The 115,343-nt window shown below is 37.1% G+C and carries 112 protein-coding genes and 1 other annotated feature (1 of these 113 cut by a window edge); of the genes, 14 read left to right on the top strand and 98 right to left on the bottom strand.

Features of this window, described 5'->3' with window-relative positions; genetic code table 11:
- Positions 1–139: 139 nt before the first annotated feature.
- From ffh to smc, 4 genes are all read right to left on the bottom strand, one after another.
- Positions 140–1,483 carry a signal recognition particle protein gene (ffh, locus tag BV906_RS07970; RefSeq protein WP_087972934.1) on the bottom strand — a complete coding sequence of 448 codons (1,344 nt, stop codon included), beginning with the start codon at positions 1,481–1,483 and terminating at the stop codon, positions 140–142.
- Between the two features lie 13 nt (positions 1,484–1,496).
- Positions 1,497–1,814 carry a putative DNA-binding protein gene (locus BV906_RS07975; RefSeq protein ID WP_087972935.1) on the bottom strand — a complete coding sequence of 106 codons (318 nt, stop codon included), beginning with the start codon at positions 1,812–1,814 and terminating at the stop codon, positions 1,497–1,499.
- Positions 1,815–1,893: 79 nt separating this feature from the next.
- Positions 1,894–2,886, bottom strand: a complete 993-nt coding sequence (ftsY, locus tag BV906_RS07980) for a signal recognition particle-docking protein FtsY (protein WP_087972936.1) — start codon at positions 2,884–2,886, stop codon at positions 1,894–1,896.
- Positions 2,887–2,901: 15 nt separating this feature from the next.
- Entirely contained in the window at positions 2,902–6,468 is a 3,567-nt protein-coding gene (gene smc / locus BV906_RS07985; RefSeq protein WP_087972937.1) for a chromosome segregation protein SMC, read from the bottom strand.
- A gap of 257 nt (positions 6,469–6,725) precedes the next feature.
- On the opposite strand from smc, the gene BV906_RS07990 reads away from it, so the two are divergent.
- Positions 6,726–6,947: a DUF1128 domain-containing protein gene (locus tag BV906_RS07990; protein WP_087972938.1), complete on the top strand. Its 222-nt coding sequence runs from the start codon at positions 6,726–6,728 to the stop codon at positions 6,945–6,947.
- 58 nt (positions 6,948–7,005) lie between these two features.
- Here BV906_RS07990 and rnc read toward each other — a convergent pair whose 3' ends face one another.
- The 9 genes from rnc to sdaAB all read right to left on the bottom strand — a co-directional run bounded on the left by rnc (position 7,006) and on the right by sdaAB (position 15,291).
- A complete protein-coding gene (gene rnc / locus BV906_RS07995) occupies positions 7,006–7,683 on the bottom strand; it encodes a ribonuclease III (protein ID WP_087972939.1) in 678 nt (225 codons plus the stop codon).
- A gap of 123 nt (positions 7,684–7,806) precedes the next feature.
- The gene (acpP, locus tag BV906_RS08000; RefSeq protein WP_087972940.1) at positions 7,807–8,040 is read right to left on the bottom strand and encodes an acyl carrier protein; all 234 of its coding nucleotides are present in this window, start codon (positions 8,038–8,040) and stop codon (positions 7,807–7,809) included.
- 296 nt (positions 8,041–8,336) lie between these two features.
- Positions 8,337–9,077, bottom strand: coding sequence for a 3-oxoacyl-[acyl-carrier-protein] reductase (gene fabG / locus BV906_RS08005; RefSeq protein WP_087972941.1), 741 nt, complete (start codon positions 9,075–9,077; stop codon positions 8,337–8,339).
- Positions 9,077–10,015, bottom strand: coding sequence for an ACP S-malonyltransferase (gene fabD / locus BV906_RS08010; RefSeq protein ID WP_087972942.1), 939 nt, complete (start codon positions 10,013–10,015; stop codon positions 9,077–9,079). The genes fabG and fabD overlap by 1 nt, the downstream gene beginning before the upstream one ends.
- Before the next feature lie 4 nt (positions 10,016–10,019).
- Positions 10,020–11,018 (bottom strand): phosphate acyltransferase PlsX, encoded by a 999-nt coding sequence (gene plsX / locus BV906_RS08015; protein WP_087972943.1) that lies wholly within the window; start codon positions 11,016–11,018, stop codon positions 10,020–10,022.
- On the bottom strand, positions 11,002–11,592 hold the full coding sequence (gene fapR / locus BV906_RS08020) for a transcription factor FapR (protein ID WP_087972944.1): 591 nt from the start codon (positions 11,590–11,592) through the stop codon (positions 11,002–11,004). Before fapR ends, plsX begins: the two co-directional genes overlap by 17 nt.
- A 91-nt stretch (positions 11,593–11,683) precedes the next feature.
- The gene (gene recG, locus BV906_RS08025; protein ID WP_087972945.1) at positions 11,684–13,717 is read right to left on the bottom strand and encodes an ATP-dependent DNA helicase RecG; all 2,034 of its coding nucleotides are present in this window, start codon (positions 13,715–13,717) and stop codon (positions 11,684–11,686) included.
- Positions 13,718–13,732: 15 nt separating this feature from the next.
- Entirely contained in the window at positions 13,733–14,608 is an 876-nt protein-coding gene (sdaAA, locus tag BV906_RS08030) for an L-serine ammonia-lyase, iron-sulfur-dependent, subunit alpha (RefSeq protein ID WP_087972946.1), read from the bottom strand.
- Between the two features lie 20 nt (positions 14,609–14,628).
- Positions 14,629–15,291 carry an L-serine ammonia-lyase, iron-sulfur-dependent subunit beta gene (gene sdaAB, locus BV906_RS08035; protein ID WP_087972947.1) on the bottom strand — a complete coding sequence of 221 codons (663 nt, stop codon included), beginning with the start codon at positions 15,289–15,291 and terminating at the stop codon, positions 14,629–14,631.
- A 199-nt stretch (positions 15,292–15,490) separates the two neighbouring features.
- Between sdaAB and BV906_RS08040 the strand changes: the two genes are divergently transcribed.
- Positions 15,491–16,762, top strand: coding sequence for an NCS2 family permease (locus BV906_RS08040; RefSeq protein ID WP_087972948.1), 1,272 nt, complete (start codon positions 15,491–15,493; stop codon positions 16,760–16,762).
- A gap of 51 nt (positions 16,763–16,813) precedes the next feature.
- Here BV906_RS08040 and BV906_RS08045 read toward each other — a convergent pair whose 3' ends face one another.
- Together BV906_RS08045 and BV906_RS08050 are read right to left on the bottom strand one after the other, a co-directional pair.
- A complete protein-coding gene (locus BV906_RS08045; protein WP_087972949.1) occupies positions 16,814–18,475 on the bottom strand; it encodes a DAK2 domain-containing protein in 1,662 nt (553 codons plus the stop codon).
- A 29-nt stretch (positions 18,476–18,504) separates the two neighbouring features.
- Positions 18,505–18,867 (bottom strand): Asp23/Gls24 family envelope stress response protein, encoded by a 363-nt coding sequence (locus tag BV906_RS08050; protein ID WP_087972950.1) that lies wholly within the window; start codon positions 18,865–18,867, stop codon positions 18,505–18,507.
- A 402-nt stretch (positions 18,868–19,269) separates the two neighbouring features.
- On the opposite strand from BV906_RS08050, the gene rpmB reads away from it, so the two are divergent.
- Positions 19,270–19,458 carry a 50S ribosomal protein L28 gene (rpmB, locus tag BV906_RS08055; RefSeq protein WP_087972951.1) on the top strand — a complete coding sequence of 63 codons (189 nt, stop codon included), beginning with the start codon at positions 19,270–19,272 and terminating at the stop codon, positions 19,456–19,458.
- A gap of 671 nt (positions 19,459–20,129) precedes the next feature.
- Here rpmB and spoVM read toward each other — a convergent pair.
- The 14 genes from spoVM to BV906_RS08125 form a co-directional block, all read right to left on the bottom strand.
- Positions 20,130–20,213 (bottom strand): stage V sporulation protein SpoVM, encoded by an 84-nt coding sequence (gene spoVM / locus BV906_RS08060; RefSeq protein ID WP_087972952.1) that lies wholly within the window; start codon positions 20,211–20,213, stop codon positions 20,130–20,132.
- 38 nt (positions 20,214–20,251) lie between these two features.
- Positions 20,252–20,902, bottom strand: coding sequence for a thiamine diphosphokinase (locus tag BV906_RS08065; protein WP_087972953.1), 651 nt, complete (start codon positions 20,900–20,902; stop codon positions 20,252–20,254).
- 5 nt (positions 20,903–20,907) lie between these two features.
- Positions 20,908–21,564 carry a ribulose-phosphate 3-epimerase gene (rpe, locus tag BV906_RS08070; RefSeq protein WP_087972954.1) on the bottom strand — a complete coding sequence of 219 codons (657 nt, stop codon included), beginning with the start codon at positions 21,562–21,564 and terminating at the stop codon, positions 20,908–20,910.
- A 3-nt stretch (positions 21,565–21,567) separates the two neighbouring features.
- Positions 21,568–22,449 (bottom strand): ribosome small subunit-dependent GTPase A, encoded by an 882-nt coding sequence (gene rsgA / locus BV906_RS08075; RefSeq protein WP_087972955.1) that lies wholly within the window; start codon positions 22,447–22,449, stop codon positions 21,568–21,570.
- A gap of 1 nt (position 22,450) precedes the next feature.
- Entirely contained in the window at positions 22,451–24,574 is a 2,124-nt protein-coding gene (pknB, locus tag BV906_RS08080) for a Stk1 family PASTA domain-containing Ser/Thr kinase (protein ID WP_087972956.1), read from the bottom strand.
- A complete protein-coding gene (locus BV906_RS08085; protein ID WP_087972957.1) occupies positions 24,571–25,329 on the bottom strand; it encodes a Stp1/IreP family PP2C-type Ser/Thr phosphatase in 759 nt (252 codons plus the stop codon). Before BV906_RS08085 ends, pknB begins: the two co-directional genes overlap by 4 nt.
- A gap of 220 nt (positions 25,330–25,549) precedes the next feature.
- Positions 25,550–26,896 (bottom strand): 16S rRNA (cytosine(967)-C(5))-methyltransferase RsmB, encoded by a 1,347-nt coding sequence (gene rsmB, locus BV906_RS08090; protein ID WP_087972958.1) that lies wholly within the window; start codon positions 26,894–26,896, stop codon positions 25,550–25,552.
- Between the two features lies 1 nt (position 26,897).
- A complete protein-coding gene (fmt, locus tag BV906_RS08095) occupies positions 26,898–27,842 on the bottom strand; it encodes a methionyl-tRNA formyltransferase (RefSeq protein ID WP_087972959.1) in 945 nt (314 codons plus the stop codon).
- 29 nt (positions 27,843–27,871) lie between these two features.
- Positions 27,872–30,280 (bottom strand): primosomal protein N', encoded by a 2,409-nt coding sequence (gene priA, locus BV906_RS08100; protein ID WP_087972960.1) that lies wholly within the window; start codon positions 30,278–30,280, stop codon positions 27,872–27,874.
- Positions 30,277–31,485, bottom strand: coding sequence for a bifunctional phosphopantothenoylcysteine decarboxylase/phosphopantothenate--cysteine ligase CoaBC (coaBC, locus tag BV906_RS08105; RefSeq protein ID WP_087972961.1), 1,209 nt, complete (start codon positions 31,483–31,485; stop codon positions 30,277–30,279). Before coaBC ends, priA begins: the two co-directional genes overlap by 4 nt.
- A 329-nt stretch (positions 31,486–31,814) precedes the next feature.
- Positions 31,815–32,012, bottom strand: a complete 198-nt coding sequence (rpoZ, locus tag BV906_RS08110; RefSeq protein ID WP_087972962.1) for a DNA-directed RNA polymerase subunit omega — start codon at positions 32,010–32,012, stop codon at positions 31,815–31,817.
- Positions 32,009–32,629 carry a guanylate kinase gene (gmk, locus tag BV906_RS08115; RefSeq protein WP_087972963.1) on the bottom strand — a complete coding sequence of 207 codons (621 nt, stop codon included), beginning with the start codon at positions 32,627–32,629 and terminating at the stop codon, positions 32,009–32,011. The genes rpoZ and gmk overlap by 4 nt, the downstream gene beginning before the upstream one ends.
- 30 nt (positions 32,630–32,659) lie before the next feature.
- Positions 32,660–32,920 (bottom strand): extracellular matrix/biofilm regulator RemA, encoded by a 261-nt coding sequence (remA, locus tag BV906_RS08120; RefSeq protein ID WP_087972964.1) that lies wholly within the window; start codon positions 32,918–32,920, stop codon positions 32,660–32,662.
- A 312-nt stretch (positions 32,921–33,232) separates the two neighbouring features.
- Complete coding sequence (locus BV906_RS08125) at positions 33,233–35,887, bottom strand: cation-translocating P-type ATPase (protein WP_087972965.1); 2,655 nt, start codon at positions 35,885–35,887, stop codon at positions 33,233–33,235.
- Positions 35,888–35,983: 96 nt separating this feature from the next.
- On the opposite strand from BV906_RS08125, the gene BV906_RS08130 reads away from it, so the two are divergent.
- Positions 35,984–37,696, top strand: coding sequence for an Rqc2 family fibronectin-binding protein (locus BV906_RS08130; RefSeq protein WP_087972966.1), 1,713 nt, complete (start codon positions 35,984–35,986; stop codon positions 37,694–37,696).
- Positions 37,697–37,723: 27 nt separating this feature from the next.
- Here the strand turns inward: BV906_RS08130 and BV906_RS08135 are convergent, their stop codons facing one another.
- From BV906_RS08135 to BV906_RS08335, 40 genes are all read right to left on the bottom strand, one after another.
- Positions 37,724–38,152, bottom strand: a complete 429-nt coding sequence (locus BV906_RS08135) for an organic hydroperoxide resistance protein (protein ID WP_087972967.1) — start codon at positions 38,150–38,152, stop codon at positions 37,724–37,726.
- An 82-nt stretch (positions 38,153–38,234) separates the two neighbouring features.
- A complete protein-coding gene (locus BV906_RS08140) occupies positions 38,235–39,101 on the bottom strand; it encodes a LysR family transcriptional regulator (RefSeq protein ID WP_087972968.1) in 867 nt (288 codons plus the stop codon).
- A gap of 553 nt (positions 39,102–39,654) precedes the next feature.
- Positions 39,655–40,269 (bottom strand): orotate phosphoribosyltransferase, encoded by a 615-nt coding sequence (gene pyrE, locus BV906_RS08145; protein WP_087972969.1) that lies wholly within the window; start codon positions 40,267–40,269, stop codon positions 39,655–39,657.
- Positions 40,253–40,966, bottom strand: coding sequence for an orotidine-5'-phosphate decarboxylase (pyrF, locus tag BV906_RS08150; RefSeq protein ID WP_087972970.1), 714 nt, complete (start codon positions 40,964–40,966; stop codon positions 40,253–40,255). Before pyrF ends, pyrE begins: the two co-directional genes overlap by 17 nt.
- Entirely contained in the window at positions 40,963–41,880 is a 918-nt protein-coding gene (locus BV906_RS08155; protein ID WP_087972971.1) for a dihydroorotate dehydrogenase, read from the bottom strand. Before BV906_RS08155 ends, pyrF begins: the two co-directional genes overlap by 4 nt.
- Positions 41,877–42,629, bottom strand: coding sequence for a dihydroorotate dehydrogenase electron transfer subunit (locus BV906_RS08160; RefSeq protein WP_176330322.1), 753 nt, complete (start codon positions 42,627–42,629; stop codon positions 41,877–41,879). Before BV906_RS08160 ends, BV906_RS08155 begins: the two co-directional genes overlap by 4 nt.
- Entirely contained in the window at positions 42,629–45,832 is a 3,204-nt protein-coding gene (gene carB, locus BV906_RS08165) for a carbamoyl-phosphate synthase large subunit (RefSeq protein WP_087972973.1), read from the bottom strand. Before carB ends, BV906_RS08160 begins: the two co-directional genes overlap by 1 nt.
- On the bottom strand, positions 45,825–46,925 hold the full coding sequence (locus tag BV906_RS08170; protein ID WP_087972974.1) for a carbamoyl phosphate synthase small subunit: 1,101 nt from the start codon (positions 46,923–46,925) through the stop codon (positions 45,825–45,827). The genes carB and BV906_RS08170 overlap by 8 nt, the downstream gene beginning before the upstream one ends.
- Positions 46,918–48,201, bottom strand: a complete 1,284-nt coding sequence (locus tag BV906_RS08175) for a dihydroorotase (protein WP_087972975.1) — start codon at positions 48,199–48,201, stop codon at positions 46,918–46,920. Before BV906_RS08175 ends, BV906_RS08170 begins: the two co-directional genes overlap by 8 nt.
- Positions 48,155–49,084, bottom strand: a complete 930-nt coding sequence (locus BV906_RS08180) for an aspartate carbamoyltransferase catalytic subunit (protein ID WP_087972976.1) — start codon at positions 49,082–49,084, stop codon at positions 48,155–48,157. Before BV906_RS08180 ends, BV906_RS08175 begins: the two co-directional genes overlap by 47 nt.
- Positions 49,085–49,228: 144 nt before the next feature.
- On the bottom strand, positions 49,229–49,771 hold the full coding sequence (pyrR, locus tag BV906_RS08185) for a bifunctional pyr operon transcriptional regulator/uracil phosphoribosyltransferase PyrR (protein WP_087973542.1): 543 nt from the start codon (positions 49,769–49,771) through the stop codon (positions 49,229–49,231).
- Positions 49,772–49,933: 162 nt separating this feature from the next.
- On the bottom strand, positions 49,934–50,845 hold the full coding sequence (locus BV906_RS08190) for an RluA family pseudouridine synthase (protein ID WP_087972978.1): 912 nt from the start codon (positions 50,843–50,845) through the stop codon (positions 49,934–49,936).
- Entirely contained in the window at positions 50,842–51,318 is a 477-nt protein-coding gene (gene lspA / locus BV906_RS08195) for a signal peptidase II (protein WP_087972980.1), read from the bottom strand. The genes BV906_RS08190 and lspA overlap by 4 nt, the downstream gene beginning before the upstream one ends.
- Positions 51,319–51,542: 224 nt before the next feature.
- Positions 51,543–54,299 carry an isoleucine--tRNA ligase gene (gene ileS, locus BV906_RS08200; protein ID WP_087972982.1) on the bottom strand — a complete coding sequence of 919 codons (2,757 nt, stop codon included), beginning with the start codon at positions 54,297–54,299 and terminating at the stop codon, positions 51,543–51,545.
- A gap of 429 nt (positions 54,300–54,728) precedes the next feature.
- Positions 54,729–54,947: a binding site (T-box leader), on the bottom strand.
- Positions 54,948–55,011: 64 nt separating this feature from the next.
- Positions 55,012–55,515, bottom strand: a complete 504-nt coding sequence (locus tag BV906_RS08205; protein ID WP_087972984.1) for a DivIVA domain-containing protein — start codon at positions 55,513–55,515, stop codon at positions 55,012–55,014.
- A 97-nt stretch (positions 55,516–55,612) separates the two neighbouring features.
- Positions 55,613–56,389: a YlmH family RNA-binding protein gene (locus BV906_RS08210; protein ID WP_087972986.1), complete on the bottom strand. Its 777-nt coding sequence runs from the start codon at positions 56,387–56,389 to the stop codon at positions 55,613–55,615.
- 17 nt (positions 56,390–56,406) lie between these two features.
- The gene (locus BV906_RS08215; RefSeq protein WP_087972988.1) at positions 56,407–56,673 is read right to left on the bottom strand and encodes a YggT family protein; all 267 of its coding nucleotides are present in this window, start codon (positions 56,671–56,673) and stop codon (positions 56,407–56,409) included.
- A gap of 6 nt (positions 56,674–56,679) precedes the next feature.
- A complete protein-coding gene (locus BV906_RS08220) occupies positions 56,680–57,123 on the bottom strand; it encodes a cell division protein SepF (RefSeq protein WP_087972989.1) in 444 nt (147 codons plus the stop codon).
- Positions 57,124–57,150: 27 nt separating this feature from the next.
- Positions 57,151–57,822: a YggS family pyridoxal phosphate-dependent enzyme gene (locus tag BV906_RS08225; protein WP_176330295.1), complete on the bottom strand. Its 672-nt coding sequence runs from the start codon at positions 57,820–57,822 to the stop codon at positions 57,151–57,153.
- Between the two features lie 26 nt (positions 57,823–57,848).
- Positions 57,849–58,658: a peptidoglycan editing factor PgeF gene (gene pgeF / locus BV906_RS08230; protein WP_087972992.1), complete on the bottom strand. Its 810-nt coding sequence runs from the start codon at positions 58,656–58,658 to the stop codon at positions 57,849–57,851.
- A gap of 197 nt (positions 58,659–58,855) precedes the next feature.
- Positions 58,856–59,122 (bottom strand): YlmC/YmxH family sporulation protein, encoded by a 267-nt coding sequence (locus BV906_RS08235; RefSeq protein ID WP_087972994.1) that lies wholly within the window; start codon positions 59,120–59,122, stop codon positions 58,856–58,858.
- A 177-nt stretch (positions 59,123–59,299) separates the two neighbouring features.
- Positions 59,300–60,082, bottom strand: a complete 783-nt coding sequence (sigG, locus tag BV906_RS08240; RefSeq protein ID WP_087972996.1) for an RNA polymerase sporulation sigma factor SigG — start codon at positions 60,080–60,082, stop codon at positions 59,300–59,302.
- A 121-nt stretch (positions 60,083–60,203) separates the two neighbouring features.
- Entirely contained in the window at positions 60,204–60,923 is a 720-nt protein-coding gene (gene sigE / locus BV906_RS08245) for an RNA polymerase sporulation sigma factor SigE (protein ID WP_087972998.1), read from the bottom strand.
- Between the two features lie 14 nt (positions 60,924–60,937).
- Positions 60,938–61,858, bottom strand: coding sequence for a sigma-E processing peptidase SpoIIGA (gene spoIIGA, locus BV906_RS08250; RefSeq protein WP_087973000.1), 921 nt, complete (start codon positions 61,856–61,858; stop codon positions 60,938–60,940).
- Positions 61,859–62,263: 405 nt separating this feature from the next.
- Positions 62,264–62,335: a helix-turn-helix domain-containing protein gene (locus BV906_RS20240; RefSeq protein ID WP_425435193.1), complete on the bottom strand. Its 72-nt coding sequence runs from the start codon at positions 62,333–62,335 to the stop codon at positions 62,264–62,266.
- 274 nt (positions 62,336–62,609) lie between these two features.
- Positions 62,610–63,776 (bottom strand): cell division protein FtsZ, encoded by a 1,167-nt coding sequence (gene ftsZ / locus BV906_RS08260; RefSeq protein ID WP_087973002.1) that lies wholly within the window; start codon positions 63,774–63,776, stop codon positions 62,610–62,612.
- Between the two features lie 64 nt (positions 63,777–63,840).
- Positions 63,841–65,121, bottom strand: coding sequence for a cell division protein FtsA (gene ftsA, locus BV906_RS08265; RefSeq protein WP_087973005.1), 1,281 nt, complete (start codon positions 65,119–65,121; stop codon positions 63,841–63,843).
- Positions 65,122–65,344: 223 nt separating this feature from the next.
- Positions 65,345–66,139, bottom strand: coding sequence for a cell division protein FtsQ/DivIB (locus BV906_RS08270; protein ID WP_087973007.1), 795 nt, complete (start codon positions 66,137–66,139; stop codon positions 65,345–65,347).
- A 188-nt stretch (positions 66,140–66,327) separates the two neighbouring features.
- Entirely contained in the window at positions 66,328–67,428 is a 1,101-nt protein-coding gene (spoVE, locus tag BV906_RS08275; protein WP_087973544.1) for a stage V sporulation protein E, read from the bottom strand.
- An 89-nt stretch (positions 67,429–67,517) separates the two neighbouring features.
- Positions 67,518–68,867, bottom strand: coding sequence for a UDP-N-acetylmuramoyl-L-alanine--D-glutamate ligase (murD, locus tag BV906_RS08280; protein WP_087973008.1), 1,350 nt, complete (start codon positions 68,865–68,867; stop codon positions 67,518–67,520).
- A complete protein-coding gene (mraY, locus tag BV906_RS08285) occupies positions 68,867–69,850 on the bottom strand; it encodes a phospho-N-acetylmuramoyl-pentapeptide-transferase (RefSeq protein ID WP_087973009.1) in 984 nt (327 codons plus the stop codon). Before mraY ends, murD begins: the two co-directional genes overlap by 1 nt.
- A gap of 44 nt (positions 69,851–69,894) precedes the next feature.
- Positions 69,895–71,262: a UDP-N-acetylmuramoyl-tripeptide--D-alanyl-D-alanine ligase gene (locus BV906_RS08290; RefSeq protein WP_087973010.1), complete on the bottom strand. Its 1,368-nt coding sequence runs from the start codon at positions 71,260–71,262 to the stop codon at positions 69,895–69,897.
- Between the two features lies 1 nt (position 71,263).
- Complete coding sequence (locus BV906_RS08295) at positions 71,264–72,745, bottom strand: UDP-N-acetylmuramoyl-L-alanyl-D-glutamate--2,6-diaminopimelate ligase (protein WP_087973011.1); 1,482 nt, start codon at positions 72,743–72,745, stop codon at positions 71,264–71,266.
- Between the two features lie 459 nt (positions 72,746–73,204).
- Positions 73,205–75,139, bottom strand: coding sequence for a stage V sporulation protein D (locus tag BV906_RS08305; RefSeq protein ID WP_087973013.1), 1,935 nt, complete (start codon positions 75,137–75,139; stop codon positions 73,205–73,207).
- A 103-nt stretch (positions 75,140–75,242) separates the two neighbouring features.
- A complete protein-coding gene (locus tag BV906_RS08310) occupies positions 75,243–77,495 on the bottom strand; it encodes a penicillin-binding protein (protein WP_087973014.1) in 2,253 nt (750 codons plus the stop codon).
- 15 nt (positions 77,496–77,510) lie between these two features.
- A complete protein-coding gene (ftsL, locus tag BV906_RS08315; RefSeq protein ID WP_087973016.1) occupies positions 77,511–77,885 on the bottom strand; it encodes a cell division protein FtsL in 375 nt (124 codons plus the stop codon).
- Positions 77,885–78,862, bottom strand: coding sequence for a 16S rRNA (cytosine(1402)-N(4))-methyltransferase RsmH (rsmH, locus tag BV906_RS08320; protein ID WP_176330296.1), 978 nt, complete (start codon positions 78,860–78,862; stop codon positions 77,885–77,887). Before rsmH ends, ftsL begins: the two co-directional genes overlap by 1 nt.
- Before the next feature lie 67 nt (positions 78,863–78,929).
- Positions 78,930–79,361: a division/cell wall cluster transcriptional repressor MraZ gene (gene mraZ / locus BV906_RS08325; RefSeq protein ID WP_087973545.1), complete on the bottom strand. Its 432-nt coding sequence runs from the start codon at positions 79,359–79,361 to the stop codon at positions 78,930–78,932.
- A gap of 204 nt (positions 79,362–79,565) precedes the next feature.
- On the bottom strand, positions 79,566–81,188 hold the full coding sequence (gene bshC / locus BV906_RS08330; RefSeq protein ID WP_087973019.1) for a bacillithiol biosynthesis cysteine-adding enzyme BshC: 1,623 nt from the start codon (positions 81,186–81,188) through the stop codon (positions 79,566–79,568).
- An 89-nt stretch (positions 81,189–81,277) separates the two neighbouring features.
- Complete coding sequence (locus tag BV906_RS08335) at positions 81,278–81,661, bottom strand: DUF3397 domain-containing protein (protein ID WP_087973021.1); 384 nt, start codon at positions 81,659–81,661, stop codon at positions 81,278–81,280.
- 307 nt (positions 81,662–81,968) lie between these two features.
- On the opposite strand from BV906_RS08335, the gene BV906_RS08340 reads away from it, so the two are divergent.
- Positions 81,969–82,451, top strand: a complete 483-nt coding sequence (locus BV906_RS08340) for an N-acetyltransferase (RefSeq protein WP_087973022.1) — start codon at positions 81,969–81,971, stop codon at positions 82,449–82,451.
- A 225-nt stretch (positions 82,452–82,676) separates the two neighbouring features.
- On the opposite strand, the gene BV906_RS08345 is transcribed toward BV906_RS08340, so the two are convergent.
- From BV906_RS08345 to BV906_RS08360, 4 genes are all read right to left on the bottom strand, one after another.
- The gene (locus BV906_RS08345; protein WP_087973023.1) at positions 82,677–83,147 is read right to left on the bottom strand and encodes an RsfA family transcriptional regulator; all 471 of its coding nucleotides are present in this window, start codon (positions 83,145–83,147) and stop codon (positions 82,677–82,679) included.
- A 64-nt stretch (positions 83,148–83,211) separates the two neighbouring features.
- A complete protein-coding gene (locus BV906_RS08350; RefSeq protein WP_087973024.1) occupies positions 83,212–83,967 on the bottom strand; it encodes an enoyl-CoA hydratase/isomerase family protein in 756 nt (251 codons plus the stop codon).
- A gap of 110 nt (positions 83,968–84,077) precedes the next feature.
- Positions 84,078–84,251, bottom strand: coding sequence for a 50S ribosomal protein L32 (gene rpmF, locus BV906_RS08355; protein ID WP_087973025.1), 174 nt, complete (start codon positions 84,249–84,251; stop codon positions 84,078–84,080).
- A 46-nt stretch (positions 84,252–84,297) separates the two neighbouring features.
- The gene (locus BV906_RS08360) at positions 84,298–84,828 is read right to left on the bottom strand and encodes a YceD family protein (RefSeq protein WP_087973027.1); all 531 of its coding nucleotides are present in this window, start codon (positions 84,826–84,828) and stop codon (positions 84,298–84,300) included.
- 192 nt (positions 84,829–85,020) lie between these two features.
- On the opposite strand from BV906_RS08360, the gene BV906_RS08365 reads away from it, so the two are divergent.
- Entirely contained in the window at positions 85,021–86,232 is a 1,212-nt protein-coding gene (locus BV906_RS08365; protein WP_087973029.1) for a nucleotidyltransferase, read from the top strand.
- 302 nt (positions 86,233–86,534) lie between these two features.
- Here BV906_RS08365 and BV906_RS08370 read toward each other — a convergent pair whose 3' ends face one another.
- Positions 86,535–87,551, bottom strand: a complete 1,017-nt coding sequence (locus BV906_RS08370; protein ID WP_087973030.1) for a SepM family pheromone-processing serine protease — start codon at positions 87,549–87,551, stop codon at positions 86,535–86,537.
- Positions 87,552–87,741: 190 nt separating this feature from the next.
- Here BV906_RS08370 and ylbJ point away from each other — a divergent pair, with 190 nt between their 5' ends.
- Positions 87,742–88,956, top strand: coding sequence for a sporulation integral membrane protein YlbJ (ylbJ, locus tag BV906_RS08375; protein WP_087973031.1), 1,215 nt, complete (start codon positions 87,742–87,744; stop codon positions 88,954–88,956).
- Between the two features lie 23 nt (positions 88,957–88,979).
- Here the strand turns inward: ylbJ and coaD are convergent, their stop codons facing one another.
- The 7 genes from coaD to BV906_RS08410 all read right to left on the bottom strand — a co-directional run bounded on the left by coaD (position 88,980) and on the right by BV906_RS08410 (position 93,707).
- The gene (gene coaD, locus BV906_RS08380; RefSeq protein ID WP_087973034.1) at positions 88,980–89,465 is read right to left on the bottom strand and encodes a pantetheine-phosphate adenylyltransferase; all 486 of its coding nucleotides are present in this window, start codon (positions 89,463–89,465) and stop codon (positions 88,980–88,982) included.
- An 11-nt stretch (positions 89,466–89,476) separates the two neighbouring features.
- Positions 89,477–90,028: a 16S rRNA (guanine(966)-N(2))-methyltransferase RsmD gene (rsmD, locus tag BV906_RS08385; RefSeq protein ID WP_087973035.1), complete on the bottom strand. Its 552-nt coding sequence runs from the start codon at positions 90,026–90,028 to the stop codon at positions 89,477–89,479.
- 996 nt (positions 90,029–91,024) lie between these two features.
- Entirely contained in the window at positions 91,025–91,300 is a 276-nt protein-coding gene (locus BV906_RS08390) for a YlbG family protein (protein ID WP_087973036.1), read from the bottom strand.
- A gap of 93 nt (positions 91,301–91,393) precedes the next feature.
- Entirely contained in the window at positions 91,394–91,831 is a 438-nt protein-coding gene (locus tag BV906_RS08395) for a YlbF/YmcA family competence regulator (RefSeq protein ID WP_087973038.1), read from the bottom strand.
- Between the two features lie 61 nt (positions 91,832–91,892).
- A complete protein-coding gene (locus BV906_RS08400; RefSeq protein WP_087973039.1) occupies positions 91,893–92,126 on the bottom strand; it encodes a YlbE-like family protein in 234 nt (77 codons plus the stop codon).
- An 11-nt stretch (positions 92,127–92,137) separates the two neighbouring features.
- Entirely contained in the window at positions 92,138–92,545 is a 408-nt protein-coding gene (ylbD, locus tag BV906_RS08405) for a YlbD family protein (RefSeq protein WP_245844012.1), read from the bottom strand.
- Between the two features lie 91 nt (positions 92,546–92,636).
- On the bottom strand, positions 92,637–93,707 hold the full coding sequence (locus BV906_RS08410; protein ID WP_087973041.1) for a CAP domain-containing protein: 1,071 nt from the start codon (positions 93,705–93,707) through the stop codon (positions 92,637–92,639).
- Between the two features lie 210 nt (positions 93,708–93,917).
- Between BV906_RS08410 and BV906_RS08415 the strand changes: the two genes are divergently transcribed.
- A complete protein-coding gene (locus BV906_RS08415; protein WP_087973042.1) occupies positions 93,918–94,283 on the top strand; it encodes a YugN family protein in 366 nt (121 codons plus the stop codon).
- Between the two features lie 127 nt (positions 94,284–94,410).
- Entirely contained in the window at positions 94,411–95,469 is a 1,059-nt protein-coding gene (gene ytvI, locus BV906_RS08420; RefSeq protein ID WP_087973043.1) for a sporulation integral membrane protein YtvI, read from the top strand.
- 41 nt (positions 95,470–95,510) lie between these two features.
- On the opposite strand, the gene BV906_RS08425 is transcribed toward ytvI, so the two are convergent.
- The 7 genes from BV906_RS08425 to cyoE form a co-directional block, all read right to left on the bottom strand.
- The gene (locus BV906_RS08425) at positions 95,511–95,966 is read right to left on the bottom strand and encodes a DUF420 domain-containing protein (RefSeq protein ID WP_087973045.1); all 456 of its coding nucleotides are present in this window, start codon (positions 95,964–95,966) and stop codon (positions 95,511–95,513) included.
- A 67-nt stretch (positions 95,967–96,033) separates the two neighbouring features.
- Positions 96,034–96,930, bottom strand: coding sequence for a cytochrome c oxidase assembly factor CtaG (gene ctaG, locus BV906_RS08430; protein WP_087973046.1), 897 nt, complete (start codon positions 96,928–96,930; stop codon positions 96,034–96,036).
- Between the two features lie 320 nt (positions 96,931–97,250).
- A complete protein-coding gene (gene ctaF / locus BV906_RS08435; protein WP_087973047.1) occupies positions 97,251–97,571 on the bottom strand; it encodes a cytochrome c oxidase subunit IVB in 321 nt (106 codons plus the stop codon).
- Positions 97,572–97,574: 3 nt separating this feature from the next.
- Positions 97,575–98,198 carry a cytochrome c oxidase subunit 3 gene (locus BV906_RS08440; RefSeq protein WP_087973048.1) on the bottom strand — a complete coding sequence of 208 codons (624 nt, stop codon included), beginning with the start codon at positions 98,196–98,198 and terminating at the stop codon, positions 97,575–97,577.
- A 1-nt stretch (position 98,199) separates the two neighbouring features.
- The gene (gene ctaD / locus BV906_RS08445; protein WP_425435188.1) at positions 98,200–100,077 is read right to left on the bottom strand and encodes a cytochrome c oxidase subunit I; all 1,878 of its coding nucleotides are present in this window, start codon (positions 100,075–100,077) and stop codon (positions 98,200–98,202) included.
- Positions 100,078–100,089: 12 nt separating this feature from the next.
- Positions 100,090–101,142 carry a cytochrome c oxidase subunit II gene (gene coxB / locus BV906_RS08450; protein ID WP_087973050.1) on the bottom strand — a complete coding sequence of 351 codons (1,053 nt, stop codon included), beginning with the start codon at positions 101,140–101,142 and terminating at the stop codon, positions 100,090–100,092.
- Between the two features lie 67 nt (positions 101,143–101,209).
- Positions 101,210–102,154: a heme o synthase gene (gene cyoE, locus BV906_RS08455; RefSeq protein ID WP_087973052.1), complete on the bottom strand. Its 945-nt coding sequence runs from the start codon at positions 102,152–102,154 to the stop codon at positions 101,210–101,212.
- 474 nt (positions 102,155–102,628) lie between these two features.
- On the opposite strand from cyoE, the gene BV906_RS08460 reads away from it, so the two are divergent.
- Positions 102,629–103,558: a COX15/CtaA family protein gene (locus BV906_RS08460; protein ID WP_087973053.1), complete on the top strand. Its 930-nt coding sequence runs from the start codon at positions 102,629–102,631 to the stop codon at positions 103,556–103,558.
- A gap of 24 nt (positions 103,559–103,582) precedes the next feature.
- Here the strand turns inward: BV906_RS08460 and pyc are convergent, their stop codons facing one another.
- The 3 genes from pyc to BV906_RS08475 form a co-directional block, all read right to left on the bottom strand.
- The gene (gene pyc / locus BV906_RS08465; RefSeq protein WP_087973054.1) at positions 103,583–107,026 is read right to left on the bottom strand and encodes a pyruvate carboxylase; all 3,444 of its coding nucleotides are present in this window, start codon (positions 107,024–107,026) and stop codon (positions 103,583–103,585) included.
- The gene (gene ftsW, locus BV906_RS08470; protein WP_087973055.1) at positions 107,014–108,198 is read right to left on the bottom strand and encodes a putative lipid II flippase FtsW; all 1,185 of its coding nucleotides are present in this window, start codon (positions 108,196–108,198) and stop codon (positions 107,014–107,016) included. Before ftsW ends, pyc begins: the two co-directional genes overlap by 13 nt.
- A gap of 216 nt (positions 108,199–108,414) precedes the next feature.
- Entirely contained in the window at positions 108,415–108,696 is a 282-nt protein-coding gene (locus tag BV906_RS08475) for an Fpa/YlaN family protein (RefSeq protein WP_087973546.1), read from the bottom strand.
- 171 nt (positions 108,697–108,867) lie between these two features.
- On the opposite strand from BV906_RS08475, the gene BV906_RS08480 reads away from it, so the two are divergent.
- The 3 genes from BV906_RS08480 to BV906_RS08490 all read left to right on the top strand — a co-directional run bounded on the left by BV906_RS08480 (position 108,868) and on the right by BV906_RS08490 (position 110,455).
- Positions 108,868–109,371, top strand: a complete 504-nt coding sequence (locus BV906_RS08480) for a hypothetical protein (RefSeq protein ID WP_087973056.1) — start codon at positions 108,868–108,870, stop codon at positions 109,369–109,371.
- 117 nt (positions 109,372–109,488) lie between these two features.
- The gene (locus BV906_RS08485) at positions 109,489–110,094 is read left to right on the top strand and encodes a YhcN/YlaJ family sporulation lipoprotein (RefSeq protein ID WP_087973057.1); all 606 of its coding nucleotides are present in this window, start codon (positions 109,489–109,491) and stop codon (positions 110,092–110,094) included.
- 157 nt (positions 110,095–110,251) lie between these two features.
- Positions 110,252–110,455, top strand: coding sequence for a YlaI family protein (locus BV906_RS08490; protein WP_087973058.1), 204 nt, complete (start codon positions 110,252–110,254; stop codon positions 110,453–110,455).
- A gap of 46 nt (positions 110,456–110,501) precedes the next feature.
- Here BV906_RS08490 and BV906_RS08495 read toward each other — a convergent pair whose 3' ends face one another.
- The 3 genes from BV906_RS08495 to BV906_RS08505 all read right to left on the bottom strand — a co-directional run bounded on the left by BV906_RS08495 (position 110,502) and on the right by BV906_RS08505 (position 112,274).
- Positions 110,502–110,804: a YlaH-like family protein gene (locus tag BV906_RS08495; RefSeq protein WP_087973059.1), complete on the bottom strand. Its 303-nt coding sequence runs from the start codon at positions 110,802–110,804 to the stop codon at positions 110,502–110,504.
- Between the two features lie 333 nt (positions 110,805–111,137).
- Positions 111,138–111,944 (bottom strand): inositol monophosphatase family protein, encoded by an 807-nt coding sequence (locus BV906_RS08500; protein ID WP_087973060.1) that lies wholly within the window; start codon positions 111,942–111,944, stop codon positions 111,138–111,140.
- 138 nt (positions 111,945–112,082) lie between these two features.
- On the bottom strand, positions 112,083–112,274 hold the full coding sequence (locus BV906_RS08505; RefSeq protein ID WP_087973061.1) for a hypothetical protein: 192 nt from the start codon (positions 112,272–112,274) through the stop codon (positions 112,083–112,085).
- A gap of 250 nt (positions 112,275–112,524) precedes the next feature.
- Here BV906_RS08505 and BV906_RS08510 point away from each other — a divergent pair, with 250 nt between their 5' ends.
- Positions 112,525–113,145 (top strand): YktB family protein, encoded by a 621-nt coding sequence (locus BV906_RS08510; RefSeq protein WP_087973062.1) that lies wholly within the window; start codon positions 112,525–112,527, stop codon positions 113,143–113,145.
- Positions 113,146–113,361: 216 nt separating this feature from the next.
- Here the strand turns inward: BV906_RS08510 and BV906_RS08515 are convergent, their stop codons facing one another.
- The 4 genes from BV906_RS08515 to BV906_RS08530 all read right to left on the bottom strand — a co-directional run.
- On the bottom strand, positions 113,362–113,628 hold the full coding sequence (locus BV906_RS08515; RefSeq protein WP_087973063.1) for a UPF0223 family protein: 267 nt from the start codon (positions 113,626–113,628) through the stop codon (positions 113,362–113,364).
- Between the two features lie 14 nt (positions 113,629–113,642).
- Positions 113,643–114,599 (bottom strand): NAD(P)H-dependent flavin oxidoreductase, encoded by a 957-nt coding sequence (locus BV906_RS08520; protein WP_087973064.1) that lies wholly within the window; start codon positions 114,597–114,599, stop codon positions 113,643–113,645.
- Positions 114,600–114,761: 162 nt separating this feature from the next.
- Complete coding sequence (locus BV906_RS08525; RefSeq protein ID WP_087973065.1) at positions 114,762–114,866, bottom strand: GapA-binding peptide SR1P; 105 nt, start codon at positions 114,864–114,866, stop codon at positions 114,762–114,764.
- 167 nt (positions 114,867–115,033) lie between these two features.
- A protein-coding gene (locus BV906_RS08530; RefSeq protein ID WP_087973066.1) for a polysaccharide deacetylase family protein crosses the window boundary here: on the bottom strand, positions 115,034–115,343 show its 3' portion. The gene runs 545 nt beyond the window's last position; the window shows 310 of its 855 coding nt (coding positions 546–855); the start codon falls outside the window, past its right edge; its stop codon occupies positions 115,034–115,036.

The following is a 115,343-nucleotide window of genomic DNA, read 5'->3' on the forward strand; positions in this document are numbered from 1 at the left end:
GATTCTAACAGAAAAATTTAGGTCTGTAAAGTGTTTTTACATTACAAAGAAAATAACTTGTGAATTTCTTTGTGATAATCTTCTTCATTTGATTACTAGTAACGTTGCTAGAACCTGTATTTTCACTGATAAATCTGTACTAAAATGGTAATTTAAAGCCACCCTTGCCTTTTTTTCCTTTTTGCATGTTCGTCATTTGTTTCATCATTTTCTTCATTTCACTAAATTGCTTGATCAGACGATTAATCTGGGAAACCGATGTTCCAGAACCTTTTGCAATCCGCTTTCTGCGGCTGCCATTGATAATGCTCGGATCCTGTCTTTCTTTTTTGGTCATGGACTGGATAATTGCCTCGACATGGGATAATTGCTTATCATCGAGTTGTGCATTTTTTAGACCTTTCATCTTGTTGGCACCTGGAATCATCGCCATCAGATCATCCAATGGCCCCATTTGTTTAACCTGGCCCATCTGTTCGAGAAAGTCATCAAATGTAAAGGACATGGTACGCATTTTTTCTTCCAGCTCTTTGACTTGCTTTTCATCAACATTTGTTTGTGCTTTTTCAATTAATGATAGGACATCGCCCATCCCAAGAATCCGTGATGCCATGCGATCTGGATGGAATGCTTCCAGCTGATCGAGTTTTTCCCCCATACCAGCAAATTTAATCGGCTTATCTGTAACAGCCTTAATGGATAATGCAGCACCACCACGAGTATCCCCATCAAGTTTCGTAAGTACAACTCCAGTAATATCAAGCTGTTCATTGAAACTTTCCGCAACATTTACAGCATCCTGACCTGTCATCGCATCGACAACAAGGAAAATTTCATCCGGTTTGACGGTCGTTTTAATCTGCTGTAATTCTTCCATCAGATTCGTATCTACATGCAAGCGACCAGCCGTATCGATAATGACATAATCATGATGTTCCTCTTTTGCCTTCTCAATTGCTTTTGTTGCAATATCAACTGGATTTGCTTCTGTTCCCATAGAGAAAACAGGCATATCCAATTGTTCACCCAAAGTTTCCAATTGCTTGATTGCTGCAGGACGATAAATATCACATGCTACCAATAATGGAGTGCGATTATGCTGTTTCCGCAGTAGACTGGCAAGTTTTCCAGACGTTGTTGTTTTACCGGCCCCTTGCAGACCTACCATCATAATGACTGTCGGTGAGCGGTCGGCAACTGCAATTTTACTCTGCTCGCCACCCATTAATGTTGTTAGTTCATCTTTTACAACTTTAATAACTTGTTGGCCAGGTGTTAGACTATCCATTACTTCCTGACCAATTGCCCGCTCTTTAATGCGGGCAATCAAATCTTTAACCACTTTAAAGTTAACATCAGCTTCTAATAAAGCAAGACGGACTTCACGGGTCATTTCCTTTACATCTTGCTCAGAAACTTTCCCTTTACCGGTAATCTTCTTTATCGTACTTTGCAGGCGGTCAGCCAATCCTTCAAATGCCATAGAAGATGTCCCCCTAATCTAATTCTTTTAGTTTGTTAATCATTTCTAATATAGATTCATCTGTTATCGATTTCTCCAACTGTTCAATGAGCAATATACGCTGGTAGAATTTACTGTATAAATGTAACTTCTCCTCATAAGTTTCAAGCATTGCTTCTGTTCGTTTGATATTATCATACACAGCTTGCCGTGACACATGAAACAACTCAGAGATCTCGCCCAGTGAGTAGTCTTCCAAATAGTACATTTCCATATAGTTACGTTGTTTGGGTGTTAGCAGTGCTTGATAAAAGTCGAATAAAAAATTGACACGTGTTGTCTTTTCCAGCAATTTACACACCCCTTGTTAAGTGAATTACCTTTACATATCATAGCGAAAGTACCGAATTCTTGTCAAGGAATTATAAAAGTTATTCCTCTACTGCCATATCTGCAAAGAGGCCATAAACAAATGCATTTGCATCAAATTCCTGCAAATCTCCAACTTGTTCCCCAAGCCCAACATATTTCACAGGAATATTTAACTCATTACGTATTGCAAGCACAATTCCACCTTTTGCAGTACCATCAAGCTTTGTCAATACGATTCCTGAAACATTCGTTGCTTCCGAGAACGTTTTCGCCTGATTGAGTGCATTTTGCCCCGTAGTCGCGTCAAGGACAAGTAATACTTCATGTGGTGCATCAGGTATTTCCCTTTCAATAACTCGTTTTACCTTTGAGAGTTCATTCATCAAGTTTACTTTATTTTGAAGTCTTCCTGCTGTATCACAAATTAGCACGTCTGCATTCCGTGATTTTGCTGCCTTAATTCCATCAAAGATTACAGCTGCAGGATCACTTCCTGCGTTTTGTTTAATAACAGCAACATCGGCTCTTTCTCCCCATACTTCAAGCTGTTCGATTGCCCCTGCACGGAAGGTATCCCCTGCAGCCAAAATGACATTTTTCCCTTGTTGCTTCAACTGATGTGCGAGTTTTCCAATACTAGTTGTTTTTCCGACACCATTGACACCGACAACAAGTATAACGGAAAGCCCGTTCTCTTGTAGTTGTAATTTCTCAATCTCTTGGTTGTCATCGCCATAATAAATTTCCACTAATTTTTCAGAAATCACATCTTTGATACCGTTCGTATCTTTAATTTTTTGCCGCTTCACTTCCATTCTGAGTTCTTCGACCAGTTCCATAACCGTTGTTACACCTACGTCAGCGGTAATAAGTACCTCTTCCAACTCTTCAAAAAAATCCTCGTCTACTTTACGGTATCGGGCAATCAGATCATTGAGCTTACCTGAAAATGAATGACGTGTTTTCTTCATGCCTTCTTGATATTTTTTAGAAACCTCTTCCGTTTCCTCATTTTGTTTAAATTTATTTTTTAATTTATCCATGAATCCCATTTTTCCGCTAACCTCCTACGATTCTATTAATTCTTTTGTTTCCTCAAGTCTTACGGAAACAAGTCTGGATACGCCGGATTCCTGCATGGTTACCCCATAAAGTGCATCTGCTTCTTCCATTGTACCCTTCCGATGTGTAATCACAATAAATTGCGTTTTATCACTGTATAATTTAACATATTTTGCAAACCTAGCAACATTTGCCTCGTCCAGTGCCGCTTCTACTTCATCTAATATACAAAATGGAACAGGGCGAACTCTAAGTATAGCAAAAAGTAATGCAATAGCTGTCAGGGCACGTTCCCCACCTGAAAGCAGACCAAGATGTTGTAGTTTCTTGCCCGGTGGCTGGGCAATAATGTCTATTCCAGTATCCAGTAAATTTTTGGGATCCGTTAAATTCAATTCTGCATGTCCACCGCCAAATAATTGTGTAAATACAGTTGCAAATTCAGCTTTAATCTTGGTAAAAGTCACATCAAAGCGTTTTTTCATTTCTTCATCCATTTCAGCAATGACACGATAAAGTATCTCTTTCGCTTCCACAAGATCATTTCTTTGTTCAGTTAAGAAGGTGTAGCGCTCTGAAATCCGTTCATATTCATCAATGGCACCTAGATTGACTGCTCCAAGAAGTTCAATTTCATGCTTCAATTGCTCCACATTTAACTTGGACTCCTCCATATTGTCCACTTTTCCATACTGCTGTCTGGCCTTCTCATAGGTGATTGTATACTCTGTTTGCAAATGATTTAAACGATTTTCAAGATCTACATCCATTCGGTTCACATTCACTTCTTTTTGTTGAATGGTCTGTAAAAATTGCTGATGATTTTTATTCTCTTCTTTCAGCTCTCGTTCCATATCCTCGACAAGCTTTGTTTGTGCTAATCTGTTACTGCGCATTTCCTTGATTTCTGAAGTGGATGCTACCTTCTCTTTTTTTGCAGACTGAATCATTTGATCCATATCAGCTTCTGTTTCTCCTGAAGTCTCCAACTCAAGAAAATTATTTAGTTCTTTTTCAAGTTTTGATTGTTTCCCTAGCAGACTGCTTAATTGCTGTTGTACAGAATTGGTTTTTTCACGTTGATTTTTAACTCTTTCATCCTGCTCCGCCAGCGTAATCTGAAATTGATGCAATTCACTTTGCATCGCTTCTTTATTTTCCTTAAACTTTGTATCTTGTTTGGTCAGTAAGTCTATTTTCTTCTGAATAGATTCCAATTGCTGTTTGGTCTCTAACAATTCTTTTTTCAGGTTTGATTCACGTGTAAGTAGTTCAGTACTATCTTGAATATATTGTTGTTTATCCATATCATAGATGGAAAGATTATCATTAATTGAAGATAGTTCCATCTCCACTTGCTTTAATTCTGTATGGATCTCCTGCAGTTCAGTTTGCATTATGGTTATTTGATTTTCCGCAGATGACAGTTCGCTTTCCAAACTATGAACATTATTTTTTTTCTGTTTTACCATGGTTTCAAATTGGAATGCTTTTTGCTGATATGCAATTAATCGTTCTGTCATTTCCTGTAAATCCTTTTCTCTGGTGAATAATGACTGATTGGTTTTCTTCTGAGCACCGCCGGACATCGAACCACCTGGATTAACAACATCGCCTTCTACTGTGACTACACGGAACCTCCGATTAACAAGCGTGGCAATATCAGTTGCATCTTTTAACGAACGGGCAATAATCACATGACCCATTAAATGATTGATGGCTTTTTGATATAGGTTGCTTGTTTTCACAAGACTTGATGCAATCCCTATATACCCAGGATGGTTTTTCAATTTACGAAGGAAATCTGCCTGGATGAATCGCTCTTGGATGGATCCGAGTGGCAAAAATGTAGCCCTGCCATTATTTGTTTTCTTCAGCCAGGAAATAGCATTTCTTGCTGCTTTATCGTCATGAACAACAATATGCTGTGCTTGTCCACCGAGAACGGTCTCTATTGCCGTAATATAATCTTTAGGCACTTCGATTAACTCAATCACTGCCCCATGAATATGTTCAAGCTTATTTTCTTCACGAGCTTTTAGAATCGCTTTTACACCGTGGAAAAACCCTTGGAAATCTTCTTTCATTTCTTCCAGCATTTCCTTTTTTGATTTCATTTTCTCGATATACTGATATCCTTGATAAAGCTTTGTCTGTGAATCCTGGAACTGATTGCGCTCAGACTGCAATTTGCTTTTTAGGTTTTTAATAAAATCATCTTTTTCCTGAAACTGTGTTTCTTTATCAAGATAATCAGAATTCATTCGTTTTTGCTTTTCCAATAGCTGCTCTCGTAATGTAACAATATCTTGAAATTTTTCAGCTTGCTTATCTTTCTTTCCATTTATTTGTTGTAATTGTTGTGCAATGGATTGTTTTTCATTCCGCTTTGCCGCCTGGTTATTTAGTAATTCAATATAATCGGATTTTAGTTCTTCCAATTGTTCCGATATACTCTCTTTACTCATCTTTAGTTGTGTTTCCAGTTGACTTGCAAACTCTTTCGTTTTCTTTCTGTTTTCCTGTAATTCTACAAGTACTGTTTTTTCCTTTTTTAACAAATCCTGCAAGCCACTAATTTGTTCATCGGTTTCCTTTTTTTGTTTTTCCAGTTTTTCCTTGGTTTCACCAAAATGCTTGGAACGTTCATCGAGTAATTGTTTTTTTCCTTCATACTTTTCAAGCTGTTCGGTTGCTGTTAGTAGAGTCGCCTGCAATGCTTCTATTTCACTATCAAGTTGCTGTGTTTCCAACTTGCTTTTTTCTATTTCAGCTTCTTTCCGGCGAATGACTGCATTTCGATTCGCTTCCATTACTTTATCATTTTCAAGTTCCTTTAAAATTAACTGCCACTTATAGTGTATCTGTTCAATTTCTGTGACCAGAAAAGAGATTTCCTTTTGTTTTAATGTAGCTTTTAATTCCGTATATTTCTTTGCTATTCTGGCCTGCTCTTCTAATGGGGTAATCTGTTGTTCGATTTCATGGATAATATCTTCAACCCTATTTAAATTTTCCTGTGTTTCTGCTAATTTATATTCGGATTTCTTTTTTCTTTGTTTATACTTTAAAACACCTGCAGCTTCTTCAAAGATTGTTCTACGCTCTTCCGCTTTAGAACTGAGAATTTCTTCCACTTTTCCTTGACTTATAATGGAGAAAGCTTCTCGTCCTAATCCGGAATCCATAAAAAGGTCGATAATATCTTTTAATCGGCAGGACTGTTTATTGATATAAAATTCACTATCACCTGAACGGTATACACGACGAGTCACGCTTACTTCATCATAATCAAGTGGTACACGCTTATCTTCATTGTCCAGAATGAGCGTAACTTCTGCAACGTTCAATGCTTTCCTTGAGTCACTACCTTGGAATATGATATCTTCCATTTTAGAGCCACGCAATGATTTAGCCGATTGTTCACCAAGTACCCAGCGTATTGCATCGGTTATATTACTTTTCCCACTTCCATTAGGACCAACGACCGCTGTCACTCCAGGTACAAATTCTACATTTATCCGCTCCGCAAATGATTTGAAGCCTACACTTTCCAATCGTTTTAAATACATATACATTCTCCTATTTTAAATGGAACCTATTCCAGTTTCCCATAACGTTAATATTCTTAGATGTGATTACTCTTCTGCTTTTCAGCAAATTCCTTCGTTAACTTTTATAGATAGGAAGGTTTTATTCTTCTGTATTTACTAAAAACAGTTGGCTTTTTAACTTATTTATTTTATCATAAAGTAAGTAACAAAAGAAGTGCAGACCATACAAACACTATATACTGCAAAGTGACTTGAAAAACAGAGGGGGAATTTACATGGAATTAGAAAATGCAAATGAAGAAAATATGAAAATATTGCTGGAAGGATTAGCCGAACGGTTAAATGTCGTTAATCGTGCCATTATGGATCCGGATGATTATGATTTAAGTAAATATGAAGATTTGAAGTTTATGTATGACATGGTAGTCCAAAAAGGTCAACTAAGTGCATCTGAAAAGCAAGCTTTTATTGAGGAATTAGCTTCTATAAGGAAATAGGTTATATTAAAAGTAAAGGCTGTACCACATAGGTACAGCCTTTTCAATGCATTACAGTTTAAAAATGATCGAGCGCATATTTTGCTGCACGCTGTTCTGCTTCCTTTTTTGTTTTACCAGTGCCTTCACCAGCTACGTTTCCCTTTATAATTGCTTGTGAAACAAATTCTCTATTATGGGAAGGACCTTTTTCTTCTACAATTTTGTATTCAATGGATTGATTCTTACTTTGTTGGATCAACTCTTGCAATTGACTTTTATAATCCATCGCATGCGAAAAAGCACCAGTACTGATTTTCGGAAAAACATGCACCTCTAAGAAATTTAGCGCCTCATTAAACCCCTGGTCCAAATAAAGAGCACCCAGGAAAGCTTCAAATACATCTGCTAAGATTGCTGGTCTCTGTCTACCGCCCGTTTGCTCTTCACCTTTACCAAGCAGCAAGTATTCTCCAAAATTTAGCTCTGTCGCAAAATTCATCAAGGACGGTTCACAAACAATCGAAGCTCGTAATTTAGTCATCTCACCTTCAGGCATTTCCTTATTTTCACGGAAAAGATACTGGGATACCCCTAGTTCCAAGACTGCATCACCAAGAAATTCAAGACGTTCGTTATCCGTAACTACGGTATTCCGATGCTCATTCACATACGATGAATGTGTAAAAGCCTGTTGTATTATGCTTTGATCCTTGAAGTTGATATTCAATTGCTTTGCTAATTGACCCACATCCATGGCTGTCGCCTCCATTAAAATATAACGAAAGCCTCGCATCTGCGAGACTTTCTGTATGAGGATGTCCAGAAAGTCTTTTTCCCTTTTGAACAAACACTATTCATTTAACTACTTACATTGAAACTAAGCTTTGCTGTTTATGTAATTTACAGCATCACCTACTGTATTTATATTTTCAGCATCTTCGTCTGCGATTTCCATGTCAAATTCATCTTCTAATTCCATCACAAGCTCAACTACATCCAATGAATCTGCTTCCAGATCATCCTTAAAAGAAGCTTCCATCGTAATTTTGGATTCATCAACATCAAGACGATCTACAATAATAGCTTTTACACGATCTAATACATCTGCCATCTTATCTCACCTCCCTTCAAGTAGTATAAAATATTTCTGTGTGAATTTCTAGTTGGAGCAAGTTTATATCAGGTCGATATGGCTTCGAACGACTATTACGACAGGGGAATTCACCTGTACTACGACCCCTTACTAGCGTTAAGTTTCTGAACAGTAGCCTCCACCTTTGTTTCGACTAGCTACGTGGGCTAGCGGCTCGAGTCATAGACAATAGACATTCCGAGCACAAAAACCCGTGCTCTACAGTCTCTTGTCTATGCTATTCGCCGCTGGGCAAGCCCACTTCGCTTTTGATTTCACATCACCATTCCGCCGTCGATGTGGATGGTTTGGCCGGTAATGTAGTTGGCGTCTTCTGTTGTGAGGAAGCGGACAACTTTTGCTACATCTTCGGCTGTTCCTAGTTTTGCCAACGGAATTAAGTTTAGCATACTTTCTCTTTGTTCCTCGGTCAGTTCGTCTGTCATATCGGTAGAAATAAATCCAGGTGCAACTGCATTAACCAAGATGTTACGAGAGGCAAGCTCTTTTGCGGTTGTTTTTGTTAATCCGATGACACCTGCTTTTGCTGCAACATAATTGGCTTGTCCAGGATTCCCACTGACACCTACAATAGATGCAACATTTATAATTCTGCCTGCTTTTTGTTTCATCATTTGTCTAGTCACTGCCTTTGTACAAATAAAGACACCTTTTAAATTCGTATTAATTACGCGATCGAATTCTTCTTCCTTCATACGCATTAACAAGTTATCACTTGTTACGCCCGCATTATTCACTAAAATATCAAGACTTCCAAATGTTGAAATTACTTCTTTAACCATTGCTTTTACATTTGTTTCATTGGCAACATCTGCCTGCACTTTAAAGGATTGAACACCCAGCTGTTCAATCTCTTCAACAACTGCCTGTGCCTTTGCTTCACTACCAGCATAATTGACTGCTACATTAGCACCCTGCTTTGCCAGTTCAAGAGCAATTGCTTTTCCGATTCCACGCGATGCGCCTGTCACTAGTGCATTTTTCCCTTTGAGCATTATGATTCCTCCCTGTACCATGAAATAAAATCGTTCATTGATTTAATATCCTGTACTGCAAACGTAGGAACCTTCTTGTTTATTTTTCTTAATAGACCAGAAAGTACTTTCCCATTACCTACCTCGACAAAAGCGTCTATTCCTTCATCAATCATATGATTAATAGACTCTTCGAAGCGTACGGGGGAGTACAGTTGTTTAAGTAGCAAATCCTTTATTTCCCCACTTGAGGTGACTGCTTCTGCTGAAACATTGGCATATACCGGAATCACCGCATCTTTTACCTGAGTGTTATCTAAATAGCTTGCAAATTCTTCATTGGCAGGCTTCATCAATCTGGAGTGGAACGGACCACTAACGTTTAAGGGAAGAACGCGTTTTGCTCCTTTTTCCTTCAATAACTCAGACGCTTGTTCAATTCCTTGCTTCGACCCAGAAATAACGATTTGACCTGGACAATTCAAGTTGGCAAGATCAACGACTTCATCCGTGATCGTTTGCAATACATCTGATATTTCCTGTTCTTTCAAACCAAGTACAGCGGCCATAGTACCCTGACCTTTAGGAAAAGCTTCTTCCATTAATTTCCCGCGTACAGCAACTAATGGTAAAGCATCTTCTAATGTTAATGCATCAGCAGCAACAAGTGCACTGTATTCTCCAAGGCTGTGTCCCACAGTCATAACCGCTTCCACATTTTCCTGTTGTAGTAATTTATGTATTGCGATACTTGTCAAAAGAAGGGCGGGCTGAGCGTTTTCTGTCTCAGTTAATATTTCTGTTGGTCCATCAAACATAATTTCCTTTATATCTTTATCCAATACTTCATTGGCTTTTTGAAATAGTTCTTGAACGAATGGAAATGCATCGTGCAATTCCTTCCCCATTCCAACAACCTGTGATCCTTGACCGGGAAACATAAAAGCTACTCGTTTCATCCTATCACTCCTTATCTAATTCAATCGAATCAATCGTCGTTTTAATCGTTTCAGTTACATTATGTTCAACCATATGATTTGCCTGTTTAATGGCACTCAAAATTGCTCTGCTATTTGATGAACCATGTGCTTTAATGACAGGCGCAGCAAGTCCAAATAAACCAGCACCACCATATTCGGAGTAATCTAATTTTTCTTTAAGTCCACGAAGATCATTTTTCATAAGACCTGCTGCAAGTTTCGTTTTCGTTGACGACATAAGCGTTCCTTTTAATAAAGCGAAAATCGCTTGTGCGGTACCCTCAATAGTTTTAAGTGCTATATTGCCACTAAACCCATCTGTAACGACGACATCACAGGCACTATTTAAAATGTCCCTTGCTTCTACATTTCCGATAAAGTTTATTGGAGCACTTTTCAATTGTTCAAAAGCCTTTTTTGTCAATTCATTTCCTTTTCCATCTTCTGTTCCTACGTTAAGAAGGCCAACAGTAGGATTTGAAATATGACGGACTTTCTCAGAATAAATCGAACCCATGATTGCATATTGAACGAGATGATTCGCCTTAGCATCCACATTTGCTCCAACATCAAGCATGAGAAATCCTTTTCCATCAACGGTGGGAAGTGTTGGACTTAGTGCAGGTCGGTCAATTCCGGGAATCCTTCCAACGACAAACAATCCAGCACTCATTAATGCACCAGTATTTCCGGCTGAGATACAAGCGTCCGCAAGACCTTCTTTTACCGCTTGTGCCATTAACACTAAGGAAGAGTTCTTCTTTCTACGTACAGCTCTTACAGGCTCATCATCACTTGTTATAACTTCATCGGTATGAATAACTTCAATATTTTTATTATTAGTTAAGAATGGGTTAATTTGATTCTCATCACCGTAGAGGGTTATGGTCAGGTTATTAATCTCTGTCACTGCATCCATGGCACCAAGTACAATCTCTTTTGGTGCATTGTCGCCCCCCATAGCATCAACTGCTAATCTCATTTCCGTTTTCCCCTTTATCATTTGGTTGATACATATAAAATAGACCTGTAAAAACTTTCTCCTTATCTACAAAACTATTAACATGTACAATAGTGCGATCTTTTTCATCTTTACCTTGTATAATTGCCTTGGCTATAACACGTTCCCCTTCAATAACCTGACGTGTAAATTTCACTTCAGATTTGGCGGTAAGTGCTAGTTGATCGTTTATAACGGCAACAGCCAATGAATTGGCCTGTGCAAATAAATGATGGCCTCTCGCTATTTTATTCCTCGAAAAGACAAGTTCAGAAGTAATATCCAAAATAGATATTGCACGTTTGTCCAATTCCAAATCTATAATTTCACCAATCACTTCATCCAATGGCAAAGCTTTCACTGTTTCATTCCATTGATTGGTCGCAACATACTTAATGCGTTCCCTCAACTCAGGGATGCTCATTTCCATCCGATCCAACCGTATTGTTTGAATGCTAACACGAAAATCTTTTGCCAGTTGTTCATCCGTAGTGAAGGGGCTTTGTTTAATTTTTTCTTTTAAAAGTTGTTGACGTTCCGTTTTTGTTTTCTTCATCATGCACCACCATCATCATTTAATTCAATGCGTTTATGACTTGGTACTAATAGTAATATATAATACCATTATTATTTATGCAAGTTAACCATTAATCCAATTTATCTTCGAAGGAAAATTGCTGTTCAAGAAATTCCTTTAAAGGATAGAATTCCTCCGTATTGTTCAATTGGTTAGATTCAATAATTTTCTGTGCATCATTCCGGGCGGTTTCTAGTGCTCGATAGTCATGAATCATATCAGCAACCTTAAATTCAGGAACGCCACTTTGCTTTTTGCCAAAGAAGTCTCCTGGACCCCTAAGTTGTAAATCCTGTTCAGAGAGTTCAAACCCATTCGTTGTTTCTGTCATAATGCGCATACGCTCTTTGCCGACTTCACTTTTCGGTTCGGCGATTAGAATACAGTAACTTTGCTTACTACCTCTTCCAACCCTGCCCCTTAATTGATGGAGTTGAGATAAACCAAATCTTTCAGCATCGTAGATAACCATAATGGTAGCATTCGGAACATTTACACCAACTTCTACTACGGTAGTTGAGACGAGAACTTGTATGTCATTTGCCGCAAATTCCTTCATGACGCCATCTTTTTCAGCTGCAGGAAGTCTCCCATGCATCAACCCTACTTTAACTTCAGGTGGAAAGTATTCTTGAAGTTGATGGAATAGATCAACCGCATTTTGAATATCCAGCTTATCAGATTCCTCAATTAATGGGCTGATTACATATGCCTGTTCACCTTCTGCAACACGATTTTCGATAAAATTTAAAATTCTTTCAAACGTATTTTCCTTTACCCAAAGTGTTTCAATTTCTTTTCTGCCAACAGGCATTTCATCAATGACAGATACGTCCATATCACCAAAAGCGGTAATGGCAAGAGTTCTTGGTATTGGTGTCGCAGTCATAAATAACACATCCGGATTTAACCCTTTATCCCTAAGTATTCTTCTTTGTTCCACACCAAAACGATGTTGTTCATCAACAATTGCAAAGCCCAGATCATGGAAAATAACCTCATCCTGTATCAGCGCATGTGTACCAACAACGATATCAGCATCCTTATTTTCGATAGTCGCTAGGATCTCTTTTCTCTTTTTCCCTTTTACAGATCCCGTAAGTAAAACAATTGTTGCCCGGTCTCCAAACAGTTCTTTTAAAGACTGATAATGCTGTTCAGCAAGAATCTCTGTCGGAACCATTAATGCTCCCTGTTTTCCGGCAGTGATGGAGGCGTATAAACCAATTGCAGCTACTGCTGTTTTACCCGAGCCGACATCTCCTTGGAGTAATCGATTCATGCGAAACGGCGATTTTAAATCAGCCAAAATTTGCTGTAATGATTTCTGTTGGGCATTTGTTAATGCAAAAGGAAAATCACCTATAAACTCTTGAACCTTTGTAGAATCATAGTATTGGGTATTGCCACTAGTAGACTCACGTTTCAACTTGCGAAGCAACTGCATTTTTAGCTGGAATAACAAAAACTCTTCATATGTAAAACGACGACGAGCATGTTTTAATGCTATCCGATCCTTCGGAAAATGCATGGTGGATACTGCATCTTTTCGATTTGGTAGTTTATACGATTGAAGGTAGCTATCAGGTAAAATTTCTTTGATGTCACCACTATAGGTCTGTAATGCTGTCCGTATTAGTTTCTTTAATTTTATATTTGTAAAATCGCCCTTTAACGAATATACCGGATTAATACTTTTCTGATCATCTATTGGTCCAAGACTATAGTGGCTAACAGTAATTTGTAATCTATGTGCATCCCATTTTCCGGTGAGTGTGACAATATTGTCAGCTTGAATTTGTTTTTTAGCAAACGCTCGATTAAACATGACAGCTTTTATTGCCACCCCTTCAACTTCAACGGAAAATGACAGTCTTGACTTTTTTCTGCCATAAAAAGTAAGGGAAGGGTCGTGGATCACCCTTCCCTCGATTGTCACTTTATCATCATGTATCAATTCACTAAGTGGTTTAATTTCATAAACATCATAACGATATGGGAAATAAAAAAGTAGGTCGGCAATCGTATGTATGTTCATAGACGCCAAGTTTTCTGCAGCAATTTCTCCCACACCTTTAATTTCTGTTACTTGCTCACTCATCACAGCAAATCACTCTTTCTAGTTCGTATTTCCATATATTTTCTTTTTTAGCAATCTACCAGTTGGTGTATCAGCCAACCCACCCTCACCTGTTTCACGAAGGCTTGAAGGCATTTGCTTTCCAATACGATACATCGCGCCAATTACTTCATCACATGGAATTCTGCTTGTAACACCGGCCAATGCTAAATCGGCAGAAACAATTGCTAATGATGAACCGGCTGCATTTCTCTTCACACAAGGTACTTCTACAAGACCTGCAACAGGGTCACAAACGAGTCCAAGCATATTCTTTAATGTCATTGCAAAGGCATCTGAAGATTGTTGAGCTGTGCCACCAGCCATCTCTACAATCGCTGCTGCAGCCATTGCACCGGCAGATCCGATTTCAGCTTGGCATCCTCCAGCCGCACCCGAAATAAATGCGTTATTAGCAACGACAAAACCGAAAGCTCCCGCAGTAAATAAATACCGGATCATTTGTTCACGAGTTGGATGTAGCTGTTCTTTCACAGCAAATAATGTCCCCGGAACACAACCTGCACTTCCTGCAGTTGGAGTAGCGCAGATTATGCCCATTGCTGCATTGACTTCATTCGTTCCCATTGCTTTACTAACCGCATCCATCATGAGAGGACCAGATAAAGGGGTTTTCTCTTTCATATACTTTTGAATGCGGACAGCATCACCACCAGTAAGACCTGTTACAGACTGAACACCTTGCATAGCATCATCGATTGCTCTTTCCATTACTTGAAGATTTTTTTCCATTTCTTCATAAACTTCTTCACGCGTTTTTTCTTTAACATCCATTTCCTGACGTATCATCACTTCAGAAATTAATATATTTTCCTTTTCGGCAATTTCAATCAATTCTGCCACTGTTCGAAACATCCTAACACTCCTCTCTGAGATCAGCTGACGATTTTTGCAATCTGATTAATATGGTCTGCTTCCTTTAGCTCATTTAAAATCGTGTCTTCTACATTTTGATCGACTTCAATGACCATCAATGCTTCTTTACCTACATCTTTACGATTTACTTCCATATGACCAATGTTTACTTCATGTTTGGCAAGAATTTTCGTAACAGAGGCAATTGCTCCATAACGATCATTATGCATAATTAAGATTGCAGGGTGGTTTCCTGATAACCTAAGTTCAAAACCATTCAGTTCAGTAATTTCAACTTTCCCTCCACCGATGGATATACCGATAAGCTCCAGTTGATCCATGTCGTCCCCGATTATTAAACGTGCAGTATTCGGGTGATCTACAGCAGCACTATCTTCAACAAATTCAATTTCAAGACCTTTCTCTTTAGCTATTTCAAGTGCCTTGCTCATTTGTGGATGATCTGTTTCAAAACCCAATAACCCACCTGCCAATGCAAAATCTGTTCCATGGCCTTTATATGTTTTAGCAAAGGATTCATATAAATGGATTTTTGCCCATTTCGGTTGTTTTCCAAATAAATTACGTGCAGCTTTCCCTATACGTGCAGCACCTGCTGTATGTGAGCTTGATGGGCCAACCATGACTGGTCCGATAATATCAAACACTGAATTATATTTCACATGTATGCACCACCTATTATTAGTATAGTTCTAGTTCTATTGTAAAGTATAACAAAAAAGACTATAATAATCATTTGTGGATTATGAATGAATGTGTATGAGTCAAGTTTTTAGTCCCGTTTTGAGCTGAAACAAGACTTTTTACATTTTCTTTAGGTAATCGGGTGGGAGAGGGATATAAGACATATGAGGAATTTTTATGAAATACACAGGCAATAAAAACAAGGTACCTTTAAAAAATGAAATAATTGCTGGTATCATCGGCTATTTTACCACCGTATATATTGTTGTTGTCAATGGCTCCATTTTAAGTGAAGCAGGTATTTCCCTTGAATCTGGGATGATTGCCACTATTCTCGCCAGTTTTGTTGGTACGATGGTCATGGGGATAATCGGTAAACTACCATTGATCTTAATTCCCGGAATGGGAATTAATGCACTCTTTGCATATTCGATCATTGGAAACAATGGTTTTACATTCCAGGAAGGGTTAGCTGTCGTTCTTGTGGCAGGACTTATTTTTCTGATTACTGCATTCAGTAAACTTGGCGTTATTTTAAAGAATGCCATACCCAATTCCTTAAAACATGGAATTACTGTCGGGCTAGGCTTCTTTTTAATACTGATTGGACTGGAAAATAGTGGTCTAATTACAAGCGGAGAAAATACAATCATTGCAATTGGTGATTTTACTTCAACGACAGTTACGGTAAGTCTCCTTACACTATTTATAGCCATCTTTTTATTTGTAAGAAATATACCTGCAAACTTTCTTATTACTATGGTTGTTGGTACATTACTTGCAGCCCTTTTTGGCCTACCGAAGCCAGAAGCGGGTATGGTTCACGTCAATATGAGCGAGCTTTTATTTTTGCCTTCCTTTTCAGCTGCTGGACAATTTTCCTTCTGGCTTGCAGTATTTCCATTAGCCTTAATTCTCATTTTTGAAAACATGGGAATTCTAAATGGTCAACTGGATATGCTGGACAGAGAGAAAAGCTATTCGAAAGCATATCGGATTACAGCATTCTCGGCTTTTACTTCTGCATTTCTCGGTACATCACCAACCGTTTCGGGAGCAGAAAACGCAGCGGTAATTGCTTCTGGTGGAAAAACAGGCAGAGCAGCAATAACCGCAGGAGTTTTGTTCCTTTTAACTATTTTCATTATTCCTTGGATCTCGATCGTTCCAAATTCAGCCATCAGCCCAATTTTAATTATCGTCGGATTTTTGATGGCTCAAAATATCCGTTATTTGCCATTAGACAACCTTTCAGAGAGCATCCCGGCATTACTTATTGTTGTGATGATTCCATTCACATACAGTATCGGAGATGGGATGGCATTTGGGTTTATTGCATACCCTATTGTTAAATTGGCATTGGGGAAACAAAAAGAACTAAATAAGGCACTAGTTGCCATATCGCTATTATTTTCATTCAGCTTTATTATGAAGATAATCGGCCTGTAGTATGAAAAAGGAGATTATACTGTATATCGTATAATCTCCTTTAATCTGTTGCTACTCCACTGAAAAGATATAGGAATATATCGGCTGTTTACCGTTATGAACTTCTACTTCAACATCTTCATAAGTTTCTTCAACATAGGTTACAAGAGCTTTCACTTCTGTATCATCCACATCATCACCATATAAAATAGTTAAGATCTCATCGTTATCCGAGATTATTTCTTTCAATAGCAATTTAGCAGCCTCTGCCTTTTCCTTGTGCGTTACCACGATTTTCCCTTCATCTATTCCCATAAAATTACCGTTTTCAATTGTAATTCCATCAATTTGCGTATCTCTGATAGCATATGTGATTTGACCAGTTTTCACCTGCTTACGAGCTTCATCCATGACGCCTCTGTTTTCATCAATATCTGATTCTGGATGAAATGCAAGCATTGCACTGATCCCTTGAGGAATTGTTTTAGTTGGCACCACTTTTACATTTTCCTCTGCAATTTCTGCAGCCTGATCAGCGGCCATTAAGATGTTTTTGTTATTTGGTAAAATAAGTATGTTTTTCGAATTCGCTTTTTTAATTGCATTTGTTATATCTTGTGTACTAGGATTCATAGTTTGGCCACCTTCAATGACAACAGAGGCTCCAAGACTTTCAAACAATGCTTTTAGTCCACTTCCCATTGCCACCGTAACAATCGCATAGTCGGCTTTTTCTTTTGGAACTGCTTTCGTATCCTTTTCTCCAACTAAAGCAGTATGCTGTTCACGCATATTTTCAATCTTCATGTTGACTAGACTACCAAAACGCTGTCCTAATGTCAGACAATTTCCAGGAGTCTCGGAATGAACATGGACTTTCACAATATCTTCATCCGAAACAACTAATAAGGAATCCCCCAGTTCACTTAATTCATTGCGGAAGTCCTCTTCATTATATGGATTTTCTGCAAGTTTTTCTTCTTCAAATTTGACCATGAACTCTGTACAATATCCAAATACGATTTCTGAAGTGTCCATGAAATCCTGTGTCACTTTATGGTGTTCAGCATTGATCATTTCTTCCATTTTCACTTCTGTTGAATCTTCTGGAAGTTCTTCACCTTTTAAGGCTGCCAAGAAACCTTCATAAATGGTTACAAGACCTTGACCACCCGAATCCACTACACCTACCTCTTTCAATACCGGCAGTAAGTCAGGGGTACGTTTAAGGGAAGCTTTTGCTTCAGCCAAAACCTTTTCCATAAAAATAATAATATCTGTTTCATTTTTAGACTCACTAACCGCTTTCTTTCCAGCATCTTTCGCTACCGTCAAGATCGTACCTTCCACAGGCTTCATCACAGCCTTGTAAGCTGTAACTACACCAGCATCAAAGGCTTCGGCAAGATCTGTAACCGTTAATTCCTCTTTCTTGCCCATTCCCTTGGCAAAACCACGGAATATTTGAGACAAAATGACACCTGAGTTCCCTCTTGCTCCCATTAATAATCCTTTTGCGAAAGCATTTGCAACTTCAGAAACATTGTTGGTCGTCCATTTCCTAACTTCATTTGCTCCTGATGTCATTGATAAATTCATATTTGTGCCTGTATCACCATCCGGTACTGGAAATACATTTAAAGCATCAATTTTACTGGCATTGTTCGCTAAATGGTGTGCTCCGGAGAGTACCATTTGTGTCAAAGTAACGCCGTCTAATTTTTCAACCGTCACGATGTTTTCCTCCTCCAAACTGCAGCAAATTAATCTTTTGCTACACGGACTCCTTGAATATATATATTTACTGAGTCAATTGCTAACCCTAAAGATTGACTTAATGTATATTTAACCTGTGATTGAACATTGTTAGCCACTTCGGATATTTTTGTGCCATAACTGACTATAATATACATATCAATATGCAATTTCTCTTCTCCCTGGCGAACGACAATGCCACGAGAGTAGTTTTCTTTTCTCAGAATCTCTGCAATACCATCTTTAATTTGGCTTTTCGATGCCATTCCTACAATTCCATAACATTCAACTGCTGTCCCACCAGCAATGGTAGCAATAACTTCATTGGTAATGGTTACTTGACCATCACTCATATTAAGTTCAATGGACATAATAATCCCCCTTAAAATACATCTCAAAAAAACTGCTGAATATAAATCAACATTCATTTGTCACTTATGATCTGCAAACTTTTGAATTGCCTTTTAAACATTAAAACATAACATAAGCAAATTATACTATAGCCTCGTTATATTTAAAAGCAACTACTAATATATAGGGATAAATTAGTACCGTAAAAATTTCACTTATAACATTGGATGAATCTATACCATCTGTCAAGTATTTTTTCTTTATTCCCAATAATAAAGGTAAATGCTGATAGACCAGCGTATTTATTGGAATTAAAGTATAATTTATTGTATAAGTAATAAAAGATTGATTGCATTATTAGGCTACTTATGATAAATTGTATAAGTAATAAATGACAGATGATAGAGTAAGGAGGGATTAACATGGCAAGAAAATGTGTTGTAACTGGACGTAAAACTAGCACAGGAAACCAACGCTCTCACGCTATGAATTCCAACAAGCGTAATTGGAAAGCTAATGTACAAAAAGTACGTATTATGGTAGATGGAAAACCTAAACGTGTTTACGTTTCTGCACGTGCCCTGAAATCAGGTAAAGTAGAGCGCGTATAATATACTAAAACTACATTAGTTGATTAACTAAAAAACACCCAATGCATGCATTAGGTGTTTTTTTATCTGCTTTTTTATTCAGGACTTTGTGAAAAGTTTGTTGCTTTATAACACTCGAAGTTGATATAACGACCTAAGATAAATCTCTTCGGCGACCGCTTAGGGAAATACACTACGGGCATCCTAGGGTGGCTGGTGTGCCCCTTCATGCTGACGCACTTCAGGGTCTCACCTATGCCTATTTTCCCGTAGGAGTCCCCGTGTACCCCAGAGCCAGTTAGAAGATTGCTAGCAGTTCTCTGCATTAGTAATAGCGATAAAACACATTATAAAGCTCCACCAGTCCGGCATTGCTGTGGGCGGTGACTCCTCGAAAATACAAACCAATTTTCTTACGAAGATGCAAATGCTGCCGAAGCCTTACTTGTCCTGCTGGAAAAGCACGTGTCCGAAGACCAGAAGAGTGGTTTTCTCTTCGGGGCTGTGGCCGTGCCCTAAGGTGCGCATCTGCCCGCAGCGATCCCGGACGGCAGTAATAGCACCGTCTTTGGATATCAGCCAGCAGTTACGTCGCTATTATGTGTATAGGATCTAGCAAATTCTAGAAAACAACCTTTATTCGAAAAAAGAAAGCTTTTATCAAACCGAATTGACAAAAGCTGGTCTATACATTATTTTTCTTTTCTGAACATCCCAATGACAATCTTTACAAATCCACCAACAAATCTCGGAAGTTTAATAGTATAAAATTTCATAAGCAGGGACCCCTCCTGTTCTACAATCCAAACTGCTGCTAAATTGTATCACAACTCTTTACTAGTAATAGTATGCCTTTTTCAAAAGAAAAAGTACCACTTTTTGAAAGAAGCTCGTTTGAAATACAGCGAGTCGATCCCCATGAGATATTCGTATTTTTTAATGGATAGTAAAAACCAGAAAGATTAATTCTTTCTACTGCTTTTGAATAAGGAATAAATGAAATATAGGGATACTTCTGGTCCTGTCTAATCGTATGCTTACCAGGATAAACCATCTCAAGCCAGTTTGATTTATCCACTATATAACCGTCTATTCCTTTATTCTTAATGAGATACAGCAATTGAATATTGATTAGTTCATGATCAATTCTGCCACCGGTTACACCAAACAAGTAAATATGATCAGGATTCAGTACAAAACTTCTATTTAATGCAATTTCAATATCTGTTTCATCTTTTTCTGCTGGGTATTGTTCCATAAATTTTGTCTGTTGTTTAATGAATGCTTTTTCACTGTCCGTAATAGAATCAAAATCACCAACAGCATATTCTATTGGAATATTATGTTCTGCCAAAATGTATGCTCCACGATCCGCACCAATCCAAACATCAATTTTATCTTTATAATATTGTAGATCTGGGAGCAAGTGATCTGGCCCATTTCCTACAATTCCTACTGATTTCATGATACTTATCCTTTCGTTGCTTGAAGAATTTCTTGAATCGCCTGATGACGATTAGCTTGATTGAAAACAGCACTCCCAGCAACAAGTACATCTGCTCCAGCGTCGGTACAAAGTTTTGCTGTTTCTGGATTAACTCCACCATCAACTTCAATTTCGTATTCCAGATTCAACTCATTTCGCCATGTAGAAATCTGTTCAATTTTCTTAACTGTTTCATGAATAAATGACTGCCCTCCAAATCCCGGGTTAACGGTCATTATTAAAACCAGATCAATTTCGGTCAATATTGGCTTAATCATCTCTACTGGTGTTGCAGGATTAACAACAACTCCTGCTTTGGCTCCATTTGCTTTAATCAGCTGAATCGTACGATGTAGGTGTGGAGATGCCTCCTGGTGAACAGTAATGATCGATGCCCCTGCTTTTGCAAAATCTGCAATATAAGTATCTGGATTCTCAATCATTAAATGTACATCCAAAGGTAGCGTCGTTACCGGTTTAATCGCTTCTACAATTAATGACCCAATTGTAATGTTCGGTACAAAATGTCCATCCATTACATCTACATGAATATAATCTGCCCCGCCCTTTTCTACATCTTTAATCTCTTCACCCAATTTCGAAAAGTCTGCTGATAAGATGGATGGTGCTATTTTTGTCATATGTTAATACCTCGGCTTTCTTGATTGTATTTCTTCTAGGAAACTTAAATAATGCTTATATCGAATGTTCGAGATTGCCTCATTATCTACTGCTTCTTTTACTGCGCAGTTCGGTTCTTTATGATGCTTACATCCGCGAAATTTACAGTTTTCCTTCAATGCTCTCATTTCAGGAAAACAATCTGATAACTCTTCCGCTTCGATTTCATTAAAATCAAGATTACTAAAACCTGGAGTATCTGCGACGAGTCCACTATTTACCTGCATCAGCTCTACATGTCTTGTCGTATGCTTCCCTCTGCCAAGACTTTTGGAAATTTCATCTGTCTTAAGCAACAAGGAAGGCTTTAATACGTTTAAAAGCGAAGATTTCCCCACACCGGATTGGCCCGCAAACACAGATACTTTATCCGCAAAATAATGTTCTAACACTGGTGGATTATCCGGTTGTTTTGATGATAACAACTCAACGGAATAGCCTATATCTTCGTAGACAGATTTATAGTAATCAATAGTTGTTCGCTCTTCATCTGAAATTAAATCAATCTTCGTAATAAAAATTAACGGAACAATATCTTTTGATTCAATCAGCACAAGAAATTGGTCCAGTAGTAATGCACTAAAATCTGGAGAAACAGCAGAACTGACAATGATGGCTTGATCGATATTTGCTATTGGCGGCCGGACAAGTTCATTTGATCGTGTTTCGATTTCCATGATATAGCCTTCTCCCGGATTACTTTCTTCGAATTTAACAAAATCACCCACAAGTGGAGTTATTTTTCTATTTCGAAAAACACCTCTTCCCTTACATGAGTAAATTTCATCTCCTGATTTTACGTAATAAAATCCGCTTAAAGCTTTTACAATTCTGCCTTCTGCCATTTTAGTCACCCTCTTGTTCTTCATAGGTTTCAGTCTTATTACTAATGACTTCATCATCCCTTTTTATGATATACTCTGCTTCGCCACCTGGGGGAATTGATAATGTAAATGTAAATTCCGTATCCTCTGTGATTGCTTTTTCTTCATATACGTCCGTTATTTGATTATTCATGTCATCAATATAAATACGAACAATCTGTTCAACTGGTTCCTGTTGTTCTTGTTGTTCTTGTTGTCCTTCTTGTTCTTCTTCTTGACCTTCTTCTTGACCTTCTTCTTCGGTGCCTTCTTCAGCTAGAGGTTCGGGTTGATAAGGTACCGTGTATACTATTGTTCGAGAATCTAGTGGTAAATCCTCCGGTCCGTTTGAAATATAAACATTAACCGTGGAACCCTTTTGCAATTCGGCCCCTGAACTTGGTTCCTGTCTAATAACCCCACCTTCTGCAACATCTTCAGAAGTTTCTTCCACCTTATTCATAACTAAATTATTACTTTCTAAATAGGAACTTGCTTCTTGTTCGGTCATTCCGGTAAGATTATTTAAACTAACTAATTCCGGTCCCCTACTGACTTCAAAAATAACTCTTTCTTCACTTGGTACTACTTCACTATTTTCTGAAGGTTGAATTTGAGCAATAATTTCACCAACAGGGCGATCCGAATACTCCTCATAGGTATTTATATCTGTAAAACCAGCTTCTTCAAGAAGTCTAGTAACTTGTCCTATATCGCGTCCAACATAATCACTGAATTCTACTTTTTCTTTACCTTTACTGACAAAAAGAGTAATGATTGATTCTTCTTTCGCAGTTCTTCCAGATTTCGGGTCAGTCCGGACGACCAATCCTTCCTCTATTTCCTCAGAGAAGATTTCTTCCTGTTCGACAATTAAATTGTCAGCTTCTAAAAGTTCGGTTGCTTCATCCGTTTCCATCTCTGTTACATCTTGTACAATAACATCTTTTGGCTGCATTAAACCAGGTATAAGGAAATACGCTGCTACTCCTACTGCAACTAATAAAAACAGAATCAGTAGACTGATCAACCATTTTTTCTTAGTCTTTTTTTCCTTTATTGGTTTTGCTTTCTTCTTTTTGTTATTTTTAATCTTTTTATCCGGAGTCGTTGTTGGCACTTTTTCTTTCTTTTCTTCAGGATAATTTTTAGTTCCTTCATTTGATTGATGGACCAATGTAGCTTGTTCCAAGTCTTCCTCAATATGTTGATCTGTGATAATTGGAATCGCTTTTGTCTCTTCTCCAACTTCAATCGGTGGAGAGAAAGGGGATTCATTTAGCTTATCTGGATGCAATGCTGTTTCAATCGCCTCTTCCAGATTATATATATTTTCATATCTATGAAATGGGTCTTTGGCTGTTGCTTTCAAAACAATATTTTCAACACTTTGTGGAATTTCTGGATTAAATTTCCTTACTGACGGTGTATTGCTCTGCAAATGCTTTAAAGCAATGGAAACTGGAGACTGACCAGAAAATGGGAGTCTCCCTGTAAGCAACTCAAACAGGACAATTCCAATCGAATATATATCAGACTTTTTTGTTGCCATCCCGCCTCTTGCCTGTTCAGGAGATAAATAATGTACCGATCCCAGAATAGAATTTGTCTGTGTCAATGCAGTTGCACTCAATGCTATCGCGATACCAAAATCGGTTACTTTAACTTGCCCAAAGTTGTTGACAAGAATATTTTGCGGTTTAATATCCCGATGTACAATATCATTTGCATGGGCAAGGGCAATTGCTGAACTAATTTGTTTCATGATATCCATTGCTTCCGGAACATCTATCGGTCCATAATGCTGTATGTACTCTTTCAATGTCATACCATCCACATATTCCATAACCATATATAGAACTTCATCTTCTTCGCCCACATCATAAATATTCACGATGTTAGGGTGTGATAAACTGGAGGCTGACTGTGCTTCCCTATCAAAACGCGCGATAAATTCCTGATCATTGATGTATTCCATTCTTAATGCTTTTACGGCGACATCGCGCTCTAGAATGGTATCCATTGCCAGATACACATTAGCCATCCCGCCCCCGCCGATTCTTTCTTTAATTTGATAGCGTTCGTTTAAGAGGTGGCCACTATTCATCTGTTTTCACCTACTACCGCAGAAGAATCATGCTGTATTAAAATAAGTGAAATATTGTCCTCTCCACCCCGCTCATTCGCAAGATTTATCATTCCCTGGCCGATTTCTTTCAAGTCATTAGATTCCTGAGTGAATGAAGCAAGTTCTGTATCATTCAATTTATTCGATAACCCATCAGAACATAGTAATAACCTGTTTCCCTTTTCCCAGTCGACAGTCATTACATCCTCTGAAACCTGTTGTTCCGTTCCAATAGCTTTCAGCAAAATATTTTTCCTTGGATGCTGTTCTGCATCAACTTCAGTTATCTGCCCTGAGCGTACCAACTCATTAACCAATGAATGATCTTCTGTGATTTGATTAAAACCATTATCATTCAGAAGATAACATCTGCTATCACCAACATGTGCTATCGTAATAAATTCTTTCGTACATACTGCAATCACAATCGTTGTCCCCATGCCTTTACATTCCTTATTATCCAATGAATGTTCATATAAGGATTGGTTAATATCTACAATTGCAGCTTTCAGCCATGTTTCAATTGCACCTGGTGTTTGAAGCTGAGAGGCCTGCTGCCATTTGTCCCGCACCAGTTCAGTTGCAAGCCTACTTGCTACATCTCCAGCCTGATGGCCACCCATACCATCAGCAATGACAGCTATTAATTGTTGTTCTTTATTATAAAATAATCCACCGGAATCTTCGTTATGGTTTCTAACTTGACCACGGTCAGTCAGAAAATGACCTTCCATGCTTTTTCCTCCTCGCTCCTCGCAAGCTTCACTTCATTAGAATGATAAAAGGATGTTCAAAGGTTTAGTAAAACAGTCTTTTTTATCCTTTTATTAGAAAACTCGGTTGTCACAGAGTTTTTAACTGACGACCTCAGTTCACTTAAGAAGTTAAGTGAGTATTTTTACTTTCTTAACTCCTAAATAAAGTATTGCACATTTTTCCCAATAAAAAAACATGTTATTCCATTTTTTTAAAACGTGTTAAAAAGAAACCATCTGTATTGTGATCCTGGGGAAATAATTGGAGTCCATTCTCCGTTATGCCAGGCGAGTTTTTTAATTTGGCAGGCAGTGTTTCAAAGAAATCTGCATCTATTTGAAACTCTGGGTTAGTTTTCAAAAAATGTTTTACGACATTTTCATTTTCTCCAACATCTACTGTACAAGTGCTATAGATGATTAATCCATCCTGTTTAAGTAGTGGTGCAACATTCTCAAGAATCTCTGACTGTATTACGGAGAGCCGTTTAATGTCATCTAGCTTTTTGTCGTATTTAATTTCTGGTTTTCCGCGAATAACACCCAATCCAGAGCATGGAGCATCAATTAATATCCGGTCAAAGCTTTCCTTTTCATGGAGTTCGCCAAGCTCTCTCGCATCTCCCGGGTTCGCATTAATAATCGACAAGTTAAGCAGTGATGCCTTTTCATCGACTTGCTTTATTTTCTTTTTATGAAGATCATATGCATAGATCATCCCTTCATCATGCATCTTTTCAGCAATATGGGTAACTTTTCCGCCTGGGGCACTACAGCCATCGAGAATATGCATTCCAGGTTTAGCATCAAGCATTTCCCCCACAAGCATGGAACTTTGATCCTGTATGGTAACATATCCTTCTTTAAATAATTCTGTATTTAAAATGTTCCCCTTGTCGATAATAATTCCCTGTGAAGAAAATACAGATTCCTTCACTTCAAAACCTTGTTCTGTTAATTCTTCCATTGCTTTTTCACGTGAGATTTTCATTGGTTGAACTCTAATTGATCTATGTTTTCTAGTTATATTAGCCTCGCACATTGCTTTGGTGGTTTCATAACCATAATTGGAAATCCAGCGATCCACAAGCCATTCTGGATGACTTGTTTCAACAGAAAGTCGCTTTGTTTGATCTTCAATAAGCGTTGTTTCAGGAACGCCTTTTCGCTGAACATTCCTAAGTACACCATTTACAAGTGATGCTATTCCCTTATGTCCTCGTTGCTTGGCAATTTCAACTGCCTCATGAATAATTGCATGGTCTGGTACCTTGTCCAAATAGACCATTTGATAAAGTGACATCCTCAACAGGATTTTTACCCACAGATCCATTTTATTATTGTTTTTAATGAAACTTTCCAAATAATAATCCAAAGTGATCTTTCTCTGTAAGGTTCCATAAACGATTTCAGTCATTAAACCTTCATCTTTTTCAGGAATTCGTTTGGATTTTATTTCATTATTAATCAATAAGTGGCTGAATCCGCTGTCCTTCTCAATACGGAGTAGCAAATCAAGAACAGTATTTCGTAATTGATATTTCATATTATTCACCTAATATTTTCCCTATTTTAATGCGATCAGATGACCCTTGTAAATATTCTCTTACAGTCATTCGTTTCTTTCCTGCAGGTTGTATTTCCATTACTTTAATACCCTTTTGATCACCACAGATAACAGTAAATGTTTCACTATCAAGTTTTTGTACAATTTCACCAGGTGTCTTCCCCTCGTATAACGTATCATCCGGAATACCCCACCAAATTTTCATCACTTTATTTTCATATGTTGTAAAGGCAACCGGCCATGGATGTAACCCGCGAATTTGATTATAAATTTCCACATTGCTATTATTCCAGTCTATCTTTTCCTGCTCCCTTTTTATATTGGAAGCAAAAGTTGCTATTGAATCATCTTGTTTTACCGGAGTCAGTTCATTTGAAAATAGCCTTGGTAACGTTGATATTAATAGCTCTGCACCTACTTTTGAAAGCTTATCATGCATACTGCCAACATGGTCTTTTTCCTCAATTGGCACAGACTGCTGCGTTAATATATCTCCTGCATCTAATTTCTCGACCATATACATAATGGTAATTCCTGTTTCCTTTTTCCCTTTTATTATTGCATAGTGAATTGGTGCTCCTCCACGCAATTCCGGAAGAAGGGATGCATGAACATTTATACACCCAAATTCAGGTGTTTCTAAAATTTCATTTGGAAGCAATTGTCCGTATGCTGCTGTAACGATTAAATCCGGTTTATATTTTAATATTTCTTCATAATCATTCTTTAATTTTTCCGGTTGGAACACGGGTATATTATTTTTTTCAGCCTCTATTTTAACGGGTGGAGGTGTAATAATCCTTTTTCTTCCCTTTGGTCGATCTGGCTGTGTGACAACGAGTACAACTTCATAGTCAGAATCAACAAGCGTTCGCAATATCGGAACTGAAAAATCTGGTGTTCCCATAAAAACAATTCGTTTCATTATTTTAACCTTCTTTCATTACTGTACAACTACATCATATGATATGGCTGCATATCAACTGTAATCAGTAAATCTTTTTTACGTACTTCATCAGCAAATACACTTTTAATCTTATTCATATATTTTCGTAAATGTGGTTCATTCCTGTATTTTATCATGCATTGATAGCGATATCTATCTTTGATACGTGGAATTGGCGATGGTGTTGGTCCTAATACCACTGTGTCTCCCCCAACAGATTTCATCAATAGTTGTGCGATTTGCTGGGTTGTTTGCATCGCCTTTACATTATTTTCATGGGAAACAGTAATCAATGCAAGAAAAAAGTATGGCGGATATTGGAAAGCTTTACGCATGCTCATTTCATGTTTATAAAACGTATCAAAATCATATACACTCGCAAGCTCTATACTATAATGATCAGGTGTATAGGTTTGTACGACTACTTTACCTGGAAGCTCATGTCTACCAGCACGACCACTTACCTGTGTCAATAATTGAAATGTTTTTTCAGAAGAACGGAAATCCGGGAGATGCAGCATGGAATCTGCTGTCAGTACACCAACAAGTGTTACATTTTCAAAATCCAAACCTTTTGCAATCATCTGTGTCCCCAAAAGAATATCTGCCTTCCCTTCAGCAAACTGGCTCAGCAACTTTTCATGGGAGCCTTTTCTTCTAGTTGTATCAACATCCATGCGAATAACCCGTGCCTCGGGAATAAGCTTCGTTAGTGATTCTTCCACTTTTTGAGTTCCGGTTCCAAAGTAACGGATTAAATCACTTTCACATTCCGGGCACAATTCCGGTACTCTCTCTTCATAAGAACAATAATGGCATTTCAGCTGATTACTGTTTTTATGATAGGTTAATGCTATATCACAATGCGGGCATTCCTTAACATGTCCACAGTCTCTGCACATTACAAACGTAGAATACCCTCTTCTGTTTAACATGAGGACAATTTGTTCACCTTTAGCAAGACACTGCTCAATTTCCTCTTTAAGCGTTCTTGAGAACATCGTACGGTTGCCAGCATGCAGTTCATTTCTCATATCGATAATCTCTACCTCTGGCATCGCTTTTTGATTTGTTCGTTGACTTAAGGTTGCAAGCTTATAAACATCTTTACTTGCCCGTGCGTAACTTTCCAATGCTGGTGTAGCACTGCCTAAGATGACAGGGCAATTATTAGTTTTCCCTCTCTGTATAGCTACATCCCGCGCATGATAACGGGGCTGGTCTTCCTGTTTATATGTTGTTTCGTGTTCCTCATCAATAATAATAATTCCAAGGTTTTGAAAAGGAGCAAATATAGCAGATCTTGCACCAACTACCACATTCACTTCTTTCCGATGGATTCTGCGCCATTCATCATACTTTTCTCCAGATGAAAGGGCGCTATGCATCACAGCAACACTAGATCCGAATCTCCCTTTGAATCGTTTTACCATCTGTGGTGTCAGTGAAATTTCCGGTACGAGCACAATTGCTTCCTTGCCTTTATTTATAACATGTTGGATTGCCTGCAAATAGATTTCCGTTTTACCGCTACCTGTAACACCGTGAATCAGAAAAACATCATGTTTATTTTCTTCGATTGTTTGATTGATTGGTTCGATAGCTTGGCTCTGCTCGTCTGTTAATTCAAGAGCTGTGGTTCTGGCAAATTCATTATCATTATAAGGATTACGAAGCACTTCTTGTTGATACGTCTCCAAAAGTTCTTTTTCCACAAGTGCTTTTACTGTGCTTGTTGTTGTTTGCACTTTTTTCAGTAATTCTTTTTGTTCTATTTCTTTCTCATTTGCAATAAAGAACAAAAGCAATTGTTTCTGCTTTTTAGCAGTTTTCGATAAATCTCCTAATGCCTCTTCTAATACATGTATATCCTTTGCCGGTTTAATCATTGTAATCTGTTTTTTTGTGATTCTGGATTTCACCAAATAATCAACCGAAACGTCCCCTGCTTCAAGCAGCTTTTGAAGCTGATAATAGCTAATCGAAGTAGCTTCAAATTCTTCAAACGGTATGTAATCTCTACCAGCAAACAGATTTTCAAATTCATCTGGAAGCATATCATCTGTCAGTCTAACTAACTCTTTTTTGTACTGTGATTTTAATACTTGAGGTAGCATCGCCTGCAGTGCAGTAATGGAAAGACTTAATGTCTCGTTAGCGACCCACTTTCCCAGTTCAAGTAATTCTGTCGTTAATACAGGTGTCAAATCCAGCACATCGATAATTTTTTTTAATTTAGTAAAGCTCGATTCTGAGGTGAAGCCTACGACAAATCCCATAATTTTCCTCGGACCAAATGGAACAATGACACGCATACCAACAGTAAGCATTTCCATGAATTTGTCGGGAATCAGATAGTCAAATGTCTGGTTGGTAGAGCTTGCTGGCACATCTACAATAACTTTAGCTATATTCAATGCAATTCATCCTTCATATCTCTATCGATAAATGTTAGGATCTTTTCTGCAATTTCTTTCTTGGAAGCTAGCGCTACTTCATCTTCTATCATTAATTTATTTACATACGTAATAATGTTTGTATCGCCACCAAATCCTGCTCCTTCAGAAGAAACATCATTAATCACGATTGCGTCCAAATTCTTTTTTGCAAGCTTTTGCTTCCCATATTCCAAAGCATTTTCCGTTTCAGCTGCAAATCCGACCAAATACTGGGAGGATTTAATTTCACCTAGCGATTGAAGGATATCCTTCGTCCGCTCCATTTTAATATGCCAGTCTCCGTCTTGTTTTTTCATTTTTTCATTATAACTATGTTTTGGTCTGTAATCTGCGACTGCAGCAGATTTTATAACAATATCCTGTTCCGTGAAATAACGGTGCATTGCATCATGCATTTCTTCAGCGGTCGTTACATCAATACGATTAATTCGAGGATGTGCCGATTGTATTGTTACCGGGCCAGTTACAAGTGTTACTTCTGCCCCTAAATCTGCCGCAACCTCTGCTAGCGCAAAGCCCATTTTTCCTGTTGAACGGTTCGTAAAAAAACGTACGGGATCGATGATTTCTCTTGTAGGTCCAGCCGAAATGAGTACTTTCTTACCAGCGAGAAAGGGTTCCCTTTGTTGATGGGTTTCAATTGCCTCTATAATACTCTCCGGCTCTTCCAAACGTCCCTTTCCTACGTATCCACAGGCCAGATACCCTGCACCAGGTTCAATGAAATAATATCCCCAATCTTCCAGTTGCTTCATATTTTTAATTACTGCGGGATGCCCGTACATATGTACATTCATTGCGGGTGCTATATAGACATCAGCCTGTGTGGCAAGTAATGTTGTGGAAAGCATATCGTCTGCAATGCCATTTGCAAGCTTTCCAATTATATTTGCTGTAGCTGGTGCAATCAGGGCTATATCAGCCCAATCTGCCAAATCAATATGGGCAATTTTCTCTGGACTTTTTTCCTCAAATGTATCTATATATACAGGATTTCTCGATAATGCCTGAAAAGTCAGTGGAGTGACAAATTCAGTAGCACTTTCCGTCATCATGACTTTCACATTCGCACCCTTTTGCGTTAATTTACTTGCAAGTGCACATGCTTTGTATACTGCTATTCCACCGGACACACCCAAGAGAATATTCTTATGATTAACCATTTTCAAACTCCTCTCCTACCCGTTTCTAAATTTATCTGATTTATTTATAACATTAAAAAGTACGCATTGACAGAAACTAAGACATAAAATCCTAAGCTTTCAAGCATTAGGAAGGCTCACCAGTCGCCCACGGACAGCGAAGTGTATACGGGCTGCGGATGCCTGAGTAACTCTTTTCTATTATTAGTGCTACAGATTTATTATGGATAGAAGTTACTTCGCAGTTTATCTCGACTAACAAACAATCATTCGTAAACAGCCAATCATTAAAATAAACCCCTCGCTATTTGCGGGGGGTTTGAAGTTTAATGCACGTCGCTTCCTTTAAGTTAATCTTCTTTCAAATACAACTTACCAGCCTCAATCTCTTCCAAAGCCATACCAACATATTTGACAGATTTTGGATTCTCGACCATTACATCTTTCGTGTCACTTAATTGTCTAGCACGTCTTGAAGATAGCGTAACAAGTGTATATTTAGATTTAATTTTTTCTTGTAGAGCATCGATTGATGGTTCTAACATCATAATAATTCATCCTCCAATATTTTTTTATATTGTTTCGCAATTCGTTCACGTTTAAGATGTTCGCTTTGAATAATTGCTTTCACTTTAGCCACCGCATGCTCGACCTGGTCATTTACAACTACATAATCATAGGCATCCATCATCTCAATTTCTTTACGGGCTTCTTTTAAACGATTAAGCACCAGTTCCTGTGTTTCCGTACCACGGCTTACAATACGATTTTTCAATTCTTCCAGGCTCGGCGGGAAAAGAAAAATAAATACGCCCTCAGGGAAGTTTTCTTTCACCTGTAAAGCGCCCTGTACTTCTATTTCTAAAAAGACATCCAGCCCCTTTTCCAGTGTCTCTTCAACATATGCACGTGGTGTCCCATAATAATTGTCAACATATTTTGCATATTCCAGAAGCTGATTTTGTTCGATTAGACTTTCAAATTCTTCTACAGATTTGTAAAAATAATCCACCCCGTCCATTTCACCTGGGCGCATATTTCTAGTTGTCATCGATATAGAATACTGCAGATCCGTTGCCTCTTCAAAAAGCTTTTTTCTTACTGTTCCTTTTCCAACACCGGATGGTCCAGAAAGAATAAATAAAACACCTTTCTCTTTAAACATATATTTCCTCCTAAAGCTCTTGGTTATAATCTATTCATCCGAAATCTCTTCATTACTGATTACCCGTTGTCCGACAGTTTCAGGCTGAACAGCAGATAGAACGACATGATCACTATCTGTTATGATCACAGCTCGTGTACGTCTTCCATATGTAGCATCAACCAATTTATTATTATCCCTGGCTACGGTTATAATTCGTTTTATTGGTGCTGACTCCGGTGAAACAATCGAAATTATACGATTTGCAGAAACAACATTTCCAAAACCGATATTTATTAAACTTAAACTCAATTTACTTCCCCCTCGAATAAACTAAAACGACACTATATGTATGTGATAGTACCATTATACTTTATTCGAGCAGAAATTTACACTCTTAAATATAACAAATGGAAAAGCAGCTCAACAACTCGCACGTCTTCTTTCATTTTTCCAATCTTTTTCTTTTGGAAAACGATCCAGTTGTCATTTTTATCACATTATCTTCCATTATGCGTGTTCCACAGCTAGTCTAAACCTATTATACCATTTATAATTCTATTTAGAAAATAAATTAAAACCGGAAATGCCCATGATTTAGCAGTTCCGGTTTTAGATGTGTTTCTATTTTTTAGTGAAACCAAATAATACAGTTGGGATAGCAGCTAATGCAATAATTAACATCCAGTCTCTAAAGCTAAGGCTGACAGTGTGAAAGATTGGCTGTAATGGCGGCCAGTAAATAACGACAAGCAAGAGTAACAATGATGATACGACCGCGAAAACAAGATAAATATTTTCAAAAGGATTTCTGGAAAAAATAGAATGCTCACTTCTACAGTCAAACACATGGATCAGTTGAGCAAGTACAAGTGTTGTAAACGCTGTTGTCTGGGCGAAGATTAAGTTATCGGGGTTATTATCATATGTTATGATAAACCCGATTAAGGTTACAATTCCAATTAAAATTCCTCTGCTGATGATTTTATAGCCCAATCCTCTTGAGAAAATACCTTCACGGGGATTCCTAGGAGTCCGCTTCATGACATCCCCTTCAGCTTTGTCAAGACCAAGTGCCATTGCTGGAAGTCCATCTGTAACTAGATTCACCCATAGGATTTGTACTGGTATAAGTGGGAGCGGCAATCCAAGCAACATGGCAAAAAGCATGACAAGTATTTCACCCACATTGGAAGCCAACAAATACCTAATGAATTTACGAATGTTTTCATAAATATTTCTTCCTTCCTGAATGGCTGATTTTATCGTAGCAAAATTATCATCCATTAATACCAAGGAAGAGGCTTCCTTCGTTACATCTGTTCCACTTATTCCCATACTGATACCAATATCACTTGCTTTGATTGCTGGTGCATCATTGACCCCATCCCCTGTCATTGCAACGATATGACCTTTTTCTTGAAATGCCTTTACAATCTTTAGCTTATGTTCTGGTGTCACACGAGCAAAAACATACGTATCATCTATTACATTACTTAGGTCCTCTGCAGTCATTTTATTCAGTTGATGACCTTCGAGTACAAGACCATTTTCAGGTAGCAAATTCAAGTTTTTGGCAATGGCGCGTGCTGTATTTACATGATCACCTGTAATCATGACTGTTTTTATTCCGGCTTCCATACATTCTTTTATGGCCGTCTTTACTTCTTTTCTTGGAGGATCCATTAATCCGTATAAACCAATAAATGTCAGTTCATCCTCAAGAAGTGCCGAATCCAGTGCTGTACTAGCTGAAATTGATTTCATACTGATTGCTATCGTTCTTAATGCCTTACCTGCCATAGTATTGATGGCATTTTCAATCTGGACTTTATTTTGGTTTTTCAGCAGTTTTCTTCCGTCTTTGTCCAAGAAGAAGGATGATCGTGGAAGCAATACATCTGGTGCTCCTTTTGTTATCAGGAAGCGCATTTTATTTTTATCCTCAACAACGACACTCATTCTTTTTCTATCTGAGTCAAATGGAAACTCTTTAATAATCCGGTAATCTTCACCAAGGTCGGCTGTTAATCCCATTTTTCTTGCAGCGACGAGCAGTGCCCCATCAGTTGGATCACCATCAATATAATTCTTACCTTTCTTCACAAGCAATGATGCATTATTGCATAGCATACCGTTTAACAGCATATTTTCAAGGTTTGGATAGGATTGATCGACTTTATTTCGATCAAGGAAGTAATCACCATCTATTTGATATCCATCACCTGAAACATATAAATATTCACCATTGAGATAAATTTCTTTAACTGTCATTTGATTTTCGGTCATTGTTCCTGTCTTATCGGAGCAGATCACAGATGCACAGCCAAGTGTCTCAACGGCTGAAAGCTTTCTTACAATTGCTTTCTTACGGATCATACGTTGGACACCAAGAGATAGAGCTACAGTTACAATTGCAGGCAATCCCTCTGGAATGGCAGCAACAGCTAAAGAGACACCCGCAAGAAACATTTCATACATTGGATGGCCTTGAATTATTCCAAGCCCTGCAACGAGTACTGTTAGAAGTAATGCAACAACGATCAGTATCTTTCCAAGTTGTGCCAGTTTCATTTCAAGTGGCGTTATCGTCTTTTTCGTGTTAGCCATAAGGGATGCAATTTGCCCCATTACAGTATTCATACCCGTTCCAACAACAATCCCAACACCAGATCCTCGCGTTACAAGTGTTCCCATAAAACCCATATTTGTCTGATCTTGAACATCAAGATTGTCCTTTTGGATTCCTGTAGCATGCTTACTCACGGGTAAAGATTCACCTGTGAGTGCGGATTCTTCAGTCTCCATACTAGTTGATTTAACAATCCGGATATCAGCAGGGATACGGTCACCACTATTTACTTTAACAACATCCCCTACGACAACATCCCGTGAGGAAATTTTCTCCCAAGCTTCATTTCTTAAGACATTGGCCATTGGTGCAGATAATTCCTTTAATTTTTCCAATGAATTTTCTGCTTTTTGTTCCTGAAAATACCCAATAAATCCGTTAATAAATACAATCACCATAATTGCGATGGCATCAATATACTCCCCTAGCAATCCTGCTATCAATGTAGCAGCAAGTAAAACAATAACCATGAAATCTTGAAACTGTTTTAGGAAAATAAGCCATTTAGACGTATTCTTTTTAGCTTCCAGAACATTTTCACCATATTGTTTCCGGCGCTCTTCTACCTGTTTAGTGGTCAGTCCCCTATTTGCTGTGACAAGTAACTTCTGTTCAACTTTTTCTGCATCCAACTGATACCAATTCATCTGCATTCCTCCGCGCATTTAGATAGTACAAGCTATTAATCCATATCTATGCATATCCATAAGAAAAAATGCTATAATTGCGTACGAGGTGATTTTATGCCATTCGATGGTATCGTAACAAGAGCAGTTACAGAAGAATTAAAAGATAAATTAATTCCAGGTAAAATAACTAAAATATATCAGCCCACATCTTCTGAGCTCGTATTCACGATCAGAAGCCAGGGGAAAAACCATACATTACTATTTTCCGTACACTCAACATATGCCAGATTTCATTTAACAAATGATACATACACAAACCCTAAAGAACCACCAATGTTTTGTATGGTATTAAGAAAACATCTGTCTGGTGCCATTTTAGAAGATATCGAGCAACATGGTATGGAACGCATCATTACCTTCTCCATTAAAACGAGAAATGAGCTTGGGGATCTCAGTCATAAATTGCTTGTTGTAGAATTAATGGGTAAACATAGCAATGTAATGATTGTTGACAAAGATAAAGGCCATATTATAGATAGTATTAAACATATTTCCATGACACAAAACAGACACCGTACAATTATGCCTGGTCAGGAATATATATTGCCACCATCCCAAAATAAATTGAATCCTTTGGAGATAGATGGAGAACAACTTATTCGTAAAATCGACTTTAATGCTGGTAAAATCGACAGACAATTGGTTGGTATTCTGGATGGTTTCTCACCCTTTATTACGAATGAAATAACGAGTCGTGTTAATTTCGGCTCCAATGAAGTTTATATAGAAAAGTTCACAGAAATCAGGCAGCAGCTTATTCGTCATGAATATAATCCTGCAATATATCGTAATAGCAAGGAAGACTTCCATGTTCTACCAATCACTTCTCATCAAGGTGAAAAGGTGGAATTTGAAAATGCTAATGTAATGCTCGACACATTCTATTCTGGTAAAGCTGAACGCGATCGTGTCAAACAACAGGCAAAGGATTTATATCGTTTTATAAAAAATGAAAAAAACAAAAATGAACGGAAATTAAAAAAGCATCTGCAGACGATTAAGAAGGCAGAAAAAGCCAACCACTTTCAAAAAATGGGTGAGCTGCTTACCGCACATATGCATCTCGTTAAACAAGGTGATTCCACCATTACTGTTACAGACTATTATGATCCAGATCAAGCTGAACTTGTTATTGATTTAAATCCGAATAAAACTCCAAGTGAAAATGCACAGAGCTTCTTTAAAACGTATCAAAAGCTAAAAACATCAAAGCAGGTAGTTGAAAAAGAAATTATTCGCACGAATAGCGAAATAGACTATCTTGATCAATTATTGCAACAGATCGATGTTGCTGGTGTGGAAGACATTGATGAAATTCGTGAGGAACTCCGTGAAGAAGGTTATCTTAAAAAGCAAAGAACAAAAGGAAAAAAGAAAAACAAACCTGTAAAGCCTGTACCTGAAGAATATGCAGCAACTGATGGTACGATGATTCTTGTAGGTAAAAATAATAAACAAAATGAATATGCAACAACAAAACTGGCTCACCGTGACGATACATGGTTGCATACGAAGGATATTCCTGGTTCGCATGTTATTATCCGTTCAAAGGAAATAGGTCAGCAAACACTATTGGAAGCTGCTGAACTTGCAGCATATTTCAGCAAATCACAAAATTCATCATCTGTTCCGGTTGACTATACAACCATTCGTCACGTCAAAAAACCAAATGGTGCAAAGCCCGGCTATGTCACCTACGATAATCAAAAAACAATATATGTTACACCATCAAAAGAAACAGTCGATAAGTTAAAGAAAAAAGGATGATCCATTATGGACCATCCTTTTTTTGCTTTAATTTTCGATTGCCTGTGGATTCAACTTAACGTCAATATTTCCTCTTGTCGCTTTGGAATATGGACATACTTTGTGGGCTGCTTCCGCCAACTCATCTGCCTCTTCAGGATTAACCCCGTCTATCTTAATATTTAATGTTACACCTATTTTATTCCCACCATCTTCTTCATCTTTCATAAAGCTGACATCTGCAGTCGTTTCAGAGTTGATTTTTTTATTTTGTTGGGTTGCAACCAAATTCAGTGCCCCATCATAACATGCTGCATAACCCGCAGCAAATAATTGTTCTGGGTTGGATCCCTTTTTATCAGAATTCCCTTTTGCCGGGTTTACTAATTCTAAATCTATTAAACCATCATCCGATTTCACATGTCCTTCTCTACCGTTTTTTGCTGCTGCACTTGATGTAAAAATAATATCGCTCATCTAATCCACTCCTTTTATTCTTCTACAAGTAGTGTTCCACTAATTAGAATTAGTTAAACATTTTGCGAAAATAGGATACAGATTATTGTGAGAGAAACTGTGTGTTTGTCAATAATTTTATAAAGTGATCTACTTGCGGCAATTTACGGATACCCTCCTGATAGCAAACCCATGTGTCTCTTGTCACACTTTTTCCTTCTACCTCAAGGGGAATATGTGGGTAGCTATCCTTCATTGAATCTGAAACACTTTCAGGTAAAACCGCCATGCCAATTCCTTGCTTCATAAATTGTTTGCATGTCTCTATCTGATCCACTGTCATTGTTTTCAATGGCTTTATACGGTCTTGATGATGGTATAGCCAGTTATCAACAAGTTCATGCATGCTATCATCACTTTTAAAAGAAATCAATGGCCTTTCTTTCAAACTGTCATGTGGAAAGGCTTCCGTATCAAACATGTACAATGGATCATCAAATAAACGAATGGATGTTGTTTCCTTTAACTTTTCACCTCTGATAATACAAACATGGTACTTCTTATGGTCACGTCTTATATCCTCACTAATCCCTGTTACAAGGTCTATGGCAACCTTTGGATAGCGATTAGTGAATTCACCGAGTATTGCGGGAAGGAAGCGTTGACTGATCAAGGAAGAGCAAGCTATTGATAATGTTCCCTGTACCTCTTTCCCTGATTCTGCAAGCTTATTTTTCAATTTCCTCTCTTGATTCATTACTCTTTCTGCATGTTCGATAATTATTTCACCGCTTGGTGTAGGAATTAATCGTTTAGATGTGCGTATAAAGATAGGCACTCCAAAATATTCCTCAATATATTTTAATCTTTGTGTTACTGCTGGCTGTGAAATCAAAATAACCTTTGCCGTTCCCCTAATTGTTCCAACTTCATTCAACTTTAAAAGCAGTTCATAGTCATCTATTTTCATATATGCCACCTCGTTGATAAGTAATTATTATCACTTTTAATTATACATTATCTTTTTGGTTATTGCATAAGACTCTTTGATTAATGTTTGGGACTACGATTACTCGTCCCACCTAACAGATATGTTGTTTTATAACGATCATTGTTGAGATGTGAACTAAGATAAGAAACTCCGGCGACCGCTCTGGGAAATATTCTTGCGGGTGGCTAGTGTGCCTCTTTTCCCGTTCTCCGTGTATTTCCCAGAGCTGGTTTTAAGCTTGCAATGGATTAACTGCTTAGTGATCGTCATAAAAATCACATCACACATCTTCACCAGTCCGGGTGAGCGGAGGGCGGTGACTCCTGCGGGAAAAGCACGTGTCCCGAAGTCACCAAAGAGTGGTTTTCTCTTTGGTGACTGAGGCCGTGCCCTAAGGTGTGCATCCCGCCCGGAGCGAATCCGGACGACGGGAAGAGCACATACCTATAAAAAAACAGCCTTGTATAAAAATCTATCCAAATAAAAAATGATCACAAATTTGTGATCACTTTTAAATATTCTAAACAATTTTCTATAAGCTATTACGCCAATCCAGCAATTCTGCTTTAGCATCGATATTCAATTTGTCGTCATCCACAAGAACTTCTACAAGTTCATCAAAGTTTGTTATCGTTTCAAATGGAATATTTGCTTCGTCAAACTGCCTGCTTGCTTTTTTTAGGCCATACGTAAAGATAGCCAAGACACTTAATACATCCGCACCTTCTGCCTGTAATGCTTTTGCGGAATCGATGGAAGAGCCACCAGTAGAGATTAAATCCTCGATAACCAAAACTTTTTGCCCTTGTTTAATTTCTCCCTCAATCTGATTTCCTTTGCCATGCTCTTTCGGTTTGGAACGGACATAAACCATTGGAAGATTCAGGCGATCTGCAAGCCAAGCAGCATGGGGAATTCCTGCTGTTGCACAGCCTGCAATCACGTCTGGCTTTTCCTCCATTGCAGCTGCTTTTTCAGCAAATGCCTCAGAAATCTTTTTACGGATATCCGGATGGGACATCGTTAGTCGATTATCACAATAGATTGGTGACTTGATTCCAGAAGTCCATGTGAAATAATTTTCTGCGTTAATTTGTACTGCTTTAATTTCAAGTAAATCTCTTGCTAGTTCATCCTTTAATGCCATTGTTCCACTCCTCCACTGCTTGTTGATATGCCTGATACGGATCTTCTGCTTTTGTTACACTTCTGCCAATAACAATATAGTCTGAGCCGTTCTCGCTTGCAAATTCTGGCGTAGCAATTCTTTTTTGATCATTACTGTCTGAATCTTTTAAGCGAATTCCTGGTGTTACTGTTAGAAAAGAATCACCACAATCTTGTTTAATTCGAGTTGCCTCATAAACCGAACATACAACACCATCCGCACTACTGTCTTTAGCAAATTTGGCAAAATATGCAGCATTATCTTCCAGACTACCTGGTATTCGTAATTGATTTTGAAGTGTAGACTCGTCCATTGAAGTCAAAACAGTCACTGCAATTAGCTTTGTGTCCTGATTTTGACTTCCTGCAACAAGCCCCTCTTTGGCAAATTTAATCATTTCACTACCGCCAAGTGCATGTACATTTGTTAAATCGACCCCTAGCTTGCCAATGTTTTTCATTGCACGCATGACTGTTGTCGGTATATCATGCAATTTCAAATCAAGAAAGATCGGATGGTTATCCTGCTTTAGCTTTTCAATAACGGATGGTCCTTCTTTATAAAAGAGCTCCATCCCTACTTTGACAGGAACCCCTTGAAATTGATGGTCTTCAAGGAATCGCTTTGTTTCCTCCCAATCCGGGAAATCCAATGCCAAGTAAATATGGTTATTCATGCTTGTACAATCCCCTTCCCTATTGCATCCTGGACGGAATCAAAGCCGTATTTTTGCAGTGTTTCTGGTAGTGCTTCAATAATTTCTGGGCATACATATGGATTATTAAAATTCGCAGTTCCAACAGCAACCGCACTTGCACCAGCAAGTAAAAATTCGAGCACATCTTCTGCGGTACTGACACCACCCATACCAATAATTGGGATGGATACATGTTGTTTCACTTCATAAATCATGCGAATGGCAACGGGCTTAATTGCAGGTCCGGAAAGGCCACCTGTTTGATTGGCTATTAATGGTTTTTTGGAAGGCAAGTGGATCTGCATCCCTGTTAATGTATTTATCATTGAAAGTCCATCTGCTCCAGCAGCTTCAACCGCTTTTGCCATTTCCACAACATTCGTTACATTAGGTGATAGCTTGACATAGACTGGTAACCGACTTGCTTTCTTAACGGCCTCCGTAACTTTTGCCGCCATACCGGGATCAGTACCAAATTGGATTCCACCCTCTTTCACATTTGGACAAGAGATATTTAATTCAAGCGCGTGTACATCGTCTGTCTGATTGAAGGCATTAGCCACTTTCTCATATTCTTCAAGCGTACTCCCCGCGATATTAGCGATTATCGATGTATCATAGTTTGCCAGAAATGGAACTTCATTTTCGATTATCTTTTCAACACCAGGGTTTTGCAAACCAATTGCATTCAGCATACCTGACGCGGTTTCAGCAACCCGTGGTGTGGGATTGCCAAATCTTTCAGTCCCTGTTGCTGCTTTCATCATCACTGCACCGAGCTTGCTTAAGTCATAAAATTTACTGTACTCCCTACCAAATGCAAAACATCCGGAAGCAGGCATAATCGGGTTCTTCAGTTCAAGTCCAGGCAGATTAACTGCTAGATTGTTCATAGGGACACCTCCTCGGCATGAAAGACTGGTCCATCACTACAGATTTTTTTATATCCGCCTGATTTCTTTGTAGGTATCACACAAGCCATACATGCACCAACACCACACCCCATTCGTTCTTCTAAAGAAATCATTCCAGGCTTGCCTTTAAGTTTTGTAGTAATAGCTTTTAACATTGGTAGAGGTCCACAGGAATAGTAACTGTCAAAATCTCCTGCCATCTTCACAACATCTGTGACAAATCCTTTCTCTCCATAGGATCCGTCATCTGTAACAACATAATTTCTTCCTAAATTACTGAACTTTTCTTCGTAAAATACATAGTCCTTTGTTTGAAATCCTAATATCGAGATAATCTCTATATTTTTTTCTGCCAATGTTTTACCGAGATAATAGAGGGGAGGTACACCGATCCCTCCACCTATTAATAGAATGGTTGATTTTTGTTGATCATCAATTTGAAATCCATTTCCATTCGGACCTAGTACATCAAGTGACATACCAGGAGTTAATGTTGCAAGCTTTGCCGTTCCTGAACCTACTACTTTAAATAGAATAGTTATTGTATTCTTTTCTTTATTTATATCTGCAATTGAGATTGGTCTCCTGAGCATATGTCCTTCAACAGATACATGCAGAAACTGACCTGGTTTTGCTGTTTGACTAATATATGCATTTTCCACAACCATTTCAATCGTATCGAGTGCAATTTGCCGGAAGGAGTTTATAAGCACTTTCTCTTTTTTCATCATTGAACAACTACCTCTGTGTGGCCCATTGGTTTGGCTCCAAATGTTGTTGAATCGATCACATTAAGAATGGCATTTGCTGTATCCATGTTCGTTAAACATGCAATTCCATGTTCGACTGCTTCTCTTCGAATCAAGAATCCATCAGATCTCGTCTTTTTGCCTGAGTTAAGTGTATTTACAACAAATTGAACCTGTGCTTTTTCGATGATAGAAAGAACATTTGGTTCTGTTGCACCAATTTTTGCCACTTCAACAACTGGAATCCCTCCAGCATTTCTCACATATTTCGCAGTTCCTTCTGTTGCATAAAGAAGGAATCCAAGCTCGTGGAACCGTTCTGCAATTTCGAGCATTTCCGCTTTATCTTTATCGGCAACAGTAAGTAGAACGCCGCCTTCTTGTGGCACAGTCAGTCCTGCTGCAATTAAACCTTTATACAATGCTTTTTCCAATGTTTTGTCATAGCCGATCGCTTCACCGGTCGATTTCATTTCAGGTCCTAAAATGGTATCCACACTGCGAAGTTTTTCAAAAGAAAATACCGGTATTTTAACGGAGACTTGTTTTTGCTCAGGTAATATACCCGTTTGATAACCTAAATCTTTTAGTTTTGTTCCTAAAATACACTTTGTTGCCAAATTTGCCATTGTAACACCTGTTATTTTACTCAGGAAAGGTATCGTTCTGCTTGCACGTGGATTTACTTCCAGGATGTATACATCTTCCCCGCGAATAATGAACTGGATATTGATCAATCCTTTTACATGAAGTGCATTTGCAATTTTCTCTGCAGCGTCCATACATTTTTGTTTTACTGCTGCACTAAGTCGTTGTGGTGGGTATACTGCCATCGAATCTCCAGAGTGTACCCCAGCACGTTCGATGTGTTCCATTATTCCTGGTATAATTGTCGTTTCTCCATCACTGATTGCATCGACTTCTGCTTCGATTCCTGTAAGATATTTGTCAATAAGGATTGGGTGCTCAGGATCGATATTATCTGATTTGGCAAGATACGTACGTAATTCTGTATCATCATAAACAATTTCCATTTTGCTTCCACCGATAACATAAGAAGGTCTAACAAGTACCGGATAACCAATCGTATTTGCTACTTCCATTGCTTGATTCAGCTTACGAACAGCTTTTCCATTTGGTCTTAAAAGATTTAATTCATCTAATAAGATTTCAAATTTATCACGGTCTTCCGCGCGATCAATTGCTTCTAGATTTGTTCCTAAAATTTCTACCCCTCTACGTTCCAAACCTGCCGCAAGATTGATTGCTGTTTGACCACCGAACTGTACGATAACCCCTTCTGGTTGTTCCAATTCAATCACATGCATGACATCTTCCAGTGTTAATGGTTCGAAATAAAGCTTGTCGGAAATACTGAAATCGGTTGATACTGTTTCAGGATTATTATTCATAATAATTGCTTCATAACCCATCTCTTTGATGGCGAATACTGAATGCACGGTTGCATAATCAAACTCAATTCCTTGTCCAATCCGAATTGGACCAGAACCAAGCACAAGAATTTTCTTGCGATCAGATGCAATGGATTCATTTTCATCCTCATACGTACTGTAAAAATATGGTGTAACTGATTCAAATTCTGCTGCACATGTATCCACCATTTTGTAGACAGGCTTTATATTAAGGTCCATCCTTTGCGCATAAACATCGTCTATAGTTGTATTCCACAGTCTGGCAATCTGTGCATCTGCAATACCCATTTTTTTTGCTTTTTCAAGCACATGATCAGAGGATGGACTTTTTGCCAACTCATGTTCGAACTGAACAATTCTTTCAATTTTAACTAGGAAAAATCGATCGATTTTAGTTAATTGAAATAGCTTTTCAATCGTAAATCCTCTTCGAAAGGCTTCTGCTATAACAAAGATTCGTTCATCATCAGCTTTTTTCAAGCGTTTTTCTAATGTTTCTTCTGATACTTGGACAAGTGTTTTGAGCCAAAGTTCTTCTGTTCCAAGCTCAAGTGAACGAATACCTTTCAATAAAGATTCTTCAAAAGTACGCCCAATTGCCATAATTTCACCGGTAGCCTTCATTTGGGTACCAAGTCTTCTATCACCCGTTGTAAATTTATCAAAGGGAAACCTTGGGAATTTCGTCACAACATAGTCCAGTGCTGGTTCGAATAAGGAATATGTTTTTCCTGTGATCGGATTAATAATCTCATCAAGTGTGAAACCGACAGCGATTTTCGCGGCCACTTTAGCAATCGGATAGCCTGTAGCTTTCGAAGCAAGTGCTGAAGACCTGCTTACCCGTGGGTTTACTTCGATAATGAAGTACTCAAAACTGTTCGGGTCAAGTGCAAGCTGAACATTACATCCACCTTCTATTTCCAATGCTCGGATAATTTTCAATGAAGCATTTCGCAGCATATGATATTCCCTGTCACTTAATGTTTGTGATGGTGCAACAACAATGGAATCACCAGTATGAATTCCTACAGGATCTATATTTTCCATATTACAGACAACAATAGCCTGGTCATTCTTATCTCGGATTACTTCATATTCAATTTCTTTAAATCCTGCAATATTTCGTTCAATAAGGCATTGACTTACGGGTGATAATGCAAGTCCATTTTTCGTGATTTCTTTTAGTTCCTGCTCACTATAGCACATTCCCCCACCAGTTCCACCAAGCGTGTATGCCGGGCGCACAATCAGTGGATAGCCAATCTCATTAGCAAAATCAACTGCCTGATCCACAGTAGTCACGATGCTGCTTTCGGGAACTGGTTCATTCAATTCCTGCATCAAATCTCTGAATTTCTCACGATCTTCAGCTTTTTGAATAGCCTCCAAAGTTGTTCCAAGCAACTTTACATTGTATTTGGAAAGGATTCCTTTATCCTCGAGGGCAATTGCCAAATTCAAACCAGTCTGACCGCCAAGTGTAGGGAGTAAGGCATCCGGTTGTTCTTTTCGAATAATTTTGGTCAGAAATTCTACTGTTAAAGGTTCCATATAAACTTTATCTGCAACAGTATTATCTGTCATGATTGTTGCTGGATTCGAGTTTGCAAGGATAACCGTATAACCATCTTCCATCAATGCCTGGCATGCTTGAGTACCGGAATAATCGAATTCTGCTGCTTGTCCAATGACAATTGGTCCGGAACCAATAACTAATATTTTCTGGATGTTTGTATTCTTAGGCATATGCTTCCTCCTCGTTTTTCACTTGGTTCTTTTTAATCATATTCAAAAATTCATCGAATAAATAATTTGTATCCTCAGGTCCTGGTGATGCTTCAGGTTGATATTGTACAGAAAATGCTGGGTAGAGTTTATGACTGATACCTTCAACTGTATTGTCATTCAACGAAATTTGCGTTAACTCAAGGTCTGTAGTTTCAAGTGATGCTTCTCTTACTACATAGCTATGATTTTGCGATGTTAAATAAGATTTCGAGTTTTTTATATCTTTAACTGGATGGCTCGCACCACGATGTCCAAATTTCATTTTCTCTGTATCTGCTCCACAAGCAAGTGCAAGTAGTTGGTGACCTAAACCAATTCCAAAAATTGGATTCTTTCCCAATACCTGCTTAATCATCTCAATTGCAACGAGTACATCTTTGGGATTTCCAGGTCCATTCGTGAGCATTATTCCATCCGGTTTTAATCGTAAAATTGCTTCTGCACTATAATCGTGAGGAACAACAGTTATATGGCAATTACGTTTCGTTAATTCTCTGAGAATTCCATGTTTAGCACCCAAATCAACCATTACAATACGCTGCCCACGGCCTGGAACTACATACGGCTTTATTGTTGATGTTTTTTCCACCTGGTCTGTTGGAAGAACGATGTTTCTAACCTTTTCTGCAAGTTCCTCTGCAACTGGTTCCAAATCAGCAATAATTGCTTTCATCGTTCCGTGTTTCTGGATAATTTTTGTCAATTTTCTCGTATCAATTCCTTGGATTCCAGGAATATCATGCGCTTTTAAAAAGTGATCAAGGCTTTCTTCATTCCGGAAATTGGAAGGTGTATCACATACCTCTTTTACAATGAAACCGTGAATAAATGGTGTAACCGTCTCGAAGTCATCCCTGTTGATTCCATAATTTCCTACAAGCGGATATGTCATCATAACAATCTGCCCATAATAGGATGGGTCTGTTATAACTTCTTGGTAACCTGTCATCCCTGTATTGAATACAATCTCCCCAGTTGTCACCCGCTCACTACCGAATCCTTCGCCAATAAATACTGTACCATCTTCCAGAACCAATTGTCTCTTAGCCATGAATATCCTCCTTATAAGCAACCATGCCTTCTGCGATTGTTAATACTGGTATCCCTTGAACATTCCAGTCTTGGAATGGTGTGTTTTTTCCTTTTGAATAAAAAGTTCTTCTATCGATAACGGCTTCTTTCTCAAGATCTACTACCGTAATATCTGCAACACTTCCTTCTTCCAGTATTCCATAAGGAAGATTGAAAACTTCTGCAGGTTTAGTTGTCATCCACTCAACTAGCTGATGGAGTGTAATCTTCCCTGTTTTTACTAGATTTGTATAAAGAAGTGGGAAAGCAGTTTCAAGTCCAACAATACCAAATGGTGCTTTTAGGAATCCTTGTGCTTTTTCATCTACTGCGTGTGGTGCATGGTCAGTCGCAATAAAATCAATTGTTCCGTCCGATAAACCTTCCAATAATGCGTTCTGATCTTCAATGGAACGTAATGGTGGATTCATTTTATAATTTGCATCGTCTGCAAGAATATCTTCTTCATTCATTAGTAAATGATGTGGTGTAACCTCAGCCGTAACGTTAATTCCAGCATTTTTTGCATCACGGATCACTCGGACGGATTCCTTTGTGCTGACATGGCATACGTGATAGTGGCAACCTGCTTTTTCTGCAAGCAGAACATCTCTAGCAATTTGAACCGATTCACTTATGGAAGGAATTCCAGGTAAATTCAGTCTTGTACTTACTTCCCCATCATGTACGACACCACCATATACAATGGAGTTATCTTCACAATGTGCCACAATTGCCTTTCCGCTTGCGGCAGCTTCCTTCATCGCACACAGCATTTGATCTGCTGTCTGTATTCCGACACCGTCATCCGTGAAAGCAAATGCTCCTATTTCACTTAAGTCTTTTATGTTTGTACGTTCTTCACCTTTTAACCCTTTTGTTATTGCTGCATATGGAAGAACTCGGACTACTGCATCCGTTTCTATTTTATCTAAAATTCCTTTAAGAGCTTCTTTACTGTCTGGTACTGGATTCGTATTTGGCATTGCACAGACAGTAGTATATCCACCACGTGCTGCTGCTTCTGTACCAGTAACGATTGTTTCTTTATGCTCTCCACCTGGCTCGCGAAGATGGATGTGTACATCAATAAATCCTGGTAAAACAAGTTTTCCTTCCAAATCAATGATTTCATCGGCTTCTTCCGTTATTTTCGTATCCACTTTTTCAATAAGACTTCCATTTATTAATATTTCACAGGCTTCCATATTATCTGCTGATAGCAATTGCTTTGCGTTTTTTAAAAGTGTTTTCATTGTAGTTTATCCTCCATTCATTTAATACATTCATCATAATAGCCATTCTCACGTATACACCGTTTTCCATTTGTTTAAATATTCGGGATCGCCTGCATTCAACCAGGTCTGTATCAATCTCAACACCACGGTTAATTGGGGCAGGATGCATGATGATTGCCTTTTCTTTCATCTTTCTTTCCCGCTCTTTCGTTAATCCATAAAGTTTGAGATAATCCGATGTCTCAGCTTTATGGAGGTGTCTTTCGTGTTGTATACGAAGCAGCATAACAACGTCACATGTTTCAACTGCTTCATCAATAGAAATATAAGGAAAATCAAGTTCTTCATCTTCAAATCCCGGAGCAGCACTTAAAAATACATTGGCACCAAGCTTACGAAGTGCAAAAGCATTGGAACGTGCCACTCGACTATGTTTTATATCCCCTACGATAACCACCTTCAGTCCTTCAATACAGCCATATTCCTGATAGATGGTAAGTAAGTCCAACATACATTGTGTTGGATGTTCTTCTTTTCCTGCACCTGCATTAATAATCGGGATTGAAATTCTGCCATCAAGCTCATCAAACCAACTATCAGATTGATGACGAACAATCAGAACATCCGAACCAATTGATTCAAATGTCTTTGCTGTGTCATAAAGTGATTCTCCTTTAAGGACACTAGATGAATCAGAATGAAAATCAAGAATTTCTAATCCTAATTTCTTCTGTGCTACAGCAAAGCTCATCTTTGTCCTTGTGCTCGGTTCAAAAAATAAATTAGCTGCAAATAATTGTTTCGTCAATTTGATTTCATGATTGCGGTAGTATTCCGCTTTTTCCAATATGGAGTAGATATCTTTTACAGTAAGTTGATTAACGGATATAAAATTTTTCAAAAGTTTCTCCTCCTTAAGATGAAGCTATTTTCCCCATAAAAAAACCTCTTTGCAGAAGGCTGCAAAGAGGTACACGTGCAGAATCTACACGCTAGCTCGAACAACCTTTCAAACCTCTCTGGATTTGATTAAAAGTTAGATTATTTAATTTTCATAAATCGAAACCTGATCATTATCATCAATTTCATCAAGTTGAACAACAATAATTTCTTTATCTGATGTTGGGATATTCTTGCCTACGTAATCAGCCCGGATTGGCAGTTCACGATGTCCCCGGTCAACAAGAACAGCGAGTTGAATCTGTGATGGTCTACCAATGTCCATAACTGCATCCATTGCAGCTCTGACAGTTCTTCCAGTATAAAGTACGTCATCAATTAGTATGATATTTTTTCCCGTTAATTCAACATTGATTGTTGCCGATTTAATTTCCGGTTCATTACTTGTATTCGCTTGTTTCAAATCATCTCGGTACATAGTGATATCAAGTTCCCCAAATGGAACTTCTATCGATTCAATTTGTTTGATTTTGTCTTGAATTCGTTTTGCAAGTGGAACACCTCTAGTTTTCACACCTATTAATACAAGGTCTTCGCCACCTTTGTTTTTTTCCAATATTTCATGTGCCATTCTTGTAAGTGCTCTGTTTATGGCAGCCGTATCTAATATTTCCGTCTTCTTCTTCAATGAAAAGCACCTCGATTTCATCTAAAAACCCTTCTTTCCTGATGGAAAAAAGGGTTCACGAGCATACAAATCATACATACCGCTCCCTTTTTAGCCTCACAGGACTATTTTTTAAAGGTCATCTATTTATTGACTTTATTATTTCAAATTCTACACCAAATGTCAATACATTTTTCTAATTGTTTCTAGTGCATCCTGAAACACTTGTGGTGCTTCCACTTCAAATTCCATCCACTCTTCTGTTCTTGGATGAACAAAACCTAGTAATTTCGCATGGAGTGCCTGTCCATCAACATCCAGTGTTTTTCTTTGACCATACTTTTGATCTCCAACTAATGGAAATCCAATATATCGCATATGAACGCGGATTTGGTGGGTACGTCCTGTTTCTAGTTGGCATTCGACATGGGTAAAGTCAGGAAAATGTTTGATTACTTTAAAATGGGTAACTGCAGGCCTTCCATTATCAACAATCCCCATTTTTTGTCTATCTTTCGGGTCCCTCCCGATTGGTGCATCAATCAGACCTGTTTCATGCGTAATTTCGCCATGAACAATTGCTTCATATTTACGCTTAATTTCTTTATTGGAGAGCTGTTCTGATAAATGAACATGGGTGTGGTCATTTTTAGCAACAACTAGCAGTCCGCTCGTATCTTTATCAATGCGATGCACAATCCCCGGTCTTTCAACTTCATTAATACCAGATAAGTCATTGCAGTGATATAGTAAAGCATTGACAAGCGTGCCATTTTGATGTCCTGCAGATGGATGTACGACCATCCCTTTTGGCTTGTTTATTACAAGTAAATCACTATCTTCATAGACAACAGCTAATGGAATATTCTCCGCCTTAACATCTAAAGTCTCTACTTCAGGAATGGACCAATTAATATCATCACCTGTTTGACATTTATAGTTTGCTTTTGCTGCTTCACCATTTACTAAAACGTGATCCTTACCTATCCAATTTTGAATTTGTGAACGGGAACGATCCGGATTAATTTCAGACAACAATTTATCAAGTCTTGTTTTATTTTGAACTTCTGTTACTTTATGATTAAAATAGGTCATTTTTTGCGTTTTTCCTTTCTTTGTTTCATCTCATCGATTATCGTAGCAATAATTACTAATACAACACCAATTGTTAAAGCCGAATCGGCTACATTAAAGATTGGAAAATCATAATTAAAAATAATAAAATCTGCAAAATCAACTACTTCTTGGCGGAAAACACGATCAATAAAATTACCGATTGCACCACCGAGTATTAAACTCAATCCAATTGCTAAAAGCTTATCGTACTTTGCATACTTTTCCATGTAATAAATAATTCCGATTACTACAATGACAGTAACAATATAAAAAAATAACATCTGTCCTTCCAAAATTCCCCAGGCCGCACCTGAATTTCGATGTGATGTAAGATAGAAGAAGTCCTCAATTATTGTTATCTGTTCCCCAAGCTCCATTGATTTAACAATAATCCATTTTGTCAGCTGGTCGATACCAATGATAATCAGTGCAATGACATAATACCAGTGCATCCCATTTCCCCCGATTCCATTTCAAAGTCCTTATTATCTTATACTTTAACTACGTTTTTTTCAATTAGAAGACTTGGTTGTCACAAAGTTTTCCGGTGCAAGCCCTAGTTGCACTTATGCTGTAATAAAATATTTTCTTAAGTGCAAATGAAAAGCAAGAAAGTTTGTGTTAGAAAGATTAAAATATCCCTCTATGCAGAGGGATATTTATAGATAGTCTGTCATTAAGCTGTATAATGCTCTTTAACTACTGTCGCACAACGTGTACATAATTCCGGATGATCGTGATCTTCCCCAACTGTTTCGGAGGCAACCCAGCAACGTTCACATTTTTCACCAGGGTGTTTTTCCACCAATACATTAACAAATTTATATTCTTTTGCATTGTCATTGGCTTCACTGATTATAGCATCAGATACAATTAGGTATTGATGTAAGTGTTCCATGGATGATAGAACTTCTTTTGTCTCAGCATCTTTTGGAACTATCGTGATTTTTGCCTCTAATGATTTTCCAATTACTTTTTCACTTCTTGCCTCTTCTAAAGCTTTTAGAATATCATCACGAACATTCATAAAATGCTCCCATTTCGTTTCCAAATGTTCAATTCCGGCAATATTTCGCACTTTTGGAATGTCTGTTAACTGGACACTTTCCTCTTCTACTCCTGGGAGATATTCCCAAACCTCGTCCATTGTATGTGGAATGATTGGAGTCAATAATTTCACAAGTGTTGTCAGGATTTCATAATAGCCTGTTTGGATACTGCGACGACGTTTGTTGTCTGCAGCTTCGATATATAAAACATCTTTTGCAAAGTCCAAATAAAATGAACTTAGATCAACCGCACAGAAATTATGGATTTGATGGAACGTCGGTGAGAACTCATACTTTTCATAGTTTGCACGCACATCTGAAACCAGTTGCTGCAATCGATGAAGCATATAACGGTCTACTTCTTCTAATTCTTGATCTGGTACAGTGTCTGTTGCTGGATTAAAGTCTGCCAAGTTTGCCAATAAGAATCGGAATGTATTTCTAATTTTACGATATGCCTCTGATGTCTGTTTCAAAATATCATTTGAAATACGCACATCAGCTTGATAATCGACACTGGCAACCCATAAGCGTAAAATATCTGATCCGAGCTGTTTTTGTACTTTGGAAGGAAGAATGACGTTTCCAAGTGATTTACTCATTTTTCTTCCGTTACCATCCAGTACGAAACCATGACTGATGATTGTTTTATATGGTGCCTTACCTGTCATAGCTACTGCAGTTGACAAGGAAGAGTTAAACCATCCCCGATACTGGTCACTACCTTCAAGGTAAATATCTGCAGGTCTATGGTGATCTTTGCGATTCATAAGAACCCCTTCATGTGAGGAACCAGAATCAAACCACACATCCATGATATCTGTTTCTTTCGTAAACATACCATTTGGACTATGTTCAGAAGTAAATCCTTCTGGAAGCAAATCTTTCGCTTCTTTTTCAAACCAGATATTAGATCCATGTTCTTTAAACAAATCAGAGACATGGTTCACTGTTTCATCTGTAATAATTGGTGTACCGTCTTCCCCATAGAACACTGGAATCGGAACACCCCATGCTCGTTGACGGGAAATACACCAATCTTCACGGTCACGAACCATATTATATAGTCTTGTTTCGCCCCAACTCGGATACCAATTTACTTCTTTAATTTCACTAAGAATATTTTGACGGAAATCTTTGATTGATGCAAACCATTGTGCTGTAGCGCGGAAAATGGTTGGTTTCTTCGTACGCCAGTCATGTGGATAGGAATGCGTAATGAAACTCATCTTCAATAATGCACCATCTTCTTCCAATTTTTCTGTAACTACTTTATTTGCTTTATCGTAGAACAATCCTTCAAAGCCTGGAGCTTCTTTCGTGAATACACCTTTATCATCAACCGGACAAAAAGCATCAATACCATATTGTTTGCAAACATAGAAGTCATCTTCCCCATGTCCTGGAGCTGTATGCACACAGCCAGTACCGGCATCTGTTGTTACATGGTCCCCAAGCATAACGAGAGATTCGCGATCGTAAAACGGATGTTTTGCTACTACTCGATCAGCTTCCTGCCCTTTAAAGTTTTTGACTACATTTACATTTTCCCAGCCAAGTTCTTCCGATACAGCTTCAAGTAATGCTTGTGCCAATACAAATTTGTCACCATTTACTTCTGCTACAACATAATCCAATTCCGGATGTAAGCTTATTCCAAGATTTGCAGGAATTGTCCATGGAGTTGTTGTCCAGATGATAATTTTCTCATCACCATCAAATAAATCTTTCCCATCTGTAATTTCAAAAGCTACATAGATGGAAGCAGAACGTTTATCTTGGTATTCAATTTCCGCTTCGGCTAATGCAGATTCAGATGAAGGAGACCAGTAAACAGGTTTTAATCCTTTATAGATATATCCTTTTTTCGCCATTTCACCAAATACTTTAATTTGTGCAGCTTCATAGTCCTTTGTTAAGGTAATGTATGGATTATCCCAATCACCACGTACACCTAGTTGCTTGAACTGGGAACGCTGGCTGTCCACTTGCCCAAGTGCATATTCAGCACAAAGTTTTCTGAACTCAGCAATACTCATCTCTTTGCGTTTTACTTTTTTGTTTTTAGTTAAAGCCGTTTCAATCGGTAGACCATGTGTATCCCAACCAGGAATATATGGTGCATGAAAACCTGTCATTGATTTATAGCGGATAATAAAATCTTTAAGTATTTTATTTAGAGCGTGTCCAATATGGAGATCTCCATTTGCATATGGTGGGCCATCATGCAAAACAAACAATGGTCTACCTTCTGTACGTTCCAAACTCTTTTCATACATGTTTTGTTCTTCCCAGTGTTCTTGTCGTTTCGGTTCTTTATTTGGTAAATTTCCTCGCATCGGAAATTCTGTTTTTGGCATAAGTAACGTTTCTTTATAATCCATTTATACTTCCTCCTTTTAAATATGTTCACTAGTTGTCTTTTGTTTTTGTATATAAAGGCTATTTTCTTAAAGTTTGTTGCTAGTAGAGCAGTTGATATAAACTGCGGCGAAAAATAAGAAACTTCGGCTACCGCTCTGGGAAATACAATGCGCACATCCTAAGCCATAGGAGTCTCCATGTATTTCTCAGAGCTGGTTAGAAGGTTTCTTCTTGCAATAGCTAAATCACATCATAAATCCTCACCAGTCTGGATGAGCGGTGACTCCTCGAAAATACAGGGCGATTTTCTTACGAAGATGTAAAAGCTACCGTAGTCTTCCTTGTCCTGCGGGAAAAGATTTTCTGTAAAACAACATCTATCGGTTGGACGAGTGATTGTAGTTCCAACTTATTTAAAACAACCTATACAAAAAAGCCTTCTTATCCCAAAAAGGGACGAGAAGACTCGCGGTACCACCCTTATAAATTTAAAAAATAGCATTTTTAAATTCACTCGAAATCCGTAACGGGGATTGCCGTCCATTATTACTGAATTCATAATGGATACTCCAGAGTGATTTTCTAAAAGCGTGCTGTCCGGGCTCACACCACTCCCCGGCTCGCTGATCAGCAAGTAACTTTTGTACTTTCTCCATCAATGTATATTATTATATTTATATCATGACCTTTATCTGTATGAATTATATGTAAAATTTCTACAAACGTCAAGGTTTAGGATTCATTTTCCGCAAACTCAAGTTCTTCACCAATCTCAGAATCGAACAACGCTTCCCAATCATCCGTACCAAGCATTTCAAGCTGTGCTTGAACAAGCATCCTTAATCTAGTACGGAAAACTTTAGCCTGTTTTTTTAATTCTTCAGTATCCATGGAAATTTGACGGGATTTGCTTAATGCTTCATTAATGATTCGGTCAGCATTTTTTTCTGCTTCTTTTATAATCAATTTAGATTCCTTTATTGCGTTCCCTTTGACTTCTTCAGCAGTTTCCTGGGCAACGAGAATCGATTTATTCAATGTCTCTTCGATATTGGTGAAATGGCCAAGTCTTTCATTTAGCTGGTTTACTTTTTCACTGAGTTCTTTCTTTTCTCTTATTACTATTTCATAATCTTTTATAATCTGATCCAAAAATTCATTTACTTCATCTTCATCATAACCACGAAAGCCTCTTGCAAATTCTTTATTATGGATATCCAGTGGTGTTAATGGCACAGCGGCCACCTCCTTAAGGAATTTATGTAATGTTAACATTAGTTAATAACTGATATCTAATACCATTCGAAAAAAATCATGGTATAGATGACAATAATCATTTTAACACAGCAATGCTTATTTTCACCTTATCTTTTTTTGATAGACCGTTTATTTCAGTAATCTTGCTTCTTCCTTTACCGCGTAAGGAGATTAAATCGCCCTCCTGCAGTTGAAATTTACTATCATCGACAACTTTATAATTCACCTTCACTTGCAGTTTCTGAATGTATGCGGCAGCATCTTTTCGGGAAATATGGTAGATCTCCTTTAATACCGCATCAAGTCTTAATGATGAAACAGTTTTATCCGATTTCACCCAGTTTTCCTTTTCTACTTTAAAAGATGAAAGAGGTTTCTCATGGAATGTCACAGTTGCTTTCTTAACAGATGTCATATTCATCATAATATAAGCAGCAATCTCTTTAGCCACAACAATCTGAATACTTCCATCACCTACAACAATATCGCCAAGCTTTGTTCGTTTAACCCCAAGCGACATGAAAGCCCCCATTACATCCCTATGTTCCAGTGTAATAAATTTATCATGATAAGTAGCCTCTAACAATGTTAGCTGAAATAAATCCTCTGACAGCTCTTCATAAAATGGAGCAATTACAATCCGCTTTCTTTCAGCATCTGTTTCCCCGCCAAGTTTAAACAGCTTTAGTTCTTCATTATTGGAACCAATCAGCATTTCAACGATCAGCTGTTCTCTCGGGTCTAGAAAGTCAGTTAATTTTGGTTGAAAGGTAAGTTCAACCTGCTCTTTCCAAGATAACACTTGATCTATAAAAGGCTGTTCTTCTTTTCTAAAGTGTTGATAAATTTCCATATTAAATCATACTTCCTTTAAAATAAAAACATCTGGAAAAATTCGAACAGTCCGGCACGCGCCAAATGTAACACAAGTATGGCAACGAGAGGAGATAGATCTATCATTCCTAGAGGTGGAATAAATTTACGAAACTGCTCCAAATAAGGTTCACAGATTTTTGTTAGTACTTGACCAAATGAGGATTCACGTGCACCTGGAAACCAGGACATGAAAATGTATACGATGAGTGCATAGCCATAGAAGACCAATGCATAATGTATTATTGTATATAATTCAACCATTTACTGCTACCATCCTTTTTCAAATTCACTCTGTTCTGCAAAAACTTCCGAAATTGTCCCGGAAACTTCCACATTATCAGGTGTACATAAAAATGTTTCTGATCCGAGTTTTTGAATATCTCCATTGACGGCATAGACAGTTCCACTTAAAAAGTCTACAATCCGCTTTGCCTGTTGATGTTCAACTCGTTGAAGATTAATGACAACCGCACGTCTGTTAACAATATTGTCGGCTATTTCCTGAGCTTCATTATAGTTTCGTGGTTCACACAAAACTACCTTTGATGAAGACTGTTGTACACTTGAAAGACTAACGACATTTTTGGGTGCTTGACTTAAACTCTTTTTGTTCTCCGGAGCGGTTTCGGGAACGTTTTCTTCTTCAACATATTCGTACTCATATTCGTCATCCATGGTGAAATAATTTTTCAGCTTGTTTTTGATGCTCATTGTCTCACCTCTTCAATTAATTTCGTATCAGCTTCCGACAAGTTTGGAACCAATTCGAATATGGGTTGCACCCTCTTCAATAGCAATTTCATAATCATTACTCATTCCCATTGACAAGTATTCACATGGTGCATGACTCCATTGCTTTTTTTTAATCTGATCCCTTAATTCAGCCAGGTTTCTAAAGACTATCCGAATACGTTCTGGGTCATCAATATGAGGAGCCATTGTCATTAACCCAACTACACGGATATGTTGATACATTTCAAGATTCTCAATGAAGGGCAGAACGTCTTCTGGCTCCATTCCATGCTTTGATTCTTCCCCACTCACATTAACTTGTACAAAGCAATCGACAGGCGCAGTGGATCGCTTATTAATTTCCTTTGCAAGAGATATTCTGTCCAATGAATGGAGTACATCTATTTTGTCAATAACATCTTTCACTTTTCTTGATTGCATTGTTCCTATAAAATGCCATTTTACTTGTTCACCAAAATAATTGTACTTTTCAAGGAAGCCTTCGTTGCGGTTTTCGCCAAGATTTTTAACTCCTGATTCAATTGCTTCCTTCGTTCGTTCTATTGTAACATATTTTGTAACTCCTATTACTGTTATATCTTCCGGATTACGCCCACTATTCTCGCAGGCTTGTCCAATCTTTTCTTGAATATCTTTTAGATTTCCTGACACTTCCATAATCTTATAATTCCTCCATCATATTATCATGCTAAAAATCCTAGGAATCCTAACATTCTCCCTGTTTTGCCAAAATCTCTTCTATATGAAAAGAATAAGTCCTCATCGCGAAAGGTGCAATATTTTGTTACCTCTATATTATGACGTATTACACCAGTTTGTAAAAGGATTTCTACGTTTAACTGCTTTAAATCCAATAAAAAGTGATTATTACGTAGTGAGGTGACTGTATTTCCCCTAATTTCTTCATCAATAGTCTTGATAACACGATCATCGACTTCATAATATTCTTTAGAAATACACGGTCCAATTGCAACACGAAGGTTTTCAGGGTTTGTTCCATTTTTCTTGAATGCTTCAACCATATTTTCCGCTATCCGACCTACTGTCCCCTTCCATCCGGCATGTGCAATACCAATATACTCGGTTACCGGATCAAAGAAGTATAGTGGAACACAATCCGCAAAAAAAGCTGTACAGAGAAGTCCTTTACGGTTTGTAATCATCCCATCTGTTCCCTTAATGGAGCTTTCATAGGTAACAGACCCTTTCCCCTTATCTTCATCTGTTACCTTTTTAACAGATGTATGATGTACCTGTTCCCCAGATATAAAGTTTTCAAAAGGGAATTCCAATTTTGCTGCCAATCGTTTTCTATTCGTTAAAACATCATTTTGATCATCTGGAACATGGAGTCCAAAATTGAAGGAATGGTAAGGCTCTTTACTCACTCCACCATTTCTAGTTGTAAAACCAGCAACAAGTTTTGGATGAAGTTGCTGCCATTTTTCAATATGTAAATAGGACCCATCCTGTTCCTTAAATGGTTCATTCATTATTTTCCCCCCTGAAAATAGACTTTTCCTATTTTATCATACTTGAAAAGATAATTTGGATATTAACATGTTTAAAAAAGCTGCCAAATTTTAAAATTGATAGGGCATACCTTAGAGCAACAGGCTTATACAGGAAGTGGTGACTTCTACGTTGCCTACAAATGTTTTCGGTGGACGGGTAACTTCCTGATAATAATCTATGAGCCACCACCATATAGATCTGGCCCGTTAATTTCCTGTACAAGAATAACATCAGAACCGATTCTCACGATTTTTTCCCAGGAAATCGTTAATTCTTCAGCTTTGGTAAACATTCCGCCACTTTTCTTCTCTCTTGCATCAACAATAATAGCGATAATTTTACCGGAGTTGCCGTTAATTTCCAAATCAGTAATATGACCAAGTCTTCTTCCATCATCAATCACAATAATCTCTTTTAATTGTAGTTCGGACAATTTTACCATCCTACACACCTTCCTTCACTTAAATATATGCTTATAATAAAGATTATTTCGTGATTCCATACAAAAGACCAGAAAAACAGTTATAACCTGTTCTTCTGGTCTAGTTAATTTTTTATTTAATTGTCATTTGTGTTCAAAAAGAAGTAACATTTTTAATGGATATTTTGAATACTCATTTTATTCAAACATCTGCTTATTCATCTGACTAATTGCTGCCTTCTCTAAACGGGATACCTGAGCCTGAGAAATTCCAATTTCATCAGCGACCTCCATTTGTGTTTTTCCTTGAAAGAAACGTTTGTTTAGTATCATTTTTTCTCTGTCATTCAATCGATGCATGCCCTCTTTAAGGGAAAGTTTGTCTACCCAGGAGGAATCTTTGTCCTTATCATCACTAATCTGATCCACTACAAAAATTGGATCTCCTCCATCATTATAAATTGGCTCAAACAAGGATACCGGATCTTGAATTGCATCGAGAGCGAATACAATTTCTGAATGTGGTATACCCATTTCCTCTGCAATCTCAGCAGGGGTCGGTTCTTTTGATGACTTGCTGATTAATTTCTCTCTTACTGTTAATGCTTTATATGCAATATCTCGTAAGGATCTGGAAACACGTATCGGATTGTTGTCACGAAGGTATCTTCTAATCTCTCCAATAATCATAGGAACAGCATACGTGGAGAATCTTACATTATGGGATAGATCAAAATTATCGATTGATTTCATTAATCCAATACAACCAACTTGAAACAAATCATCTACATACTCGCCGCGGTTATTAAATCTTTGGATAACACTTAATACTAGCCTTAAATTTCCGTTTACAAGCTCTTCACGTGCAGATATATCGCCTTCCTGCTGTATTCTTATAAACAGTTTTTTCATCTCATCATTTTTAAGTACAGGCAGTTTAGATGTATCAACACCACATATTACAACTTTATGTCTAGTCATTCTGTAACCCTCCCAGTCGGTGATGCTGTTCAAGGACAGTATCTCCCCACTGGAAGGTTTTTATGCAATTTCATATTCAAGTTTGGGTTGCAACCCTTGGTCAAAACCTTGTGATATCTACCTAAACCATTTTATTAAATTCTTTTTGCAGGCGGCGGATAATTTTCTTCTCAAGTCTTGAAATATAGGACTGGGAAATCCCTAGCATATCAGCTACATCCTTCTGGGTTTTCTCATCTTGGCCAATAAGCCCGAACCTTAGTTCCATAATTTGTTTTTCACGTGCATTAAGGGTTTCCAATGCACTTTTAAGTAGTGTTTTATCTACCGTCGACTCCAGATTTTTTGTTATAATATCTTCTTCTGTGCCAAGGACATCGGATAGCAATAATTCATTTCCATCCCAATCAATATTCAATGGTTCATCGAATGAAATTTCTGATTTCAACTTATTATTCCTACGAAGATACATTAGAATCTCATTCTCGATACACCTGGATGCATACGTAGCAAGCTTAATTTTCTTTTCCGGATTAAATGTATTAACTGCTTTTATAAGACCTATCGTACCAATACTAATCAAGTCTTCAATATTAATCCCAGTATTCTCAAATTTGCGTGCAATGTAGACAACAAGACGTAAGTTCCGCTCAATTAAAACAGCTCTTGCTGCTTTATCTCCTTTTGGAAGCAATATAAGTAATTCCTGTTCTTCTTGTTTTGAAAGAGGGGGAGGTAGTGCCTCACTACCTCCAATATAATAAATTTCTGAGGACTTTATTCCTAATTTTATTAGTAACTTATACCAACCCAGTTTAATTTTCATATTCCAAAGACCCATTTTCCTCCACTCCTTTAAGCAGATTGTATTGTAGCTAATTTAATGATTTGCGGATGCAATAAACAATGATAACTATCATCCCTCACTAAAGATGCAAATTGAATACCAATTAAAACATTACCTGTAATCAAATTTTGATTCTCATACTCAACTATTAATTGATCAGGTCTGATTGCCAACAGAAACATACTCTTCCCTTCCACCCCTTGATATGGAATGACTTGAATTAAGTTTTCCCATTCTTTAGGTATTCGTTCGAGAGCCAACTCGTCATTTGCTTCCTTCAATTGCTGCCACTCATCATCCGAAAACCAATTCTTCAAAAAAACTTCATCACATATGACAACTGGTTTTTTGGTCAGTGGATCAATGAGTTGATTTCCACTATCAATATAGCCCATAGTTGAAAAAGTTTGATGATTCATTTTAACGTTCACTTGACAAAGCTGGTCATATCTAATTTTTTCACCAGCATGCTCGTCCATTCGGGACTTGGTAAAATACCATACAATCGGAAATCCGATGATTATAAATATCCAGCTGATTGGATCCCCATATCCTTTATTGAAAGTCAAAATTCCATTTTCGGTAACCGAAACAGGATTTGCTAACAAAAAATAGACTGCTGTTAATCCACCTCCAATTGCAAATGAAGTAAAATAGAATAATAATAATAATTTCATCATTCGGTAAAATCCCTTAAATCCAAATGTGCATAGGATAATAAACATCGAGTACAACAATTTCCCTGGTAACCCATTTAGAAAAGAATTAGGAAAATAAAGTGTAATCGGTACAATTAAAGAAGCTATAAATGCTCCAAATAGCATTCTCAATTTCCCTGCATTATCTCTGGCCAATGCTTTAGTCAACATTAAAAGCATTAAATCAAGAAAAAAATTTAATGCCCAGACCGCATCAAGATAAATGGTCAATTTTTTTCTTCCTTCCCTACATATCATTACGGATAATTTCATTTAACTATATGGAATTACTCAAAAGTATAGATGAATAGATAAGCAAAGTCTGTCACTTCTTGTATGCATAATAAAGCTAATTTTCACTATTTCTAGGAAAACCTGTCTTCGGTGTAACTAATGCTTTGTTGACAGTGGAGGTCATGAGTTAGAATTTCAATGGAGCAAGGAGGTTTCTACCTACTAAAAACTTTGTCGAGATTTCGATGAAATAAAAAATAAGGTTGCTCCAATTAGAGACAACCTCATTTTTATATAGAGAAAGAAAAAATTCTACCAATCTTCTCTTGCCTTCTCTTCGCTTTTTTCTCATTTTCATTTTTTATAGATTAAACGTACACATCCAAACGATTTTATAAAAAACTATTCTTGTTCTTGCGTAGGGTATAAACGGAACTTATATGCCTTATTTGTCACATTAAGAAACCTCTCCACCTCGCGAATAGAATATATGTTCCTGACAAAAATATAACATATTATATTTGAGGAAACAATAACTTTGGTAACGCCACCCCAAATTCATCTTGTCCTTACCCTTACCGCCTGGCTACATTTCCCACGCGCTTGAAGAGGGAGAATTCTTTTGGAATACTGTTAAAATAAGCATCCTTTCATTTCATTTCTCACTCAGAAAATTAAAAAGAGGCTATCTCAATGGGGATTATTGCTCCATTTGAGATAGCCTCCATGAAAAAACCTGAACCGATTACTATCGGTTTCGATTACGATTTCTTAGGAATGTCGGTATATCCAGCTCATCATCCTCTTGCCTAACACGAGGCTGTGGTTGTTGTTGCTGTGGTTGCTGTTGTTGTTGCTTCTGTTCGCGTTGAACAGGTTCCTCCGTTGCTTTTGTAGCTGCATGCTGATTATGATTAATTAGTGGTCGTTGTTGCTTTTGCTTACTTTCTACAGGTTGGATTGTCTCATCAAAGCCGGTAGCAATAACTGTAACAACTATCTCATCATTTAAATTCTCATTGATTACCGAGCCAAAAATAACATTAACTTCTTTATCAGCTGCGGATGTAACAAGATCTGCGGCTTCCTGTACTTCATATAAGCTAAGATTTGTGCCACCAGTGATATTCATTAATATACCATGTGCACCATCAATGGAAGTCTCGAGTAATGGGGAAGAAATTGCTTTCTTAGCCGCCTCAGTTGCACGCGTTTCCCCTGTTGCAATACCAATTCCCATCAATGCAGAACCTTTATCAAACATAATCGTTTTTACATCAGCAAAGTCAACATTTATCAATCCTGGTTTCGCGATTAAATCAGAGATGCCCTGTACACCTTGTCTTAGTACATTATCCGCTTCACGGAATGCTTCAAGCATCGGAGTATTTTTATCAACAATCTCAAGTAATCTGTCATTTGGTATAACAATTAAAGTATCAACACTTCCTTTAAGTGTTTCAATACCAGAGATGGCCTGTGTCGCCCTTCTTTTACCTTCAAAAGAGAAAGGACGAGTCACGACCCCAACTGTCAATGCTCCAAGATCTTTTGCTACTTGTGCGATAACTGGTGCAGCACCTGTACCGGTACCTCCACCCATTCCTGCAGTAACAAAAACCATATCAGCACCTTGTAAAACTTCTTCTAATTGTTCTTTACTTTCTTCAGCCGCTTTTTTCCCTACTTCAGGATTAGCTCCTGCACCCAAACCACGTGTCAATTTACCACCAATTTGAATTTTTGCTTCTGCTTTAGATAAATTTAATGCTTGGGAGTCAGTGTTAACTGCGATGAATTCTACACCTTCTACACCGTGCTCTATCATTCGATTGACAGCATTATTACCGCCGCCACCGACGCCGATAACTTTAATTGTCGCTAACTCCTCCATATTTGTATCAAACTCTAACATGAATCGTTCCTCCTAATATACAAGTTTACAAGAATTCCAGTATCTAATTCATAAGACTTCATGCTTAATCAAAGAAATACTTAAATAAATTAGCAAAACTAGACTCTTTTTTCTTATTTTCCTTTTTCTCGTTTTTTTCCTTTGGTTGTTTCATTTGCCTTTTTGGTTTCGGTTCGTTTGTATTTAATGCTACTGAAGGAAATAGCTCTTTCCCTTGAATTTTTGCATTATGATAGGCAAACTGCAATATCCCAACACCTGCTGTAAATTGTGGTTCTCTTACACCTATGTAATCAGGGATAGCTACGCGTACGTTGGAAGGAAATAGGTCTTGAGCAAGTTCAAGGCTTCCTGGCATGGAGATTGTACCACCAGTCAGTACATATCCACCAGGTAAATCATAGCCTACTTTTCTAATTTCCCGTTCTGCATATGCGTAGACCTCTTCCAATCTTGCTTCAATCATATCAGAAATCTGTAGTTGATTATAGGTTTGCTTCTTATTGCTTCCTATCGTCGAAACGTCAAAAGTTTCTTCTTCTTGTGCATCATCATAAAAAGCATGTCCATAATTCAGCTTAACATCTTCTGCCTCTTCGGTTGATGTACGTAATCCAAACGATAGGTCTTTTGTAATATTATCTCCACCTAAATTCACCACGTTAGTTGTTACTAGGTGATCATTTTCAAAGATGGAAACCGTTGTACAACCACCACCAACATCGATTAATGCTACACCCATATTCTTTTCATCTTTGGAAAGAGCAATTGTACCTGCTGCAAGTGGTTGTAAACAAATGTCCAATACTTGTAGATTCGCGCGCTCCACACATTTGAGAATGTTATGTAGTACTGTTTTGGAGCAGGTTATAATTGTTCCTTCCATTTCCAATCGAACGCCGATCATTCCCCGTGGATCCGTGATTTCATCCAAACCATCAACAATAAATTGCTTTGGAATAACATCAATGATTTCACGTTCTGGAGGAACGGAAATGACTTGCGCCCCTTCGATAACCCTCGTAACATCCTCATCCCCAATTTCCCTGTTCTCGCTTTGTACTGCTACAACACCATGACAAGGTTGTAATTGAATATGGCTGCCATTTATTCCTACAACTACTCTTTCAATATGCATTCCTACCATACGTTCTGCTTGTTCAATTGCACTTCTGATAGATTGCACAGTTTGATCGATATCAACGATTGCCCCTTTTTTCATCCCATTGGATTTTGCAGTTCCAACACCAATTATATTCAAGGAATCATTTAGAACTTCTCCAATAATTACTTTGATTGTAGTTGTACCTATATCAAGACTTACTAATATCTCACTATTATTCAATGAAAGGCACCTCCCGCTCAAGAAACATCCATTATTACTTCATTCTGTTTCTATCAACTGCATTTTTTATTATATAATCTACTATTTTATCGTAAAACATTAAAAAAATAAAATATATATAAGTTATTCCACATGGAATGGTCATATACCTTTTCATTTTCTTAAAAAAAGTAAATTCCCTTACTATAACCTTCGTAAAGAAGTTCAATTATATGACTTCTAATCATTCAACTTCCTCTTCAGATACAGCATCCATTTCTGTCTCTTTCTTTTTGTTATCAAAAGACTCAAAATAAACCCCTACACCAATATGAATAATTCCTTTATCTTCAGCATCAAGTTGTGAAACAATGGATGGATATACTTCCATCTTTTCCGCAAAATTACGGATGGTTCCCTTAACAATAAACCCATCATTCATATATAAAAGTATATTATTTTGATTATCTTCTGTTGGTTCCCAGTGGATTTCAGAAATTAAATTCAAAATGTTTTTAGGTAAAACTTTAAGTTGCCCAGCCATTCTATCTAGATATTCTTCGTCATCAAACCCATTTATTAATGGCGCGTCACCATGATATGTATCCTTGACCAGCTCTAAAATTTCACCATTACTCATAACGGGTTTATAATTTGCATCCTCACGTATATACCCAATAATCTGCTCCTCTGAAACATGAATATGGATTGTCCATGGCAATTTTCTTTCAACGGATACAGATTCGACAATAGGATCATTGCTTATTGATCTCTCTATTTCAGATTGACTAATTGTCCATATATTGGTATCTACTGTTAAACCACTGTACGCAATAATCTCTTCGTCTGCTATATATGAATTCCCTTCCACATTGATTGTCTTAATATGACTTAATGGGGATTGCAGATAAATAATTACTGCTATTAAGAAGAAAAAGATGGAAAGATAAAAAATAAGACGTCGATTTGCTTTTTTCTTACGGGCCTGCTTCAATTTTGGAATTCGATCTTCAATTGAAACAATATTTTTTTTACTCATCTCCATTTCTTCCTTTTTACCATATTAAAAGAATAAACGGCAGCATCTCAGCCGTTTTTATCTATTTACATGAATTATATCATAAAACGTATGGGAAGATGTAGTGTACATACAATAGTTTACCAAGTTTTTTACATGCAATGGTAGTATCAATATCTTCCAATAACAAAATAAAGAATTTGATTTAATCAAATTTTGGAATAGATGCTAATATTTAGCAATACACCCACAGAACATAATGTTAAAGTCAAAGAGGAGCCACCATAACTTAAAAAGGGTAAGGTGATTCCTGTTACTGGAATAAGTCCAATTACCACACTGATATTTATCATCGCCTGGATAGCAAGCATGGCAGCTATTCCTAGAGCTAAAAAGCGACCGAATAAATCAGGTGCCTCTAAGGAAATTTTTATTCCTCTCCATAAAAGCAATAAGAATAGGAGAATAATAGCTGTTCCACCAATGAACCCAAGTTCCTCTCCCAAGATGGCAAAAATAAAATCAGTTTGTGGTTCAGGCAGATAAAAATATTTTTGCAGACTATTTCCCAATCCTAAACCCATTAATCCACCAGGACCAATTGCATATAGTGATTGGATAATTTGAAATCCATCTCCCAATGGATCTTCCCACGGATTTAAAAAAGCAGTAATTCGATTGATTCTGTACGGGGCTGAAGCGATTAACCCAATGAATCCCAGAAGCCCTAGTGCAGCAAGTCCGAAAAAATGTGTCAATCTTGCTCCAGCAACAAAAACCATTATCATACAAGTAAGAACAATTACCATTCCTGTTCCAAGGTCAGGTTGTAGCATAATTAGCCCAAAAGCTGTGAAAATCAATATAATACTCGGAAAGAAACCCTTTTTAAATGACGTAATATATTTTTGGTTGGCAGAAAGAATAGCCGCCAAAAAAATTATCAAACCTAGCTTCATAAACTCGGAAGGCTGGATACTGAACGCTCCGACACCTATCCAACTTTGTGCCCCTCCCCTTACTAGCCCTACTCCAGGTATTAATACAAGTAATAATAAAATAAAGCAAATAAGGAGAATAATGTTTGCATATTTTTTCCATGTATAATAGGGAATAAGCATAAAAAGGAACATTGCAACTATCCCAGCACCAGCAAATAAAAGTTGCCTCTTTAAGTAGTAAGATGCATCACCAAATTTGTATTCAGACCAAATATAGGATGAACTATATACCATGATAACCCCAACAATCAGTAAAATAAATATGACAAAAAGCAAAGTGAGATCTGGTTTTCTTTGCTCCTTCAGCAATTTTTTAAACAAAAAAACACCCCTTTTTCCAATATAGGATCAGGGGCATTATGATTGTTATTCTTTATTAAATTTCGTTGTTCAAGCCCCTATTTCAGTTTATGCACAGCTTGTACAAACATGTCTCCTCTTTCTTCAAATGTTCGGTATTGGTCCCAGCTAGCACACGCCGGAGATAGAAGAATTACATCTTCAACACGTGAGATGGAATATGCGCTATCTACAGCACTCCTCACATCCTCAGATTCGATAATTGTTTGAATACCTGCATCCATACCTAACTGCTTTAATTTGCTTGCAGTCTGCCCAAACACAACCATTGCCTTTACATTCCTAAGAAAAGGAAGTAACTCTGTAAATTCATTACCTCTATCGAGACCACCTGCTAATAGAATAGTGGGCTTTGTAAAGGCACCTAATGCTTTTTGAGTTGCCAATATATTTGTCGCTTTTGAATCATTGTAAAATAATCGACCATTAACTTTTTTCACGAATTGCAGTCGATGTTCTACGCCACTAAAGGTTGTTAAAACATTTCGAATTCCAAGACTTGTAGCACCATTAAGTTTTGCAGCGGCAATTGCAGCTAATATGTTTTCAAGATTATGCTCTCCAACAAGAACAATGTCTTGTCTTGCTATCACTTTTTCATCTTCAAAATAAATATAATCCGAATCTGCCCATGCACCAGTCTCCATCCTGGTTTTCACTGAAAACGGAACAAGTTTCGAAATAGCTTGTTTTACTTCTTCAGTAATTGCTTGATCATCTGCATTGTAAACAAGATAATCCTCTTTTGTTTGGTTCTTAAAAATATTAAACTTAGCCTGTTTATAATTATCGATTGTTTTATGATAATCCAGGTGTGCCTCAAATATATTAAGTAAAATTGCCGTAGTCGGTTTAAATTTTCTAATCCCTTGCAATTGAAAGGATGATAATTCAAGTACGAGCACTTCATTTTCTTTTAAGGAATGAACCGTTTCTGTAGCTACAATTCCAATATTACCTGCTACTTGGACCGGTCGTTTACTTTCTTTAAGCATTTTTGTTACCAATGTCGTTGTCGTCGTTTTCCCATTTGATCCCGTAATACCGATAATCGGCCTATTTGTTAAGTGAAAAGCCAGCTCAATTTCAGTTATAATAGGAATGCCCAGCTTGCTAGCTTCTGCAACAATCACATTTTCATATGGTATTCCTGGGTTTTTTACAATGAGCTCGATTCCATCCAAAATGGAAATAGGATGGGAGCCAACAATTACGGCAGCGCCCATCTTTTTTAAATATATAACATTCTCATCATTTTCATTTGCTTTCATATCGTTCACAATGACTTTCTTGTCATTTGCAAGCAATGTTTCAGCTGCTGCCGTCCCACTCTTCGCCAGTCCAAGAACAAGGATATTTGAATAGGGAAAATCTACAAACTTCTTCATTACAAGCCCACCTCAATATAGATGCCGAGTGCAGCAAATAGGAGTCCTACTAGCCAAAATGTCGTAACTACGCGCCACTCCGACCAGCCGAGTAGTTCATAATGGTGATGTAATGGACTCATTTTGAACACTCTTTTTCCTGTTGTTTTAAACGAAATAACTTGGATAATCACTGAAAGGGTCTCAATAACGAAAACTCCTCCAATAATTACTAATAAGATTTCCATTTTCATAAGTATCGAAATTGCTGCAATTGCTCCCCCAAGGGCTAATGATCCAGTGTCTCCCATAAATACTTTAGCGGGATGTGCATTAAATACTAAAAATCCAAGCAATGCACCAACAACGGCAAGTGCGAATATTGCTTCTTCCGTTTGTGGAGTGCCGTACCAGGCAACGACGGCAAAGGCACCAAATGCTATAGCTGCTGTTCCTGCCAATAAACCATCCAATCCATCCGTTAAATTTACGGCATTCGAGGCACCAACCATCATAAAAATAATTAATAATAAATAGGCCCAACCGAGATCCCATTGTATATCTGTCCCTGGTATATGTATTGCCGTTGAAAATTCATGACCTCTTAAAATAAAGAAAAATACAAGTGCAATAATAATTTGCCCCAGCAGTTTTTGCTTAGAGGTTAGTCCAAGATTACGTTTTAACGCCACTTTTATAAAGTCATCTAAAAATCCAAGCAATCCATAGCCAAATAACACAAAAATTAACAGCCAAAGCTCATAACCTATACCTGTCTCATTTGCTCTACTAGCCATAATAATCGATGTTATGATAACACTGAAAATTATCATTAGCCCCCCCATGGTGGGAGTTCCTGTTTTTTTCAAATGTGATTGTGGTCCTTCTTCTCTAATGCTTTGTCCAAACTTTAATCTTCTTAAAAATGGAATAAATATTGGAGATAGAAGAACGGTAATGAGAAATGCTATAGCTATTGTTACCAATAATACAGTTATATTCACTTCGTTTCCTCCTCATACATAACCGTCCAACTAGATTGGATTTATTAGTTATTATCCTGTAAATCTTCTATAATCGTTTCAAATCGTAACCCTCGTGAAGCCTTAAATAGTATTAAGGAATCTTTTGATATGTATGTATGCAGCGCGTTTACCAATTCTTCTTTGGAGGTAAAATGGATACATTCCGTAATATCACCTTTTCCCTTTACTTCATCTGAGATTAGTTTAGCTTGTTCACCATACGTAAATAAAGCAGTAATCGGAGGCTCAACCGTTTCAGCTATCTCCCGGTGCAGTGCTTCTGAATGATTGCCAAGTTCAAGGATATCTCCGAGTACCAATACCTTTTGCTTAAAACCAGCCATTTGCTTGACAACATCAATCGATGCCTTCATCGATGTTGGGGAAGCATTGTATGCATCATTAATAATTGAAACACCGTTTTTTCCTTTTATTAATTCAAATCGCATGCCAGTAAGTTCTAATTTCTTAAAAGCCTGATTGCTTTTTTCTGGAGCGATATTTAGTAGATTTCCAACCGTTAATGCAAAGGAAGCATTTTTAGCATGATGTCTTCCCAAAAGTGGTACTTCATAGGTTAAACCATCAGAAAGATTAAATTCTGTTCCTGTTGGTGTAATGGATACATTAGACACTATATGAGCATTTGTTTTAAAAAAACCATTTTTAATCACTTTTTGCTTTATTTCTATATCGTGAAGCAGAGGTTCATCCCCATCGATGATTAATACACCATTTTCCTTTAATCCATTTACTATTTCCAGCTTTGCCTTTACTATTCCCTGCCTTGAACCTAAAAATTCGATATGTGATTCACCAATATTCGTAATCATCGCATAATCTGGTCTAGCGATTTGTGTTAATACATCAATTTCACCAAAGTTACTCATACCCATTTCAAGAATTAGCACTTCTGTATTTCTGTCCATCGACAAAACAGTAAGTGGTAATCCAATATGATTATTAAAATTCCCCTTCGTATAATGGGTACGATAGCTTGTCTTCATAACAGCTGCTGTCAGATCCTTGGTTGTAGTTTTCCCGTTGGAACCAGTTATGCCAATAACAATCGGATTGATCTCTTTCCTGTATTGTGCGGCCATTTCCTGCAAGGCGATTAATGTATCATCAACAAAGAAAATTGGAAAGTCTGGTGAAATCGTATTCGGCAGTTGTTTGCTTTTGTCCCACAGTACTGCAATAGCTCCATTTTCAATCGCTTTTTCGGCAAAATGATGGCCATCAAAATGTTCTCCAATAATCGGTATAAACAAGGAATGATTGCCAACACTTCTGCTGTCTGTTGTAACACTCTTAATTTCCTTGTTGTCCTGAATATCTCCTTGATTGTCTGTAAATATTAATGATAGCCAATTCATTGTAAATAGCATTTTATTTCTCCTTTTTATTGATTGCTGTTCTTGCCACTTCACGATCATCAAAGTCATACTTAGTATGACCAATAATCTGATATGTTTCATGTCCTTTTCCAGCGATTAAAATAATATCATCCTTTTCAGCATATTGAACAGCCTTTGATATCGCCTCTTGACGATCTTCAATAACTTCAAAACTTCCATGAGATTCGTCTAATCCCTCTGTCATATCATCCAATATTTCTTTAGGATTCTCTGTCCTTGGATTATCCGCTGTAAACAAAGCATGGTCTGCATATTTCAGTGCGATTGAAGCCATTAGGGGACGTTTCGATTTATCACGGTCCCCACCACATCCAACAACGACATATACTTTCTTTTCCGCAAACTCTCTGCTCGTCTGGAGTACATTTTCTAGCGAATCAGGGGTATGTGCATAGTCGACGATTACTGCAAAGTCCTGTCCTTCAACAACGGGCTCAAAACGACCATCCACACCTTGAATGCTTTCAAGAGCTGTTTTAATGACAGATAAAGGCACATTTGCAGCTATTGCCGCTGTACTTGCCGCAAGCATATTATAAACATTGAACATTCCTATCAGTCTACTTTTAATAGTTATATTGCCTACTGGAGATTTCAACTCAAAAAATGTTCCAGTGGCTTCAAGTTTAATAGCTTTTGCCATTACAGTTGCCTCATTCTTACATCCATACGTCAATATATGCTGTGCAGTACTATGTTTTAGTAAGTTGCTTGATGAATCATCCTCATTGATTACCGCGAATTTCTTCGATTCACCATCGTAACTATTTCCAAGTTGTGCAAACAAAAGGCTTTTCACACGAAGATAATCCTCCATATTCGTATGATAATCCAAGTGGTCCTGCGAAAGATTCGTAAAAATAGCAATGTCGTAGTCACAGCCATATACCCTTCCAAGATCAAGTGCATGAGATGAAACTTCCATAATTGCCTGCTCTACTTCTTCCTTACGCATCTTGTCAAAAATCCTCTGTAAGTGCAATGCGTCTGGGGTTGTGTTGGCAATAGGATACGTTTCTTCGCCTATTTTTAACTGAATGGTACCGATAACGCCTGTTTTCCTCTGGTGCATATTGAATATTTTTTCCAATAGATAGGTAACGGTTGTTTTCCCGTTCGTACCAGTTACACCGATAAGTGGAAGTTTTGCTGTCGGATAATCAAGAAGCTTTGCTGCAAGCATTGGCAAAGCTCTGTTCGTATCTGAAAGCTCTATGACTGGAATAGAAACATTTTCATTTATCGCTTTTTCTGCAATCACAGCTACAGCACCATTTTTTTCCGCTTGCTTAACATATTCATGCCCATCAACAGTAAAACCGGTAATGCAAATAAAAACGTTTCCCTGTTTTACTTTGCGGGAATCCATTTCAATATTATTAAATTCAATATCATCTATTACCGAATTCGTTTCATAAAAAGGTACTACGTCAAGCAATTCTTTTAATTTCATAAATAACATCCTATCTAATTTTATATCCTATATATGTATTCTAGGAGTACTACATTTTTAAGAGGGTGGTTTTCACCCTCTTAAAGTTCGTGTTCAAAAAGGAGGATAAAAATGACCGAAAAGTTCGAGGCGGCGAGCCTACTTCAGTGAATTTGCTTCAACGCTTGCTTGCACCGAGAACCACATTATCTGAATATACTTGTAGACGGAGGTGCATACTTCCATTCGGACGTATGCAATTAATACGTGAGTTGCGGGCTTGTGCGTGTTGTGCTGACCTTCTACGTTGCCCACAAATGTCTTCGGTGGGGCGAGTAACCGCAGCCCCAGGACGTGGGCGGTCTTAGTAGAAGTTCCACTACCGCCAACTAGAAACATCAAAGCGTTATTTTTATCGGACTTTTTGAACAACCTCTTAAAAGCATATTCGCTAATATATTATAGCAAACTTCATCACTTTTAACGATATTTTTCATCAGATAGATAAATTCTTACTGTTGATCCTTGCTCCAATTTCGTACCTGAGTCAGGTGCTTGATCAATGATATATTCACCTTCCCCGCTCGTTTCAATCGATAGGTCCAGCATATACTCTGCAAGTTCTTGTTTAGATTGTCCAATAAGATCAGGGACTTCCACTTTTGGCATTTCTGGCCATAGATATTCTTTATCTAACCCATCTGTTCGAGGTTCAACACCCATTGCTTGTAAACTGTCTCCGATAATTGTACCAACAATTGGTGCCGCTACAACACCCCCAAACTGAACGGTATTTTTCGGATTATCGATTGCAACATAAACGACAATCTCAGGGTCATCGGCTGGAGCAAAACCGATAAAAGAAACAATATAATTATTTTCCAAATAACCTCCGTTTGGACCCACTTTTTGAGCGGTACCCGTCTTACCACCAACACGATAGCCATCTACATACGCTGGCCTTCCTGTTCCTTGGGCAACAACACTTTCCAGGGCATAGCGTATTTCTTCTGATGTAGATTCAGAGATTACTCTTCTTTTAGGATTAGGTTCGATTTTTTCAACTGATTCACCTGTTTTTGGATTAATCCATTCCTCTGCGATGTAGGGTTCATACAAAAAACCTCCATTAATTGCTGCTGCAACTGCATTGACCTGCTGAATAGGTGTTACCGAAACCCCCTGACCAAATGATGTTGTAGCCAACTCAACGGGACCAACATTTTCAGGTTTGAATAGTATCCCATTCCCTTCACCCTGTAAATCAATTCCTGTCTTTTCTCCAAATCCAAAAGCATCAATATAAGAAAACAGCTTTTCAGTTCCGAGCATTTGCCCCAAATTTACGAATCCAGGGTTGCAGGAATTCTGCACAACTTCCAAATAGTTTTGGTGTCCATGTCCACCACTTTTCCAACAATGAATGGTTGCCCCACCAACTGAAATATCCCCATCATCATGAAACTCATCTTCTTCCAAATCAACTACATTTTCTTCTAATGCTGCAGCAAGTGTAATTATTTTAAATGTGGACCCAGGCTCATACGTGCTCCAAATAGGTAAGTTTCTCCCAAAGATCGATGCATCTACATCTTGATAGTTTTCTGGATGAAAATTAGGTCGTGATGTCATACCAAGTATTCCGCCAGTTTTCGGATTAATAGCAATGGCTGAAGCCTCATCCGGATTGTACTTTAGAACTGCGGCATCAAGCTCCCGCTCCATAATTGTTTGCACTTTTGAATAGATTGTTGTTTTAAGATTCAATCCATCAGTTGGTGGTGTATAGACATCTGCAAGGCTGTCCAATCTTCTGCCTTTTGCATCGGAATAAAAAGAAAGACTACCTTCTTCCCCACTTAGCCTCTCTTCATAGGAAAGTTCAAGACCCATTAATCCTTGATTATCGATTCCTGTAAACCCAAGAACATGTGACAGGTCATCACCGTACGGGTAATGGCGTTTCGAATCTTTTGCCAGATAGATTCCATCCATATTCAGTGCACGTATAGCCTTTTCCTGTCTTTCCGTTATTTTTATTCCTTCTGGTCTAATACTGACACTCGATGCATTTTTAGTTATATTGTCCATGATTTTTTCCTCAGATACATCCAAAATGCCGGCTAATTTTTTGGCTGTGTCATCAGGATTCTGTATTTGTCTTGGGATAGCTATAACGGATGGTGCTGTCACATTTTCAGCGAGGACCTCTCCTTCAGCATCTAAAATATATCCTCTTTCAGCTTCAAAAACGATATCTCTCGTCCATAAATCATTGGCTTGTCCCGTTAATTGATCACCCATTACAAATTGAACATAGCCTAACCGCACGATAATAATCGCTAGTAAAAGAAGCCCAAAAAGAAAAACAGTAACGATTCGTTTTTTTACTGTAACAGTTGATACACGTTTCATTTTCCATCCCCTTTTCTCAGGTTGGTTTGTATCAACTATATGAGTTAAAAAAACTGAATAGAACACTGTTTTGTCTATTGATTACCCTATGCATGAAAACATTTCATTCGGATTCAGAGGTATTTTCATTCTGTGATTCCTCTATTTCATCACTGTTCTCTGAATTTAAACTTTCATCCGGATTTTCATTTGGTGGTAAAAACTCAACACCTAAGTAATCATTCTCCTTGATTGGGCTGCCTTCTTGTATATTTTGTGTTGCCACATACCCGTCGCCAAACGTTTCAACGTTAAAATTCATTAGGTCTGCAAATTCCATTACATCTCTTAATGACCATCCTATGATATTTGGCATCGTTGGTTCATCCGTAATAAGAATGATACGGTCACTTGGAAGAACGGTGTCTCCTTCTATTACGCTTGATGCAACAATTTCTTCGCCTTTTCCAATCAGAGAAACCTTCAGTCCCTGTTCGGTAAGCTTGTTACTTAAACTAGAAGATTTCTGTCCGATTACTTCCGGTATGGTAACTGGTTCGATTACTTCCTGCACATCTTTATCAGGATCAATATTTAAATAATGCAGGCTGTTTTCAACAACATTCTTAAAAATAAACGAAAGTGGAGCAGAGGCTGTTTCCGTTGGTTTAAGTTCAGGTTGTTGGATCGATACATACATAATCAGCTCGGGATCCTCAATAGGGGCCATACCAAGAAAGGAAAAAACATAATTTTCCCGGCCAGTTAAATAGCCGCCACCATCGGGATTTGGCATTTCGGCAGTTCCCGATTTACCGCCAACTAAATAATCATCCAATTGATACACCTTACCTGTTCCATGTTCTCCATTAACGACGGATTCTAATAATTTCAATACTTGATCCGATGTTTCTTCTGAAATAGGTTCACCAACAACATTTGGAGATTTTTGTTCCATTATATCACCTGTTGATGAATCGACAATTTTATCAATCACATATGGTTGCATCATTTTCCCATCGTTTGCAATTGCTGTTGCAGCTTTCATCTGCTGAATAGGTGTCATTGTAGAACCTTGTCCAAATGAGGTTGTTATTTTTTCTAATGGCCAGTTGTAAAGTATTTTCCCAGCAACTTCCCCTGGTAAGTCAATGCCAGTTTTTTTATCAAAGTCAAAAGCTTGTAAATATTCAAGAAATGTTTCTGTACCCATTTTTTCCCAAACCAGTTTTGCTGCTGCTACATTGGAAGACCGCTGGAAGCCTTCGTCATAGGAAATAACACCCCAGCCATTACCGCCATTATGATCGTGGATTTTTTGTATCTTTTCATTCGGTTGGAAACTTCCAGATAGATATCCTTCCGAACCATTGTATACACCTTCCTCAATCGCCGCTGCCCACGTAAACATCTTGACCGTGGAACCAGGCTCAAATGGGGTGGAAATAACGTCATTATACCAGTTTTTCACATCGGTAGGATTGTTTGGATCATAGCTTGGACGACTGCTCATTGCCAGTACCTGTCCTGTTTTAGCGTCCATTACGACTGCATTCATTTTACTCGGTTTATATTCCTCATCAACCTGGGTTAAAACATCTTCCATTAACGTTTGTATCTTTTGATCTATCGTTAAATAAACATTATCCCCATTTTCCGGCTCTTGAATAATTTCATTTGGATTCAGTAATTTACTATTGTATCTATCCCGCTGGTAAGAGATAAAACCCTCTTTACCACTTAGAAGGTCGTTCATTTCTTTTTCCATACCGGCAATACCGATTATTTCATTTTCGTAACCTTCATCTGTCTCGACTTCAGTTTCTCTGGCAAAACCAATAATATGTGAAGCAAACATACCGTTTGGATAATAGCGAATAGCCTCTTCTTCAAAATTTATTCCAGGGATTTCTAATTCAGCAATCTCATCTTTTTTCTGTTGGGAAATCTCTTTTCCAATTTTGCCAAATTCAACCTGAAATTGTTCTTTATTCATTCCATTTTGTAACGTATTCAATATCTCACTAACTTCAACATCTAAAAGAGGAGCCAACATTTCCGCAGTCTTTTGCGGATCTTCCACATGGAGGGGCTCCTCTGATTTCTCTGAATAGGTTTCATCTAAAATTGCATACATCTTGTATGTAGGTCTATCGTATGCCAATGTCATTCCATTTTTATCAAAAATCTTTCCTCTTTCCGCACTTATCGAGTAGGATGATGTTCGTTTCTGATCAGCCCATTCATCTAAAGAGATTCCAGCTATTTCTCCTGTTGCCTGTATAAACATAAATCTTCCAGTTAAAACCAAAAAAACTGCGACAAAGATAATGATGTAAATACCTGCCATCAAATGCGTTGTCTTGTTCTTTTTCATAGGTTAAGCCCCTTGCTAGTTGTTAAATGACTGCGCTTGTTTTATTTCCGTATTCTGGATTTTCAATCCGTTTTCCTCTGCAATCTGAATAATTCTTTCAGGTCTGGATAATTCTTTCATTTCGAATAATAGACCTTCATTCTCCACTTGCTGTGTGCTTACGGTTTGTTCAAGCTGCTGTAGTTCTCTATTAATTGTATCAGTTGTTGATGAAAATGACACGACAAAAATTCCACAAACAAGTATGGTAACTCCAAAAAGCGAATAAATTAATTTCTCACCTTTTGTAATCCAACCATTCTTTTTTACCTTTACAACTACCTTTTGTTCTATTTCTGGGGTATGCTGTGGGTTCGATTGTTGCCAACTGCGGGCCTGATTAGCACTCATTATTTTTTCCACCCTTCTTCATAAGTAAATTCGTCTCTCCATTCGGAAATCTTTGTTACTACCCGTAGTTTTGCCGAACGCGATCTACGATTTTCTTCAAGTTCATTGTCAGCTGCAATGATAGGTTTTCTTGCGATTAATTCAAATGGTGCCTCATGCTCTTTCGGTATTACCGGGAGATGTCTCGGTGTTGGTTTTTCTGTACTCCATTTCTTAAATGCTTGCTTACATAAACGATCTTCAAGTGAATGAAAGGTAATTACTGCAATTCTTCCATCAATACCCACTACTCTGGCCGCCTGATGGAGTCCATCATTAAATGCTTGCAGTTCATCGTTCACCGCTATTCGTAATGCTTGAAAAATACGCTTGGCAGGATGCCCACCCTTTCTTCTAGCCGGTGCAGGTATTCCTTCTTTAATTAATTCCACAAGCTGATGTGTTGTTTTTATTTCTTCTGTTTCACGATGTGCCTCTATTTTTCTTGCTATTTGTTTAGAAAACTTTTCTTCCCCGAATTTAAAGAAAATCGATACAAGTTGATTATAAGACCACTTGTTCACGATTTCATAAGCAGTCAAATTTTCAGTTTGGTTCATTCTCATATCTAATTGGGCGTCATGTTGATAACTGAATCCTCTCTCACCTCGATCAAGTTGCGGCGATGAGACACCCAGATCAAATAAAATGCCGTCCACGTTTGATATATTATGCTTTGCCAGTTCCTGCTCTAATCCACGGAAGTTTGAATGGATAAACAAAATCCTATCCTCATATGCTTTTAGCTTTTCTTTAGCTGCTCTAAGCGCATCTAAATCCTGATCAAAAGCAATTAACAAACCCTCTTCACCAAGCCTTGATGCTATCTCCCATGAGTGACCCCCACCTCCTACCGTACAGTCAACATAAGTACCGTTTGGTTTGATATTCAATCCTTTTATCGTTTCTTCTTTTAATACACTATAATGTTCAAACATATTTACACCCACTTAATTAATTTTCGAACGTTTACTCTACTGATTATTCAAATGACTTCTAAAAAAATCAGATATCAAAATCCATTAAATTCTCTGCAAGCTCTGCAAAAGATTCCTCAGAATCCGTGACATATTCTTCCCAGCTGTCACTTGCCCAGAATTCAATCCGATTAGAAACACCAATGACATTACATTCTTTCTCCAAAGCCGCATATTTGCGAAGTCCTTGTGGAATGTTTATTCTTCCCTGCTTGTCCACTTCACATTCAACAGCTCCTGAAAAGAAAAAACGTGTAAATGCTCTGGCATCTTTCTTAGTTAGTGGGAGCTTTTTTAATTTTTCTTCAAGTACTTTCCATTCATCCATGGGGTATGCAAACAGACATTTATCTAGTCCACGGGTGACAACAAAGCTCGCTCCAAGTCCATCACGGAACTTGGAAGGGACAATAATACGGCCCTTTGTGTCAATGCTATGAAGGTATTCACCCATAAACATATAGTCCGCCCCACTTTCATATTTTTTATAATACCACATTCCCCCACTATCCACCACTTAATTATCAAAAAAAATTTGAAGTTACAATTATAAGGTTTTTTACAGTTTATATAGGCAAAATAAAAAAGCTGTCATATCAAGGATAGACAGCTTCTTCTTATCTTTTTCTAATATAGTGGTGAATAGTGGATGTTGTTCCCAATTCTATAGATACACTACAAAATGTTCCTTTTCAAATGAACAAGATGTAGCAGTTAAATTCCTAATAAATTCTGTCCCATATTGATTGGTCCATTGTAATGGGTTCCATAATCGTTCCTGTAATGCTCCATGGGGATATAGTGAAATATCAATTAGATCAAATTCATATAATTCTTTTGTGTACTTTTCTTCTAATGCTTTCACTAACCTACCCCGAAGAAAATCGATATCTCTATGCAAATGGGATAAATTCTTCTCACCTAAATCACCAAGGTCACTCCGAATATCTTTTGCTAAATCCCTTAATGGCTCATGCGCCTTTTCGATTGCAGTTTTAATTTCAGCAGTCAGTTTATCGATTTGAGGATTGCTTTTCAACTGCAACCATTCATTCTTTTTTTTCTTTACTCCTTCATTAATGGCACTCGCAACATCAATATCGTACTTTTCAAGCGCTTTTACTACAGATCTTTCAACAAATGTAAACGATAATCTCGGTAGTACAGGAGGCATCTTCAAGTCCATTGTATGGAATGCTTGTTTAAGTCCTGCCCAGTAACCAACTTCTCCAGGCCCGCCGATAAAGGCTAATGTAGGAAATAACAACTCTTGCATTAACGGACGTGTAACAACATTATTGCTTAATAACTCGGGGGTGTTTATAGCAGTTGCCATTAATTCATCTGTTGTTAGAGAAATTTCATTCTGCTTTCCTACCCACCCACCGGAATTATCACGGGTTAGGAGAATACGTTCATTTTCCTCATGATAAAATAGATGGCCGTCGTGTATACCAGCCTCAAGAGATACCTTGTATCCTTTTTCATTTAAATCTGACAAGGCAGTATGTACTCCCTCACTTATCCCAGGCTGATGTTTTATCATATCCTGGAAATAAATGCTTTCCAATTGTCTTACATCTTTATTACCTGAATCAATTAACACAATTCCATCATCTTTAAAAAGTTGATGAATCATTCTAGCAAAGAAATCAGCATATGTTTGTGACTTTTCCATCGCAGTCTGAATCGTATCGTATATGTCCTTTGTATAAACGGTTTCCTGAAGTTGTTCAAACAATCTGTCCACCCAATCAGACAAGGCAACACGATCAATCGGTATATCCGATACCGATTTTTTTTCCATGATATGATGTGTTAATTTGTATTTCTTCATTTGTGGTACTTCGGGTAAATGTATATGATTTATTTCATCAAAATCATGGTCTTCCCCCGCAATCCAGAACACTGGTATGACAGGACGCTCCAGTTTTTCTTCTTGCTGTCTGGCAAATTGAATAATGGAGATCACCTTGTTAATGGTGTACATCGGCCCTGTTAGTAACCCGGCTTGCTGACCACCAATAACAACAACACTATTTTCATCATTTAATTTATCAATATTATTCAGTGTAGATTTTGGCGCATTCCATTCATTATTAATTTTATGTAATGTAGTTGCTAATTCACCACGGTTAAACGTACGATTACCTAAGTCCTTGAGCCTTTGTTCATAAACATCATCATATGGTGAGTAATCAAAAAAACTCATAATTTCTTCGCTATTATTTCGATAATCAGTTATTAACTGACTTTGAGCTTTTAATTGTATTGGGTCGATATGCATTGATCCCATGCTCCTTCTATTCAGAATATACATGTTGTATTGTACATAAGTTTCCTATTCATTTCATCTAATCTGTTTAGCTAAGTTAATCAACTAAAAATTCTTTGAAGAATCCCAGCAAATACTAGGATAACATATAGCATCAGAAACAACAGGAAGGAAAATCTCCAAATAATCCGTAAAGCTTTAATAAATTCTACTTCTGTGTGTGTCTTCCATTGATAAATTATAATCACAGAAAGTGAGATGATAAAGGTAACAAACATCCAAGCAATGAAACTATGCCCAAAAATAATATCAAACAACATTGCAACAGTAATTACATAAAGAACAGTAGTCCAATTTACAGCGGCGTGAACTGCTTTCAACTTTTTTCTATGTAGAATTTTAATAGCCAGCAAATAAACCAATACAGTTGCAAAAATCGGAATTGTTATGAAAAATGATATAAAATAAATAATATAATCAAACATACTTTTTCAAATTCCCCTTCTTCGCCCTTTTTGCCACTCAGACAATGATTTGTATATGTCAATCTATTTTTTCTTATATATTGTATCAGAAAAAGGAACTTTATAGATTGCAAATTACGAATCATTGTCACCAACCAATAACTATATTGAAATGAAGAAAATATTATAATTACCGTTAAATAATTTCAAAATTAATACTTTTATATTATAATAAAAATAGTTAACATTACAGCTTTTTGGTCGTTTCTTGCTGAAGTAGAATATTATAGATGAAAGCTCACAAATAAGTAATGAGGGGGAGAATATTATGGAACAAATTAAAGTAGAGAAGCTCTTAGTTAATTATAAAACACTCGAGAAGTTTAAAAGATTTAAAGAATATGGCAATCAAGAACTCGCTATGATAGATGATCTGCAAAATAATATCATTGAAAATGATAGTAAATCTCCATTTTATGGCATTTACTATGGTGATAACCTGATTGCGAGGATGAGTCTGTACGAAGTGGATAGAAAATATGACAATTATTTTGCGCCACCACAGAAATTCTTAACACTATGGAAACTTGAAGTTCTTCCCGATTATCAAGGGAAGGGTTACGGAAAAGCTCTTGTCGAATTTGCGAAAGGGTTCCAGCTTCCAATTAAGACAAACCCACGGATAAATTCGCATGGATTTTGGGAGAAAATGGGCTTTCTAAAAGCACATTATGAAATGGAAAGAGATTTAGGTGAAAATCCACTTATATGGCTACCTAAAGGTGTGAAAGAAAAAGCAACCAATTCATAAATATAACCAAACTAAAAAGCCATGAATATAAATTCACCATTCATGGCTTTTTAATAACTCGAAATTGAGAAAAACTGCGAAGTAATTTCTGTACTAGAATTTATCCGCGCTGCTAATAATGGAACAAAATTACTTTGGCTACCACAGCCCGTATAGTGTTTGTTAATAATAAAATCCTTTAATTGAAAGCAAAGATATTCCTCCGCAAATAACATCTTCTGAATCTCAATCTTTAAGAGAAGACCATATTGTTTGCATTTCCTGCCATGCATGATCATATCGCTCTACTTGATCCTTAAGCATTTCATTCTCACTTTCCAAATAATCCAGTTTTTCTTGATTCGCTTTATCTACGAAGATATTATCATCTGGAAATTGTGATTTCATTTTTATTAATAACTGTATGGCAGAATCGATCGTATTCTTTTCTTTTGGTTCATTTTTGTCATATATAACAGCTTCTTCTTTTAAACCACTTTTTCTTTCTTCTTTTGCCGACTGTATGGCATTTTGATATTGCTTTCTGATTGTCGCATTCCATCTGAACCCACAAGCAGCAGACGTACGCGAAAGTTTATTTGCAACTTCCCTAAATGCTTCTAGCTGTGTTCTGCCCTCCCGAATGAAGCGCAAAACCGTTTCTGCTAGTTTTAAATCTTCATCTTGAGTCCAAGCATCCTGTCTTGTATCATTCATGACACCCCTCCTAATATGTTTGCTATCAATGTATGCAAAAAATAGGGGTGCTAGAATAGAATTCTTATTTCCTACTTAAAAACTTTTCTACTGCAGCTATATGTTCATCAGAATCCCAGAGATTGGCAGCGTTATGTACTTCTTTATCCATTCGTTCTGATAAATCACCTATGATTTCTGTCAGATATTGTTCTTTCAACATGATCATTTGTCTAAGTGATTTTGAAATATAGTTTTGTAAAAGCTTCGAATGGTCATTCCATTCTTTATCAGTTGAAACAACATGTAGCCAACCCCGCTCTTTTAATTCCATTGCAGGATATCTTTTCGCTTCCATTAACCAGTTCATTGCAAAGCTTGGACTTACTTTCTCATACAATAATGCTCCACCACCCCAACTCGGGAGAATACCAAGACTTGTTTGCACAAAACCGAATGTGGTATTTTTTCTTGCAATTCGAACATCACATGCTGTTGCTATTTCGCATCCTCCACCTAAAGCATCCCCGTTCAATAAACAAATAGTAGGGACTGGAAAAGTTACAATCTGATATAATACTTCCTTCATTGGGTATAATAAAGCAAAAGCGTCTTCAGGCGTGAGCCCCCCATGCAAGACATTTAAATCTCCACCAGCACAAAAATATTCTCCAGCTCCCAAAATGGTCAAAAATTTAATCGAATCCTGTCTTGCCTTTTGGAGACATTCTGATAAATCTTGTTGCATCTCCAGTGAAATAGCGTTACGTTTTTCAGGCCTGTTGAGATAAATTTCCCCATACCCATACCGATTCCTTTTATATGTCACCAATTCGGTCACATTGATCGCTCCCTCTTAATTAACTCTATGTATTCAAATATTAGCATGTACAGTAAATTAAAAAACAGACCACATTTTCTTGTGATCTGTTTCTTATGCATCTAGAGAGATTAGTTGTTAACTATTTCTTTTCCATCATAATGTCCGCAAGATTTGCAAACATGGTGTGGTTTCGCTAATTCTCCACAATTTGAACATTCTACCATGCCAGGCACGTGTAATTTTTTATGAGTACGACGTTGATTTTTAACTTTTTTAGAAGTTTTTTGCTTAGGTACTGCCATGACTTACACCTCCTTCAAAATGAAAGTAAAACTTGAATCGTAATTCTTATTTTTCTTTCCTTTTATTTTCAAGCAACGATTCCAATTTTTTAAAACGGGGATCAATTGTCTTTTCTTTTTTTACTTCGGAAACAAATTCCCATCCATCACCTTTAGAAGGAGCTGCGCCCTCCGGATCGGCCTCTTCGGAAAAAACTCGGAAAGGGATTTCCAATATTATATTTTCCTTGATAACAGGCATTAAGTCAAGAACTTCTCCATCAATTGGATGAATTTCATCCTCTTCTTCATCTCTTCCATAATAAGGAGACGCAGAAAATATTTCTTTTGTATGGATTGTAAATGGAAAAGGTACATCCACCAATGTTCTGGCACAAGGTAATATCATTTCTCCTTCAATTATAAAAGAAAAAAAGAACTGATCTCCTTGAATGTCAGCTTTTCCATGAACCCGGACAGGTTTTATTTCACGAATATCGTTATTCATTGTTTCCAATTCGGAAACATCCGCCACCTCATCAAATTCAAATGGTTTATTAACCGCATTTTTTCTGATTTGGCTTAGTGTTAATTTCATCAATTTCACCTCTAGGCAACAAGAGTTATTTTAAAAGAAAAAACAACTTTTGTCAACATATTTTCTTTACACTTCCTATTATGTTTCCCTCTGCAAATTTTACTAACCATCCAATACACCTTAGATGCGACGCAATTAGTTATTTGTTATAATGACTAAATAGATATAATCATAATCTTAGGAGTTGAGTGAATGAATGCTTGCGGTTTAATTGTTGAATATAATCCATTCCACAATGGTCATGTCTATCATATAGAAGAAGCCAAAAAGACATCTGGTGCAGACTGTATGGTTGCTGTCATGAGTGGTAATTTCCTGCAACGTGGTGAACCAGCTATAATCGATAAGTTTCATCGTACAAAAGCTGCCCTAAAGTCGGGAATTGATATCATCCTGGAACTTCCATACATATACGCCGTACAAAATAGTGATATTTTTGCAGATGGGGCGGTAAATACGTTGAATGAAGCTGGTGTATCCACTATTTGTTTCGGAAGTGAATCTGGTTCTATTTCCCATTTTACAACAAGTTTTCATATCTATAAAGAGAAACATACTATTTTTGAGCAAACTTTGAAAGAGTATTTAGATAAAGGGTTTTCCTTTCCCGAAGCAAGCAAGTATGCATATAGACAGATTGGTTTAACAGAACAATATATGGACTTATCCAAACCAAACAATATACTTGGTTATAGTTATGTTAAATCCATCCTGGAAAACAACCTTGCTATTAAGCCCTTGACGATTAAGCGCACAAACAATAACTTCCATGATACAACCATCACGAATACGATTGCCAGTGCAACGAGTATCAGGAAGGAACTGTTGAAGCAGCATACATTAGGAGCACAAATTAATTCAACGATTCCTCTAGAAACTGTCAACCAACTGAGAGTATATAAAGAGAAAGCGCTGAACTGGCATGACTGGGAAAAATACTACCCTCTACTCTATTATCGTGTCATAACAATGGATGCAAATGAGCTTGCATCCATTCAAGGGGTAGACGAAGGCTTGGAGCACCGAATTTTAAAAACGGCACAAAGAACAACCTCATTTCAGAGTTGGGTGGAGGCAATTAAGACAAAACGCTATACATGGACAAGAATACAACGCATGTTTGTACATATTTTAACGAATACAAAGAAATCCGATTTGGAACCATTCAAACGGTCATTCATTCCATATGTACGTGTTCTTGGAATGAATCAAACAGGACGTGAGTATTTGAACAAGCAAAAAAAACGGATGAATGTACCACTCCTATCCAAATTTACACGAAACCAGGATCCAGCCCTCTCTATTGAGGAAAAAGCTGTACATGCGTATTATAGTGTACTCCCTCCCGAAAGAAGAGATGCTCTGTTTAAACAGGAATTGCAATCACCGCTTATTTTAGACTGAAGAAACGCAGAAATTTCTCCGTAAAATTGATATATCTATAACTAGACCTTTCGCCATTTAGCGCTTGGCAAAGGTCTTAATTTTCTCTTCGGGGTTGAGGCCGAGCCCTAAGGATTCAAAAGCACACGTATTGGAAATGAGCCAACAGTTACGTCACTTTTAATTTTGTAGGTAGAATCCAAAATACATATTAGTTTGTTCGTAATTTATCTCCAATGCACGAACTAAGATAAGCAACAATTCTTTTCGGTGGAACGAGTAACCGCAGTTCAAAACATTAATAAAAAGCAACACTTCTTTTTTTACTTTAATTGTTCCAAGTAGTTTAAGGCGTCACTAAAGGTATCAACTGGTACGATGACCATATCTGTTCCAATATCATCGGCAGTCTTTAAAGCGACTTGGTAATTGGAGTTTTCTTTCCCATTTTCATTAGGTGCAAAGAAAATATCTATTCCTTCTTGATCAGCTGCAACAATTTTCTTATCGATGCCACCAATTCTTAGTACATTTCCATCATAATCTACTTCCCCAGTTCCAGCAATTTCTTTTCCTTTCGTAAGATCTTCTTCAGTTAATTGGTCATAAATCTCCAATGAGAACATCAAACCAGCACTAGGACCGCCAATATTACCGCTGGAAAAATCTATCTCCGGATTTACGGTCACATTTCGATCTGTTACCAAGCTTATCCCAATTCCAACCTTATTGTCCATATCGCTAAATTCTTCTAATGCTATATCTGTATGCAATGTTTCTTCGCCACGTATAAATTCAATGTTAATTACTTCCTGTGCCTGCTTCGTTTCTACATATTCGATTAAATCTGGTGCTTCTTCTACCTTATTGCCATCAATCCCGATAATCCGGTCACCTGCCTCAAGTTTTCCTTCTGCAGGCATATCTTCTACAACAGAAACTACATAAACCCCGTTGTAGTCAATCACAATATTTTCTCCAGCTGCTTCATATGCTACAACAGTTGCAGCCTCCTGTGAGCTCTCCATCACTTGTAGCTGTGCGTGCATATAATCATCTTGTGATATTCCTTCGGGGAAAACCTGATCCAATGGTAGAATATCTTGGTAAGAAAACATTTTAGCCAAGACATACTGGATAGGTGTTGCCTGCAGTCCACTGACTGTCACGAGATGCATATCTCCCTCACTTTCAAATCCATTTGATACCGCAACAATCGGATTCAGGGGATCTGCACCACCAGGCTTCTGAATGTAATACGGTAGTTGATAAGCTCCTAAAAAATAAACGAGGACAACCACAATAATAAAAAATATGATATTTCTTTTGGTCACTTGCATCGTGTCGCATAACTCCTTCCTATCTTCCCTAAACATTTCTTTCTCATGTCTATGGAATAATTAACCTATGTATGAGCGTATATTGTATAGACTTGTCTTATTCGATTGCTGAATTTAAAGCAATAGAACAATTCTAATACTAACAAAATAAGTTGTACAGAGCTAGGCTCATTAACTAGGGGGCTTTCTATTGAAACATATTATAAGAACTTTCATGTATTCTGGTTTGACTATTTTTTTAACACTTTCTTTAATCCGCTTTCCTGATGAAGCACTAAAAGCTGGTATTCGTGGATTAAATATGTGGTGGGAAATCGTTTTCCCTTCTTTACTGCCTTTTTTTATTACGGCAGAACTATTACTTGCATTTGGTGTCGTGAAATTTATTGGAGTTTTATTTGAACCTATTATGCGTCCTTTGTTTAATATTCCAGGTGTTGGTAGTTTTGGCTGGATGATGGGGATGGTTAGTGGTTATCCAACAGGGGCGAAAATCACTGCCCGCCTGCGAGAAGAGAAGCAATTGTCAAAAATTGAAGCTGAAAGACTTGTATCATTTACGAATAATTCCAGTCCACTATTTATTTTCGGTGCCATTTCTGCAGGTTTTTTTCATGATATGAAGCTAGGCGCTCTTTTAGCATTTTGTCATTATACAAGCAACGCATTAGTAGGGATTTGTATGCGATTTTACGGAAGAAAGGAAAGTAAACAGCAACAGCGCATGAGAAGTCGGGAAAAGGATAGCTTTTCAATCATAAGAGCTTTTAAGGAAATGCACCATGCAAGAATGAAAGAAAACAAACCATTTGGTGAAATCCTTGGTGATTCTGTAATCAATTCTATTAAAACATTAGTGATGATTGGTGGATTTATTATCCTTTTTTCTGTACTGATTAAGCTAATGTTTCTAGTTGGTTTTTCCCCAGCAATTGCCGTCATAGGAGAACAAATTTTAGATATTTTTGGATTGCCTGTTGACTTGGCTCTACCTTTCTTTTCGGGATTATTCGAAATTACAATTGGAGCTAATATGATTTCACAAACAACGACAGATTCTCTTCTGCAAAAGGCAATCTTAATCAGTTTTATCTTGGGATTTAATGGTTTATCCATTCACGCGCAAGTGGCCAGCATTCTCGCAAAAACAGATATTAGATTTGCTCCCTACTTCTTTGCCAGGATTTTACATGGCGTGCTTGCAGTTATCTTAACAATTATTCTTTTCAAGCCACTTTACCTGGACAGGCATACAATTGAGATGAATGAGATACCTGTGTCACAGGATGCAGTTTCCGACAATATATGGTTAACTATCTTCCATTATTTAAATGATATCGGTCCATTTCTCACAATTTTCTCTTTGACACTCGCTGCAATAATTCTATATAAAAGAAGTAAGTAAAAAAGACGGCAATAGCCGTCTTTTTACTTACTGTTAAATTTGCTTCTTAAAGCTTCTTCCACATGTACTGGAACCAAGCCAGAGATATTCCCATCGTATTTGGCAATTTCCTTTATCATGCTGGAACTGAGAAAGGAGTACTGATTATTCGTCATCATAAAAAATGTTTCAATATCTTCATTCAGCTTTCTGTTCATGGAAGTAATTTGCATTTCATATTCAAAATCACTGACAGCTCGAAGCCCTCGAATAACGGCATGGGCATTTTTTTCAGCAGCATAATCCATTAGTAAATGGTCTGAAGAATCAACAGATACATTCGGGATATCTTTCGTAGATTCTTTTAATAACTTCATTCGCTCTTCTACATTAAACAAAGGGGCCTTGGACTCATTATTAAACACTGTTACGATGACTTTATCAAAAACTTTTGCACCTCTAATTATAATATCTAAATGTCCGTTCGTTATAGGGTCAAAACTCCCTGGACAGATTGCCAGTTTCTCCATTGTAAACTCTCCTATGCTTTATATATAGTAATACCAATCGTTCCACCGTAGCGATCCTTTTTAACCGCTTTCAGATTATCAAGTTTGCTCGGCATTTTTTCAGTAAAGTTATGTTCGCAATAAATTGTTCCACCCGACTTTATAAGTTCTAATTTTACAATATCGCTTAAGATTTCTTCATAATCGACCATACCATATGGTGGGTCGAGTAAAATCAAATCAAACTTTAGCTCTCTTTTAGCAGCAGCTTTTAGTGCTCTGTGGGCCTCCGCACGGAATACTTCCGATCTTTGGTCCAACTGCACCGATTTTAAATTCTCTTTTATCGTATGTATTGCTTTCGGGTGTTTATCAACAAACACGCCATACTCCATTCCACGACTTAATGCTTCGATACCTAATGAACCGCTTCCAGCAAATAAATCTAATACATTACCACCGTTGAAAAATGGACCCATTACCTGAAAGACAGATTCTTTTACTTTATCTGTTGTCGGTCTTGTTGTACTTCCCGAAACTGCCTTTAATTGTCTTCCTTTTAGATTACCTGCAATCACTCGCATGACTTCACCTCTATTTACACTATCTGCAATTTTATCCTACCATAAAAAGCTTATTTAGAAAACTGCTATCGTAAATTGCCAACTTAATTCTATATGTATATTATTTCTTCCAGTGTCCATAATATTATTATGATTCAACTAATCGTTAATTTGGTTGTTTCAGATAAACGGAGAAGACTTACACTTCCCCATAAGTTCTTCTTCCGGTTTCTCCTCTCCCTTTGCCTTTTTGTTTTTCGGAACGAACGAAAAACAAAGGTACCTGCAGAAAATATTTTCTGCAGGTTTTTCTTTATGTCTTAGGTTGTCTTGTAAAAGAATAGAACTCGTCTCACCGAAAATAATTTTTGTTATTGCCACAAAATTTATAAAATGCGAAGTACTTACACCTTGCCATAGTTTACTGTTATAACGGCCGTCCGGGATTGCTGCGGGCGGATGCGCACCTTAGGGCACGGCCTTAACCTCCTCAAGAAATCCACTCTGCTGGGTCTTCGGACACTTGCTGTTCCCGAAGACAAGGAAGGCTACAGCAGCTTTTACATCGCACGAAGAAAATCGTCTTTTATTTTCGAGGATTCACCGCCCTCCGCTCACCCGGACTGATGAAGCTGTCGAGAATTTTTTGTTCTTTCGGCTAAACTATTCTAAGCAGCAAACGCTACCAGCAGCCCGTATACACGGAGACTGTGGGAGGAATGGCATCAGTGAGACCCCGCATTGCGAAGCACGAGGAGGGCTCACCAGCCGCCCACGGAAAGCGAAGTGTATACAGACTGCGATTGTCGAAGTAACTTTTTTTCATTATTAGTGCTTCAGTTCTAAAATAGATAGAATTTACTTCGCAGTATTTAAGAGTAATTCGAATCTATCTGAGGGAGTTTATCTCAAACACGAGGGATATGAAACAACAAACATTGCGAGATTATTTTTCCCGAAAAGCAGTGGGGACATAAATAAAAAACCTTTGTGAATCTATTTGTGATTCACAAAGGTTTAAATACCCATTTTATAATCATATTGCTTTGCTTTGTCCGGTTTTGAGTTTTCATAATCTGTACGTATAAAAGGTTTATAGGATCTCTCAATTCTGGAAACAAAAGAATGCCTCATGATTTTAGTTTCAATTTCTTCTATTTCAGCTTGATTCACATATATCACTGCATATCTCTGTTTTTTAGAAGTGTAAATTAAATTTCCATATCGTTTCAATTGTTTTATATTTTTCATATGCTGAAACCATATTACGATTCCTTGTCGATCTGTTCGCATCATACAAACCTCCGATCCATATAATATTTTTTATTGATCATGGTAAAGTATCAGCCTCCAGAGGTTCTGAAGGCATTTACTTTCATAGGATGACTATGATGCACAGCCACATGCTCCGCCACTGCCACAACCACATCCACTATCTGCAAGTGCTGCGCCGTCTTTTGGTGCTTTGATTTGGACACTAACGCTATTAGCAACGTATTGACTTATTTCATCCAGTAAGTTCTGGAGATTTCGTTCTGCTATTTTAAATGCAGCTACTTTATCGTTCATATCCATTTCCCTTTTTGTAGCACGTACATTTTTCATAATAGTAAAGTAATCTGGATGGTACCGTCCGAACCTTTGAACATCGTCATGATGACTCTTCATATCTGAAAAAGCTTTAATAAGCTTTTGCGCATCTTTATCTTCAGCAAGTGCTGTACGGGCTTCTCGGTAGGCTTCCATCACATCAGAATCCATTACCATCTTACCCAGGCTCTCTGATTTATCGAGAATATCTACATATTCCAATGTAGCTATCATTTATAACACCTCCACTAGTATATATACTATCATTTAATTACTGGAATGAAAATATTTTGTTTTAATCCTTCATTCCTTTAGCAACCTGGATGAGCATATTAATCATTTGCATTTGACTATTTAAACTCTGGATTCTTTGGGGAAATGTCTTTCCATAAAAAACCTTAGCTTCCTTTTTCATTTCTTCTATTTCACCTGGATTTCTAGTTAAATAACGATACCAGATGGGATTATACCTAATAAATTCAGCAAGCTCCGGATTTTCTGCTAGATATTGCTTAACGGTTGGGTCCATATATAATCACCTTAATCCCTCATCCAGCCAAATGGATCTTTCGGAGACTGCTCTTTTTTTTGAGTTCCTTTAAATTGTTGCATCATTTCTTGGATAGAAGTTATTGCTTTACTTAACTGATCAACTTGACCCTGTACTTTATTTATATCTAAATTAGATGTATACTTTAACAGCTGACCAACGAGTTCAGAATCCTTTACAGTACTTTTATCGACTTTGTCATCTTTTATTTCATCTTTATATTGATCCCAGTGAGGGTCATCTTCTCCAAGCAAGATCCATTGTTCATAGCTCTCCTGCCATGATCTTCCACTTTTTCTAATTTCCCTTAGTAGAAGTGGGTGTTTGTTAATGAATTCTTTAAATGCAATTACTGTCGGATGTAAATCCTCCAATTTATTCACCCCTATTAATTTCATTTGTACTATTTAATTTATGCAAGAAACCCGTGATTGTGCAATTGTCCAGTAAATGTAAAAAACTCACTTTTCATAGTACAAAGTGAGTTTTTTATATATCTTTTCCTAAAAAGTTTTGAGTATAGTAAAAACGATACACACCTACACCTATATGGGTATACTCATTATTGAAGAGTGCTTCGCGATGGCCTTCACTATTCAACCATCCTTGCATGGCAGCAGGTGCATCAGGGTATTGTGCTGCGATATTTTCTCCTGCCGCAGTATAAAATACATTTTCCACTTCTAATCGCTCTTTAAGACCATCGCCATTCAAACTATAATGGGAAAAATAATTATTTTCTGCCATGTCCTTACTGTGATGATATGCCACATTACTGACACTTTCCTCCCAGCCAAGTAGCCCTTTTCCATGCAGTTTCCTCATTACATTTGTTATATCAACAATTTGCTGTTCCATCCCTTTCTCAACCTTAGTCCATTCCTCATCAGACAGATCTGGCTCATTTGGAAGATCACCGCGATATTCAATTTCATATGGACGATGCTTCAATAAAATATCTGCAGAAAGAAATCGAATGGAAGAGAGTTTACTTGTAAATGTGTCAAAATAAAATTGGATAAATGTATCTTCATTTATTTTAACTAGTGGCCTCATCCTTAAATCCTCTTCATTTAAACGAAAGGTATAAGAAGTGATACCCTCGCTATAGGTTACTTTATTCCTAAATTTATATTGCTGATTAATAGCTTCATAAGATTGACCAACGCGAACGGAATCTGTTCCCACCACTTCTCCCGTAGTATAAATTATTTTTATTTCACTATTATCAATCCCAAATTGAATATATTGGTTTGATATATCTTGATAAACCCACCACTGATAGCCGTAGGCACTTAAATCAACTCTACTAGGCTTTCCTAAGTTATCGAGCAGCAGTTGTTTGCTCTTACCCATCCAACTAAAAATGTTTTCTTCAGTAAGTGTGGAAGAAGTAGTTTTTTCAGGCGTTATTTTGGACTGTAGAAGATTACTTTTTTCATTGATTAAATATATGTCATCTCTAATTACTTCTTCAGGCTTATTCTCTACTTTTTCCATGATGTAAATAACAACTAACACTATCAATATTAAAGCTGCTATACTTCGGATTATTCGCATAAATCACTTCTCCTTACCTACTTCTATTTATAATTATGAATAGAAATTAAATATATTCTCTTTTCCTTATTACTTAATAGATTCTCTCGTGAAATTTTTTTAAAATAGGAGTATGCCTTATTTTTAGGATAACATGCCTTTTTTAATTGCATATTAACCGTTTTCGTACTATTATTAAATTATTGAGGACTAATATATGAGGTGAAAAAAATGAAATTGGAAAATACTGGTATTGAGGATTCGATTGTTGATTTAAAACCTTTGGACCATTTAACTGGTAAACATGCATTTATCCGTGCAGGACAATGGGATTATGAACGAGTTACTTATGATTATAAGATCGGTTCAAAAGAAAAAAATATTACATACTACATTCGAATTCAAGGTTATGCCGTTGAAGGTGAAGTAGATAATGGTAGTGCTGTCATTAAATTATTGACCCCACTTTTAGGAAAGCACTATTATCCACACGGCGTTGAATATGGTGAAGGTGAGAATTTCCCTGAAAGTTTAATTGAACGAGCTCAAACAATTGTTACAAAAGTTGCTGAAGAAATAAAACACTTTAAAAAATAACATTGAAACCAACTGACACGTATTTTAACCTGTACAGTTGGTTTTTTTCACAGCAAGAACAGCTCTATATGCATGCAAACAAAAATATTATACAAAGTATGAAGTATGAAAGGAGACAAGCTATCTCTTGTTTCGAAATATAACTAAGCGTCATTGGACACTGATCTTTTTAATAATCTTATTTTTACTATTTGTTTTCTTTATTCTACCAATTTCAATTCCACTAGTAATTGCATTAATTACAGCACTAATACTAAATCCAATCATTAGGTTCATACAGAAAAAGTTAAAAATTAGTCGGAAAACGTCGGTTATTTTTGTTTTTCTCTTATTTCTAATTTCGGTAGGAATTATCGGCACATATATAGTTACTAAATCTGCTACACAATTAGTTATTTTTGTAGAATCAGTCCCTGCTTATGTGAATCAACTTAATAACCTGTACACTCAATGGGAGGCCGATCTTTATCGATATTCCAGCACACTTCCAATCGAATTTGTAAACGAGATCACAGCAAGTATTGAGGGGACAGTAGCATCAGTAACTACCACAATTAGAGAAATAATTACACTGGATAATATAGCGAAAATTTTCGCTAAAATACCTGATTTCCTAATCAGCTTTATCGTTTATATGATTGCATTGTTTCTTTTCATGCTTGAATTACCAATATTAAAATCAAATCTTTATCGTTTAATGAGGAATGAAACAGCTGAAAAGGTATCATTCATGAATGCGAGATTAACCAGTGTGGTATTTGGATTTTTTAAAGCACAATTTCTAGTTAGTCTTATTATTCTGGCGGTTTCACTTATTGGTCTCTATTTAATTGTTCCAGAGGTAGCGTTAATTATGTCAATAATCATTTGGCTGATTGATTTAATACCTATTATTGGATCAATCATTATACTCGGTCCTTGGGCTTTGTTTATGCTATTGTCAGGTGAAACTGCAACTGGAATTCAATTAGCAGTTCTAGCTATTATCTTATTAGCTATCAGGCGTACAGTGGAACCAAAGGTAATGGGCCAACAAATTGGGCTTTCTTCACTAGCAACATTGATATCGATGTTTATTGGACTTCAACTTTTCGGGATTCTTGGTTTCCTTATTGGTCCATTACTCGTAATTGCATTTAATGCGGCTAGAGAAGCAGGTATAATTAAATGGAATATAAAAATATAAAAAGGAGAAAGCAAATTCGCTTTCTCCTTTTTATATTTATACTAAAAACCAAAAATAGCCTTCAACATACTTGTTGTTTCTCCACCATCATAAATGATATAAAGCAGTAGATAAACCATTACACCGGTGATAGCTGTGAAAAACCAGATGATACTTGTTACAGGTCCAATTTTTCTATGTTTAGTTATCTTCCTTTTAAGTGCCAATGTAAGTGTCACAATACCAAATACAGCTCCTGTTGTAGCTAAGATAATATGAAAAACCAAGAAAATCGTATAATAAATTTCTATATCATCTGGTCCGCCAAAGCTTGTATTTCCAACAAAAATCGTTCGTGATACATAAATGATAAAAAACACTAAAGCACTTACTGCAGCAGAAAGCATAACTTTTTTATGTGCTTTCTTCTTTCCTTTAGAGATTAGTACCCAACCTATTGCAACAAGTATCGCACTCAGAACAATAAAGAAAGTACTAATAGTAGGTAAAAAAGGCATAGATTAAACAAATCCTTTCAGGGCAAGTATCACTTTCCCTTTTAAATATAATATAATACAACTATAATTATTCTATCGTTTCTGGAATAGGATCAACTTTAAGACTTTCTCTTGAGAACCATTTAAAGAATATAGTGCCTAAGACAATTCCATACGTTATTTCCTGCATAATCTTCATAATAATTCCACCTAATTGCTGATCCTCTACAATATCCATTGATGTAAACATCTCAGGTCCGGAAAGCGATGTGGTTAACCCCTGGAGAATATCGCCAGGAACACATAGACTTAACGCCTGAATCCAGGAACCATCTTGTGAATAGGTAGCATACAGTGGATCTGATGAAAAAATAATTAAAACGCATGCTGGCGTTATCAAGACACTGTTTGCAAAGATATAACCTATCTTTAGCAATGGTTGCATCTTGTCTAATTCTTTAACTGGTGAAATTAATGGGAACCAAACGATAAACGATACAATAAATAAAATCAACGATATGGATGTATGAGCAATAGCCGATGATTTAGAGAAATTGAAAACCACTGGAATGTGATATAAAGAAAAAAGGCCATTCCAAAGCAATAATGCGATAATAGGCTTTGTCAGCACTGTAAAAATCGGTTTAATAACCGGTGCATTAACCACCTTTCTCCACATCCATTCAGGTATACCTTTCAACATAAAAATTGGTATTATAAATAAGTAAATAGCCATTTGTATCATATGAGCTGTTAAAGTTATATGTGTCAGTAAGTCAATTGGCGACCCCTTCACGATATACAATAGAACGAGAGAAACATAAAAGAATGCCTGTTGTTTAGCAGTAGGTTTTTCTTTTCCGCCAAACTTATGACGATATCGAATTGTAATCAGATAATACAATACTGCCAAAGCACATATAAAAACAAAAAAGTAAGGACTCCATAATGCACGAAAACCAAAAATTTGTAATTCTAACCACATAGTTATCACTCCATATAACTGTCTATCTACATATTATACCTTATTAACAACTCTAAAACATTACATAATGTGACGAATTATAAACAAAAAGTAAGGTCGCCCGTATAGAGACACATGTCGGCTGTGTAGAGCAGTATGATGTAAAGCAAACTGTTAGAGAGCGCAGCGAATCGATGTTGTTATGTCTAATTAGAATACGAAGGTGAATAAAATCAATTAGCGCTGGAACTCGACGTACTAACTCTGACTGTAGAATTTATAGAAAGAAAAAAGACCAGGAAAAAATTCCCGGTCTTTTCTATTTCATTTTAAACTTAATCCTACCACCAAGTAATTGCTACAAATGTGATAATTACTAAAAATGCAACAAGAATGCCACCAAATATCATTCCAGAGACAATTTCATGTCCTTTATCTTTCATATGCATAAAGTAATAGAATTGAAATCCTACCTGTACAATTGCCAATATAAGAATTAATGGAATTACAAAAGTAGAGCTGACTCCCAACATAACAGCAAAAAATGCAATCATTGTAAAGAAAATCATTAACGCGAAAGTTATAATCTGCTTTCTCATCTCCACTTTATTTTGTTCTTTTTGGAACGAATTAATTTTGTTGGTATTTGTGTTTTCCGTCATAAATTAACCCACCATCCCCATCAAATATACAACTGTAAAGATAAATACCCAAACAACGTCGATAAAGTGCCAGTATAATCCGAACGTATTATACTTAGGAGCATTGTAAAGACTTAATCCCCTCTTAGCATTACGTACCATTATAGCAATTAACCAACTAAGACCGAATACAACGTGTCCGCCATGGAATCCGACTAATGCATAGAATGCAGATCCAAATGCAGAAGAGCGGAATGTAAATCCATAGTCAGTAATATAATGAGCGAACTCATAAATTTCCAAACCTAAGAATGAGAGACCAAGTAATGCAGTAATTCCAAACCATAATTGCATCTTTTTAAAATTATTATTTTTCATATGGTAAATTGCATATACGCTTGTCAATGAACTAGTTAATAACAAAAGGGTCATTAGGAACACAAGTTCCAGTCCAAATAAATCCTGTGAAGATGGTCCCCCTGCTGTTGAATTTCTTAAAGCTAGGTAAGTACCGAACAAACAAGCGAAGAGAACTGTCTCTCCACCAAGGAAAATCCATAAACCTAAAAATTTATGTTTTCCTTCCATTGTAGCCTTTGCAGGATCTTCTGGCATTGTTTCCGGGTTTAAGGAGTGATCATGACTCATATCAATCGGCCTCCCTTTCTAGTTCTTCTTTTGTAATATGGTATCCATGATCATCTTTCAATGACCGGATCAACATACAACCTAAAGCAATAGCCATACCAGCATAGACTGCTATTAACCAACCTTTATGATCAACCTGATAAATGAAACCATATGATGCTATAGTGAAACCAAGTGTCATAATGAAAGGAAGTATAGTACCATTCGGCATATGGATTTCATCCACTGGCTCTGCAGGTGTCATTTTTCCTTTACCTTCCGTCTTTTCGATCCATAATGGGTCAAGTCCACGAACTAAAGGCAATTGTTTAAAATTATAATGTGCAGGTGGTGATGGGATTGCCCATTCTAATGTACGTGCATCCCACGGATCTGCAGGAGCTTTTTCACCTTTGACAGCAGTGTAAATGATATTAATCAGGAACACAATGACACCGAAGGTCATAAAGAATGCACCAATTGTACTAATTAAGTTACCAGTATCAAGGCCTTGATTTTCTAAGAATACCCAATAACGACGTGGCATACCCATTAGACCAAGAAAATGCTGGATAAAGAATGTTAAATGGAAACCGATGAAGAATGTCCAAAATGCCAGTTTCCCCATACCTTCATGAAGAATTCTTCCAAACATTTTTGGCCACCAATAATGCATCGCTGCCAAGATGGCAAAGACTACTCCACCTACAATAACATAGTGAAAGTGAGCAACAACGAAATACGTATCATGGTATTGATAATCAGCTACGGAAGAACCAAGCATAACACCAGTCATCCCACCAATGGTAAATGAAGGAATAAATGCTAAAGTCCAAAGCATCGCAGAGTTGATTGTAATGCTTCCCCCCCACAATGTTAACAACCAGTTGAAAATCTTAATACCAGTTGGAACAGCGATTGCCATTGTTGCAACAGCAAAAATCGAGTTTGCTACAGGTCCCAATCCAACTGTAAACATATGGTGAGCCCATACCATGAATCCAAGAAACGCAATTAGGAAAGTTGCAAATACCATTGCCGTGTAACCAAACAATCTCTTTTTAGCGAAGGTTGGTATAATTTCACTGAATATACCAAATGCTGGCAAAATCAATATATAAACTTCCGGATGTCCAAATATCCAGAATAAATGCTGCCAAATAATAGAGTTTCCACCCAAGCCAATATCAAAGAATGCTGTGCCAAACATACGATCAAACATCATTAAGAATAGATTAACCGTCAATGCTGGAAAAGCAAACAGTATAAGAATACTTGTTACTAATGTTGTCCAAGAAAATAATGGCATACGCATATAGGTCATACCGGGTGCACGCATTGTCACAATCGTAACAATAAAGTTAATCCCACCCATTAAAGTACCGGCACCAGACAATTGTAGACCCATAACATAGAAGTCTACACCGTGTCCTGGCGATTGCACGGAAAGTGGTGCATAGTTAGTCCAACCTGCATCAGGTGCACCAGTAAACCAACTAAGGTTTAATAGAATACCACCTAAGAAAAATAACCAGAAGCCAAGTGAGTTCAGAAAAGGAAAAGCAACATCACGGGCACCGATTTGCAGTGGCATCACATAGTTCATTAAACCTACTAAAATAGGCATCGCTGCAAGGAATATCATTGTAGTTCCATGCATTGTAATCATTTCATTGTACAAACCTGCACTTATAAAATCATTCTCAGGTTTTATTAACTGAATTCGTATAAGAAGAGCTTCCAATCCGCCGAGCAGGAAAAAGAATCCACCACCGATGATATATAAAATACCGATCTTTTTATGGTCTACGGTAGTTAGATAATCCCATAACACTGCGCCAAAGCCTCTCTTTTGAGTAGTTGCAATACTCAAAGCATAAACCTCCCTTTGATCTTTCATACCATATAATATTTAGTTCCCAGCACTTTCCGGTGTAATTTCAGAAGGTTTCAATTGCATTAGGTATTCAGCAATACTATTTGCTTCTTCTTCAGAAACGCTAGGATACATACCTGTCATTTTATTGCCAGGTTTAATTGATTCCGGATCCATAATCCAATCAACAAGGTTTTCTTTTGTTGGTTCAAGAATACCAGCTACAGTTGAACGGTCACCAAAGTTCGTAAGGTTCGGTCCGGTTGCTGCTGGTGAAGATCCAATCGCATGACATCCCATACAGCTATTTGCCTCAAACAATTCCTGCCCTTCCTGTGCTACAGCATCAGCCGGCACTTCTTCGGGGTCAACGTTTTGCATGTCTGAAACCCATTGATCATATTCTTCAGGGCTTACTGCAATAACTTTAAAATCCATCAATGAATGTGAAGGTCCACAAAGTTCAGCACATTTCCCCCAATAAACGCCTTCCTCATGTGCTTCGATAAACATCGTGTTCACGTTTTCCGGGTTAACATCCATTTTACCTGCGATGGTCGGAACCCAGAATGAATGAATAACATCCGATGAAAGCATGTTTAAGTATACTCTTTCGCCAGTTGGTATATATAAGTCCTGACTTGTTACGATTTCTTCCCCGTCATAACTAAAATGCCACCAGTATTGGTTACCAGTAACTTCGACATTAATATGCTCACTTGCCTGTGATTCATCTGCTAAATCAAAAGTTGCTATCACAGTCGGTACCGCAATAATCAAAACAAGGAGAATTGGAATTACAGTCCAAATCGTTTCCAATTTGTGATTTCCTTCTACTTGCTTAGGAATGAAATCTTCTTGTCCCTTTTTCTTACGGAAGCGAATTAAAGCAATCACATAGATTAGCATTACAACTAAAAATACTCCAATCATAATCACCGTTGTAAGCAAAATCAAATCCATGGATTTATCCGCACCATATCCTTTTGGTTCAAGTGCTGTTAAATTTTCTTTACCACAGCCAGCCAAAAACATAGTAATTATGGTAAAGAGTAGTAATGCTTTAGATTTCCCCATCCAACCTTTCATGTATTAATACCTCTCTTTCTTCTTGTTGTTTCCTTATATATATTAATTTTTTAAGGACAAGTAATAATTAATTAAATATTGGCAATGTGACGATAATCATTAATGGAAATAGTAAAATTAAATAGTTTAAAGAGTAAATGAATATCCAATTTGCCCATTTTAAATCATCTTTCATAAAGAACCCTTTAAAGCCAAGTACTAACCACCCCAGATTTAGTAGGGTTGCAATCACTGCAAACGTAATCCCTAATGATGGTAATAACAATAGTGGCAAAGGTAGTAGACAAGCGATATAGATGACAATTTGACGTTTTGTAAAGTTAAACCCGTAAACAACTGGTAGCATCGGGATCCCTGCTTCACGGTAATCGTCTGTCTTTTTCATAGCTAAAGCTAGAAAATGTGGTGTCTGCCAAACAAACATGATTAAGAACATAACCATCGGTACGGTATGCATAGAAGGACTTATTGCTGCCCACCCAATCAGTGGTGGCATCGCGCCCGATAAACTGCCAACGATGGTATTTAACGTATATCTCCGTTTGGACCATATTGTATATAGAACCACATAAACAAACCAACCAATAAATGCAAAAATAGCTGCTTGTACGGTGGTAAACATTAATATAGCCAACCCAATTGCAGTAGTAGTTAAACCAAGTATAAGAACCATTTTTAATGAAAAGAATCCTGTCACAGTTGGACGATTCTTTGTACGGTTCATTTTCGGATCAATATCAACGTCATACCAGTTATTAATGATACATCCTCCAGCAATAACCAATGCACTTCCGAAGATCGTCAGCAGGAATGTGCCCCAATGATTGATAAAAGAGGAGTTAGTAAAATGAACTGCTAACAAGAATCCGGCAATGGTAATGATTAAGTTAGAGTTCACGATACCTATTTTGATAAGCGCCTTTATTTCTGTAAAAATCATAGAATATTTTTGCTTATTCGAAATAGTGGAATTTGTAATAATTTCTGAATATGGTGTTTCAACTTTATTCATTTTATCCCCCCTTCAAAAATCCAATCAAAAAGACATGATAATAACCAGAATACCATGTAATATTCAGCATTCTGATATACAGTCTAATTGTACCATGGATTTAATTAACATTCTAATTAACTTACTTATGCTATTTTACAACAAATTCCTTTATAATATGTGTCTAAAGTGTTACAGAATAGCAGAGTCCTAAAAGTCCGAACAAATATGTATTAAATTAGCCATGTTCCTCAATATGCTTGGAATGCACTGGGTCATTCCTATATACTATTTCTAGCAAATAAAGTAACTTATTGCAAGTCTTTTTTAAATTTGCATAGTGAAAACATGAATAAAACGTGATACTATTACAATTGTGTGTCCAATCGCTATTTATCAACTAATTTGATTGCATTAGGTTTAACTTTAATATTAATATGAATCTATTGAAATGAATTCATCATTTTTTAATTATCAGAAGTGAGGCTATATAGAATGGTAAAATATTTAAAAGTATTATCTGTAATATCAACAATTGGAATGCTTCTCATCTTACTTGGCGGAGCATTAGTAACAAAGACTGGTTCTGAAGACGGCTGTGGGGATAGTTGGCCACTATGTGAGGGTGAAGTTGTACCATCTGAATTTACTTTTGAAATGGTAGTTGAATTAAGTCATCGAGCTGTAACGGGAATTGTTGGTATTGCTGTAGTTTTACTAGCTGTACTTGCATGGGTCAAAATTGGTCATATACGTGAAGTGAAATTCCTTTCATTTTCTTCTGTATTTTTCATTATACTACAGGCTCTAATCGGTGCTGCCGCTGTCATGTGGGGACAATCTGATTTTGTCCTTGCTGCCCATTTCGGTATTTCTTTAATATCATTTGCATCGGTATTTTTACTTATGTTATTAATATTCGAATTGGACAAAAAGCTAGATACCGAAAAGCTGCATATTAAAAAACCTCATCGAATTGAGATATACGCTATATTTATTTATACGATGGTAGTTGTTTATACAGGAGCATTGGTAAGGCATACAGAATCCAATTTAGTCTGTGCGGATTGGCCATTCTGTTCGAATGGATCACCATTTGCATTTGCGGATTATAGTTTTAACCAATGGACCCAAATGGGACATCGACTAGCTGCAGGTATTCTATTTATTTGGACACTATTACTAGCCGTTCGCATGATAAAGAACTATCGCAACAATAAAGTGATGTACTGGGGATGGCTCATTACTTTTTCACTCATCTTTTTACAAGTATTCTTTGGAGCAATGATCATTTTTACCCTACTGAATCTTGGTGTAGCCTTAATGCATGCGTTGGTGATTTCCATATATTTTGGTATGCTCAGCTATTTCATTCTATTGTCTACACGTAGTGCAAAACAGGAAAAAACAGGAAGCGATTTTTAAATTGCTTCCTGTTTTTTTGTTCTTTTATTCAAATTCGATTAATAAATCATTTACTTCGATTGTGTCTCCACCTACAACATGGATTTCTTTAATGACGCCTGAATATGGAGCTTGAATCGTCGTTTCCATTTTCATAGCCTCATTGGTTAACAAATGCTCGCCTTTCTCGACCGTATCACCTTTTGAACAATTAACGGAGAGGACTGTTCCTGGCATTGTCGCTCCAATATGTTTGTTATTTGACTTATCTGCTTTAGGTCTTGTAGAAATCAATGATTCGATACTTTTATCTCTAATAACGATTTCACGTGATTGACCATTCAATTCAAAGTAGAAAACACGTGTACCATCTATTTTCGGCTTTGATATGGATAGAAGTTTAACAATAAGTGTCTTCCCTTTTTCAATTTCCACTTCAATTTCTTCTCCCAATTCCATTCCATAGAAGAAAGTCGGAGTATCCAATACAGACATATCGCCATATGACTCACAGAATTTAGTATAATCCATAAACACTTTCGGATATAACGCATGTGAAATCAAATCGAAACTAGTTATTTCGCGGCCCAGTTGTTCATATAATGTATCCCTTGATTGTTTAAAATCAATTGGTTCCAATAATTCTCCTGGGCGTACTGTAATTGCTTCTTTGTTTTTAAGAATTATCTTTTGCAATTTCTCAGGGAATCCCTGATAAGGTTGTCCAATATATCCTTGAGCAAATTCAATAACTGAATCCGGGAAATCAATTGATTCTCCCTTTTCGTAAACATCTTCCTCTGTTAGGTCATTTTGTACCATAAACAGAGTCATGTCACCAATTACTTTGGATGAAGGTGTAACTTTAACGATATCCCCAAACATATCATTTACAGTGCGGAACATTACTTTTACTTCATTCCATCTACTTTCAAGTCCAACTGCTTTAGCCTGTTGTTTTAGATTACTGTATTGTCCACCTGGCATCTCATGTAAATAAATTTCTGTATGTGGTGATTTCATTCCACTTTCAAAATCTTGATAATACTCTCTAATACCTTCCCAGTAATGGGAGATTTCTTCGTATGCCTCAACATCCACCTTAGGTTGTCGATCCTTGCCTTCCAGTGCATGATAAAGTGTTTGCGCACTAGGCTGAGAAGTTAAACCTGCCATTGGACCAGCAGCAACATCAACAACATCCACTCCAGCATCAATTGCCCTTGCATACGTATAAATACCATTTCCACTTGTATCATGTGTATGCAGATGTATTGGAAGATTCGTTGAATCCTTTAAGGTAGAAATTAGCTGATATGCAGCTTCTGGTTTCAACAAACCTGCCATATCTTTAATACCTAATATATGTGCACCAGAAGCTTCGAGTTCGATTGCCAGGTTTTTATAGTATGTCAAATCATATTTTTGACGACCAATGTCTAGAATATCGCCCGTATAACACATCGTTGCCTCAGCAATTTTATTATTTTCACGTACCGACTCAATTGCCAATTTCATTCCTTCCACCCAATTCAAGCTGTCGAAGATTCTGAAAACGTCAATTCCAGCATTGGAACTCTTTTCAACAAACTCCTGAATTAGATTATCAGGATAGTTTTTATAGCCAACCGCATTACTAGACCGCAGTAACATTTGGAATAGAACATTCGGCATTTTATTACGTAATTTCAAAAGTCTTTCCCATGGATCCTCTTTTAAAAATCTGTACGCTACATCAAATGTTGCTCCGCCCCACATTTCTACAGAAAATAGATTAGGCAGCATTCGGGAAGTCGGCTCCGCAATATGAACTAAGTCATTTGTTCGAACACGCGTTGCAAGCAACGATTGGTGTGCGTCACGGAAAGTTGTATCAGTAAGCATAACTTCTTTCTGATCCTTTAACCACTTGGTCAATCCCTCCGGACCCTGTTCATCTAATATTTGCTTCGTACCTGACTGTATCTTTTGATGATGGTCCACTTCAGGAATCAATAAAGGTAAGAAGGATGGCTTATCCTTTCTAGAGATTCCATCTACCCCATCAAGTGTTGTCTGGGCGATATACGTAAGCATTTTTGTACCCCGGTCTTTTCTTTTTGGAAAAACGAACAATTGCGGAGTTTTATCAATAAATGTTGTATCATACTGTCCTGATAAGAATTGTTCATGTGAAATAACATTTTCCAAAAAGTGGATATTCGTTTTAATACCACGGATTCTAAATTCCTTTAAATTTCTGACCATTTTGATTGCAGCTTGCTCAAATGTCAGCGCCCATGTAGATACTTTTACAAGAAGTGAATCATAATGTGGTGAGATTACTGCTCCCTGATAGCCATTTCCTGCATCAAGACGAACTCCAAAACCTCCACCGGTACGGTAAGCATTGATTTTTCCTGTATCGGGCATAAAATCATTTAACGGATCCTCTGTCGTAACACGCGATTGTATAGCGTAACCACTAATTTTAATTTCTTCCTGTTTCGGTATAGCAATTGATTTGCTATGTAAGCTTAATCCATCAGCTATTTTTAATTGAGATTGAACAATATCAATTCCAGTAATCATCTCGGTAATAGTATGTTCTACTTGTACACGTGGATTTACTTCAATGAAATAAAACTCATCTTTAGTGACAAGAAACTCAACTGTACCCGCATTTATGTAATGCACATTTTTCATCAGCTTAACTGCAGCATTACAAATTTCCTCACGAAGTTCATCTGTCAATGATATGCTTGGCGCCACTTCTATTACTTTTTGATGTCTACGTTGAACAGAGCAATCTCTTTCATGCAAATGCACAATATTTCCATCCTTATCACCAAGGATCTGCACTTCAATATGTTTTGGATTTTCAATAAATTTTTCTAAATAAATTTCATCATTGCCAAATGCTGCTTTAGCTTCCGATTTCGCACGATTATAGCTTTCAGTTACTTCTTTTTCATCACGGACAATGCGCATACCACGACCGCCGCCGCCTAATGATGCTTTGATAATAATCGGATAACCATACTCTTTACCAAATGCCTCAACTTCTTCAACCGTTGTAACCGCTCCGCCACTGCCCGGGATAATTGGCAGGTTAGCTTTAACTGCCTGTTCTCTAGCCTTAACTTTATCACCAAACATATTTAAATGTTCGCTAGTAGGACCAATAAATATAATCCCCTCTTCTTCACATCGTTTTGCGAAATTTATATTCTCAGATAGAAAGCCATAACCTGGATGAATGGCATCAACGTTTACTTCTTTAGCAAGATCAATGATTCCTTCAATATCTAAGTATGCATCAATAGGCTTTTTACCTTTTCCTATTAAGTAAGCTTCATCAGCTTTAAAACGGTGAAATGATGTTGTATCTTCACTTGAATATACTGCAACTGTTCGTATATTTAATTCTGTACAAGCACGAAATACTCGAATAGCGATTTCTCCGCGGTTTGCCACTAGCACTTTATTGATATTTTTTAACTCTGCCATTTTATTCCACCTCTGTTATAGTTTATTGTAGTATTGCTTTCATTTGACTTTGATTCTGCTGGTTGATTTTGCTGTTTCTTCACCGTCATGGCGATATTATTTAAAATCCCCATTGAAATAAGCATAATGAGAAGTGAAGAGCCCCCATAACTTACAAATGGTAGCGGAACACCTGTAATTGGTAATATACCACTAATAGCACCTAAATTTATGAATGCCTGTATGCCAACCATGGAAGATATGCCAATAGCTAGCAAACTCCCAAAGCTATCATTACACTTTCTAGCTATGAAAATACCGCGTAATACAATGGTTGCAAGCATTCCGATTACTAGAATTACACCTAAAAATCCTAATTCCTCTGCGACTATTGCCATGATAAAGTCAGTATGGGCTTCCATCAGATACCCTAGTTTCTGGATACTTTGACCAAGACCCTCACCGGTCATACCCCCAACACCGATTGCTAAATATGATTGAATCAGTTGATATCCATCTGAGTCGGGTGTTTCAAAAGGTTGATATGCACCTGTAAAACGTGAAAGCCTTTCATCCGTAATCATAAATGGAATTAATAGCAATGCAAGTATTACACCAATCCCGATTAATAGTGACAAGTGTTTCATACGAATACCTGAACTAAAAATCACAGAACAAGCAATAAGGAAAATAATTGAAGCACTACCGATGTCCGGCTGTAATACAATTAATCCTAAAATAATTGCTGTTAAAACTAATGGTGGTAATACGCCCTTCGTAAATTCGCTGATGTATGCCTGCTTTTTGGAATAGATGGATGCGAGATACATGATCAGACCAAGCTTTGCAAACTCTGCCGGTTGCATTGTCAATGGACCTATTTGAAACCATGACTTTGCATTATTTACAGAATTACCAAAGATTAAAACGGCTACAAGTAGTAAAACGATTGCTAGAATGATAAACTTCATAAGTTTCTGATAATACCTATAAGGGAATATACTACAAAAGATAAACCCAAACATCCCTGTCCCAAACCAAATTAATTGCCTAAAAAAATAATGTGTACTTTCATTCCCTTCTACAACAGCAGTTACCATACTTGCACTATATATCATAACAATTCCAAAACCAGCTAAAAGTATGGGTGTGATGATTAGTGTAAAATCATAATCTTTTAATTTCTGTATCATCCTGCTACTCCCTACCTATAAATTATCAAGTTAGTTGAATAGGAATTTTCATTAGTATAACACTTTTACGAATTGTGTGTTATATTTAGGCGGAATTCATGCGCCTTTTTTTCATCTACTTAATAATTTGAATCTTGTATACAAAAAAACCTTGCCAAATTTATGCTGGCAAAGTTTTCGCTCCACTATACCGTTACGCCAAATATGGGGCTTTGTTCACAAAGTTTTCTGCGACGCTTCATGCAGTATATTAAGCTTTTTCTCCAGGTTCTCGAGAAGTGCTTTACCTTCATTTTCGCTGATTAAGTTCAGACGCACAGCAAAATCGATTTCCCTTGACAGACCGAACATCTGAGTATCCAGTACATCTTCGTAAACCGGACATTGCGGCATCGTTAAATTTTCTATTTGAACTTCAATAAGTCGTAAAATGTTATCAGCATCAGCCTTTAGAAGGGCATGGGCTTTTTCACGATGATTTATAGTCACCTCAGGCATCATTTAATTCCCCTCCACTTGAAAGACTTTCCTTAACAATATATTATCGTTAGCTACAGAAAAATGCAAATAAAATAGAAAAAAATATACAAAAATTAATTCATTACTAATGAAATAATAACAGATGTCTGATATTCTGGATTAGATATATACATAATTAGGGGTGAAAAAATGATTGTACCAATTACCGGGAATGTTTCCTATTCTATCACACTTGATCCATCTGTATGGATTTTTGATGACAGAAAAGTATTATTGGAAGAAGCATTTATAAAACAAGTTAATGAATTAGATGAAAAGGAAAAAACGGACGACTTGAAAAGAATATCAGAGCGCTTTAACAGGGAAGTATTGGATACTAAAATGAATCGACCACCAGTCAATAAAAGTATTTCCAAACGCGAAGGAGAAAAAATATTAAAAAACTCATACGTGATGCCATTACATGATTTCATTACGAATGCTGAGATTAAACCCAATGCTAAGAGTGCGACATTGATTACAGATAATGATGAAAATGTAACCGTTACACTCGGTGATCTTGAAGATGGGTATTTTCTATTCTCAATCAATGGCAAGCCATTAAAAGAAGATGGTCCTGTCCATTACTTTTACAAAGATGGATCGAATAAAGATAACCCTGTTAAAAACATAAAAAAAATAGTTATTAACTAAGCAAAAGTCTATTATAACAGACTTTTCTTTTTTTCATAAAGCACATCTTTTTAGTATATTTTCACATTAACTACCCAAAATATGTTCATCAGCTACAATAATTGGGAGGAATGCTGAATGAACCTGAAACTAAAAATAATATTAATGTCTGTTATTCTATTTTTAGCTGCGTGTGGTCAAGAAGAAGAAACACCCTTAGCTGAAGAAGAACAGAGTTCAGACCGTATTGTACAAGTTAAAAATTCAGATCCGGCAGAAATCGAAGATCTGGATAATAACCAAATAGCTACGCATCTTGCTAATATCGCAACAGAGATTCCAAATGTAAATGATGCACAGGCAATCGTCGCTGGTACTTATACTGTAGTTGCAATTGATGTGGATAAGGATCTCGATCGCTCACGTGTCGGTACAATTAAGTATTCTGTATCGGAAGCTTTATATCATGATCCCTACGGCAAAACTGCAGTTGTTGTAGCAGATCCGGACGTCATGGAGCGTATAAGATCTATGAGTGACAAAATAAGCCAGGGACATCCTATACAAGGTGTTGTAGATGAGCTTGCTGCAATTGTTGGACGATTTATGCCAGAATTTCCAATTGATGATGATCGTGCAAAAGAACCAGATCAAAATAAAGAAATAATTGATGAAGAGGATAAACAAAAATTGAAGGATATTGAGGGCGATCAATCCAATCAGCATGATGACCGCTCAAACTAAGCTGTAAGCAATGCATTAAGGTTTCTGAACAAAATCAGAAACCTTTTCTTTATTCACTTTTTCTTACGTTTGGTCACCCAATATTTAGTAGCTCCTTCTATTTTATCTCCTCGTTGTGATATAATATTACATAGCAATAATTTGTTGAGGTGATAGGATGCAAGTTAAATGTTCCCTTTGTGAAAAAATTGAAGATATAGAGGATCACTCTCTAATAGCTAAAAGATTGAGAAATAGAAGAATATATATGTATTTGTGTACCACATGTTATGAAAGAATTGAACATAATACCAACAAGCGATTAGCTACAGGTAAATTTAGATTGTATCGCGAGAATAAGAAAGTAGATCAGTTTCTATAAAGTTAAACTAAAAACGCCTCTAGGGCGTTTTTAGTTTACTTATTTCTTATTTGCTCGTTTGCCTCTGTTTATGAAGTCTGATCCTATAGATAGCGAGAATCAATATAATAACGAAAAGACTTTCTACGGTTGGCATCCTCATTACTGTAGTGAAGATGGTTAAAATATATGTAGCAATCAACAGCATAAGATAAACAAAAATTGCTTTCCCAAGTGGCAGTTTTCTTGCAAAACCAAGTTCATATGCAATGGCACATAATATAAAATTCATTACATAGAATACCCAAAAAATATTTTCTATACCGTTAATATCTACTACCAGATCAAATACGAATCGAAATCCTTCCATATATATCCCCCATTATTTAAATGAAAATCTCCCCCTATCATACTAAATCTCGAAGATTCATGCCAGTTCCATGAATAATTAATTTAAAACGCTTACTTTTGAAGATTTTCTTTTTTTGATATATACTATAATAGAAATAGAGGTGTTTCCATGAAAAGTATAAATTTCCCAGCGCTTTTTTTAGCCATCCTTGTAATTGTATTGTTGGGACTCGTTGGTGTCGCTATAGCATTTCGCAGTATAGGCTTTATATTATTATTCTTATTACTGGGCTTCGGAACTTTCATATTCGGAATAAAACTAAAAAGAAGGAAGAAAGTGATATAGTATATATCACTTTCTTCCTTCTTTAAGCATCCCTAGTATTTTTTTCTGAAGTACGGAGTTGCACGTTAATATCGTTGATTTATCAAGCATGTTTACAATCTTACCATCAATATCTGTTGTGATTCCTCCCACCTCATTTACAATCACTATACCAGCTGCAACATCCCAAGGTGATAATCTCATCGAGATATATCCGTCAATAATTCCCTCTGCGGTATAAGCAAATTCCAACGCTGCAGACCCATAAGTTCTTGTTCCGCGAATATCTTTCACAAATTTTTGCATAACCTGCTCTTCTATTAATTTGTTTTCACATAACCAAAAATGATTCATACCTATAATTGCCTCATTAATATTTCCAATCTCTGGTAAAGAAGGCAATTGGACATCATCCTTATAAGCTCCTTCACCCTTCTTTGCATGATAGAGAACATTTGCCATTACATCGTAAATTAAACCTATTTCACCTACACCATCATGATAAATTCCGACTGAAATTGCGAAGTTTCTTTTCTGATGGACAAAATTCATGGTGCCGTCAATCGGATCAATTATCCAAACGGTTCCATCAAGAGATGTAGGACTATCCCCATATCCCTCTTCACCATGTATAAAATGGCCACTGAATTTCGATTTGACTTTAGCAACAAAAAACTGTTCCGTTTCTTTATCCAACTTCGTTACAAGATCATTAGCATTGGATTTCGTTTCGATATCTAATGGGCCGTACATTTTATCTCTAATTACTTCTCCAGCTTCACGTACCCATTCAATCGCGTGTATATATATATCATCTCGAAGCTTTTTGTCCATGACATTACCTCCATTTTCCATCAACTCTATATATGATTGTATCAAAATGGAGATTATACGTCATTGTATTTGAATGACCCCAATATGTATTCGAATATTAAGTAATGCTCCAATACATATTGGGGTCAGCTATTATACTTATTCATTATCTATTTCAAGCATCTGCGTTCTTAAATCCTCTAATCTTTCTTTTGCCTTAATTATCAATACTTTATCGTCTGCTTGCATTGCATCAAAGAGTGTCACCAATTCATAATCAATTTCCATACGAATAACAGGTAATTTTTCTTGTGCCTCTTTTCTTCTTAATGCTTCCATTACGTATTTCATCTTCTCACTTCCTTTCCAGTAGCTTGTATAACCAATTCCATCCTTTTCTTTATTCTATGAATTTGGTTGATTTTTTGTTCTTTTCATTGTTTTAGATTATTGATTTATTTTATAATCATTTCCCAAAATGTATGTCTTTTAAACATTGGAAAATTATTTCATGTAAATTGCACTTCATACTTGACTTGACTTCTTTCGACATTTACTTAATAATTATTATTATCTACGGTTTTTAGAAAGGGTGAGTCGCTTGGTATTTCAAGGTTTTAATCAAAATGATTTCAATACATTTACAATAGATAATCTGGATGGAAGAATGGAAGCAATCCAAACTAGAATCCAACCTAAATTTCAGGAATTAGGATCTGAACTTGTTGATTACTTGGCAGCACAATTGGGAAATGAAGTATATTTACATATCGCTAAACATGCAAGAAGAACAGTAAATCCACCAAATGATACATGGTTGGCAATTGCTGATAATAAACGAGGTTATAAGAAACATCCACATTTTCAAGTCGGATTGTTTGATGATCATGTTTTTATCTGGCTTGCCCTTATATATGAGTTACCGAATAAAAGAGAAATAGCAGATTCTTTTTTAAATAAATATGATGAAATTAAACAACTTCCAAATAATTTCGCTGTTTCTTTGGATCATATGAAAAAAGAAGCGATACAGATTACCGACTTGGAAATAAAGGATGTTGAACGTTTTAGAGGTGTGAAAAAGGCAGAATTTTTAATCGGTCGCCGTTTTCTTTCCGATGACCCATTACTTGCAGACGGAGAGAAATTCTTGGAAACAGTAAAACAGACGTATGATATACTGATTCCCTTCTACCAGTTGGCAATGCGTGCAAGAGTTTAAATATTACACGAAAAGACAACAGACACCTATCCGATAAAGGAAATGTCTGTTGCCTTTTTTATAGCTCTTTAATTAATGTTTGAGACTGCGTTTACTCATCCTAATTTTTTAAGCATCGCGGAGTTTATATAAATTACTGCGAAGTAACTCTATTTTTGTTCACAAAAATATGTTCTTTTCTCGCCGTCCTAATATAGTAGTAGACAGTATTATTAATTACATTTTAATAAATTCTTCTTCCGTTTCTTTCGCCCTTTTAACCGTTTTATAACTGGAATAACCAGAAGCTCCTTCAAACTCTGCAAACAATTTCTTCTCTTCACTTTTGGATGGTACAATTTGTTTAAAACGATTATATAACATTATGATTTCTTGGCTACGTACTTGCTTTTCATGTGCTTTTTCAATAAGACTGAAGAAGTTGACGACATCAATTATTTCTTCTGTCGTCCATGTTTCATCAATCGGATACTCGTAATTCATTGCTCGATTACACCTCACTTATTCCATTTATTTTTGACATTTTCCGCTTCAGTTACAATAGATTGAATCAGTTCTTGGACACTTGGTATATCCTTAATTCTCGCTGCTGACTGTCCAGCCCAACCAAAACCTTCATTAGAATCTCCATGTTTAATGTAATTCTGATTAACTTTCCCGCTTATGTAATCTTTTAGGTATTCGTAGCCAGTAACTTGTTGTTCAATCTCTAAAATCCGTTCTGTCCACGGGCCACGTAATACCCTTGCAGGTGAACCAATAGAGCGCTTAATGACTACAGTATCATCTTCCGTTGCATCAAGTATTGCTTGTTTGTAATTTTGATGTGCCCTGGCTTCCTTAGTAGCAATAAACCTCGTTCCCATTTCAATACCCTCAGCACCAAGACTTAACGCGGCCATAAGTCCACGTCCATCAACAATACCACCTGACGCAATGACAGGAATGGATACTTGATCAGCTACTTCGGGTGTTAATACAAATGTACCGACATCCCCCTTGCCAAGATGTCCCCCACCTTCCTGACCGACAACCATCACTGCATCTGCTCCAAGTTCTTCCGCTTTTACAGCCTGCCTTGTCGCAGCTACAAGTACAAGTTTCTTCATGTCAAGTCCATCAACACGATCCAATACTTCTTTAGGATTACCCCCTGTAATAGATATAACCGGAACATTTTCTTCAATTGCAATATCGACCATATGTTCAAATGGTCTTCCATGTTGCCCAATTGCAAAGTTTACCCCAAATGGCCTATCTGTCATGGATTTCACTCGTTTTATTTCATGTCTTAGTTCTTCAGTTGTTTCTAAACTCATTGCAGTAATTTGTCCAAGACCACCAGCATTAGACACTGCAGCAGCTAAATCTGAATATGCTAGATGTGCAAGACCACCTTGAATGATTGGATATTCAATTCCTAATAATTCCGTAATTCGTGTTTGAAAATTCAACTGTATCTCATTCCCTTCAAGAAAATCTTTTATAATAGTATCATTTATCTATTAAATATTCTATTTATGAAATTTCTCACATAATCTTTAAATACAACAAAAATGAAAAGGGATACAAAAAAAGAGCCACATCATCTGATGCAGCTCATTAATATATTTTTATTAATTTTCATTACAAGTAGGACATGTACCGTAAAGAGTTGTTACCTTCTCTTCTTCATAATGTTCAATAACGTGTTGACAGTCTTGACAAATTATTGTACCCATTAAGCCATCTCCTTTGATTGATTATGTTATCGTAATTACATTATAATATGTAACATTACAGAAATCAACCCCTAATTAGTATAACACATTGATTTTTTTTACTAAAAAAACAGCCTCTAAGAAAATATCTTAACAGACTGTTATATTAAGTGGTTGTTTAACCATTTTTAATTTATTTTAATTAATGCTGGATCAAGCATCTCATATCCCTTATCTCTTAACCCCTTTACAATATCTGGAAGTGCTTCTTTCGTCCATTCTCTGTCGTGCATCAAAAGGTTTGCACCTGGTTTAAGCAATGAGTATGGCACATCTACTTCAGGTCCTTCCCCGGTAACCATGGCTGTTGTCAGTTTTTCAGCATTCATATAAGGTTTGAAATAGTCATAACCGTACGTCCAGTTCATTACGGTCATACCCTCTGCTTCTGCTACTTGCGTCGAATAGTCTGTATTCGCTCCATGTGGTGCACGGAAA

The organism is Oceanobacillus rekensis (genome assembly GCF_002153375.1).
GTDB classification, from domain to species: domain Bacteria; phylum Bacillota; class Bacilli; order Bacillales; family Amphibacillaceae; genus Oceanobacillus; species Oceanobacillus rekensis.

Excerpts from the sequence above, each read along its gene's own strand:
- BV906_RS08130 (WP_087972966.1), top strand. The coding sequence starts at position 35,984 with ATGCCATTCGATGGTATCGTAACAAGAGCAGTTACAGAAGAATTAAAA.
- BV906_RS08135 (WP_087972967.1), bottom strand. The coding sequence starts at position 38,152 with ATGAGCGATATTATTTTTACATCAAGTGCAGCAGCAAAAAACGGTAGA.
- bshC (WP_087973019.1), bottom strand. The coding sequence starts at position 81,188 with ATGCATATCGACCCAATACAATTAAAAGCTCAAAGTCAGTTAATAACT.
- BV906_RS08170 (WP_087972974.1), bottom strand. The coding sequence starts at position 46,925 with ATGGCTAAGAGACAATTGGTTCTGGAAGATGGTACAGTATTTATTGGC.
- BV906_RS08345 (WP_087973023.1), bottom strand. The coding sequence starts at position 83,147 with ATGAATGATACAAGACAGGATGCTTGGACTCAAGATGAAGATTTAAAA.
- BV906_RS08040 (WP_087972948.1), top strand. The coding sequence starts at position 15,491 with ATGAAATACACAGGCAATAAAAACAAGGTACCTTTAAAAAATGAAATA.
- BV906_RS08365 (WP_087973029.1), top strand. The coding sequence starts at position 85,021 with ATGAATGCTTGCGGTTTAATTGTTGAATATAATCCATTCCACAATGGT.
- ffh (WP_087972934.1), bottom strand. The coding sequence starts at position 1,483 with ATGGCATTTGAAGGATTGGCTGACCGCCTGCAAAGTACGATAAAGAAG.
- rnc (WP_087972939.1), bottom strand. The coding sequence starts at position 7,683 with ATGGATGTGGGTCAATTAGCAAAGCAATTGAATATCAACTTCAAGGAT.
- BV906_RS08475 (WP_087973546.1), bottom strand. The coding sequence starts at position 108,696 with ATGCCTGAGGTGACTATAAATCATCGTGAAAAAGCCCATGCCCTTCTA.
- pyrF (WP_087972970.1), bottom strand. The coding sequence starts at position 40,966 with ATGAATAACCATATTTACTTGGCATTGGATTTCCCGGATTGGGAGGAA.
- ftsY (WP_087972936.1), bottom strand. The coding sequence starts at position 2,886 with ATGGGATTCATGGATAAATTAAAAAATAAATTTAAACAAAATGAGGAA.
- ftsL (WP_087973016.1), bottom strand. The coding sequence starts at position 77,885 with ATGAGTGCTAATCAGGCCCGCAGTTGGCAACAATCGAACCCACAGCAT.
- ylbD (WP_245844012.1), bottom strand. The coding sequence starts at position 92,545 with ATGAAATTAATAGGGGTGAATAAATTGGAGGATTTACATCCGACAGTA.
- rsmB (WP_087972958.1), bottom strand. The coding sequence starts at position 26,896 with ATGAAATATCAATTACGAAATACTGTTCTTGATTTGCTACTCCGTATT.
- ftsZ (WP_087973002.1), bottom strand. The coding sequence starts at position 63,776 with ATGTTAGAGTTTGATACAAATATGGAGGAGTTAGCGACAATTAAAGTT.
- BV906_RS08440 (WP_087973048.1), bottom strand. The coding sequence starts at position 98,198 with ATGAGTCATGATCACTCCTTAAACCCGGAAACAATGCCAGAAGATCCT.
- BV906_RS08270 (WP_087973007.1), bottom strand. The coding sequence starts at position 66,139 with ATGAGTAAAAAAAATATTGTTTCAATTGAAGATCGAATTCCAAAATTG.
- rsgA (WP_087972955.1), bottom strand. The coding sequence starts at position 22,449 with ATGGCAGAAGGCAGAATTGTAAAAGCTTTAAGCGGATTTTATTACGTA.
- BV906_RS08495 (WP_087973059.1), bottom strand. The coding sequence starts at position 110,804 with ATGGAAGGATTTCGATTCGTATTTGATCTGGTAGTAGATATTAACGGT.
- sigE (WP_087972998.1), bottom strand. The coding sequence starts at position 60,923 with ATGGGTCTTTGGAATATGAAAATTAAACTGGGTTGGTATAAGTTACTA.
- BV906_RS08160 (WP_176330322.1), bottom strand. The coding sequence starts at position 42,629 with ATGAAAAAAGAGAAAGTGCTTATAAACTCCTTCCGGCAAATTGCACTC.
- BV906_RS08525 (WP_087973065.1), bottom strand. The coding sequence starts at position 114,866 with ATGGGTACAATAATTTGTCAAGACTGTCAACACGTTATTGAACATTAT.
- BV906_RS08485 (WP_087973057.1), top strand. The coding sequence starts at position 109,489 with ATGAACCTGAAACTAAAAATAATATTAATGTCTGTTATTCTATTTTTA.
- BV906_RS08410 (WP_087973041.1), bottom strand. The coding sequence starts at position 93,707 with ATGCGAATAATCCGAAGTATAGCAGCTTTAATATTGATAGTGTTAGTT.
- coaD (WP_087973034.1), bottom strand. The coding sequence starts at position 89,465 with ATGGAGAAACTGGCAATCTGTCCAGGGAGTTTTGACCCTATAACGAAC.
- gmk (WP_087972963.1), bottom strand. The coding sequence starts at position 32,629 with ATGTTTAAAGAGAAAGGTGTTTTATTTATTCTTTCTGGACCATCCGGT.
- BV906_RS08310 (WP_087973014.1), bottom strand. The coding sequence starts at position 77,495 with ATGAAAAAGAACAAGACAACGCATTTGATGGCAGGTATTTACATCATT.
- ctaF (WP_087973047.1), bottom strand. The coding sequence starts at position 97,571 with ATGACGGAAAACACAAATACCAACAAAATTAATTCGTTCCAAAAAGAA.
- BV906_RS08305 (WP_087973013.1), bottom strand. The coding sequence starts at position 75,139 with ATGAAACGTGTATCAACTGTTACAGTAAAAAAACGAATCGTTACTGTT.
- BV906_RS08290 (WP_087973010.1), bottom strand. The coding sequence starts at position 71,262 with ATGCTATTTACAATGAATTGGCTATCATTAATATTTACAGACAATCAA.
- pyrE (WP_087972969.1), bottom strand. The coding sequence starts at position 40,269 with ATGGCATTAAAGGATGAACTAGCAAGAGATTTACTTGAAATTAAAGCA.
- sdaAA (WP_087972946.1), bottom strand. The coding sequence starts at position 14,608 with ATGTTTCGAACAGTGGCAGAATTGATTGAAATTGCCGAAAAGGAAAAT.
- coaBC (WP_087972961.1), bottom strand. The coding sequence starts at position 31,485 with ATGGTTAATCATAAGAATATTCTCTTGGGTGTGTCCGGTGGAATAGCA.
- BV906_RS08390 (WP_087973036.1), bottom strand. The coding sequence starts at position 91,300 with ATGCGAACAGATCGACAAGGAATCGTAATATGGTTTCAGCATATGAAA.
- rpe (WP_087972954.1), bottom strand. The coding sequence starts at position 21,564 with ATGACAAAAATAGCACCATCCATCTTATCAGCAGACTTTTCGAAATTG.
- BV906_RS07990 (WP_087972938.1), top strand. The coding sequence starts at position 6,726 with ATGGAATTAGAAAATGCAAATGAAGAAAATATGAAAATATTGCTGGAA.
- smc (WP_087972937.1), bottom strand. The coding sequence starts at position 6,468 with ATGTATTTAAAACGATTGGAAAGTGTAGGCTTCAAATCATTTGCGGAG.
- BV906_RS08515 (WP_087973063.1), bottom strand. The coding sequence starts at position 113,628 with ATGAATTACGAGTATCCGATTGATGAAACATGGACGACAGAAGAAATA.
- fmt (WP_087972959.1), bottom strand. The coding sequence starts at position 27,842 with ATGAAACGAATTGTTTTTATGGGAACACCAGATTTTTCAGTTCCGATA.
- ileS (WP_087972982.1), bottom strand. The coding sequence starts at position 54,299 with ATGGATTATAAAGAAACGTTACTTATGCCAAAAACAGAATTTCCGATG.
- BV906_RS08235 (WP_087972994.1), bottom strand. The coding sequence starts at position 59,122 with ATGGTAAAATTGTCCGAACTACAATTAAAAGAGATTATTGTGATTGAT.
- BV906_RS08295 (WP_087973011.1), bottom strand. The coding sequence starts at position 72,745 with ATGAAATTAAAAGAATTGCTTGACGTAGTACCTTTTTATGAAACGAAT.
- murD (WP_087973008.1), bottom strand. The coding sequence starts at position 68,867 with ATGAAGAAGTTTGTAGATTTTCCCTATTCAAATATCCTTGTTCTTGGA.
- BV906_RS08125 (WP_087972965.1), bottom strand. The coding sequence starts at position 35,887 with ATGAATTGGTATCAGTTGGATGCAGAAAAAGTTGAACAGAAGTTACTT.
- ctaG (WP_087973046.1), bottom strand. The coding sequence starts at position 96,930 with ATGTGGTTAGAATTACAAATTTTTGGTTTTCGTGCATTATGGAGTCCT.
- BV906_RS08395 (WP_087973038.1), bottom strand. The coding sequence starts at position 91,831 with ATGATAGCTACATTGGAATATGTAGATATTCTCGATAAATCAGAGAGC.
- BV906_RS08335 (WP_087973021.1), bottom strand. The coding sequence starts at position 81,661 with ATGTTTGATTATATTATTTATTTTATATCATTTTTCATAACAATTCCG.
- BV906_RS08505 (WP_087973061.1), bottom strand. The coding sequence starts at position 112,274 with ATGAAATACGTAATGGAAGCATTAAGAAGAAAAGAGGCACAAGAAAAA.
- carB (WP_087972973.1), bottom strand. The coding sequence starts at position 45,832 with ATGCCTAAGAATACAAACATCCAGAAAATATTAGTTATTGGTTCCGGA.
- BV906_RS08415 (WP_087973042.1), top strand. The coding sequence starts at position 93,918 with ATGAAATTGGAAAATACTGGTATTGAGGATTCGATTGTTGATTTAAAA.
- ftsW (WP_087973055.1), bottom strand. The coding sequence starts at position 108,198 with ATGATACAGAAATTAAAAGATTATGATTTTACACTAATCATCACACCC.
- rpmF (WP_087973025.1), bottom strand. The coding sequence starts at position 84,251 with ATGGCAGTACCTAAGCAAAAAACTTCTAAAAAAGTTAAAAATCAACGT.
- BV906_RS08210 (WP_087972986.1), bottom strand. The coding sequence starts at position 56,389 with ATGGAAATTTATCAACACTTTAGAAAAGAAGAACAGCCTTTTATAGAT.
- fabD (WP_087972942.1), bottom strand. The coding sequence starts at position 10,015 with ATGAAACGAGTAGCTTTTATGTTTCCCGGTCAAGGATCACAGGTTGTT.
- BV906_RS08050 (WP_087972950.1), bottom strand. The coding sequence starts at position 18,867 with ATGTCCATTGAACTTAATATGAGTGATGGTCAAGTAACCATTACCAAT.
- BV906_RS08140 (WP_087972968.1), bottom strand. The coding sequence starts at position 39,101 with ATGAAAATAGATGACTATGAACTGCTTTTAAAGTTGAATGAAGTTGGA.
- rsmD (WP_087973035.1), bottom strand. The coding sequence starts at position 90,028 with ATGCGAGTGATTGCAGGTAATCTAAAAGGAAGACAATTAAAGGCAGTT.
- rsmH (WP_176330296.1), bottom strand. The coding sequence starts at position 78,862 with ATGTTTGAACATTATAGTGTATTAAAAGAAGAAACGATAAAAGGATTG.
- spoVM (WP_087972952.1), bottom strand. The coding sequence starts at position 20,213 with ATGAAATTTTATACTATTAAACTTCCGAGATTTGTTGGTGGATTTGTA.
- BV906_RS08490 (WP_087973058.1), top strand. The coding sequence starts at position 110,252 with ATGCAAGTTAAATGTTCCCTTTGTGAAAAAATTGAAGATATAGAGGAT.
- BV906_RS08215 (WP_087972988.1), bottom strand. The coding sequence starts at position 56,673 with ATGGTTGAATTATATACAATAATACATTATGCATTGGTCTTCTATGGC.
- BV906_RS08175 (WP_087972975.1), bottom strand. The coding sequence starts at position 48,201 with ATGAAAACACTTTTAAAAAACGCAAAGCAATTGCTATCAGCAGATAAT.
- BV906_RS08065 (WP_087972953.1), bottom strand. The coding sequence starts at position 20,902 with ATGAAATCAGTAGGAATTGTAGGAAATGGGCCAGATCACTTGCTCCCA.
- pyc (WP_087973054.1), bottom strand. The coding sequence starts at position 107,026 with ATGGCAGAGTTAAAAAATATCAATAAAGTGCTAGTGGCAAACCGCGGA.
- acpP (WP_087972940.1), bottom strand. The coding sequence starts at position 8,040 with ATGGCAGATGTATTAGATCGTGTAAAAGCTATTATTGTAGATCGTCTT.
- BV906_RS08340 (WP_087973022.1), top strand. The coding sequence starts at position 81,969 with ATGGAACAAATTAAAGTAGAGAAGCTCTTAGTTAATTATAAAACACTC.
- BV906_RS08085 (WP_087972957.1), bottom strand. The coding sequence starts at position 25,329 with ATGGAAGGTCATTTTCTGACTGACCGTGGTCAAGTTAGAAACCATAAC.
- BV906_RS08480 (WP_087973056.1), top strand. The coding sequence starts at position 108,868 with ATGATTGTACCAATTACCGGGAATGTTTCCTATTCTATCACACTTGAT.
- BV906_RS08400 (WP_087973039.1), bottom strand. The coding sequence starts at position 92,126 with ATGGACCCAACCGTTAAGCAATATCTAGCAGAAAATCCGGAGCTTGCT.
- BV906_RS08425 (WP_087973045.1), bottom strand. The coding sequence starts at position 95,966 with ATGCCTTTTTTACCTACTATTAGTACTTTCTTTATTGTTCTGAGTGCG.
- BV906_RS08225 (WP_176330295.1), bottom strand. The coding sequence starts at position 57,822 with ATGGAAGTGTCAGGAAATCTAAAAGATATTCAAGAAAAGATTGGACAA.
- rpoZ (WP_087972962.1), bottom strand. The coding sequence starts at position 32,012 with ATGATGTTAGAACCATCAATCGATGCTCTACAAGAAAAAATTAAATCT.
- cyoE (WP_087973052.1), bottom strand. The coding sequence starts at position 102,154 with ATGAATAAAGTTGAAACACCATATTCAGAAATTATTACAAATTCCACT.
- pgeF (WP_087972992.1), bottom strand. The coding sequence starts at position 58,658 with ATGAATGAACCATTTAAGGAACAGGATGGGTCCTATTTACATATTGAA.
- fabG (WP_087972941.1), bottom strand. The coding sequence starts at position 9,077 with ATGCTCAAAGGGAAAAATGCACTAGTGACAGGCGCATCGCGTGGAATC.
- plsX (WP_087972943.1), bottom strand. The coding sequence starts at position 11,018 with ATGAGATTAGCAGTTGATGCTATGGGGGGCGACAATGCACCAAAAGAG.
- BV906_RS08500 (WP_087973060.1), bottom strand. The coding sequence starts at position 111,944 with ATGGACAAAAAGCTTCGAGATGATATATATATACACGCGATTGAATGG.
- lspA (WP_087972980.1), bottom strand. The coding sequence starts at position 51,318 with ATGCACTGGTATTATGTCATTGCACTGATTATCATTGGTATCGACCAG.
- BV906_RS08360 (WP_087973027.1), bottom strand. The coding sequence starts at position 84,828 with ATGAAATTAACACTAAGCCAAATCAGAAAAAATGCGGTTAATAAACCA.
- BV906_RS08220 (WP_087972989.1), bottom strand. The coding sequence starts at position 57,123 with ATGAGCATCAAAAACAAGCTGAAAAATTATTTCACCATGGATGACGAA.
- BV906_RS08190 (WP_087972978.1), bottom strand. The coding sequence starts at position 50,845 with ATGACCTATTTTAATCATAAAGTAACAGAAGTTCAAAATAAAACAAGA.
- mraZ (WP_087973545.1), bottom strand. The coding sequence starts at position 79,361 with ATGTTTATGGGTGAATACCTTCATAGCATTGACACAAAGGGCCGTATT.
- coxB (WP_087973050.1), bottom strand. The coding sequence starts at position 101,142 with ATGAAAGGTTGGATGGGGAAATCTAAAGCATTACTACTCTTTACCATA.
- fapR (WP_087972944.1), bottom strand. The coding sequence starts at position 11,592 with ATGAAGAAAACAAAAACGGAACGTCAACAACTTTTAAAAGAAAAAATT.
- ctaD (WP_425435188.1), bottom strand. The coding sequence starts at position 100,077 with ATGAAAGATCAAAGGGAGGTTTATGCTTTGAGTATTGCAACTACTCAA.
- BV906_RS08460 (WP_087973053.1), top strand. The coding sequence starts at position 102,629 with ATGGTAAAATATTTAAAAGTATTATCTGTAATATCAACAATTGGAATG.
- sigG (WP_087972996.1), bottom strand. The coding sequence starts at position 60,082 with ATGACTAGACATAAAGTTGTAATATGTGGTGTTGATACATCTAAACTG.
- pknB (WP_087972956.1), bottom strand. The coding sequence starts at position 24,574 with ATGAATAGTGGCCACCTCTTAAACGAACGCTATCAAATTAAAGAAAGA.
- BV906_RS08155 (WP_087972971.1), bottom strand. The coding sequence starts at position 41,880 with ATGAACAATCTAGCAGTTAATCTGCCTGGACTTGAACTGAAGAACCCG.
- BV906_RS08370 (WP_087973030.1), bottom strand. The coding sequence starts at position 87,551 with ATGCAAGTGACCAAAAGAAATATCATATTTTTTATTATTGTGGTTGTC.
- rpmB (WP_087972951.1), top strand. The coding sequence starts at position 19,270 with ATGGCAAGAAAATGTGTTGTAACTGGACGTAAAACTAGCACAGGAAAC.